We start from the raw sequence: 115,343 nt of genomic DNA, 5'->3' as shown, positions 1-115,343 counted from the left end.
GCAAATTGCCATACAGGCGGCACGATCTCACCACCGTGCCGCTACTCTTTTACCATTTTTTCCGCGATCATGATCATCCTGGGCGAGTGCTGCTCATCATAAGCATTGAAATGATAATCGCCGAAGATATCTACGAGCCGCAGGCCCTGCCGGGCGAACATTTTCTCAAAATCAGCCAGGGTAAAGGCTCTTACACTTTCCGTAAAGGAGGTCCGCAACATTTTACCCTTATCCAGTATATTGATCTGTTTCAGGAAACAATCCTGTAACAGCGCTCTTTTAATGTCAAATACCACATCCCCTGCTTCCTTTACCTCGCTGGGCACCAGGTGCGCCGCTACGTAGGGGCTGTTCAGGTAGTCCAGCACCAGCCGGCAACGCGGTTTCAGCGCATTTTTGAAGGTACGCAGGGCGTTGTCATTATCGCGTTGCGTATCAAAATAGCCAAAGCTGGTGAAGAAGTTGAACACCACATCAAAATAATTGATGCGGAAAGGCAGGCGCATATCATGCTGGAAAAAGTGCAGGTGATCGTTCTCCAGCTTTTTGGCAGCGTTAATGCTCTCAATGGAAAGATCTATACCGGTTACCATCAACCCTTTATCGGCGAGGTATTTGGCGTGCCGTCCGCGGCCACAGGCGGCATCCAGCACCGGGGCGCCGGGCGCAGGGCGCAGGTAGGCCAGCAACTTATCAATGAATAAGGCGGCTTCCTGCTCGTTCCGGTTGCTGTACAACTGGTAGTAATAGGGAGAGTTAAACCAGTCCTTAAACCATTGCTTTGCTGCTTTCATACTTTTTACGCTATGCACTGCCGGAAATTTTTAACGTTTGCTAAGATGCGTGGCGCTCATAGCCGACAGTCCCTTTTTATTATTAAACATCAAATATCGGGTGCTTTCGTAAAACCCATGCGTTAAATTATTAAGTGCACGGGCGGTATCCGCATGTTCCTGCTGCACATCCTTCAGGGCGTCGCCTTTAAGATCGTACAGGGCAGTTTTGCCACTGCGGGTATTGAGCTCATACATGTACTGGTCGCCTATCACTGCGGTGCACCACTGCAGGTTCTTCATGTAAGAGATGAAAGCATAGCGGTTACTGTAGGTGGTATCCAGCAGGTCTATACCCAGGGTATAGTTCTTATGCGGTACCCCTGCCAGGTTAGCTACGGTAGGATATACATCCAGCAGGCTACCCGCGCGGGTCACCTCCTGCGGTTTTAAACGGCCGGGGGCATAGATGATACAAGGCACGTGCTCTCCCCCGCTGCCCAGCTCATATTCCGGGTAGGGCATAAAGTGGTAGGGGTTAAGAATGCAGTTATGATCGCCAAAGAACACAAAGATGGTATTATCCAGGTATCCGCCCTCTTTGGCCAGCCGGATCAGGTGCCCCAGGTTATAATCCAGGTAACGGAGGGCGTTAAACTGGTCTATGGTCACAAAACCCGCCTCTTTGAACTTGTTCATGTCTATTTCCTGCTCTGTAAGCTTACGGAAGTCACCCGCGCCTTTGGTGGTGGTGTAGGGCGCATGATTATCGGCAGTTTGCAGGAAAGCTACAAAAGGCTGCTTACGCTGATGGGCATTCTTAAAGATCTCGCTGGCTTCTGTTACCAGGTCATAATCAGAAACGCCCCACACATCTGCCTTGGCGGCTTTGAAATAACCTTCTTCGTAGATCTTTATGCTATCTACATTATTGGTGAACACCGCGCGGATATTGGCCCAGTTGGTGTTGCCACCCAGCAGGTAATATTTCTCGTAGCCGTTGAACTGGTCCATAATGATGCGCTGATCCACCATCTGGGGGTGCCGGCTGGCTGTTTTTACCTGGGTAATATCCGGCAGGCCGGTGGTAACGCCATATACAGTTTTGGCGGTGCTTACCGCCGGCACATAAAAGTTCCGGAACAGGATGCCGCTATCCGCCAGCATTTGCATGTTGGGCGTGGCCTGCATGGGATTATTGAACATGCTGGTCACTGCCGCACCGGTAGACTCCAGCATTACCAGCACAATATTAGACCGCGGCCTATCGACGCCCGGGTAGCTGCGCTCGTAATTGAGCAGCTGCGCATCCGGGGTATCTACCCGCAGGTATTGGGCCATGTACGGGTAATATTCGCGGGTTTTCTGTATATCGTAGGTATCTCCTTTGGTAGAAAAATTGTCTGTAAAATATAGTATCGGGTTCAGGGCCAGGCTGGTGATGCCATTGTCGCGGGTAAACATGGCCTGGCTCCAGCGCAGGGGAAAATAAGCAAAGTTGCCGTAGATGCCGGCCCCAAACAGGATCACCAGGGCCGTGACCCAGCCGGCATAACGCCAGCCTTTTACGGTAGCAGCCGGTTGCAGCGCCAGCCTGCGGTAGGTATATACCTGCAGGCGGTATAAAAGGAACAGGAACAGGCCTATACCAATAACGCCCCTTACCACGGGATAACTTTGCCATACCATGCGCATATTATCCGCCCGCTCGCCGGAAGCCATAAAACGGGTAATGGAAGGATCGAGACGCAAGCCCAGGTAGGCATAATGACCCAGGTCCAGCACGTATAATACAGTAAGCACCAGGTATACCAGGAAGAGGTATACGAAGTTGATCCTGCGTAACAAACCGGAGGTAAAGAAACGGTTGCGCGTTATAACAACCAGTAGTCCCAGCGGGATGATCATTATTAAAGTAAGGCGCAGATCGAATTTAAGGCCCAGGTACCAGGCCTTGCGGATGAGCGCTGTATCTGTAATGGTGGTCTTGAAAAAGAAGAGATAGAATACCAGCCGGAAAAAGGCCGTCAGTAAAAAAAGATAGCATGCCTGCACAAGCACAAAGCGAATATACTGGGGTATATTCTTCCAAAAGTACTTCATCGTAACTCGTAAGCGTTTATGTATTAATCAACCTATTTATTAGTAAAAAATTAAAAGCGTAGCTGCAAAGATACTTCATTTGCCGCATAGTACAGGGGCTATTATGGGCAGGCTGGAATGTACTATGGTGGCTCACCAGGCCGGCATATGCAGGCGTAATGCGGCAGTATCATAAATGGCATAGGGGGGCGCCGCCTGCAATGCAGCACAGAAAAGGGTTACGGCGGGCAAAGATAGCCCACAACCCATCCAGACCGGAAATAAAGATATTTTCTTGCTGGCGGATTTTTTTATCTTTGCCTTCCTTAAAAATTGAATTCGTGGCACTGATCAAATCGATATCCGGCATACGTGGCACCATTGGCGGCAGACCCGGTGAAGGACTTTCTCCATTAGACGTAGTTAAATTTACCGCAGCTTACGGAACATGGTTAATCAAACAGCATCCTGATAACAAAAAGGTAGTTATCGGACGCGATGGGCGCATTTCCGGCGAGCTGGTAAAGAACCTGGTCGTATCTACCCTGAACGGGCTGGGACTGGATGTAGTGGACCTGGGTCTTTCTACCACCCCTACCGTGGAGATAGCCGTAAAGATGGAACATGCCGCAGGCGGTATCATTATTACTGCCAGCCATAACCCCAAAGAATGGAATGCCCTTAAGCTGCTGAATAGCGAGGGCGAGTTTATTTCCGGCGCAGACGGCGTAGCCCTGCTGGAAATAGCCGAACAGGAAGACTTTAACTTTGCAGACGTGAACAAGCTGGGCGCCTATCACCAGGATGACAGCTACCTGCAGAAACATATTGACCTGGTGGTGAACTACCCCCTGGTAGACGTAGCAGCCATCCGCGCCCGTGACTTTAAGATCGTAGTGGATGCGGTAAACTCCACCGGCGCTATCTTCATCCCAGCCTTGCTGAAGGCGCTGGGCGTAGCCCATGTGGAAGTGCTGTTTGAAGAGGTGAACGGCCGTTTTGGCCATAACCCGGAACCACTGCCAGAGAACCTGACCGCCCTCTCCAACGAGGTAAACCGGTCCAACGCGGACCTGGGCATAGCCGTAGACCCGGACGTAGACCGCCTTTGCTTTGTATGCGAGGACGGCAGCATGTTTGGCGAGGAATATACCCTGGTGGCCGTAGCGGATTATATACTGAATAAAAGAAAAGGCAATACCGTTTCCAACCTCTCCTCTACCCAGGCGCTGAAGGATGTAACGTTGAAGCATGGGGGCGAATACCACCCATCCGCCGTAGGCGAAGTGAATGTGGTAAAGAAAATGAAAGAGGTGAACGCTGTCATAGGCGGAGAAGGCAACGGGGGCATTATTGTACCGGACCTGCACTACGGCCGTGATGCGCTGATCGGCATAGGCCTGTTCCTGAGCCATGTGGCCCACAGCAAAAAGAATCTGAAAAACCTGCGTAACAGCTACCCGGACTATTTTATCTCCAAGAACAAGATAGAGCTGGACAAAGGCGTGGACGTAAAGACCATCTTTGAGAAGATCCGCGGCAAATACAAGAACCAGCCTACCAATACGGAAGATGGCCTGAAGATAGAGTTCGAAAAAGACTGGGTGCATTTACGCACTTCCAATACGGAGCCTATTATCCGTATCTATGCGGAGAGCCAGTTTGAGACCACGGCAGATAACATTGCCCGCAGGATCATGCAGGATATCAAGGAGTTTATGTAAGCAGGGCTGCAGGACCTCTCATAACGGTTATTAGCTAAAAGTTTAAAAATTACGATATTTGTGGGCGCTTAAAGAGCGCCCTTTTTTATTTTATCAAAAACCACCAACCATCCACACCTTGAAAAGAATCTACTTTGACAATGCAGCTACCACACCGCTGGATAAGGCCGTGCTGGATGCTATGTTGCCGTACATGACAGATCATTTCGGCAACCCTTCCTCCATCTATTCGTATGGACGGGAGTCAAGACTGGGCATTGAGAACGCCCGCAAAACCGTAGCCCGGATCCTGAATGCACATCCGGGAGAGATCTTCTTCACCTCCGGCGGAACGGAAAGCAGCAATACGGCCATTAATGCCGCTGTCAGAGACCTGGGATGCCGTCATATTATTACCTCCGAAATAGAGCACCATGCCACCATGCACTCCGTAGACCTGCTGCGCGGCAGCCAGGGTATACAGGTATCGCATGTACGCCTGCTGCCGGATGGCCATGTGGACATGGCGCACCTGCGCGAGCTGCTGGCCGGCACAGACAAAAGGAGCCTGGTAACGCTGATGCATGCCAATAATGAAATAGGCAACCTGCTGGATATACATGCCGTGGGTAACCTGTGCAAGGAGTTTGACGCTATCTTTCACTCCGACACCGTACAGACGGTAGGCCACTACCCTTTTGACCTGCGTAATACGCCGGTACACTTCATTAACGGCGCGGGGCATAAGTTCCATGGGCCTAAAGGCGTAGGCATCCTTTATATTAATGAAAATGTAAAGATCACTCCTTATATACAAGGCGGGTCGCAAGAGCGTAATATGCGCGCAGGCACAGAGAACCTGTACGGTATTATTGGTTTTGCCAAAGCGCTGGAACTGGCTACGGCAAATTTCCAGGAGCATAGCCGGCATATCAATGACCTGCGTATGTATATGGCAGATCAGCTGGAACAACATATACCGGGTGTGTCGTTTAATGGCGACCTGCGCGGGCGCAGCCTGTATACGGTGTTGAATGCAGCTTTCCCGAAGTCTGAGAAGAGCGAGATGTTGTTGTTTAACCTGGATATAAATGGGATCTGTGCCAGCGGTGGCAGTGCGTGTACGTCTGGGGCAGATGCGGGATCGCATGTGATACGTGCGTTGAATAGTGATCCGAATAGGGTGAGTGTGCGGTTTTCTTTCTCGAAGGATAATACGAAGGAAGAGGTGGATGCGGTGGTTGGGAAGTTGAAGGAGTTGATGTGAGAGATTTTTGAATTTATATAGGGAATCCCGGCCGGTGGCCGGGATTTTTGTTTTTAGGATATGTTATTATCTGTTTCAAATTGATGGTGTGTGAGTTTATTTGATTAATAGGCGAGAGATTTTTTTTTGTCCGAAAAGGATGCATTATTTTCGCGACGGTCTGTTACAATTGAAAGTCGCTCCCGGAGCGTGGCAGGATACCCTGCTTAGGTTAATGATGGGCCTTTTTGTTTATAGTCCCTCTTTAGGTAGCTATTCCTGCTAGATGTTATAACCCACTGCAAAACGAAAATCTTCAAAACCATCCTGAAAAATAGACAGGCTATTCTATGAGTTTAACCTTACAAAATGTAGAATCGGAGCTCAGCTACGCATTTTTACACGCTATAGCGGGAAAAGCGGGAATGAGCTGTAAAATGGGCGACAGGCATGACGATGCCCATGGAATAGATGCAGAAATTAGTTTTTGGGGCGTGACTGAGCATCCATATATCAAACATGTGCAGCTCAATATTCAATTAAAGGCTACGATAGGTGATCCTGGCACGCAGCCAGACTATGTCTCATATTTCTTTCAAGGGACCCGTAGATACGATAAGTTGAGGACTGACGACAGCATGTGTTACAAAATTTTAGTTGTCCTTTTTTTGCCACCTGATCCTTCCTCCTGGCTAAATTGTTCTAAAGATGAACTTGTCCTAAAAAATTGTGCCTATTGGGTGAACCTGTATGGCGCGGAAAGAACAAATAATGAGCATGGACAGACTATTTATTTGCCAAGAAATCACCTGTTAACGCCTACAGAATTAGTGAGATTAGCTAATTTAGCAGTAAACAAGAATATACCTGGTTATAAAAGACCTATATAATATGGAGAAGGTCGACGTTTCATCCATAGAGATCCGGGACTACGCCCAAAGTTTGGGGTGGCAACTTATAAGGGAAGCCTTAAAAGATGGTCTTTTTGTGCTTAATAGCCCTAATGGCGACAATACGCAATTGATCTTTTCAAAAGACTCAGATGTTCCTCACTATCCAGAAATGGCGTTGCAGACATTGAAAAGGCTTTCCGATTATTATCGAAAAAATCTTACAGAAGTTGCCGAAGAAATAAGAGAGGTCAATGACGACGTGATTAGTTTGCGATACTATTCGGAAAGCAAAGTAGTAAATTCAATTTCGTTTGAAGAAGCCTTTGAAGCTATTGCCGCTACACGGCAAATGCTATTGTCTGCAGCAAGTTCTGTGGTCAATCCCAAAACTTATCATCCCAAATTAAATAGGACCGAACCCCAGGAGCTTATAAAGAAAACAAAATTCAGACATACCCAGGAAGGAAGTTTTATAATTAAAGTTTCTATCCCATTTGAGCCGGTAAATATGTTGGACAAGCTGTTCCCGGACCAATCCACCAAGCCAATGGGCCGGCAGACCGTGGAACTTATAAGCACAGCTTCCAAGGAAATCATTGAAACTATAGATTCAAATACAATAGCTGGATTATATCAAAGACAATCAGCTTCTGAAAGGCCTATTATCAGCTATAATTTTTGTGATTCATTACTAAAAATATTTGATAAAGAACGCGAGCTTCCATTTGAATTGATCTTCAATTGGAGTAAAGCATCTTTACTTAATACTCCCAAACCAGAAGTTCCCGGTAGAATTGCCTTTCCTTTTTCCTACAGAGGAAAATTAGAAGAACTGAAAGAGTATTTTACGCCCCAAAGGAAGGAGATCAAAGATACATTTTACGGGACAGTTGAAGCCTTGAATGGAGACATTGGCGCGGACGGCCGGCGTTCCGGAGAAGTGGTTTTTGCTTTGTTAATTGAAACAGATATTGTTCGAGCAAGGGCAAATCTTAATGCTGAGCAATACCAGGTCGCTATCAAAGCCCATGAACAGGGAGGCGCTTATGTTATGATAAAAGCTAAATTAAATCAGCAAAGCCGGGGTGGGCTTATAGAGGAAATTGTCGATTTCAGGTTGGCAGATGGCTAATTAGTTAGACGAACTTAGTCAAACTTTAGATAAACATTTTCAGATCACTCTCACTATACATTGATAATCAACATAAAAATAGTCTCACTTATTAAATAGCTATTTAGTCATTTCACTCCCCTCCCCCACGTTTCCTACCAGTTTTTTCCGTAAATTTAAACAGGCCCTAAAATCCACGTTCTATGCGCATATGCATCCTCCTAACCCTGGGCGCGATAACAATTTGCCAAACGCCCATTTATGCCCAACAGGACATACAAAAACAGCTACAGCGCCAGCTTATCATGGCAGAAGACGGCAGTGTGATCGAATTGCCCGCCGGCCGTTACCAGCTCTCCTCTACCCTTTCCCTGGAAGGCAAGAAAAAAGTGCTTATTAAAGGCGCCGGTATGGATAAGACCATCCTCAATTTTAAAGGACAATCAGAAGGTGCGGAAGGCCTGCGCGTGTCCAATGCACAGGATATTATTATCCGCGATCTGACAGTACAGGACACAAAGGGGGATGGTATTAAAACCATGAATGTAACCGGCATTACCTTTAAACAGGTAAAAGTAGAATGGACCGGCACACCGGCTAAAGAAAACGGCGCTTATGGCCTGTATCCCGTACAATGCCAGCAGGTGCTGATAGACAGCTGCACTGCTATCGGGGCCTCTGACGCCGGACTGTATGTAGGCCAGTCAAAGGATATTGTGGTGCGCAATTGCCTGGCCAAAAACAATGTGGCCGGTATTGAGATCGAGAACTCCCTGCATGCGGAGGTATACGACAATGAAGCCACTGAAAATACCGGCGGTATACTGGTGTTTGATCTGCCGGACCTGGTGCAGAAAAAAGGCGGTTATGTAAAGGTGTTTAACAACAATATCCATCATAACAATTTCCCCAATTTTGCTCCCAAAGGTAATACGGTAGCTAAGGTGCCAGCCGGCACCGGGGTTATGATACTGGCCACCAACCATGTAGAGGTATTCAATAATAAGATCCATTATAATAACAGCGCGGGCACCGCCATTATCAGCTATTTTATGACGGAGAACCCTATTAAGGACTCCACTTATACCCCCTACCCTGCCACCGTGTATATACATGATAACGATTATATCCGGGACCATGTAAAGTTCCAGGGGAAAGGGCGCATAGGGCTGATGTTTAAATTTAAGCTGGGCTTTGGCAAAAATGTGCCGCATATCTTTTATGACGGGATCCTTAATAAAGACTGGACGGATGCCAGCGGCCAGTATAAACCGGAATACCGCATTTGCATAGCGGATAACAAGAATGCATCCTTTGCTAACCTGGATGCAGGCAATAAATTCAAAAACGTATCACGTGACGCGGAGCTGTATAATTGCAGCAACCCTGTTACCACCACCACTACGGTAAAAAGCGGAGATTGACCATGCAGCGTATTATTCGTATTATAACCGGTATCACCTTATTATTGGGCCTGACGATCGCCCTATTAGCCTCCCGCACGGGAAGCCCGGCGCCCAAAGAGCACCTGTCTGAATACGGCTTCTTTAGCGGTAATATGGCGGATCAGACGCCTGTAAGCGGCATTATGCCTTACCAGCTGAATACGCCCCTGTTCTCTGACTATGCGGAAAAGCTGCGCTTTATACAGCTACCGCCGGACAGCGTTATTACGTACGACAGTGTGAATGTGATGCACTTCCCCGTAGGCGCTACGCTTATTAAGACCTTCTACTACCCAAAGGATTTCAGGGCCCCGGAAAAAGGAAGGCGGCTGATGGAGACCCGTTTGCTCACTCATACGGCCGAGGGCTGGAAAGCACTGGTATACATCTGGAATGACGAACAAACAGAAGCGACCCTGGAGGTAGCAGGCGACCGTAAGCCCGTGCAGTTCATTGACCACCATGGGCGTACTGTAAGTTTTGATTATATAGTGCCCAACCTGAACCAGTGCAAGGGCTGCCATAATACCAACGAGGTAATGACCCCTATAGGCCCTACGGCCCGGCAAATGAACGGAGATTTCCATTATGCCGGGGGTACAGAAAACCAATTGCAACACTGGATCAAAGCTGGTATCCTTAGCGGGCTGGATGATGTAGCCCATGCGCCCAGGGCGCCGGTATGGAATGACCCAACCACCGGAAGCCTCGAAGCCCGCGCTCGTACCTGGCTGGAGATCAATTGCGCCCACTGCCATAAACCGGATGGTCCGGGTAAAACCTCCGGCCTGTTCCTGCTGGCCAGCGAAAAAGACCCCACCAAAATTGGTATCAATAAACCGCCGGTAGCAGCTGGCCGCGGTGCGGCAGACCTGCAGTTTGATATTGTGCCCGGCCATCCGGAAAAGTCTATCCTTATTTACAGGATGGCCTCTACAGATCCGGGCATTATGATGCCTGAACTTAGCCGTAAGCTAACGCATAAAGAAGGAGTGGAATTAGTGCGGGAATGGATAAGATCGATGAAATGATCAGGAGTTGCGGGTGATCACTTCATAAAACCGCTCCCGGTATCCATCACTGATCGGGATGGATTGATTGGCGATCATTACCGTATTTTTCTCTACAGAGTTGATCTTATTCAGCGACACCAGGTAAGAGCGGTGCACACGGATGAACTTATCCGCCGGCAGACGGGTCTCAAATGATTTCAGGCTGCGCAGGGTAAGCACTGGCTGATAAGGTGTATAGATCTTTGTATAGTCCTTTAATGCTTCTATAAACAGGATATCTTCCAGGTTGATCTTGATGATCTTGTATTCTGTCTTGATAAAAATGTAGTCGTTCACATGACCGTTGTCGCCGTTTTTCTGTTGGGTAACGGCCATATATTCCTGGGCTTTGGTAGCAGCGCGCAGGAAACGGTCAAATGGGATGGGTTTCAGCAGGTAATCCACCACATCCAGGTCAAAGCCGTCCAGGGCATACTCTCCGTAAGCGGTGGTAAAGATCACCAGGGGTGGGTATTTGAGGGATTTCAGGAACTGGATGCCATTGATATCCGGCATTTTAATATCCAGGAAAACCAGGTCCACCTTTTCATCCTGGAGGAAACGCATAGCTTCTGCGGCATTCTCAAAGGTCTGCACCAATGAGAGAAAGGGAACTTTGCGGGCAAAGTCAGTGATGATCTCCAGTGCCAATGGTTCATCGTCCACTGCAATACACTTAATCATTTTTCAACACTATTTTAAGATCAGCAATAAATTGGTGCTCACTTTCCGTGATGCTTACTTCGTGCTTGTTGGTATATAGCAATTCCAGTCTTTTTAATACGTTCTGCAGCCCTATCCCCCCCTGCTCTGCCACCCGTTGCGGGAACAGGCTGTTCTTTACTACCAGCCGTACCACCTGCTGCTCTATGGTGATCAGGATGCTGATAAAGGAATGGTCCGTATAACTGATGCCATGCTTAAACGCATTTTCCACAAAGGGGATCAGCAGCATAGGCTCTATCCACAAACCGTCCGGTAAACCATGCTCCTCATAATCCACCTGTATACCGGCAGGCAATCTAAGCCTTTGTATATCAATATAATCCCTGAGATATTGCAACTCGTGCTGCAGCTGTACCAGGTCTTCGTTGGACTCATAGATCATGTACCGCATGATGGTAGACAGTTTCACGATGGCGTGCTCTGTCTGCGCGGAATGTTTATGCGCCAGCGAATAGATGGTATTAAGACAGTTAAACAGGAAGTGAGGATTGATCTGCGACTTTAAAAATTTTAACTCCGCATGTAATTTTTCCACTTTAAGCGCTTCCCGTTGCTGTTCACTTTTAAACCATTCCTGGGCAATTTTGATAAACCCGCTCATCAGCAACATTAACAAGGCGGCCAGTACGGACTTACGCAACACTTCCGGAAACAGCAGGCGTTGCCAGAAGGGAGGCGGGCCCAGGGTCACCATCATACCGGAGGGCGTGAGGATAGAATCCCTTACATATGCCCCTGGCGGAAAAGGGCGGCCTGCTACGGCTACCGGCCTTTGTGCGTAATATCCCCTATCTCCCAGCGTCATGGCGCGGTAACGGATAAACGTGCGAGGCGACACAAAAGTTACTTTTCCGGTGCTATCTGCCACTGCCCCCGGCGGTATGCCTGGTAAGGCGGGTAACGTAAATTCTGACCGGTGCCGGGCCATATACCGCATAAAATAGTGGTCCATCATGGCCTGCTGTATGGTGATAAAGAGGATCACCAGCAGCACGCAGCCAAAATAATACACGATCTTCTTGAGGGTGAAGAAGCGGGGGATCAGCACATATATGTTCAGGTAAAATACGCCTATAAGGAACAGGTTATCCACGATCTCACGCATGAAGAACCACGGATGGAGGATGCGCAGGCGATATATAAAAAAGGGGAATAACAGGAAACATGTCCATGCGATCACATGCAAGCCAATGATAAAAAGCCGGTTCCTGTAAATATTTTTAAAATTGATCATACCGCCTGAAAAAAGCGGGGTAAACATACAGTAGAATAGGGTTAACTATCTGTTAATTTTTGTTAACAGACCTTAAGTTGGCGGTGAACAGGCATGAACTGGCGGTGAACTACCGGATACCTATTTTGACCAATTCTTCTGTGGTGAGGGTAGGTAATTCTTTGTTCCGGATCTTGCCAGCCACCAGGTTACCTACACGCTGGGCATCCTCCCTGGTATGGAAGGGTTCCCGGCCGGGCCGGGCGGGAATGATATCCTGGTAAATAAACGGGCGATTGCCAATATTGATGGCATATCCCCATCCGCCGGCGGCTGTTTCAAAAGTAACAACCGCAATGCTGTCCTGCATTGCGGTTGTTTTTAACTTAGGCGAGTGTGTGCAACTGATTGTAAATGCAATACATCCCAGCAACAACACCACGCTCTGCAATATGATATTACGTTTTCTCTTAGTCATTTTTGATCAGATCAGCCAGGGGATCAAACTGCCAGGTATCGCTGAGCTGTATGGCTCCGCTGGCGCCTGTAGTAATGAAACCCTTGTTCTTGATGGTAAAACCTACAGCTCCGGAACGGGAGGTACCACTTTCCATAGGCTGCTTCAGGGTCCACAGATCCTGTATGGGGTCATATTCCCATACAGTATTGGCGGTGGTAACCAGGTATCCTTTGTTATTCATTACAAAAGCGGCGCCGTTAGTACCTTCTATGCTGGTATAATCATCATCATAAGAATCGTCGCTTACGTTGGTAACAGGACGTTTGGGCGCCCACAGGGAACTCTTACCATCTAACCGGGACATTTCGTTTACGGTTTGGGTGTTGGAGCTGCCGGTTACGATGTAGGCAGAATCGCCGATCACAAAAGCTACCGCGGCGGAACGTTTGGAGTTGGGCACATCGCCGGCTTCTGACCAGGATTTGCTACCAGGGTTAAACTTCCAGGTATCATTGAGCCAGTTGCCATCATAGCCGGTGGATACGTAGCCGTTACCGCTTACGGCAAAACCTACGGCGTCATAACGGGCGGTGCCGGGGAAATCTGTAATAGCGGTCCATGCGTTAGTGGCCGGATCGTATTCATAAAAGTCTTTGTATTTATCAATACCGTTGGTACCGGTACCGGTATAACCTTTACCATTTACGGCAAATGCAACACCGCTCATGCGGCCGGGGGCAGCATCAGGTAGGGAGGCCCTTTGTGTCCAGGTATTTTTGTCAGCATCGTAGGAGAAGAAATCCTTTAAACGGTTGGTACCGTCGTAGCCGGTGCCAACAAAAGCTGTATCGTTGATAGAAAAGCTAACCGCTTCGCTGCGGGCAACTCCTTTAAAATCTACTTTGTGCATCCAGTTTCCTACAGTTGTAGTATCATCGCTACTTTTCGAACACCCCATCCAGGCCAGGGACATCAGCAAACAAAAACCTGTTGAATAACGCATTAGCATTTTATAATTTTTATAGCTGCCAAAATTATCCGCCGTTGTATTAGCATAAATATAAAATAGATATATCTGGCCTTTTAGCGGATAAAAGGGGGTATTTCATCTGCCAGTTGCTTTGTTTGGCCTATTACCCCCTGTTCCGGACCATGGGGCTATATAAAGAGCGGGAATGCGGATTCATCGATAAAAAAACGCTGTTGGCATATTAAATCAATGGAAAGTAGGCGGCGTGGCTAAAATTGCGCCTCATGAACAACATCTTTTGCCGTTCCGGGTGCGCCCATGCCTACTTAAAAATAGGGGTTGCCATACTATTGGCAGCTCTTAACAGTGCTTGCGATAAGAACGGTTTTACCTACGATCTTACGGATGGCAACCAGCCCTCCAACTACATCCTCACTGATACGCTAACCATTGATATGCAGACCGTTCAGCTGGATTCTATCCCTACTTCCGGCGATGGTATTATAGTATGTGGCCGCCACCAGGATCCCTATTTTGGGAAGATAACGGCCAGCAGCTTTTTCCAGTTGCAGCTGCCCCAGGGTACCCTGACAGATGTGCAGAATGAGAGCTCCCGGTATGACTCCATAGAGCTGGTACTGAAACCTAACCGGCAGGTATACGGGGATACGACCTCCGCCCAGGACTTTGGGGTGTACGAGGTGCTGGAAACCATACAACCGGCCAACAATGGCTTTGCGCTTTACAATAACAGCAATTTCCTTACGGGAAGCCAGTCCCTGGGCAATTTTCAGCAGCCAAGGAACTTTCCTAATATAGATACCACAGTACGTGTTAAACTGGAGAACAGTTTTGGCAATACCTTATTCCAGCTTTTCAAGAACAAGGCGCCGGAGGTATCCACACAGGCTAACTTCCTCCAATATTACCGGGGCCTGGCCCTTAAACCGGGCGCCAACAGCGCCAATATCATGGGCTTCTTTACCGGTGATACAAGCGTTATGCTGCGGGTGCATTACCATATTAATGAACCTATCATTTCAGACAGGCACCTGGATATGCCGATGTACAATCCCAACCTGCAATTTAACCAGGTATCTGCGGATCGCACCGGTACTGTGCTGGCGGCACTGAATGGCAGTACCAAAAGCCTTCCCAGCACACAGACCAATAACCAGGGCTTTGTACAATACCTGAGCCGCATTGTTACCCGTATTGATATGCCGGGTCTTAAGGGACTGGCCTCCTTAGGCAAATTCTTTAAGGTAATGCGCGCCACGCTTATCCTGCAGCCGGTAGCCGGCACTTACGAAACGCCGTATGCGCTGCCTCCCCGGGTAACTATCTGCGAGACGGACCAGAAGAACAATGTGGTGGATACCGTTACTTCTCCTACCGCCGGTATCCAGTATGGCAATCTTGTTATTGACAAACAGTATTATTTAAATACCAACTACACCTACGATATTACGCATTACGTCATTAACAATATTGCCAGCGTAGCAGCGAACAATTACGGGCTCATGATAACGCCTACCCGGGGCGATGCCCTGACGAACTTTAATAGGCTGGTACTGGGTGATACTAAACAGAAATACAGGGCGAAAGTGCAGGTATATTACCTCCTGTACCAGAACCAGTAATTAAACAGCGTTGTCTGCGGTAAGTGAATGCATAATAAATCAATATTAATGATCCGAATTAAACAATATAAATATACCGGCGTCTGTGGCTTGTTGCTGTTACTGTGCGTACAGGAATCAAAAGCGCAAAACGGCAAAGGCATTAATTCCCTTTACTCCGCCTTTGGCGTGGGCGATATTGAAAGCCGTGATTATAGCCGTAACTACGGACTAGGCAGCGCAGGTATTGCACGCCCTTCCCTGTTCTATATGAATGAGCTGAACCCGGCCTCCTATAGCGCTATTCCCAAACAGAACTTTATGTTCGACGTATCGCTGCGGGGAACCACAGTAAGTTATAAGGGCGAAAACCTTAGCCAGAACGCGGGCGATGTGAATTTAAAAAGACTGGCCGTTGGCTTTAAGGTAAATAGCCGCTGGGGCGTAAGCGCCGGGCTTACCCCTTACAGCACGGTGGATTATAAAACACTGAACCAGCGCTTTGTAGAGGGCACCGGACAATCAGTAGACGCCGTAACAGAAGGTACCGGCGGTATTAACCGGGTATACATCTCCAATGGCATAAGGCTTACCAAAAACTTTTCAATAGGCGTATCTTCCGCTTTCCTGTTTGGGCCGATCAATGCCACCGAAACACTGGGCAACGACACCGTTTCTACACAAGACCGCCGTTATGCGTATAACGTGAACTTTAATACCGGCCTGCAATACCAGGGCCGGATAAAAGGTTGGGAGATAGGTCTGGGCGCTACCTACCGCTTTAAAACGGATATGCGGTTCCAGCATACCATCAATGTAGTGAACTCGAACGAGCAGGTCTTATTCAAGGACGACCTGGGCACCCAGCGCTTTACCCTTCCGCAGGAATATGGTGGCGGCCTGTCTGTAGGCAAGGGTAATGTTACCGTGGTGGCGGACTACAAGAAACAGCTGTGGCAGGGGCTGAACCCCGGTCAGACCACCTACAAGCTAACGGACGCGGAGCGTTATGCCGGCGGTCTGGAATACTCCTTTAAACGGCACTATTATAATGGCATAGTAGAGGGCATGGTACTACAGGCCGGTTTCTCCTATAACAAATCCTACCTGCTGGTGCAAGGGCAGCAGATCAAAGACGTTGCCGGCACCATTGGCGTCTCCCTGCCCAGCCGCAACGGCTCCCTGCGGTATTATCTGGGCGTAGAGGTAGGACAGCGCGGCACCACTGCCAATAACCTGATAAAAGAGAATTATGTGAGTGCGGTGTTCCATTTCTCCCTGAAGGATATCTGGTTCATACGCAGGGTATATGATTGATCCTGGCCCCAGCCGGGTTAAAAAAGCAATAGTAATGGGTAAGTTACCATTAGTCTGATCTCCTATGTTCCCTACCTTAGTAGTTGGCTGATACACAGCATTCTACTCGTATCATAACAAGTAAACAGAAGGGGGAAATAGTGCCTGTACATGGTGCAGATAAGGAACAGCTATTGACAATGCAACTGCAATCCGGTGACCACGTTGCTTTCCGGGAATTATATGCCATATATCACCAGTTGTTATACGGGGTGGCCTGTAAATACCTGAAAGATACTGTGCTGGCGGAAGATGCGGTACATGAGGTATTTGTTAAGCTGTGGGTGAACCGGCAGCAGCTGGATCCTGCCCAGGGCGTGCGGAACTTCCTTTTTAAATGCCTGAAATACCATATACTGAACCTGATCCGCGATCATAAACGGGCGCTTATCAAACAGTACAATCTTTCCTACCAGGCCCCTGCCTGGCATGAGGAGCCGGAATCCGCCGTGCTGTTCAACGACTATAAAAAGGTCATGGAGCAGGCTATAGAACAGCTTTCTCCCCGTAAGAAGGATATCTTTAAACTAAGGACCATAGAAGGCCTTAGCAATGCCCAGGTGGCCACCAGGCTGGGTATCTCCATCCATACCGTAAAATTGCAGTTCTCCCAGGCCAGCCAGCTGCTGAAACATTACCTTAAAATATTTAACGGTACCCTCCTGCTTATCATCATCCGTATTTTCCTGTAAATATTTTTTTTCCGGGGCACTAATACTTCCGTCTTTTCCAGGTGTAGTACTTGTAAAGGAGTTGTTATTCCATGCGATCCATAGACCCGGCTTTATTAGCTAAATTCTTTCAACATCAATGCACGCCCGCGGAATACCGGCAGGTGCTGGACTGGCTGGCTACAGAGGAAGGACGTGCTTACCTGGCCGCTTCCCTGCAGGAAGACCTGGAGCAGCCCGATACCGCCGCTGCGCGCACCCCGCATTCTGAAGAAATCTACCAGCGTATCCTGGCTACCACGCAGGAGCTGGAGTTGCAACAATATGCTTTAAGGCCCAGGCGCCGGTGGTTAAGCATGCCTTTAAAGGCGGCCGCTGTGGTTACCGGCGCGATAGCTTTTTGTATTGGCGCCTGGCAACTGCACCTGCGCAGTAATACCGTTACCTATACCACGGCCTATGGCGAGGTAAGGGCGGTTACCCTGCCAGATCAATCTGTGGTGACGCTGAATGGCAACAGTACCTTAAAATACAATAAACACTGGGGGGCGGGCAATAATCGCGAAATATGGATAGAAGGCGAGGCCTTTTTTGATGTAAAACCCGTTGCCCACCAACGTTTCCTTGTGCATACCACGCACCGTATCAACGTGGAGGTACTGGGTACCACCTTTAATGTACTGGATCGCGAGGACCGTATGCAGGTGGTGCTGAATACCGGCAAGGTACGGCTGAGCAGCAGCCATGCCGCGGTTATGGCACAACCGGTGGTCATGCAGCCGGGGGACCTGGTGGAATATAAAGAGCAAACATCCCACTACGAAAAAAAGAATATCAACGCAGCACAATACGCTTCCTGGAAGAATCATAAACTGGAGTTCCACAATACAGATCTGGGAGAGGTAACCCGGATCCTGCAAGAGACATATGGTATACAAGTAATAGTAAAAGACACGTCACTACTTCATCAACAATTTTCGGGCACCGTGCCCAGCCAGAATGCAGATATGCTGCTGGAGGGGCTGTCGCAGCTCTTTGACCTGAAGATCACCAGGCAGGAAACAACAGTGAACATCGAAAAGAATCATCGTCAATAACTCGTAAACATTCATCACACACTCAACCAAAAAGTATTATGAACAGGTACTTTATGCCCTTCCTCACGGCCGTTGGTTTGGCTTGTTTTAGCGGGCAGTCCACCTATGCGCAGGATATGGCAGCCGCAAGCCGGCAGGCCCAGTCTGCACCTAATGCAAAGAAAAAGTTACTGAAAAACGTGCTGAGCGAGCTGGAAGTAAAATACGGCGTTTCCTTCCTCTACAAGAGCCAGCTTGAAAAAAAGCCGCTTACTACCACCGTTATGGACAGCCATGGTTCCCTGGAATCTGCGCTGGAATCATTAACTAATGCAAATGACCTGAAGTATAAAAAGGTCAGGGACAGCTTCTATATTATTTACAGCAAGGACGAAACGCCGCCGGAGCAAGCCGGTGACGGTAATAATGCCAATTTTGAACCGCTGAACCTGGGCGGTACGGTCTACAGTCCCCGTGTACAGGAGATTGTTGTGAAGGGGAAAGTAACGGATGATAAAGGCCTGCCTATTCCCGGCGCCACCGTACTCCTGAAAGGCACCGGCACCGGCGCCGCTACGGATCCAAACGGTAATTATACCCTGCAGGTACCAGATGGTAATGGCATCCTGGAGTTCTCTTACCTGGGCTATGTAAAACAGGAAGAACCCATTGCTAACCGAACTACAATAAATGTACAACTGACACCCGATACCAAAGGGCTGAATGAAGTGGTGGTAGTAGGTTACGGCACACAGAAAAAGGTGAACCTGACCGGCGCTATCAGCGCTTTGTCCGGTACGGATGTGAACTGGAAACCGGTAGGCCAGGTGTCCAGCGCCCTGCAGGGTGTGGCATCCGGCGTAACGGTACAGCAAACCTCCGGACAGCCCGGTAAGGATGCCAGCAGCATCCGTATCCGCGGTGTAGGTACGCTTAATAACAATGATCCGCTGGTACTGGTAGATGGGGTACAGTATGATATCAATGATGTAGACGCGAATGATATTGCCTCCATGTCTATCCTGAAAGATGCCGCAGCGGCTTCTATTTATGGCGTACGCGCGGCCAACGGCGTGATCCTGATCACTACCAAAAGAGGCAGCACCGGCAAACCGCGTGTTACCTATTCCAATTACTTTGGCTGGCAGAACCCGGCGCGCCTGTCTAAATTTGTAGGTGCACAGGAGTTCATGAAACTGGTGAACCTGATGCGTGAGAACTCTGGTTCCTCCGCGCAGTACTCTGACGCGCAGATCGCCGCTTACGATGATCCCAACCGTAACAAGGATCAATACCCGGATAACTACTGGTTAAAAGATATATTAACCGGCAGCGGTTTCCAACAGTCACATAGTATAGGTGTTGGCGGCGGTACAGAAAATATCAAGTACCAATTCTCCACCAACTATTTTGATCAGAAAGGCCTGATCAAGAATATGGATTACAATCGTATCACGGTACGTTTAAATACGGATATTAAGGTAACAGACAAACTGAACTTCAGCGCAGACATCTCCACCCGTATTGGCGACCAGCAGGAACCGCAGGGCACCGGCGGCTCCGTATGGTACCAGTTTGGCCAGGCGTTCATTACCAACCCGCTGAACGTTAATAAATATTCAGACGGCACCTGGGCGCTGGTGCGTGGCGATCAGAATGCCATCCGCCTACAGGATGAAGGCGGCCTGAACACCTATAAGAACAATCTGTTTACCGGCAATTTCAAAGGCACTTATGAAATTGTAAAGGGCTTAACTGCTACCGGCATGGCTGCTATAAACTACCGTTCCGTTTACAACAGCATGCATAATAAAGCACTCACCTATTTTACAGATTTCCCGGCCAATGTGAATACGGTAACAAAAGGCCAAAACGAGGTCACAAAAGAATATCAGGGCTATTGGTTCCGCAACTACCAGGCTTTACTGGAATACCAGAAAGACCTGGGCCATCATTCCTTTAAGCTGATGGGCGGCGCCAGCCGGTTATCTGAAACCAACGATGAGCTAAGCGGTTACCGCAACACCCTGCCTAATGGCAACATTGAGCAGATCGATGCCGGCGCGGCTGCCGGCCAGCAGGCAAAAGGCACCGCAGACGCCTATAACCTGGTTTCTTTCTTTGGCAGGTTAAACTACTCTTTCCGGGATAAATACCTGTTTGAAGCCAATATCAGAAGGGATGGCTCTTCCCGTTTTGCGGAAAACCAGAAATGGGGCTGGTTCCCATCGTTCTCCGCAGGATGGCGCATTACCGGCGAAGACTTTATGAAGAGCGTTACCTTTATTGATAACCTGAAACTGAGAGGCTCCTGGGGCGAACTGGGTAACGACCGCTTTGAAAGCGTAAGCGGTAATATCAACATCCCTATCAATTACCCTTATCAATCTACCTACACCTATAACAGCTATGCCTTTGGCGGCGTGCTGTACCCGGCATCAGGTATTACGGTGTATCCCAATTCCGGGCTTACCTGGGAAACCACCCGCATGACGGATATAGGTCTGGACGCTACGATCCTGAAAAACCTGGATATTACATTTGACTATTACCAGAAGACCACTTACGACATTCTGCTGAACCTGCGTATCCCCTATACTGTAGGTCTGGACGCTCCTGTGCAGAATGCCGGCAAGGTGCGTAACACCGGCTGGGAATTTGCCGCTAACTATCATGGCAAGATCGGCAAGGAATTCAACTTTAATGTTGGCGCTAACCTGTCAGACGTACGGAACAAGATCCTGGATATGAAAGGCGGCGACCTGGTATCCGCAGACAATAATGGTATTTACAGCGCCCGCGTAAAAGGCCAGCCTATTGGCGCTTTCTACGGCTACCAGACAGAGGGCATTTACCAAAGCCAGGACCAGGTAAACAATCATGCTCCCCAACCCGGCAGCACTACCGGCCCCGGCGACCTGATATATAAAGACCAGAACAATGATAAAGCGGTGAAACCGGGCGATGCGTCTGTAGGTGGAGACATGGTGTACATTGGCAGCAACATACCGCGCTATACTTATGGCGTTACCCTGGGCGCTAATTACAAAGGGTTTGACCTGAGCACTTTCTTCCAGGGCGTAGCCAAAGTGGATATCCATACCGTAGTAATGGAAAGGGCGCCTATTAACTCAGACGCCAACTTCAAGGCTATTCATGAAGACAGCTGGACGCCTACTAATACAGGCGCTGCATTCCCCCGTTTGGTAAGCACCTCTCAGAACTATGCCTCTTCTGACTTCTGGGTTAAGAGCGGCGCCTATCTGCGCCTGAAGAGCGTGCAGCTGGGTTATACGCTGCCCAAAGCATGGGTAGAGCATATTGGACTGAGCCGTTGCCGCCTGTATGTAAGCGGTCAGAACCTGCTCACCTTCTCTGGCCTGCCCAGCGATATAGACCCGGAAGCGCCTAATGACAGCCGGTACTATCCGCAGGTAAGGACCTACACTTTTGGTTTAAACGTAGCATTCTAAAAGCACGCAATCATGAAAAAACTAAGCACCCTCTTCATCATAGCAACAGCCTGTATATCATTTACAGCCTGTAAAAAAGATTTCCTGGATCAGCAGCCACAGGCTTCCGTATCCCGGGACGATTACTGGAAAACCCAGGCAGACGCCGTTAACGCCGTGAACAACTGCTACCGCCAGTTAGGCGATGTAGATAACCGTATGTTCATTTCCGGCGCTACCGATGATAGCTACGCCTGGAGCAACTGGCCCAGTGAAGTACTGTATGTGGGCAATGGCAGCGCCACACCGGATAATAACGTATTCGGCAATTTCTGGCGGAATCTTTACCGCATGATCGCTTCCTGTAACGATGTACTGGATAATGTAGACCGCGTCCCCAACCTGGCAGACAGCCTGCGCACCCGCCTCCGGGGAGAGGCCCGGTTTGTGCGCGCCTATGCTTACCAGCAGCTGATAGGCATGTATGGCGATGTGCCCCTGATCACACATATACAATCCATCGATGAATTTAAAGTAAGCCGTACACCGCGTGCAGAAGTAGCTACTTTTATTGCCGCCGAGATGGATACAGTCAGCAATATGCTGCCCGCCTCTTACGGGTCATCTGATTTTGGCAGGGCTACCAAGGGCGCTGCCCTGGCTTTAAAAGCCAGAACTATGCTGTATGAAGGCAAATGGCAGGAGGCAGCAACAGCCGCCAAAGCGGTGATTGACGCGAATTATTTTATCATTGATCCCAATTACCGCAGCCTTTTTGACGGTACCAACAAACAAAGCAAAGAGCTGATCTTTGTGGCACAGTATGTAAAGAACACATTGCCTAATGCTACGGCTACCTGGATGGGCGGTCCTTCTATAGGCGGCTGGTCTGAGCTCACACCCACACAGGCACTGGTAGATGCGTTTGAAGCTACCGATGGTAAACCCATCACCCAATCCACCGTGTATGATCCATCACAACCTTTCAAGAACCGCGACCCGCGTTTGGGTTATGTAGTAATACTGCCCGGCGATGTGGTGAACAATATCCCTATCAAGTATACGGATACTACTTCCATTGACTGCATCAGCAAAAACAACGCATCCTTTACCGGGTATTATTACAAGAAATATATACCCAGTGATATTGCAGGCGACTGGGACCGCAACTCGTCCAACGATATTGTGCTGATACGTTTTGCAGAAGTGCTGCTTACTTATGCGGAGGCTAAGATCGAGCTGAACCAGATAGACCAGAGCGTGTACGATGCTATTAACCGTGTAAGGCAAAGGCCGGGTGTGATGATGCCGCAGGTAACCGCTGCTACCGCGCCTACACAAACGGCGCTCCGTGATGCAGTAAGAAGGGAAAGAAGGGCTGAATTTGCCGTAGAAGATAACCGCCTGTTTGATATACGCCGCTGGAAGATTGCAGAGACCGTGATGAACGGCCCGGTATATGGTATACTGAATAACTTTTTCAAGAGCAGGAATGATTATGGGAAACATATACTCGTGGAAACACGCGTATTCAAACCTGGTCGTGACTACCTCTGGGCTATTCCGCAAAGCGAAAGATCCATTAACCCGAATATAGGTCAGAATAGCGGATGGTAATCCGTCAAAAGTACAGCGAACAATGAAGAATGAGGGATGAAGCAAACACCATGCTTCATCCTTCGTTATTTAACAAGGTCTTGAACCAGTAGCCGGAATCCTTAATAGTGCGGATCTGTGTGGAGAAATCTACATGTACCAGGCCAAAACGGGCGCGGTATCCTTCTGCCCATTCGAAGTTATCTGTGAGGGTCCATACAAAATACCCATCTACCGGTACGCCTTCCTTTTGGGCCTGCAGTACGGCGCCCAGGTATTCTGTAAAATAGCCGATACGCTCCTTATCCTGTATACGGCCATCTACCGGCATATCGTTAAAGGCGGCGCCGCTTTCTGTAACGATGAGCCTGCGCACGCCCCGGTAAGCGCCAAATTGTTTTAACATGGCATACATGCCTGTGGCGCTTATCTCCCAGCCCAGGCCGGTAACCGGCACTTTACGGGATCTTGGCTTTACTTCAGAAACGCTTACCACCGGCATAAAGGCGTTGTAGCGCACTACCAGGGGGAAATAGGTTTGTATGCCGATAAAATCAAAATCGAAGGTCATGTTATCCCAGTCCCGCCATAGCGCATACCGCCGCTCTATCCTTTTCAGCAGCGGCATATCATGCACGGGGTACCCTAAGCCCAGGGCCGGCTCCAGGAACATGCGGTTAAAGAGGGCGTCTGCTTTACGGGCAGCCAGCAGGTCCTGTTCATTCTGTGTGTAAGGGATGATGTGAGAACAGGAGTACGTAGTGCCTATTACAGCATCCCGTACCTCGTCCCTTATTACCCGGGCGCCTGCGGCCTGCGCCAGCACTACGTGATGCACGGCCGGCAGGAAGTAAGACAGGCCGAATTTCCCGGGTGCATGTACGCCCAGCATATACCCCAGCGAGGTAAAGCCAAAGGGCTCGTTGAGCACGATCCAGTGTTTTACCTTATCGCCATACTCGTTTACTACAATACGTACGTATTCTTCAAATGCAAACACCACCCCGCGGTGGCACCAGCCACCTTTTTTTTCGAGCGCATGGGGCAAATCCCAGTGATAAAGGGTGATATAAGGCGTAAGGCCCAGCTCCAGGCAGGCGTCTATCAGCCGGTGATAAAAGGAAATGCCGGCCAGGTTTACCTCGCCCGTGCCTTTAGGCAGTATACGTGTCCATGAAATAGAGAAACGGAAAACGCTGAATCCCATCATCTTTGCCAGCAGCAGGTCCTGTGGGTAGCGGTGATAGAAGTCTGTGGCTATGAACGCATTACTGCCATCCTTGATCTTGCCTTTACGTTGTGTGAATTCATCCCAGATAGATCTGCCCCTGCCGTCTTTGTCATGTGCGCCTTCATTCTGAAAAGCAGCAATAGTCACCCCCCACAGAAAATCATCCCCAAAATCATGACGGCTGAATGGTGCGGTAAACGGTTGCATAAGGGCGCAGTTTACAATAGTTTATTTAAAATAATTATTATTTAATTGTTAACGGCGGCCGTTAATGCTTCATTATGTATTTTGAGGTCATGAATCAACGTCATTTTACCTGGCTGCTGCTGTCTGCGGGGCTGATAAGCGCCTGTAACAACACCACGCAACGGCCTGTGGCTACAGACAGTACAGCGGCCCATACCGCTGTGGCAGATAGCCTGAACCGGATGGTCATGATACCTGGCGGCGAGTTTGATATGGGCACAGATGATAGCCAGACCCGGGAAGATGAACAGCCAAAGCATAAGGTACGGGTAGACAGTTTCTTCATGGATGAGCATGAGGTGACCAATGCCGAATTCACTGTTTTTGTTACTGCCACCGGCTATGTGACTACGGCAGAAAAGCCCATTAGCATGGAAGAGCTGATGAAGGAGCTGCCTGCTGGCTCACCGGAGCCGGATAGCAGCCTGCTGCAAGCGGGATCGCTGGTGTTTTCCCCACCGGACCATGCCGTACCGCTGGATGATGTATCACAATGGTGGGCCTTTGTAGCCGGCGCCAGCTGGCGGCATCCGGAAGGGCCTGCCAGCAACATCGACGGAAAGGAACAATATCCGGCCATACATATCTCCTGGGATGATGCACAGGCATACGCCAAATGGGCGGGTAAACGCCTGCCTACAGAAGCAGAGTGGGAATATGCCGCAAGGGGTGGTTTGGCCGGCCAGCTGTATCCCTGGGGCAACGAGGAGCTAACAGCAGGCAAACCCAAGGCCAATACCTGGAACGGGCATTTCCCCTATCAGAATACAAAAACAGATGGTTTTTATGGCGTGGCGCCGGTACGGTCATTCGCGCCTAATGGTTATGGGTTATATGATATGTCTGGCAATGTATGGGAATGGTGCGCGGACTGGTATGATGCGGAGTACTACCACCATATACCCGCCACTGCACACAATCCCCAGGGGCCGGCCAAAGGTTTTGACCCCGCAGAACCTCTGGCGCCCAAGCGGGTGATCAGGGGCGGGTCCTTTATGTGCAGTGACGAGTATTGCAGCGGTTACCGGGTAACGGCGCGTATGAAAACAACGCCTACATCGGGTTTAATGAATCTGGGCTTCCGTTGCGTAAGGGATAAATAGTAAATGGTTATATAGCTATGGATGATGAGATCACGGTTGTTGTTTCGTAGCGGCCGCATCTTTAGTGGTTATGAGGATGACACCTTTGGCGCCCCTTGAACCGTATAAAGCAACAGCAGCAGCATCCTTGATCACGCTGATGGATGCAATTTTATGTTTGTCCAACGCGGTCAGTTGTGTACCAGTGGCCACCTTACCATTTATCACGTACAGCGGCGCGTTTGTGGTATCAAAACTGATGTTATCCCGTATCATTATTGGCCGGGGACTTGCCTGCGCCTGATCATCAACATTGGTATTGACCTTTACATCCGTCTTTGTTTTTACATCAGCGTTAACATTATTGCTGACCTTTACCTGGGGGTTTGCGTTATTCTTCACACTTATAGCAGTCTTGACATTCGCATTATTTTGCACCTTCACACTAACAGCGGTATCGTATTTGTACCGGAAATTTTTGTCTTCCCTGGACTGTATGCTGGTAGCGGTATCATACTGGAATTTATAATCGAAATGTATGTTCTTACCGTCCCTTTTACCTCCTTTTTTTGTATAGAGAAAAATAACGCCATCCTTACCCTTGTCACCGAACTGCCGTATCGCATCCTCGCCTTTTACTACGTTCATGTATTCAATGTTGGCCTGGTCGATGGTATTGATCTTGTCTGGAGATACCGCTACATCGTCAACAAACAACAGGCCCTTATACATGCCTTCTGCTAATACTATTTTTGCGGGCGGAACAGGAGGATTAGGAGGAGGTGGTGGCGGCGGCATCTTAGTTCCTGGTACGGGAGGCACAGGCGGCGGAGGAGGAGGCGTTTTAGCTGGCGGTACAGGCGGTGGTGGTGGCGGTGGCACGGGTATAGTATCCATAACTACGCCGGTGACGTTAATAAATGGTACTGCTGTTGTGGCGCCACTAGCCGCAGCAGGTGCGGTTGCCGCTACTGCTTCGATGGCCTGTTTTGCCGGCGCTACGGAATTTTTAACAGGACTGATACCCGCCTGGCGATTGTAAGCGGCGCGGCTGTAATTAAGCGATAAAAGCGCTGCAGCCACCACGCTGCCCAGTACCAGGTACCGGACGATATTATATTTAGCGGAACGTTGCTGGTTCATCATTTTAATTCTGTTTTTCAGATGTGAGAAATTGAAGTTGTTTGCGATGGCCGTCGCATATGGAATTCCACTTACTTTTATAAGATTGTATTGATAAGCTTTTGGATCTACGCCCTGCTGCAGCATACGGCGGTCTGTAATAAACTCCAGGTTCTCCCGTACAGCAGTGCGCATGAGCCAGGCCCCGGGATTAAACCAATAGAAGATATTATTGAGCTCTGCCGCCAGCACATCGAGCGTATGCCATTCCCTTACGTGCACCTGCTCATGGAGCAGGATGGCATCCAACTCCGTAGGTTGGTGCAGGGATGGATTGATATAGATATTCCGGAAAAAGGAAAAAGGCGTTACCGGCTGTTGCAGCATCTTTACCGGCTGCTGCCGTATAGCGCCCGTATTGGCGCTACGATGCAAACGCCAAAGGGATAATAATTGCATTAAAAAACGGATGCCCATTACCGTTACGCCTGCCCAAAAGATGTATACCAGCACATGCCAGATGGTAATACCCGGATCCTTTGCCTGCAGCAAGCTCAGATCCAGTACATAAACAGTTACCTCCTGGTGCCTTGCAAACAGCTCATTCACGTCCACCAACGGGAATACAGACGAGAACAGGATACCCCCCATCAGGAAAAAACGGTTCAGCACATAAAAAGTAAGCCTCCTTAAACCCAGGCGGTAAGCCAGGTAAAACAGGGAGAGCGCTATATTGGCCTTTAACAGGTATATCAGCAATGCCGGCATATCATCAGTTATTTAGGATCGTTATGCTCTATCATTTTAATGATCTCTTTCAGCTCCTCCGGGCTGATCTTCTTTTCTTTGGCAAAGAAGGTCACCAGGGCTTTGTAGGAGTTCTCGAAATAGCTTTGTACAAAACCGTTCATGAACTTTTTCTTGTACTCCTCTTCCGCTATCACAGGCGTATACTCATATACGTTGCCGGTCTTACGGCTTTGCAGGTAGCCCTTTTTCTCCAGGTTCTTGATCGTGGAGGCCAGGGTAGTGTAAGGGGGCACGGGCGCGGCATGCGCTTCCAGGAAATCCTTTACGATCCCCGCGCCTTTCTGCCATACGGCTTGCATGGCAGCTTCTTCCTGCTGCGTGAGCTTTTCCATAGATTGATATTGTTTACGATACTAAGTTACGATCTTTTCGTAAATCTACGAATAATTCGTAATAGAAATAAGAAAATATTTTCCCTGGTGGAGGAATGTAAAGGGTTAGCGCCTGTAAATGAAGGCATTGAGCGCGGAGCGGGGCAGAAAGAAGATATTTTAAAACATGCCGGCCAAGCGACCGGGTATCGCCCTCAAAAAAAACGCTGAACACCATTAAAAGTATTCAGCGCTTATTTATAATGATCCGTTTAAGAACTTACTGTGGCTGCATTACCTCGCTCAGTTTGGTTTCCAGGGCTTCGCCGCGCAGGTTCTTGGCTACGATCCTGCCCTGTGGGTCAATGAGAAGGTTCTGTGGAATGGCCCGTATGCTGTACAACTCCGCTGCCGCGTTCTTCCAGCCTTTCAGGTCAGATACGTGGGTCCAGGCCAGGTTATCCGCCTGTATGGCTGCCAGCCATTTCTCCTTTTTATCATCCAGGGAAACGCCCAGGATCTCAAATCCTTTTGCCTTGTACTTGCTGTAAGCCCTTACCACATTGGGATTTTCTGCCCGGCAGGGGCCGCACCAGCTTGCCCAGAAATCTACCAGCACGTATTTGCCTTTAAAGGATGCCAGGCTAATCGCGTTACCGGTGGCATCTGTTTGCGAAAAGTCCAGGGCCGGCTGGCCGATGGCTGTTTTCTTAGCAGCTTCCAGGCGGGTGGCAAATGCCTTACCGGATTCGGAATTCCTGATCTTTTTATCCAGCTTTTTGAATACCGGCTCTACATCCGTAGGGTTGATCTCATAACCGGCATATTGGTTAAGCGCAAACATGGCGATGGGAGATGCGGGATATTTAGCCAGGTAATCGCGGGTGATCTTTTTTTCCTGGGCCTCCAGTTCATCAAACTTAGGTTCCAGGCGTTTCATGCCTTCTTCGTCCTTGGCCATATAGAGCTGGCGGTATGCTTTCTGCAGGTCCCTCTTCTGGGTGCCTATATCTTTGAGCATGCCATCCAGCTGCAGGTAAGCGTCATTAGCGGCTGAGCCTTTTACCACGGCGTTTTTTACAGAATCCTGGGCGGTAATGGTAATATCGCCTTTATCGAGGAACAACGGTAAGATATCCTGTTTCATGCCCCTGGGGAAATCCGGCTGAGGGTCCGTTATCACCATCATCAGGCTGGCCATGGAGGGCTCTTTAATGGTTCCTTTGAAAATGAATTTTCCATCCTTTACTTCGGCGCTGTCCAGCATGGCGTCATCGCCTTTCTTTACTTTCAGATAAACCTTTGCCTGCTTTTGCACCTGCGCTACTGTTCCATGGATAGTAAAAGGCTTTTCACCCTGCGCAAACAAAACTGCCGGCGATAGTAACACGGCAGCCAGTATAGCTCTCTTCATAAAAAATTAGCTCCTTTTTACTTTATTGTAATAACAAATTTGGTAAAACAGGTAGGGAAAGTCAACCTGATTGTGATAAACGGCGGGCTAATGTGCTGATGTGCAAATATGCTAATGTGCTAATGTAATGCAAGCGGATATCTAAACTATAAATGTGCTGACGTTTAATGGTTTAATTCCATTATCATCAGCACATTAGCATATTTGCACATTAGCACATTATTTCAGGATTTCCCCTAAGCGGGCTTCCAGTTCCGGGCCGCGGAGGTTGCGCGCAATAATGCGGCCCTGCGGGTCTACCAGGAAATTGGCGGGAATGGATTGGATACCGTACTGTACGGCCACCTCATTACCCCAGCCGTGCAGATCGGATACATGGGTCCAGGACAGGCCGTCATGGTTAATAGCCTGCAGCCAGCGGGACTTATCATTATCCAGGGATACACTTAGTATGGTGAAGTTCTTGCTTTTGAAACGGTTGAAGGCTTTTACCACGTTCGGGTTTTCCTGACGGCAGGGCCCGCACCAGCTGGCCCAGAAATCCACCAGCACATATTTGCCGCGGAAAGAGGACAGCTTGATCGCTTTGCCATCCACATCATCCTGGGAAAAGTCGTCTGCCATTACGCCAATACCGCTTAAACGCTGCTGGCGGATGTATTCTGTTACGTTTTTCCCGTATTTGCTGGTTTGCAGTGATTTATCGGTAGTAGCAAACAGCGCCTCAAATTCTTCCAGGTTCAGACGGGGGCGCAGCTCGTTGATCAGCATCCAGAGGCTGGCCAGCGCTTTGGGATGCTGCTGTACAAAGGATTTACCCACTTTTACCACATCATCGCTGAACAGGGAGGCTTTTTTACGGAAGGCGTCCTTGGCCGGCTCGTCCGTACCGGAAATGGTGGCAGCTTCGGTATTCAGTGCTTTGGCCCGCTGTATCAGCGGCTGAAAAGCTATCTGGTATTCCTGCATTGCTTTGGTATCGTCATTGCCTTTGACAGTGCTGGCAATGGGATATTGAGCGGCGGTAGCTGTTATCTCCTGGGGAGCGCTGCCCGGTATGAACAACAGGGGCTGGTCTACCCCTTCCAGGATCAGCGCGTGTACGGAAGGTTCTCCTTTGGCTTTTATATTAAAGCTGAACTTGCCGCCTTTTAGTACGGTGGAGTCGTCCGGCTCATTGTCTGAATCGTCAAACAGGTACAGGCGTTTGCCCTCTGCTCCGCTGATGACGCCACTTACCAGGCTTTGTCCATGTGCCACGGCCACGCAGGCGGTACAGCAGATCGCTAAAAATAATCGCTTCATGCTATAAATATATAAAAAATCACTATTCTTTTCCTACTCCGGCTTGTGCCGCTCCTTTAGCACGCCCAGCACGTCTGACAGCTGGTAGCCCTTGGCGCTCAGCAGCACCAGGTAATGGAACAGCAGGTCTGCACCCTCGTTCAGGAACAGGGCCTCGTTATTGTCCTTGGCCTCTATCACTATTTCCACTGCCTCTTCGCCCACTTTCTGGGCTATTTTGTTGATCCCTTTGGCAAACAGCCTGGAAGTGTAGGAGTTATCAGAAGGATTGTTCTTCCGGTTTGTGATCACTGCTTCCAGCTTTGCCAGGAAATCGTTGCTCACATTCTGCTCATTCCAGCAGGTATCCGCGCCAGTATGGCAAACGGGACCTACCGGATTGGCTTTAATAAGCAGGGTGTCATTATCACAATCCACTTTAACGTCCTGCAGGAGCAAAAAATTGCCACTCTCTTCCCCCTTTGTCCAGAGGCGTTGTCTGGAGCGGCTGAAAAAGGTCACTTTCTTTTCCTGCAGGGTCTTATCCAGCGCTTCCTGGTTCATATAACCCAGCATAAGCACTTTTAAGGTAGCTGCGTCCTGTATGATTGCCGGCACCAGGCCATCCGGCGATTTCTGAAAATCGATGTTCATGTTTTTTAGCTTTTAGCTAGAATCTTATATTCACTCCCTTGCCGTACAGGTACTGTTTCAGCGTGGGTATTTCTATTTCTTTGTAATGGAAAATGCTGGCGGCCAGGGCGGCGTCTGCCTGGGCCTGACCAAATACATCTGTAAAATGTTCCATGGTGCCCGCGCCGCCGGAGGCAATCACCGGTACGTTCAGGTTTTGTGATAAACGGCCGGTGATATCCAGGGCAAAACCCTGTTTGGTACCGTCGTTGTTCATAGAGGTAAGCAGTATTTCGCCGGCGCCACGGTTTACGGCTTCTTTTGCCCAGTCGTAGGCTTTGGTCTCCGTTTTTACGCGGCCGCCATTCAGGTATACGTACCAGTCGTCTCCTTCAAAACGGGTATCAATGGCCAGTACAATACACTGGCTGCCGAATTCGCGGGCCAGTTCATCCACCAGCTCCGGGCGTTTAAAAGCTGAGGTATTGACGGAGATCTTGTCTGCGCCGGATTGTAGTAACACATACACATCCTCTACAGCGGAAATGCCCCCGCCCACGGTAAAGGGAATGTTTACATGGCGGGCAATACGGGTTACGAGCTCCGAAAGGGTCTTACGCCGTTCGTTCGTAGCCGTTATATCCAGGAATACCAGCTCATCCGCTCCCTGCTGGGCATATAAAGCCCCCAGTTCTATGGGATCGCCGGCATCGCGTATGTTCTCAAAATTTACCCCTTTTACGGTGCGGCCGTCTTTGATATCAAGACAGGGGATGATTCGTTTGGTAAGCATGTTCTACTTTTTGATTAATTGTTTCAGCTCGTCCATGCTGATCTTTCCTTCATAAATGGCTTTACCGATGATAGCGCCGCTACAGCCTATCTCTTGCAGGTCTATTACATCCTGCAGGTTACTTACGCCGCCGCTGGCAACAAAGTCAATGGCGGGGAAGCGGTCCAGTATTTTCTTATACAGATCGATGGAAGGGCCTTGTAACAGGCCATCTTTCGCAATATCTGTACAGAAGATATGGCGTACGCCGCGGGCGGTATGTTGTTCCAGGAAGTCAAATATAGAAAGGGCGGTGGTTTCCAGCCATCCGCCTACCGCTATTTTTTCTTCCTTTACATCCGCGCCCAGGAATATCTTATCCGGCCCGTATTCTTTTACCCAGCTAAAGAACAGCTCCGGGTCCTTTACGGCAATACTGCCAATAGTGGCCAGGGCTGCGCCGCTTTCGAATACGATCTCCAGGTCCTTCGTTGTTTTTATGCCGCCGCCAAAGTCTATGACCAGGCCTGTTTTGCCGGCAATGGCTTCCAGCACTTTCCAGTTCACCACCGCGCCTTTTTTAGCGCCATCCAGGTCTACCAGGTGCAGGCGTTGTACGCCTATATCTTCAAAGGCTTTGGCTACTTCCAGCGGGTGCTCATTGTATACTTTCTGCTGGGCATAATCACCCTGGGTAAGGCGTACGCATTTGCCATCAATAATATCGATGGCCGGTATTACGGTGAATTGTTTTTGCGGCTGTTGCTGCACGGGTATTTCCATCCTGCAATAAATGATATTGTTCTTCTCGAAATATGCTCCTGCCCGTTTAAAACCCAGGCGGGTATAAAAACTTTCCGCTGTTTTACGAGCATGGCACCATAACAAAGGTACGCCGGCCTGTATACACTGTTGCTGCATTTGTTTAATGAGCATAGTGCCATAACCTTTGCCTTGTTTTTCCGCCGCGGTGGCCAGCTTACGGAACTGCGCGTGGTCCTGGTTCAGGAACAGGGAGCCTACGCTTACCAGTTGCCCGCTTTCAAAAACGCCAAAATGCAGGGCGTGATCGTCATGCTCCAGCCGTACAGATTCCAGGGATTGGCCGGGGTACAGCAGGTCCCGGCGCAGTGGTAAAATATCAACGGTGTTGATCCGTTTTATAGTGATCGTGTCGTTCATATGCTACAACTTCAGGAAACTTTCCAATACATGCTGACCTGCCTCTGCCGACTTTTCCGGGTGGAACTGTACGGCATAGAAATTATCCTTTTGCAGGGCAGCGCTGTAATTGATCACATAATTGGCCATGGCCACCGTATCCGGCGACAGCGCGGCGTAATAGCTATGCACAAAATACATGTAGCTGTTCTCCGGCACATGCTCAAAGATGGTGCTATGCAGGTTGGCAACATTGTTCCAGCCTATCTGCGGTATTTTCAGCAAGTTCTCTACCGGCGATTGGAAACGTTTTACCTGCACATCAAATATGCCCAGGCAATCCGTATCATTCTCTTCAGAGTGTTTGCACAGCAGCTGCATGCCCAGGCAAATACCCAGTACAGGCTGCTCCAGGCTTGTGATCAGTTTGTCCAACCCTCTTTCCCGTAAGTATGCCATGGCGGTGCTGGCCTCCCCCACTCCCGGAAAGATCACCTTATCCGCGGAGCGGATCTCTTCCGGATCATCTGTTACCGTGCCCTGTACCCCCAGGCGGTCCAATGCGAACAGCACAGAGCGGATGTTGCCGGCGTTGTATTTTATAATAGCTGTATTCATCTGTCTATCTTTTGTCTTTTTCAATGGTCAGATGGAGCCTTTGATGATTAAAATAATCATTACCCTCCGGGTTTAATGATTATTTTAATCATGTCGGCTTCATGATAACACTGTTTGGATGAACTGCTGTATGTCCTTATCCAGCGCCTGACTGTTCTCTACCGCTTTTATAAAGGCAGTGCCGATGATAGCGCCGTTGCTGTAAGCGCAGGCGGCGTCAAAAGTGGCTTTATCCTTTATACCAAAACCAATGAGTACCGGGTGCTGCAGTTGCAGTTTTTTGAGCCGTTCAAAATAGGCCTGCTGGCCTTTCATATCCTTATCCTTACCGGTGGTGGAAGACGAAGACACCGCGTACACAAATCCGTTGCTAACGGCGTCTATCTGGCGGATGCGCGCATCGCTGGTTTCCGGTGTTACCAGAAAGATAAGGTGTAACCCATATTTTTCAAACAGGGGTTTGTAATCCTGCTCGTATTCCGCCATGGGCAAGTCTGGCAGGATAATGCCATCTACGCCTGTTTCCGCGCATTGCTGCAGGAAAGCTTCCACGCCAAATTGCAGTACGGGGTTCAGGTAACCCATGAGTATTACCGGCACCTGTATATTTTTCCGGAAGCCCTTTAACTGTTCAAACAGTTTTTTAATGCTCATGCCATTCTGCAGGGCGCGGGTGCTGCTGTCCTGTATTACCGGGCCATCTGCCAACGGATCAGAAAAGGGCATGCCCAGTTCTATCATATCCGCGCCATGGGCCTGCAGGGCCGTCATTACGGGCAGGGTATCTTCCAGCGCAGGGAAACCGGCTGTACAGTATATATTGAGTATACGTTCTTTCTTGGCAGCAAAAAGTTGATCTATGCGATTCATAAAAATAGCGGTTAGCTTTTAGCTATTAATTCCATGTGATTGATATAAGTAGCCATATCCTTGTCGCCACGGCCGCTCAGGCACACCACCACTACATCTGAGGGTTGCAGCTGCAGGTCCTTAAGCTTGGCCAGCGCGTGGGAAGATTCCAGCGCGGGGATGATGCCTTCCAGGCGGGTGAGCTCAAAAGCGGCAGCCAGGGCCTCATCATCCGTAGCGTTCATAAAACGCGCGCGGCCGCTCTCAAACAAATGCGCATGTAAGGGGCCTACGCCAGGATAATCCAGGCCGGCGGAAATAGAGTGCGGCTCTATGATCTGGCCATCTTCCGTTTGCATGAGCAGGGTTTTGCTGGCGTGTATTACACCGGGTTTGCCCAGCTGGGAGGTAGCGGCGGAAAAACCGCTGTTTACGCCTTTACCGGCGGCTTCTACGGGGATCAGCTGTACCTGCTCATCGTCCAGGAAATGGAAGAAGGTACCGGCGGCGTTGCTGCCACCACCTACGCAGGCCATTACATAATTAGGATAGGGCGTGCCGGTCTTTTCCTGTAACTGCAGCTTGATCTCTTCGCTGATCACGGACTGGAAGCGGGCCACCATATCCGGGTAAGGGTGCGGGCCTACTACAGAGCCAATGATATAATGCGTATCCACCGGATTGTTGATCCAGTCGCGGATAGCTTCGTTAGTAGCATCCTTCAATGTGCGGCTGCCGCTGGTGGCTGGTACTACCGTTGCGCCCAGCATTTTCATACGGGCCACATTAGGCGCCTGTCTTTCGATATCCACACTGCCCATGTATACAATACATTCCAGGCCCATGAGGGCGCATACGGTAGCCGTGGCTACGCCATGCTGTCCCGCGCCGGTTTCCGCGATGATGCGCTTTTTGCCCAGGCGCTGTGCCAGCAGGATCTGACCAATGGTGTTATTGACCTTATGGGCGCCGGTGTGGTTCAGGTCTTCCCGTTTGAGGTAGATATTGGCCTTGTATTTCTCAGACAGCCGTTGCGCCAGGTATAGTGGCGAAGGGCGGCCTACATAGTCTTTCAGCAGCTGCGTGAACTGTTGCTGAAAAGCCGGATCGGCCATTATCTGCATGTAATTTTGCCGCAATTCCTCTACGTTAGGGTACAGCATTTCAGGGATGTATGCTCCGCCAAAGTTGCCGTAATAACCCTTTTCGTTAACATGGTATTTGGAGCCGTTTGTATTTACCGCAATCTCCATCGTCCTTAATTATTTTGTTTGTGATCGTAATTGTTGTACAAATGCCTGCACCTGTTGCATGTCCTTTATGCCCGGCGCTGTTTCAAAACAGCTGTTCACATCCACCGCTACCAGCGCTGGCAATTGCAGCTGCTGTAGGGAAGCCGCGTGTTCCGGCCCTATACCTCCGCTCAGGAAAAAAGGATGCGCGAAAGGATAGCTGCCCAGCAGGTCCCAGTTAAACTGCTGGCCGGTGCCGCCATAGGCTTTACCTGCTGCTGTATCAAACAGGAAATAGTCCGTAACCGGGATCCATGGCTCCAGCTGCTGCCAGTTCACCTGCGCTCCTATGCGGAAGGCTTTGATCACCGGCGCCACTTCGCGGATGGCCGCGCAATAGGCAGGCGTTTCATTGCCATGCAACTGCACCAGGCTAAGGCCATAGTTGTGGATAGCGTCTTTTACCACCTGCAGGTCCGCATCTACAAACACCCCCACTTTCTTAATGCCGGTGATCTCTTTGGCAGCAGCGGCATCCAGCTTACCTGTTACAAAGCGGGGCGACTTTTCATAGAAGATAAAGCCCGCGTAATCCACGCCATATTGTACCAGGGCCTGCAGATCTGCCAGTTGGGTAATGCCGCATACTTTTATAAACGATTCCATGCGCTGTTTTTATGATACTTTTTCTGCCGCCTTCACATCTGCCACAAACTGCTCAAAAGCCCTGGCCGGGTTTTCCTGGCGCATAAAATGCTCACCTATCAGGAACCCCTGGAAGCCGGCCTGTTTTAAGGTAGCAATGGCCGCGGGATCGCTGATGCCGCTTTCCGCCACTTTACATTTATCTGCCGGTATCTTAGGCGCCAGCTCGCAGGAGCGGTTAAAGTTTACTTTAAAAGTGGTCAGGTCGCGGTTATTCACGCCTACCATCTGCACATGTTGTGTAGCTTTTTCCAGCTGAGATTCGCCGTGTACTTCCATCAATACCTCCAGCCCCAGGTTGTTGGCAAACTGCGCCAGGCGGGCCACTTCCGCGGCGCTCAGGCATTCGGCTATCAATAGTATCACATCCGCGCCAATAGCTTTTGCTTCTATGATCTGGTATTCATCAATCATAAAGTCTTTGCGCAGTATGGGAATATTATTGAAGCTACGGGCCTGCTGCAGATCGTCTGCGGAGCCGCCAAAGTACTTTTCGTCCGTAAGCACAGATAAGCCGGAAGCGCCGTAACGGGTGTAGGCAGTGGTTACTTCCTGCACGGTTACATTGCCGTTGATGAGCCCTTTAGAAGGAGAGCGGCGTTTAAACTCTGCGATGATGCCTGTTTTGGCAGGATCTTTCAGGAAGCTGCTCAATGACAGGGGCGTACGTTTGAATGCGGGCGCCTGTTCCAATTCTGCTATGCTGCGTACCTGTTTGCGGGCAGCAACTTCTACCTGTTTGTGGGCCACAATTTCGGCTAAGATGTCTTTCATGTCTTGTTCACTATTACTGTAATGCAATCAATTTCTTAAACGCGTTATGCGCCGCGCCGGATTCGAGGGAAGTTACCGCTGCCTGGAAACAATCTGCATAGTTATCATACTTACCCATGCAGAACAGCCCCATGGCGGCATTGGCCAGCACTACGGAGTTCTGCGCCCAGGTACCTTCTCCCTTTAAGATCTTCATAAAGATCTTTGCGGCTTCCTCTACAGAGTTACCACCGTAAATATCTTCCGGGTGCACTTTGCGGTGGCCCAGCTGTTCCGGCGTCCAGTCCTGCTCGCCTTTATTGGTGATGATGCGCGCATCTGCTGTGAGGGAGATCTCGTCATACCCATCCAGGCTGTGCACGATCACAAACTGTTTATCTGTTTGCTGGAACAGGTAGTTGTATACCCTGGCCATCTCCAGGCTGTAAACGCCTATGAGCTGGTATTTGGCAAAGGCCGGGTTTACCAGGGGGCCCAGCATGTTAAAGAACGTACGTACCCCTAACTGGCGGCGGATGCCCGCTACATGTTTAAGGGCCGGGTGAAACAAGGGCGCATGCAGGAAACAAACGCCTGCTTCCTCTATTTCCGCCCGCAATTTAGCTTCCTCGTTCTTAAATTTATAACCGGCGGTTTCCATGAGGTTAGAGGCCCCGCTTATTGAGGATACGCCGTAGTTGCCATGTTTGGCCACCTTACCGCCTGCGCCGGCAACAATAAAGCAAGATAGCGTGGAGATGTTAAAGGTATTCTTTGCATCGCCGCCGGTACCTACAATATCCAGCACATCGTAACCATCCAGCTTTAAGGGGATACAAAGCTCCAGCAATGCGTCGCGGAAACCCAGCAGCTCGTTGATGGTAATGCTGCGCATGAGGAACACTGTCATGAACGCAGCCAGCTCACTTTCGTTGTACATGCCTTTGGAAATACCGATCAGGATATCCTTTGCTGCTTCGCGGGTAAAGGTCTTATGTTCAAAAAGGTAATTGAGTATCTTTTTCATGTTTGTGTTTTGATTGAGGGATGTGTGATCAGATTACATCTCCAGCCAGTTCCGCAGGATCTTCTCCCCTTCCGGCGTGAGCACGCTTTCCGGGTGGAACTGTACGCCGCTCACATCATATTGCTGATGCTGCAGGCCCATGATATAACCATGCTCATCCCGCGCGGTTACGGTAAGCGATGCGGGCAGGCTTTTTTCATCCACCACCCAGGAATGGTAACGCCCAACCTCCAGCTGATCCGGCAACCCGTTAAACAGGCGGCCTTCGCGGGACACAATGTTCACCGGCGTGGCCACGCCATGATACACTTCCGTAAGGTTGATGAGGTCACCGCCAAAGGCCTGGCCTATGGCCTGCTGGCCCAGGCATACGCCAAAGATGGATTTGGAAGGCGCATACTCTTTGATCAGGGGTAAGAGCAAACCCGCTTCTTCCGGTATGCCTGGCCCGGGTGAAAGGATGATCTTGTCAAACGCCTTCACCTGCTCCAGCGGTATTTCATCGTTGCGGTACACCGTCACCTTACCATTGATGATCTTCTCTACCAGGTGCACCAGGTTATAAGTAAAAGAATCGTAGTTATCGAACACAAGAATATTAGTCATTATCAGAGCTTTTGGGCCAGTAGTATGGCTTGTTTTAAGGCATTCAGTTTATTGTTCACTTCTTCCAGCTCAGAGGAGGCCACAGATTTGGCTACTACCCCGGCGCCTGCCTGGTAGTACAGGGTATTGGACTTACTAAGCATGGAGCGGATCATGATGGCGTGGTTAAAGTCGCCGTTAAAGCTCACGGCCCCTATACAGCCGCCGTAGAAGCCGCGGGCGGTAGGCTCATACTGGTCAATGATCTCCATGGCCCGGTATTTAGGCGCGCCGCTGAGGGTGCCTGCGGGGAAGGTGGCTGCCAGCAGGGAGAAAGGATTTACCTGTGGCGGTATCTTGCCTTCTACCTCGCTTACCAGGTGTATTACATGGGAGTAATACTGGATCTTGCGGTAAGAGGATACATGCACATCTGAAGCGTGGCGGCTCAGGTCGTTACGGGCCAGGTCTACCAGCATTACATGCTCAGCGTTCTCCTTAGGATCCAGGAGCAGCTTATCTGCCAGCAGTTTATCCTGCTCATCATCGCCAGTGCGGCGGAAAGTGCCTGCTATCGGGTGAATGATGGCTTTATTATCCTTGATGACCAGCTGGGCTTCCGGAGAGGAACCCATTAATTTATAATCGCCGTAATCGAAGTAGAAGAGATAAGGGGAGGGATTGATGGAGCGGAGGGCACGGTACACATTAAATTCATCGCCATTGTATTGCTGCCGGAAAGCCCGCGACAATACCACCTGGAACACATCTCCGCGGAAGCAGTGCTGCTTGCCTTTTTCTACCATCTGCATATACTCCTCATCCGTCATATTGCTGCTTTCCCCGCCAACTGCCGTGAACCCGTAAGTTGGTACATCTTTATGTTTAATGAGGGACTCTATCAGCTCAAACTCGCTTTCCAGGCCATCCGTCAGGTGCTCGCACAGGTACAGCTCATCTTTAAAATGGTTGATGGCGATCACGTACTGGTAAAAGCGGTAACGCATCAGCGGGATGGTGCTGCCATTGGGCTTCTGCTTATTGAACTCAATGGTCTCAAAGAACTGCACGGCATCAAAAGTGGTGTATCCAAACAGGCTGCGTACCACGGGCAAGGGCGTTTGGCCGGAGAAGCTGAACTGGCCCAGGAAGTGCTGCAGCTCATCCAGCACGCTCTCCTTATTTTTCAGCTGCTTACGCTCTACGGGCAGGTTGGGATACTTAAATTCAAAATTGGACGTGGAAGTGACCTCTATGCCCGCGATGGGCTTTACGCAGATGAAGGAGAAGCTGTTTTCGCTGGCGCGGTAATCCGTACTTTCCAGCAATACCGTGCCGGGGAACTTATCCCGCAGGCGCAGGTAAATGCCTACCGGTGTGTATACATCCGCCAGCATCTGTTTGAACTTTGTGTTTACTTGAATGGTACGCATGATAAAATAGCTGTTAGGAGTTAGCTGTTAGAGTGTAGCCTGTTGCTAAGAGCTAAAAGCTGGTAGCTAAGGGCTAAAAATTCAGAAGGCCCGCTGTGTAACAGCGAGCCTTCCAAGTATATTTATTTCATACGAAATATGGCACTGTAACACAGATCAGGATATGATTCCGTGCCACCACCAATGTTTGTATGTCATGTTCTTATTCATTGCAGGAGCAAATATGGGCAGTTTTATTTAAAAATGCAAATTTTTTTACAACACCCCTTTGGTACTTGGCAGCTGCAGGTTCGTTGGGTCCCTGCGCACGGCCATCTTAATGGCTTTGGCAAAGGCCTTAAAGATGGCTTCTATCTTATGATGCTCATTGTCGCCCTCTGCCTTGATGTTGAGATTACATTTGGCGGCGTCTGAGAACGATTTGAAGAAGTGGAAGAACATCTCTGTAGGCATTTCCCCTATCTTTTCCCGCTTAAAGATAGCATCCCATACCAGCCAGTTACGGCCGCCAAAATCGATGGCCACCTGTGCCAGGCAATCATCCATGGGCAGGCAAAAGCCGTAGCGCTCCATACCGCGTTTGTCTGCCAGGGCTTTGGCCATGGCCTCGCCCAGCGCTAGGCCGGTATCTTCTATAGTGTGGTGCTCATCAATATGCAGATCGCCTTTTGCCTGGATATTCAGGTCTATATTACCGTGGCGGGCTATCTGCTCCAGCATATGGTCAAAGAAACCCAGGCCGGTAGCTATCTGCGCCTGGCCTTTGCCATCCAGGTTAAGGGTAATTGAAATATCCGTTTCCTTGGTAGTACGTGTATGGGTAACCGTTCTGAGGCCCAGTTTGAGGAACTCATAGATCTTTGCCCAATCAGTAGATTCCAGGGCGATCACCGGCTGTAGCGCGGCTGCCGCGTCTTTTATCTCACCGCTGCCCAGGCCAGTGCCTTCATTCATCCAGATGGCTTTGGCGCCCAGGTTCTTGGCCAGCTGCACATCTGTAATACGGTCGCCTATCACAAAAGAATTAGCCAGGTCATAGTCTGCGGAGAAATATTTCGTAAGCATGCCGGTGCCGGGTTTACGGGTGGGGGCATTCTCATGCGGGAAAGTACGGTCTACATGCACAGCGGTGAAGCTGACGCCTTCGTTCTCAAATGCGCGGATGATCTTATCCTGCACCAGCCAGAAATGGGCTTCCGGAAAGGATTCCGTACCCAGGCCATCCTGGTTGGTGACCATTACCAGCTCATAATCCATCTCTGCGGCTATGCGCGCCATATAGGTGAATACTTTGGGATAGTATTCTATTTTCTCCAGGCTATCGATCTGGTAGGTGGGCGGCACTTCTTTTATCAGGGTGCCATCACGGTCTATGAATAGTACTCTCTTCATTATTTATGATTTTTGAGAGGTGCTGCCCACCTCGATTTGCGCCAGTGTATTGATCAGTGTTTCATTTTCCTCCGGGGTGCCTACGGTAATACGCAGACAGCCGGCGCAGAGCTCTACGCGGGAGCGGTCGCGCACTACAATGCCCTGTTCTACCAGGTATTGATAAATGCCTTTTGCGTCTGTGGTCTTAGCCAGTATGAAGTTGGCATCGCTGGGATACACCTGCAGCACAATGGGTAAATTGATCAGTGAAGCCGCCAGCACATCTCTTTGTACTACGGTCTCCTTGATCCATTCATTCACCTGGGCCACATTCTCCAGCGCCTGTAAGGCCAGTTCCTGTGCAGCCTGACTGATATTATAAGGCGGTTTTATCTTATTCATTACGTTGATGATCTCTTCCCCCGCGAAAGCCATCCCTACCCGCAGTGCGGCCAGGCCCCAGGCTTTGGACAGGGTTTGCATCACCACCAGGTTGGGATATTCTGTAAGCTCCTGTATAAAGGTCTTTTGGCGGGCAAAATTGATATAAGCCTCATCCACTACTACAATGCCATCAAAATTGTTGAGCAGCAGCTCTATATCGCTCCGGTTGATGGAGTTACCGGTGGGATTGTTGGGAGAGCACACAAATATCAGCTTGGTATTCTCATCAACGGCCTGCTGCAGGGCGGGCATATCCAGCTGAAAGTCTTCTGTAAGGCTTACCTGGCGTATCACCACATCGTTAATGCGGGCGCTTACCTCGTACATGCCGTAGGTAGGCGGGCACAGGACCACATTGTCCACACCAGGGTTGCACAGGGCGCGATACAGCACATCTATCACCTCATCGCTGCCATTGCCAATAAAGATATGTTGCGGCGGTACGCCTTTGATATCTGCCAGCTTGTATTTAAGCTGCCATTGCATGGGATCCGGGTAGCGGTTGTAATCCTTTGGCAGCGGGGAACCAAAGCTGTTCTCATTAGCGTCCAGGAAAATGCGCGCTTCGCCTTTGAACTCATCCCGGGCGGAGGAGTAAGGCACCAGTTGTTTGATGTTATTGCGGAGTAATTTATTGAGATCGAACATAGCGGTATTGTATTAAGAGTTCATTCTGATAGATACGGCATTTTTGTGCGCATCCAATCCTTCTGCGGCGGCCATGGCCTCTATGGTAGCGCCAATATTCTGCAATCCTTCTTTGGTGAGGCGTTGAAAGGTGACCTTTTTCACAAAGCTATCCAGCGAAACGCCGCTGTAAGCCCTTGCGTGGCCATTGGTAGGCAGGGTATGGTTGGTGCCGGAGGCGTAATCGCCCGCGCTTTCCGGGGAGTAGTTGCCCAGGAATACGGAGCCGGCATTCACTACGCCATCTGCCAGGGTGATATCATCCTTACAGGCGATGATCAGGTGCTCCGGCGCGTAGGCGTTCAGCAACTCCATAGCGTTTTCCATATCCTGTACCAGTACCAGGCGGCTATGGGTAAGCGCCTGTTCCGCAATATTGCGGCGGGGCAGCTGCGCCAGCTGGCTAGCTACTTCCTGCTGTACGGCTTTGATCACGTTCATGGAGGTGCTTACCAGCAGCACCTGGCTATCCGGGCCATGCTCCGCCTGGGAGAGCAGGTCTGCGGCCACAAAAGCGGGCACACAGCTATCATCTGCCAATACAGCCACTTCTGAAGGGCCGGCCGGCATATCAATGGCAATGCCCTCTTTGTTGATAAGCTGTTTGGCGCAGGTAACGTACTGGTTACCGGGACCAAAGATCTTGTATACCTTAGGCACCGTATCTGTACCATAGGCCATAGCGCCAATGGCCTGTACGCCGCCTATCTTAAATACTTTGTCAATCCCTACCTGGCGGGCAGCAAAGAGGATGGCCGGATGCACCTCGCCTGCCGCGTTGGAGGGGGTGCACAGCACCATTTCCTTACAGCCTGCAATAGCAGCAGGAATGCCCAGCATCAGGATGGTAGAGAACAGCGGCGCGGAACCACCGGGTATGTATAGCCCAACCTTATCTATGGCGATGGCCTTGCGCCAGCATTGTACGCCGGGCATGGTCTCTATGATCTTACCGGCTTCGTGTTGCGCGCGATGGAAGGTCTCGATATTCTGTTTAGCCTGCAGGATGGCCTGTTTCAGCGCGGGGTCCAGTGCGGCAGTAGCATGTGCAAATTCCGTTTCTGTTACTTGCAGCTCGTTCAGCTGCACCTTATCAAACTGTAAGGCGTATTTGCGTACGGCGGTATCGCCTTGTTGCTTAATATCCTGCAGGATAGCGCCCACATTCGCTTCCAGGGCGGTGGTATCCATTACGGGCCGTTGGAGGAGCGCGGGCCAGGCAGATTTATCCGGATATTCGAAGACTTGCATTATTAATTACTAATTACGAATTACTAATTACGGTGGCGGGTTGCCCCGTTTATTATTAAATGATCATCTTCTCAATAGGCACTACCAGTATGCCCTGTGCGCCGGCGGCTTTGAGGCTTTCGATGATATCCCAGAATTCGTTCTCGCTTAATACAGAGTGTACAGAGCTCCAGCCTTCTTCTGCCAGGGGCAGTACGGTGGGGCTTTTCATACCAGGCAGCAGGCCTATGATCTGCTGCAGATTATGATTGGGCGCATTAAGCAGGATGTATTTATTGTTCTTGGCCTTTTTTACAGCCTGTATGCGGAACAGCAGTTTTTGCAGCAGCTGTTGTTGCGCTTCGTTCAGACCCTTGTTGGCAATGAGCGCCGCTTCTGATTTGAGGATCACCTCTGCTTCCTTAAGACCGTTCATGAACAGGGTGGAGCCGCTGCTCACCAGGTCGCAGATGGCATCTGCCAGGCCAATACCGGGAGCTATCTCCACAGAGCCGCTGATCTCGTGTATCTCTGCGGTGATATTGTTCTTTTTGAGGAACTGTTCTACGATCACCGGGTAGCTGGTGGCAATACGCAGGCGGTCCAGGTCGGCCACGCCGGTATAGTCCATGGTCTTGGGCACCGCTACGGATAAACGGCATTTGCCAAAACCCAGCTTTTCCACTATCTGCACCTGTTTGTTCTTCTCCATCACTACGTTCTCTCCTACTATGCCTATATCGGCTACGCCGTCCTCTACATACTGCGGGATATCATCATCGCGCAGGAAAAACACTTCCAGGGGGAAGTTGCTGGCGGCTGTTTTCAATTGGTTGACCCCATTATTGATGTCAATACCACATTCTTTCAACAGTTTGATCGAATCGTCGTGCAGACGGCCGGATTTCTGGATGGCGAGTTTCAGCTTCATAAAAAAGATTAGTGAGATTCAGTAAAAACAACAAAGGCTTACCTTTCCGGTAAGCCTCTGATATTTAAATATGCTGGTTACACATAATATCATCCCTGCCTACCGTTCTGGTAAGTATGATGGTGATGATGGATATGTATGTTAATGATCATAATGACGGGGCAAAAATAGTAAGAAATGCTGAAAATCAAAATTTATTGGCAGTTAATTCAAAGTAAAATCCGTACCCTTTGCGTCACGGCTGTTAGGGCCTACAAATACCGTGAAATCGCCGGGCTCGTATTTCCAGTTCATGTCTTTATCATAAAACTTCAGGTCATCTACCGTAATAGTGAAGGTAACGGTAGTGTTTTCGCCCTTCTTTAGCATGATCTTCTTAAACCCTTTGAGCTCCTTTACGGGGCGGGTAACGCTGCCTACTTTATCGCGGATATACAGTTGTACCACCTCTTCCCCATCGTAATTGCCGGTATTACTTACGGCTACGCTCACCTGCAGGGGCGCGGCGGCGCTGATCTGCTGTTTGCTGAGCTGTACGGCGCCGTAGCTGAAGGTGGTATAACTTAAGCCATAACCAAAAGGATACAACGGCTCATTGGAAACATCCAGGTACTTGGAGGTGTATTTATTATCCGGGTTCAGCGGGCGGCCGGTAGTACGGTGGGCGTAGTAGATGGGGATCTGACCGGTGTTGCGCGGAAAGGTCATGGTGATCTTGCCGGAAGGATTATAGTCGCCAAACAGCACATCTGCAATGGCGTTGCCGGCTTCTGTGCCCAGGAACCAGGTCTCCAGGATAGCAGGAACGTTGGCGTCTTCCCACTCCAGCGTAAGTGGGCGGCCATTCGACAGCACCAACACTACTGGCTTGCCAGTGGCGCGTATAGCCTTTAACAGCTGCTGCTGGTTTTCCGGTATGCTGATGTTGGAGCGGCTGGCGGCTTCACCGGTCATGCCTTGCGATTCGCCCAGGGCCATTACTACTACATCTGCCTGTTGAGCCAGGGTTACGGCTTCTGCCAATAGCTGCGCGCTGTTGGCCGTATCCTGCGCATCCAGGCGGGCTTTCTGCAGGGCTTTTTTCAGGAGGCCAGTATCGCTGGTGTAATGGGCGCCTTGTGCGTATAGTACTCTTACGTTATTGCCTGCTTTGTTCTTAATGCCTTGTAAGAGGCTTACGGCTTTGCTGCCATCGCCGGCGGCAGACCAGTTACCGATCATATCCCGCTGGCTGTTGGCCAGGGGGCCTATAAGGGCGATGGTTCCCTGTTTCTTTAGCGGCAACAGCTGGGCTTCATTCTTTAGCAGCACAATGGAGCGCTGCGCTATTTCGCGGGCGGCCTGCAGATGTGCAGGGCTCATGATCACCTGGCGGGCCAATGCAGTGTCGCAGTTACGGTAGGGATCTTTAAACAGGCCCAGGTCGTATTTGGCAGCGAGCACATGATACACGGCATCATTGATCTGCTGCACGGTCACCTTTTTTTCCTGCACCAGTGTTTTTAGCTGGGATGCATAGATACCGGCCTGCATATCCATATCCACGCCGGCGTTAAGGGCCAGCGCACCTGCGTCGTGCTCATCTTTTACTACGCCGTGGTTGATCATCTCTGTGATGGAGGTATAGTCTGTTACCACAAAACCTTTAAAACCCCATTGCTTGCGCAGCAGGTCTGTGAGCAGCCATTTATTGCCGGTGGCTGGTATGCCGTCTATTTCGTTAAAGGAGGTCATTACGGTGGCTACGCCGGCGTCAATAGCGGCTTTATAGGGAGGCAGGTAATCCTGGAACATGCGGCGGCGGCTCATGTCTACGGTGTTATAATCACGGCCGGCCTCAATGGCGCCATAGAGGGCAAAGTGTTTAACGCAGGCCAGCACCGCGTCTTTGGCAGAAAGGTCTGTACCCTGGTAACCTTTTACTTTGGCTTTGGCTACCTGCACGCCGTACCAGGTATCTTCCCCTACCCCTTCCGCCACGCGGCCCCAGCGGGGATCACGGGCTATATCCACCATGGGCGAGTAGGTCCAGTGCAGGCCATCAGCGCTGGCTTCCTGTGCGGCTATACGCGCGCTTTTTTCCAGCAGGGCCATGTCCCAGGTACAGGCCTCTCCCAATGGAATGGGGAAAATGGTCTTATGCCCATGGATCACATCATAACCAAATAACAGGGGGATCTTTAACCTTGTTTTCATGGCCATCTCCTGCAGCTGGCGGGTATATTGCGGGGTATAGGCATTGAAGATGGAGCCGCAGAGGCCCGCTTCAATATCCTTTTTATAACCGGGTTTCATAAAGGGGCCGGTTACATCCATATCACTGGTAAGGAGGTTCAGCTGCCCTATTTTCTCTTCCAACGTCATACGCTGTATGAGCTGGTTAAGGAATTGTTTTTTCTGTGCTTCTTTTTGTTGCGCCTTTAGAGGGCATGTAATAGTGATAATGGAGGCCAGTAATATCCAACCAATTGGGCTGCGCTTCATGACGTGATCATTTAGGCACTAAAGGTATCACAAAATGTAATACAGGCCGGTCACCTACGCCATAGCTACCCTGGCCCCTTTTACAGCTTTAGCGGGATGCTTTTTATGCCGCCTTCCCCACCAGACATAAAAGCCGGTGATGGGCAGGCTGGCGGCTATAAGACTGCCGCAGAAAGCCATGATCTTACCGGGTAATCCCAGCAGGGCGCCGATATGCATATCATAGTTCATGCGCGCCAGCTTATCTGCGCCGGTGGCGGCTTCAAAACGGCCATAAGAATGTGTAACGGGGATCTCTTTCAGCGTGTATTGATCAAAGAAGAGAATGCTTTGCTGCCAGTACGTTTCTATATCCGGGTTGGCTACGGCGCCAATGGAGGCGCTGTCGTTTTCCGGGTAATGTACTTCTATGAGGCCGGCATTGGGATAGGCGGCCTTCATTTTTTCCCAGATCTGGTCTGTAGCGGGCATACGCGCCGGAGCGATATTGGCGGCTGTATTGGAAACAGGCTCATAATACTCCGTGAGCGTTTTACCGCCGGAGCTGGTCCAGTATACGGTTTGGGCAAACCATTGAAAACCCATCACCAAACCGGTAAGCACAATAAAGATCACTACCCAGGTGGCATAAAAGCCCAGCACGTTGTGCAGATCGTAGTTGATCCTTCTCCAGCGGGCGTTCCATTTAATGGAGAAACGCTGCTTGCTGGCGGCCCTGTTCTTTGGCCACCACAGCACGATACCTGTGATCAGCATGACCAGGAAGACAAGCGTGGCGGAGGCCATGATGGGCTGACCGATCGCAGGCGGCAGCCACAGGTAATAATGGCCCATCAGCACCACCCGGAAAAAGTCCTGATCCATATTCTTCAGCTTCAGGACCTGGCCGGTGTAGGGATTGATATATGCCACATAGTAGTACTCCGGCTCCGCGGCATAAAAGGCCACTTCAACGGCCCGGTCCTTTTTAAAGAAGGTTACGCTATGCGGCGCTTTACCGGGCAATGCCTTCATGGCAATCTCCTTCAGCGCGGATGGCGGAAGGAGCGGCTTTTGTTCGTTTTGAATATAGCGGTAAGACAGCGTAACGGTCTCTATCTCCCGCTGAAAAGCCAGTATACAACCGGTGATGCCCAGGAATACTACGATCAGCCCGGCGCTTAGGCCCAGCCAGAGATGAACTTTCCCGATCCAGTACTTTAGGTTACGATGCTTGGTTGTCATATCGTGTTTGATCCAGGAATCTATATTAGAATTTCAATGCTACGCTGGCTGCAAAGCTCCTCAATTTCTGCGGATTTACCGTCGTGTAACCGATCCAATACTTCTCGTTACCGATATTATCCACTTTGGCGGATATACGGAATTTAGGCTGATCGTAGAACAAGGAGGCGTTCACCAGCGTGTATGCGGGCAGGGTGAATACACCCAGCGCGGCATCGTTAATGATCTTGTTATCGCTGGCATAGTTGCCGCCAAAGCCAAAGCCCAGGCCTTTCACCGCGCCGGTGGGTATACGGTAACTGATCCACAGGTTAGCCACATAAGGCGAGTTGGCCGTGTTGGGCCGGCGGCCCTCCACGTTCTTATCCGCTACTTTCTCCAGTTTAGAGTCATTATAGGAAAAACCTGCTACTATGTTCATACCGCGGATGGGGCTGGCAATCACCTCTGCCTCTATGCCACGGCTAAACTGGGTACCATCCTGTATATAGCTGTTAGGCGCGCCGCCGGGGCGTACAATGTCTTTTACCTTGATATCGTAGTAGCTAAGCGTGCTGCTCAGTTTACCGTCAAACAGGTCCAGCTTTACGCCGGCTTCCATCTGGTTGGCCTTTTCCGGCGTAAACACCGTACCTGTCACCGGGTCTGGCGCTTTGTTGGTAAAGCCGCTCTGGTAGTTGGCAAACAGGGAAATGTTATCCTTGATGGGCTGGTATACGATACCAAACTTGGGCGCCAGCTGCGTTTGCGTAAAAGGCAGGCCGCTGGTGGCGTTGGTTGTAGGATCGAAAATGCCTATCTGACCGGTGGTTGGATCATAGGAGCCATGGTAGGCGTAATGATCCAGGCGCAATGCGGCCAGCACCATCAGGTTATCTGTGAGGTTCAGCACATCGGATACATAGGCGCTGTAAGTGTTAGCCTTATAGATGGAAAGATAAGGGAATACATTACCGCCGTTCTGGTACAGTTTATCCAGGTTTACGCGGTTGAACTCCCGGTAGTTAGGGATAGGTTTCGTTACATCTACCGTATCAAAGGTGCCACCGCCAAAGATCTGGTCAGAGTTATGATACATAAAATCCAGGCCGCCTACAAAGCGGTTGCGCAGGCTGCCTAACTGGAAATCTCCGTTAAAGTTCTGCTGGATCTCTATTACCTGGTCCGTGCTGTTATCCGTGAACTGGTCATTCCGCGAAATACTGGTATTGCCGGCCAGCAGGTAGAAGTAAGGTGACGGACCATCAGAATAACTGTTCGTTACCGTGAAATTGGTTTGGGAGCTCCATTTATCGGAGAACCGGTAATTCATCTGCCCAAAGAAGTTGGCGTTCCGGGAAGTCTGGTACAGGTCATCGTTGGCGTAAGAGCGTTTGTAATCGATATTCAGCTTATCTGCCCTATCCACGCCCAGGTCTTTTACTGTAAGGCCCCAGGGGAAGAAGAATACCCGCAGGCCAGTATTATTACCGTGGTAGAATTCCGCATCCAGCAGGAAGGAGAGTTTGTCATCCACTTTATAGGAAACGCTGGGGGCCAGTACAAAACTGCGCGCAAAGCCGTTATCCTGGAAGCTGCCTTCTGAAGAATAAGCGGTATTAAGTCGCAGCAGCACTTTCTTTTCCTGATCCAGGGGCACGTTCACATCCGCGCTCAGGCGGTTAAGACCGTAGCTGCCGCCAGTATAAGCCACCTCGCCGCCAAAATGATCGTAGGGCTTTTTGGTAACGCGGTTAATAAGACCGCCGTAAGAGGTGAGCGCATTGCCAAACAAGGTAGCGGAAGGGCCCTTGAGCACTTCTACCCTTTCCAGGTTAGCTACGTCTATGGTATTGGATACGTTGCCGGCTACGCCGTTACGCAGATAGCTCTGGGTAATAAAACCACGCAGGCTGTAAAAGCTGCCGCCATCACCGCTACGGCCGGTAGCTTCCCACATACGGCTAAGGCCGGGTACATTACGCATGGCATCGTCTACCGTGAGCACAACCTGTTCCTGCATCAGCTCCTTAGTCACCGTGGTGTAGGCCTGGGGATTCTCCAGGTTACGCAACGGCATCTTATTCACATAGTCGCTGGAGGCAGTGGCCAGTTTGTTGCGGTGGCCGGAGATCACTATTTCCTGCAGCTGTTTATCATTCAATTGTAATGTAAAATCTACTTTGGCGGTTTGACCAGCCTGGGTGCTTACTTCTTTATCGATGGTCTCAAAACCTACCAGCGAGATGTGGAGCGTATAAGTACCGGGATTGAGCCGGCGGATGATAAATTCCCCTTTTTCGTCTGTAACGGCGCCTTTTTTAGTGCCGCTAACCTGTATGGTTACATAGGGGGCGGCCAGACCGTCTGCGGTAGTTACTTTCCCCCTGATACTTGACAAGGGATCCTCTTCGCCGTTGGCTAAGGTAATGCTGGCAAGACCTAACATCAAACTAAATACTAATACGAATCTCCGAACAAATGACACATCCATGTTTGCTACTTACAGTTTAGTTTACGCCGCAAAATTGCGACACCGGCAGCGGGGACAATTACGATATCGGGAAAAAGATTTACGCGATCTGGAAAAAAACCGGGTAATTGGTAGATGTGCGGATGCGCAGATGGGCGGATGTGCAGATACCAACTCTGGCAGAAATGGCCCCTGCCTTACCGTTTTAGGACACAGAAATATGAGAAAACAGATCAATCAATTAATAATCAATCTCTTACTATCCAAAACAGCCCTCCTATTGCATGGCTACTGCATTGACATTGCTATGCAACTGCATTGACACCCATATACGGACCTTTTTGACACATTGCTGCAATTAATTAAAACGCAGCATAAATATCCCGGCAGTAACGAAACCATGTCTGCGCTTATACGGCTGCAGTTATATTGCAGTATTGCTACTAATATGATCCTGTATGTATGATCCGGTCAAAAATGATCAGCAGGTAACCGTTACGTATAAGCGCAAATATTTTTATTGCCATCGGATGCATAAGACCGAAATCCCCCGGCGCTGGTTGTAGCCCGGCCATACAATTGTCAATTACACACCTTTAGCGGTGGTAAGAGCCGCCTGGCGGTTGTTTATGTTAAAAATGAACTATCTGACTAATCGTGAAGGAGATCAATGCATTAATAAAAAATATTACAGTCGTTAACATCCGTAACATAATTTTTTACGTATTTTTATTTCGGCTATTAAATAGAGAGGCACAGTTGCTTGTCGCAAACAAAATCACTAACGCGCCGCCCTGAAAAGTCAGATGCTCTTTCTCTAAAATGTCGCCTGGTTCCGGCTGTTGTGACATCGAACATTAGGTTTCATATCGGGTTAGTTTTTGTGTCTGTACTATCAATCCATAGCGTATGAAACGAAAAGTTGTGCAACACAATGACAAACAGCTATTACGTAAGCTCAGGTCCGGTGACCCCAATGCGTTGAATGATGCATACCGGCAGTATCGTGTATGGTTGTTAGTGGTGGCTTCTACCTACATCCCCAACGAAATGGAAGCAAAAACCATGGTGGAAGATTTTTTCATTGAATGTTGGGACCAGCACCTGTTTAAGAATGTTCGCGTTCCTTTAAGGACCTTTCTGTTCAAGGCACTTACGGAACGTTGTAAGAAACAGGGAACACCTTCACCGGTGACGCCCTGATACCTCAGCACTAAAAATATCAAAAACCTTATCAATTGGCAACATCTTATCGGAGCCTCTGTCATTGATCTTATGTCTGCCAAGAAACACCATGTAACCGTGAAAACACAGTTCACACAACAACAGAATGAGTACATCTGGCAATTGATGTATGAAAAGATTGCCGGTATCATCCAACCCCGTGATGAGCGTTTCCTGGAAGCGCAGCTGGAGCGGGATGAGTGTATGCGGGAAGCTTTTGACGCGCTGGAGATGGCCCTTCACGATGAGGACAGCCTGGACCTCGAACGCCTGCAGCAGGATGAGGACTGGATAGACCTCTTAGGCGTTATCAAACCCCATGAACCGGCCAGGAGGCCGTTCTCCCTGCACCGTTATGGCAAGCTGGCCATAGCAGCTGCAGCCGCAGGCCTGTTGTTTGGCGCCGGCTATTACCTGCTGCAACGGCGCGCTGCGCCCCCTGCCCAGCAAGCCGCCAGCCTGCCTGCGGAAAAGCAGGTATTGTTAGCGCTGGCAGATAATAAGACCATTCCCCTCACCGGCCAACAGCAGGATATTAACCTGGGCGATGTGCAATTGCACGAGCGCAACGGCACGCTTACATTCGATACCCGTAATAATTTTACCCATAGCGGCCAGCATACGCTGGTGGTGCCTGAAGGCAAAGAATTTAAACTTGTCTTGTCTGATGGTTCTGAGATATGGCTTAATGCCGCCACCCGCCTGCAGTTCCCGTTCCACTTTAACGGCAGCAGCCGGGAAATAACCCTTTTAAGCGGCGAAGCATATGTGAAAGTAGCTACCAACGCCGCCCAACCTTTTATTGTGCATGCGCCTAACAGCACCGTGCAGGTACTGGGCACAGAATTTAATATCAATACCTATCAGCCGGAACTACTGCGGCTGGCATTGGTGAACGGCGCGGTAAAAATACAGGGCAGCGCATCTGCCATGGTGGTAAAACCCGGTATGGAAGCTGTGTGCAGCGATAAAGCGCTTTCTATGCACCCGTTTGATCCGCGGGCGGTATTAGGCTGGCGCTCCGGCAGCTATTTCTTTGAGAACGCATCTATATCTGAGATCTGCACCGTTCTGACCCGCAACATGGGCATACCCGCGGTGATAGACAACGGCTCAGCAGCGTATGCCATGCACTTCAGCGGCATTGTGAATAAACACAAACCCATACAGGAGCTGATGGAAGACGTCAAGAACGCCACTAATATTGACTACTATTTTGATAAGGAAGGCGTACTGCATTTTAGATAAATGCCTCCTTCCTCCCTTCGCCGGCGCATAAAAGAAGCTTAAGGGCGAGGGGCTTTCGCCTGGAATGCTGAAAGTTCCTCAGGCGCATTCCGGGTGATGCCGGAGTGTGCCGGCGAAGCAGTAAGACATAGAGGCCGCCTCATAAAAAGAGGCGGCCTCTTTTTTATGTGGATATGCGCCTTATGGCATTTTGTAGTACGGTATTACACAAGTTGTTCCCTGATACCAGGTGCGCGTTAATCCCCCCTGTACCAGCTGACAAATTTCATCCAAAGTAATAGCTACACAGACAGATGGCAAGCTAGAACCAAGCTGACAGGCGCCTGGCGCTACGTTATCCATAAACCGGACAGCAAAAACCTTTGTATTGGCCTTAGTAATAAATGATGCGGTTAGGGTGGCTGCAATGATGAACGCCAATGACAATACTCTCTTTTTCATAAAAGATAGATTTTGGTTAAGAGAAATCGCCTACTCTAAATGGTTTTCGGCATCTTCCAATTTTCGTCGACAAAAATGAGTTACGGTCGCCGGTCAAAGCGAAGGTAGGTCTGGGTCAAAACTGAAGTAGCAACATACAGTAATACTGAGGAAGTATCAGTGCATACTCTGCATAGGTCCGGGCATAGTTATTCGTTGTTTTCCATCAATAGCCCTCATTCTGGGCGCCAAGGAGCGGATTTTTTGCCAGTTCATTCTGAGGAAGCGGGTATAATACGGCAGTATTTTTCCAGGCGGGTTTTATGTGGCTCAGCACCGCCGCGGCTGTGTTGGTACGTTTCAGGTCCAGCCAGCGGTGGCCCCATTCTGTAAATAACTCTACCTGCCGCTCATGCGTGATAGCTCTTAACATAGCAGCTAAAGTATTGGCTATTGCAGGCGGCAATCCTGCCCGCCGTCGCAGCATGTTCAGGTCGCTTCTGGCGCCCAGGAAATTCCCCCGCTGTGCCCGCGCCTCTGCCCGTATCAGGTATTGTTCCGCCAGGCGTAACACCATGGAATATTCCGTGAGGTAATCGCTTCTTTTGACCTTGTATTTGTAGGGAAAGAAGTATTGGTTGGTATCCACTGTAATACTATCTACCCAATTAGTCCTTCGCAGGTCTCCTGGCTCAAATGCCGCCAGCAGTTCCGGGCTCAGGGCAGTGGCGTTTACCGACGATACCGCTGGCGCAGCCGTTAGTATAAAATTGGCGCCTTCCCAGGTATTATAGGTAGGCATGTTAGGCACGAGCTGCCAGATAGCTTCGGCGCTATTCTGCAAAAAAACTTCGTTTAAAGTATCATTTAACCGGTAAGCGGGATCATTGATCAGCAGGGAAGCCTGTTGTCCCGCATTCGCCCAGTCCTTCCGATACAGGTATACGCGGGCCAGGAAAGCCGTTGCAGTTGCTTTATTGGGGCGTACCTTCTGTCCGTCCACATAATCATTCCTAAGCAGGGACTGTGCATTCCTGAGATCAGCAATGATCTGTTTGTACACGGAGTCTACTGAGGTGCGTGGTTTTATCATATTCACCTCATAATCAGTACTGGTGATCAGCGGCACCGCTCCAAACAGATTTACCAGGTAAAAATGACAGAATGCCCGTATAAACTGCGCTTCCCCTATCAGCTGCGACTTGGTGGCCGCAGATACGCCGCTGGATGTCTGTAGGCCCCGTAACACCCGGTTGGCAGCATATATATAGCGGTAACCCTCATTCCACAAAGATCTTTCGATGGCGGCATTGTTTACGCTTATTGCATTTTCATAGAATTGCCTTGGCACACTCTGGCCGGAATAATTTGTAAGCTCATCCGCAGACAATGCAGAAAGGAACGTAATGCTTTGTGTGTACCCGCCGGCAAACCCACTACTATGGATCATTTCACCATAAACGCCTATTACTGCACCAGTAGCGTCCACATCGTTGGTAAATACTTTAGGTCCTACAATGGTCTCTGTTTTTGGCGGGTCTATTTCAACAAACTTTGTACAACTGCTTATGATAAACAGCCAACAGACCAGCAGGCCTGCCTTTTTCATGTTATGTTGAATTGCTGACATTCCATCAATTTAGAAAAAGTTAAAACGCAAGCCCAGTATCAAACTCCTCAGGGGAGGATAGGTTTCCAGCTGGGCGGCTGTTTCCGGATCAATGCCCGGATAACGGGTAATGGTAAACACATTCTGCCCTTGCAAAAAAACCTGACTATTTTTCAGCCGGCACTTTTTTAACCATTTTGCCGGCAGCTGGTAAGTGAGGCAAATATTTTTAAGACGTATAAAAGATGCATCATTGTACATCTGATCACTACTAGCCATAGCAATGGCAAATGCAAGGCCCGCGGGGGATCCAGGTGATTGCGTATATTGTTGTATGGCGGTATTAACGCCCGGTTGCTGCCAGCGGTCCAACACAGAAACCGGCTGATTTGCATTCATACCCGGCATAACATTCGCATATAGATAACTAAAGTTATTTTGCTTTACATACTGGAATAATACATCCAACTGCCAGTTCCTGAACTGAAAGCTGTTCTGCCACCCTCCATACAGCAAAGTACCGGTCTTCTTCACAGCGGTATAATCTCCCGGGAAAGTGAAAGCACTGTCCTTATTCATATCTTCAAACACATACACCCCTGTTTTAGGATCCACGCCCAGCAGATGCGCGCCTTTAAATACGTTCAGCGGCTGCCCTTCTGTATACCATGCGTTGTAGGATGAGCTTTGCAGACCGGGAAACCGTACCAGCTTATTGCGGGGCATACTCAGGTTCAGGCTACTGCTCCAGCTAAAACGGCCCCTGCTGATATTGGTGGTCACCAGCTCAAATTCATAGCCGGTATTGGATACCAGCGCGGGCAGGTTACGGCGGATAGACGGGAAACCCGTTGCGCCAGGCAGGGTATAATCCACCAATTGATTGGAAGACCTGTTATAGTACCAGTTAACGTTGAACAACACGCGGTCGTCTGCAAACCCCAGTTCCAGCCCTGCTTCCAGTTTAAGGTTCTTTTCCCAGCTGTAGGCGGGGTTATAGAGGCGGGAGGCCATCAGCCCCCGGTCGTCCTGGTACAGGGGGGCTACTACATACGTATCCAGGTAGCCATAATCCGTTATCTGGTCATTGCCGGTAATGCCATAACTTCCTCTTAGCTTACCAAAACTGAGGAAGGGGCTTAATCCCTTCAGCCATTTCTCCTGAGAGAAGATCCAGGCAGCGCCTGCAGCGCCAAAATTGGCAAAGCGGTTATCCGGTCCAAAGCGGCTGGATCCATCACGGCGCCCGGTAAGGTTAAGTATATAACGTTCGTCCAGTATATAGTTGATGCGCCCAAACGCGGCATTATACCTGTACTGGGTGTTCACTACGCCTAAGCGGGTAAGTACGGCCGCAGAGGTCATGTCTTCCAGCAACGCGTCGCTGGTATAACCGGTGCCCAGGAAACTCCGCTGGCTGCGCCAGTCCTGCTGAAAAGTAAGCCCCGCCAGTACGTTCAGCTTGCTCCGGTGCTTGCCATGCTGCCATTTCTTTTCGTAGATGGCCTGTGGCTCCACGATCCAGCTGCTGATATTACCATCTGCAAACAGGGAATAACCGCTGGCATAATCGTAAGATGGATTCAGGGAGATAATAGGGTTGATCTGTGTTTCGTTCATCTGCATCCGGGTATAACCCATACTTGTCTTTACCTGCAGGCCGGGCAATACCTCATAGCTTAATACGGCGCTGGCCAGCAGGTTATTGCTGTTCATGGTATACCGTTTAAGCAGGTTGGCATAAGGATTATCAAAAGCGCCGTGTTCCCAGTTCAGCACCCCGTTCTCGTCATAAGGGCGCGGCGCATTGGGCGATACGGTGGATAGTACCGTGAGATCAGTAGAGGGCAATTGATTCCGGTCTGTTACATAATTGGCGGAGAAAAGCGCCTTGCCTCTCTTATTTTCATCCAGCGTGGAAAAGGAGGCGCGCATGCTGACCGCGCCTTTCTGATAGGCGAAGCTGCCGGGATACACCGTGCTCTCCCGGCGGTAGCCTGCACCCATGGCAAACTGCGCATGCTCTGACCCGCCAGATACATTGGCCTGCGCATCCATAATCCGGGAGGCGCCGCCGATCATTTCGCGCTGCCAGTTGGTATAGCGGGTACTATCCCAATGCATGTCATAATCCGTGGCAGAGGGGGTGGCGCCATCATTGGCAAATGCTTCCCTGCGCATCTGCAGGTATTGCTGCGTATTGAGGTATTGCACCCGGTGCCCCACCTGACCTATACCGGTATATACGCTTACATGAGCGCCGGCGGGGCCTTTACGGCCTTTTTTTGTGGTGATGAGTATTACGCCGTTAGCGCCACGGGAGCCATAGATGGCGGTGGCATCCGCATCCTTGAGCACATCTATACTTTCTATATCGGCTACATTGATCAGGTTAAGCGGGCTGGAGGACATATTGGCTCCAAGGCTGGTGCCCAGGTCAGAAGCCCAGGAAAGCGTAGTGGCAGTAAAAGGCACGCCATCTACAATATAAAAAGGGTTATTGCCGCTGCTGATGCTGTTACGCCCACGCAGCTCCACTTTATAATCACTGCCGGGCAAGCCGGATGTTTGCATGATATTTAAACCGGTTACCCTGCCCTGCATAGCCTGCAAGGGGTTGGCCACGGGTTGTTGGGAGATATCTTCCGCGGTGATACGGCTAACGGAACCGGTAAGGTTACGCCGGATGGCGGTGCCGTAGGCGATCACCAATACTTCGTTCAGCCCCTTTATGGCGGGTGTTAGCCGGATCTTTAAGTGTTCCGGCTGCTTATTGCTGACCGTTATTTCCTTTGGATCATATCCCATTGAACGGATCATTAAGGTGGTGGGACCGTTAACCGGTAATGTGAAAGTTCCTGATTCATCGGTATGTACGCCGTGTTGAGAGCCTTTGATCTGTATGCTGGCAACTGGTATGGGTGTGTTGTCGCTTTGGCTGGTGACGGTACCTGTGATGGTGACCTCTTTTTCCATCATTTCGTCCTTACCGGCATCCGCGGGAGGATCCTTTACAGGCAGGATCACGAATGTTTCTTCGCGGTAGTACCAGGTAAGGCGCCGTTTCTTTAGTAACGTAGTAAGCACCTGATCCAGACGCTCATTTCTAAAACTGACATCTATTTTTTCTGCACTACTGAGCTGTTCATCATTGTAAAAAGCCTGCATACCTGTTTGTTCCCATATGGACCGGAATACGTCTGCAATGGCTATCTGTTTACCCGCAAGCGTGACCCGCTCATTACCGGGAAGGTGCTGAGCCCTTAGGCCCTGAAGACCCATTCCTGCAATAATCAACAGAGGGGTCATCAGTAGCCGGTAAAACATACCATATGAGACGCGGCTCAACATGGCAGCTTATCCTCACAACGTGAAATCAGTAGTAGCATTAATGATCATCTTGATCGGATAACTACAATGGACAATTTTGAACATCTTCTCAGTTAAGACACCTTAGTTTTAGTCAATAGGGCTATTCCTTGCTAATTAAATGTAGGATTTTTCATTAAACAGCTGCTTTTTTAAAAATCTTTTTTTAATGAATCCGGATTATGTACAATTACGTATGTAGCGTCCCTATTATTTATTTAGGGGAGCCGCCGTTCAGTAACCAAAGGGTTTCATTACTTTTGCATAGTAGGGCTAAAACCAGCGAACTATGATAAGACGGGACGTTTTTCAGGCAATTGCAGATCCAACCAGGCGGGAGATCCTTCACCTGCTATCGCAGAAATCCCTGCACCTCAATGCGGTGGCGGAGAACTTTGACATTAGCAGGCCTGCTATTTCAAAACATATAAAGATCCTGACGGAGTGCGGGCTGGTGGTGATAAAACAACAGGGCCGCGAGCGGTATTGTCATGCGGAATTAAAAAAGCTGCGGGAGGTAGCAGAATGGACGGCACAATACCGGGCCTTCTGGACAGAGAAACTGGATGCGCTGGATCAGTTCCTGTCAAAAGCGCCGCCTGCAAAACCATGATGCTCTGCTGTCTATTTGCCCCTTATCATCCGTAAGTGCGTTAATACTCAGTTAATGCTTACATGAAAAGTTGTTGTTACGAATCCGGGATATTATTTCTGTCGTATGTGTCTTTAACCGCCATTGATTTTGATCCGGATGCTCTCTCTTGTAGTCCCATACCAGTAACGCTGCCTGTAACTAAATCTATTGTTGAATCCAACCCAATAATCTGCTGCATGAACACAAACGACCAGCTATTATTAGACCGGCTGCAGGCAGGCGATGACAGTGCATTTACCCAACTCTTCAGCCTGTATCGCAGATGGCTTGTGTACGTTGCCCTAAACGTACTGGAAGATGAAACGGAAGCACATGACATGGTACAAGATTTTTTTATGGACTGTTGGGAGCGAAAGCTGTTTTCCAATGTGAATGTTTCACTGAAGAGCTTTCTGCATTGCTCCATCCGCAACAGGTGCCTGAACCGGCTCCGGGATGAAGCCCTCAGGAAAAAGAAATTGAAGCAGCTTTCCGGCTTTGCCATTGCGGCGCCCGGCAACACCACAGAACAACGGGACCTTTGGGATTGTGTTACCAACATGATACAGCGTGTAGCGCCTATGTCTGCAAGGGTATTCTGGCTTACTTACGAATCCGGCATGAACCGGAAAGAGGTAGCTTTAAAGCTGGGCATCAGCCCATCTACCGTCAAACATCAGCTGGCGCGGGCGGTCCGTATCCTGCGCGGCTCATTGGAACTGAAAGCAGTATTGCTTAATACTACTTCCCTGTCATAATTCCCTTACCCATATATTGCGGAAACTCACCTGACTGCCGTGTTCCTGTAACACCAGCGGCAGCTTGTCTGCATGGTATTCGTACTTAGGATAACCGGCATATACCATAGGGCCTTTGATGGCTACGTGGTGCTGTATTAATATGCCATTATGGAACACGGTGATATAGGCCGGGGTTTTCAGGGAATGGTCTGTATTGAATACCGGCGCTTCAAACACTACATCGAAAGCTTGCCAGGCTTGCGGTGGCAGACTGGCATTGGCCAGCGGCGTATACTGCTTGTAGATGCTGCCTGCCTGGCCGTTGTAGTAGATACGGGTATCGTATTGATAGCTTTCGTAGATCTGCAGCTCATACAGGCCCATAAAGAATACGCCGCTGTTGCCATAGTTATTGGCCCCATGATCTGTTTTGGGATCGGGCGTTTTCCATTCTATATGCAGCTGCATGCTGCCAAACGCGCGTTTGGTACGGATATCCTTTGTTTTGGGCACGATAGTGAGCTGCCGGCCTTTTACTTTCCATTTTACGGCGCTGCTATCCAGGTGCTCCCATTGTGACAGGTCTTTGGCGCCGGCAAATAACACGATCGCATCAGAAGGCGCATGGCCTTTTTTTGCGGGCGTTACTATTGGCGGCTTCCAGGACCAGTCTTCTGTTGCTTCCGCCTTTACCTGTTGCGCGGCCGCAGTATGTGTGAGTATAGAAAGCAGGCATATTAACAGCGCTTTCATGCCTGCAGCATCTTTTGATAATGCGTTCATGCCCGCGGCGTTATTTAATAAGCGTTAAACGATCGTCTGTTACCTGTAACTGGTAACGTTTCCCTTTTTGCGTATTGAGCTGCAGGGTTTGTTTACCATAACGCAGCTCACAGGGACCGCCTGCGGTAGCCGTTACCGTTAGGCGATCCAGCTTATGCTGACTCCAGCTCATATCCAATACAAAACCGCCCCTGGCGCAGATACCGCTTACCTCGCCGGTTGTCCAGGCATCCGGCAGTGCGGGCAGCAATTCTATATATCCCATATGGCTTTGCAGCAGCATTTCTGCAATACCGGAAGCGCCGCCAAAATTACCGTCTATCTGGAAGGGCGGGTGCGCATCAAACAGGTTGGTAAAGGAACCGCCGTGCACTTTGCCATTAAGTTCTTCTGCCGGCGCTAACAGCCCCTTTAAGATGAGCAGGGCATGATTGCCATCCTTAAACCTGGCCCACAGGTTCACTTTCCAGGCCAGGCTCCAGCCGGTGCCGCCATCGCCGCGGAATAAGAGGGATTGGCGGGCAGCTTTCATCAGGTCCGGGGATTGATCCCAGGTAATATCCTTGCCCGGGAATACGCCCCAAAGGTGAGATACGTGACGGTGCCTGCTTTCCGGATCATCTACATCCTGCATCCACTCCTGCAGCTGCCCATGTTTACCCACCTGGTTAGGAGCTATCTGTTTATACTTAGCTTGTAAGGTTTGAACAAAAGCGGCATCCGTATGCAGGATGCTGGCCGCCTGTATACAGTTATTGAACAGGTCGCGGATGATCTGGTGATCCATTGTTGGACCAGCCACCAGGCCACCATTCTCCGGTGAGTTGGAAGGGGTACTGATCAACCAGCCGGTAGCGCTATCCTTGACCAGGAAGTGCACAAAAAACTCCGCTGCTGCTTTCATAATGGGGTATGCCTGCTGTTGCAGGAACACCTTATCCTTTGTATACTGATAATGATCCCACAGGTGATGGGACAGCCATGCAGCGCCAGATACCCAGATGCCGTGGTTGGAGGCATTGATAGGCGCTGTAGCCCGCCACAGATCGGTATTATGATGCAGTACCCAGCCTGGCGCGCCATAATGCTCCTGTGCGGTACGGCGGCCGGTGACTGCCACATCTTTTATAAGACTGAACATAGGCGCTGTAAGGGGCGAGAGATGCAGTACCTCTGCCGGCCAATAGTTCATTTCGAAATTGATGTTAGTGGTATACTTACTATCCCAAGGCGGCGTCATCTGATCATTCCAGATACCCTGCAGGTTCATGGGCTGGCCGCCGGGGCGGGAGGCAGCAATCATAAGATAACGGGCATACTCCACATAGAGGGCCGCTAATGCAGGATCTGTAGCCGGGTTAAACTGGCGGATCCGCTGGTCTGTTGGCAGCTGTGTTTGCCCTTCGCCCAGGTTAATGGAAAAAGTATTGAAATACTGCTGATAGTCTTTGATATGCGCGGTGAGTATAGCTGTATAGTCCGGACGGGCCAGTTTAGCTATTACCTGTCCGCACAATGCAGCTGGGTTGCCGCTTACATCCTGGTAGTTCTTATAGCTGGTAGCGGCAGTCAGATACAGTGTAGCGGCGTTGGCGTCTGTAATGGTAATGGCGCTGTCAGATACGGTCACCCGTCCTTTTTGCGTGCTTACCTTTAGCCAGCTTTCGCCTTTTAATACGCCGTTGTGTACTTTCAGGGAAAGGGCAATGGTGCTATCGTTTATCTTGCGAAAATGGTATTCCGGCTGCGGCGTTTTAAGCGAGGCCGTAAAGCTGATGCTGCCTGGTTTATCTGCTGTTAATTGCAGCACAACGGCCTTTTGCGGCGCGCTGGCAAAATACTCGCGCGTGTAATGGATGCCGTTGGCTGTATAGGTAGTGCGCGCAATGGCGTTGGTCAGGTCCAGTTCGCGATGATAATCTGTGGCAGCGCTGGCGGTGTCCCTGAAATGCAGCCACAGATCGCCAAACGGCTGGTAAGCGGCCTCGTAACGAGATACCGGGGCTGCACTTTTGAGGCCCATGAAATGTTCCTCTGCCAGCTGCTCCGCTTCTTTTTGTTTACCGGCGGCTAGCAGGGCGCGGATCTGCGGCAGGTATTGTACTGCGCCGGGATGTGCATGTTCCCGCGGCCCATCCGTCCATAAAGTAGATTCGTTAAACTGCAGGTGCTCCGCGTTTACAGTGCCAAAGACCATAGCGCCCAGGTGACCATTGCCAATGGGCAATGCGGCGGTCCAGCGGGCAGCCGGGCGATCGTACCAGAGTTTTAGCGCTGCTTTATTTGCAGGCAATGGCGTAACGATATGGGAGAGCGTAGCGCCGCTGTAGATCTTTTCGCCGTCTGCAAAGATCTGCAGGCCTTTGCCTTTATGATACTTAGTGCCGGTCTTATCCCAAAGGATGGTGACCATACGGCCGTGATACGGCACCTGGTCCAGGCAGAACCAATCCCAGGTTCCGGCGGGTATGAGCGGGAAGAGCTCCAGTTGATCATCGCTTCTTGGTTTCAGACCTACCAGGTCACTGATCACCAGGTCGCAGAAACCGGAGTGATTATAATAGCTGCTGCGCGGGTCGTCTCCTTTGAGCCAATAGCCGTTCTTTTCGTCCTGGTATTCGCCCAGGTAAGGATGCCCGTTCTTGGTATGGGAGCGTGCATATGTTTGCAACGCACGGAAATAGACCTGGGGCGTCATGCCATCCTTGTTACGGTAACCGGTTAACAGGTTGGCTAACCCTTTTAAGGTTTGCGTGGTGGCAAAAGGCCAGATAGCGCCATCCCACTCGCAGCCACCGCTGCCATGGGTACGGAAAGCCGGGTGCCTTTGCTCTGCGGTGGTAATGCCCCAGGGACCGTTAAACCCTTTAGGGTCTGTTAGCTGTTGCCAGGCCTTTGCATATTTTACATTATCATCCGGCAGGTTAAAATACCAGGGAATAAATCCTATCTCTTCCCGTGCGCCGGATAGGCCGCCTTTGGCAAACTGCACTTTAAAGAAGGATGCGGTATCATCCCACAGCTGATCCTGCACATCTGCCTTTAGCTGTGCTGCCAGGCCCTCATAACGGCGCACCAGGCTATCGCGGCCGGCCATAGCGGCCAGCGCTGCCAGGGCTTTTGCATTGCCGTACATATAGCTGTTGATGGAGGGACGTTTATTTTTCTCTTTCCTGGAACCGCTGATGGATTCTTCCATGCCATCCCTTACATCAAACTGCCAGAACATACCGCCGGGCAGTTTTTTCTCCTGCTCCCATAAACGGTAGTCCGCATCCAGCGAGTCAAGCATGCTGATAGCGAAACGGCTGTCGCCGGTGGCGAGGAAATAATTATATACCGCATCTGCCGCCCAGCCACTGAACTGGTGAAAGCGCGGGTGCGGCTGCTGTTTATCTTTTTCGAGCCAGTAACGGATGTATTGATTTACGTACTGTGTATCGCGTAGCCACCTGCCCTCATATACCTGATGCCCCATGGCGCAGCTTAAGGCCTGGTACCTGCCGGCATGTTTTACCGGGATGATGAACTCTGTGAAGATGAAACCATCCGGCGTTTGTTTAAGGTGTTTGATAAAGCTGTACCAGCGGTAGTAATATATTTTTTCAATGGTGCTGTCCGGGCAGTCCAGTAACGGCGCTTGCTGCTCCAGCCATTGTGCGGCCTGGTCACCAGGTACATAGTTCACTACTTCTTTGTGATCGTCTATGCTGTTAAAGTAAGCTACATATTTTTTTAGCTTAGCGCTGTTCAACACTTTATGGTTTTGCTGCGCAGATAGCTGCGTGGCAGAAAGAAGGCATAAACAAGCTGCAAGAAATTGCTTCATACACAGTTTTGGTATTGGTCTGATAGTCATCAGTCGTTATCAATGATCGTTATGGCGGTTGGTTAGCGGCGCACCACTTTTAATATTCCTTTCATCACGGCATAATGTCCCGGGAAGCTACATATGTATGGATAATCGCCCGGTGTTTTAGGTGCTATGAAATAAATGCTCTGGGAGGTCTCCGGCGCCAGCAGGCAGGTATTGAACAATACATCCTTAGAGGCCGGTACATAAGCCAGGTTGGTACCGCTGAGGCCCATTTCCATGGCCAGTTTGCCAACGGCGTCGCCCTTACCAGGATTGGTGATCACCATATTGTGCAGCATATCATCGTTATTGTTGAAGGTAAGTTTTACCCTGCTGCCGGCGGGCACTTTCAACTCTGCCTGGTCAAACTTCAATCCCGGTTTGGTGCCTATCTGCAGCGTTATATCCGGCTTAGACCAGCCGGCGGGTTGTGTGGTCACACATTTGGCAGGATCGCTACCACATGCGCCTTTATTGGCGGCGGCAGTAGCAGCTACGCTACGGGGCGTAACGGCACAGGCCGGGCCACTGCCTTTTGGAATAGCGTTCAGCGTATAATAACCAACGTTATGCAGCAAAGGCTGGCCTGCCTGTGAGCGCAGGCTGCCGGCATTTACTTCGTGGATATAACCTTCGCGCAAGCCGTCTACATAAAGCCTTACGCGGCGGCCATCTTCCGATACTTCTGTCTTCACCACAGGACAAGGCTGCTGGTTGATGATAGGGCTGCCGTATGTTTTGTGGTAGCTATAGGTAAAGCCGGTAATGTTATACAGGCTATTATCCAACGCTTGCTTCTTATTAACGGGTGATGTGAACTCCAGCTCAAAACCATTGCTCTGGGCGCGGATGGCTTTTATTTCAAAAGGCGTAACGCCTTTAAAGTTCACGCGTTGCAGGCCATACAGGGCCGGGCCGGTAGAGGCCCATCCGCGGCTGGTCATCCCTACAAACAGGGAGTGATCGCTGCCCCATACCAGGCGCAGCACGCCGGAGGAGAATCCCTCCAGGAAGGGGAAACAGGCGCCCTGGTATTTGCCGTTGACCTTTTCTAAAAAGGCGCGCATTACCTTGCTATGCCCCTGGTCGCCTACGAGGATCTGCCCTTTAAAGGGACCAAATTCATCGGAATCAATAGTCAGCACCGCTGAAGTAGAGATGCCCATGAGCGTATGCGGGAACCATACGCTGGGCTCTTTGAAATGCGGTGTCTTTTTGGCAAAATCATGCAGGATACCGATGGAATCCGGGAACTGTTCCGGCTTTAGCTTAATAGGCGAACCATACTCGCCAGACCAGCGGAGGCCTGCCGGATGCCCGGCAAAATCGCCGTAGTCCAGCTGTGTGATCCTGCCGGAACCGATCCAGTCACCCTGGTTCTCCGCAAAGAACACATCCCCGTTCTCAGAAAAGCCGAAGCCGGCGGGTGAGCGCATACCAGCCGCAAAAGGCCGCATGGTACCATCCGGTTTTATCTGCATCATCCATCCCCTCCATTTGGCCAGGCTGGCGCCCCGCCCTACCCATGACAGGTTAAGCGTAACCAGCATATCGCCATTAGGCAGGAACAGCGGTCCGTAAGAATATTCGTGGTAGTTACCGGACAAAGGCCAGGAGGCCACCGTCTGGAACATATCCGCTTTACCATCCTGGTTTGTATCTGTTACCCTTGTGAGCTCTGAGCGCTGCGTAGTATAAAAAGACCCGTTATGCCAGGCCAGGCCCAGCGTTTCATGCATGCCATACGCAAAGCGGGCATACTGTGGCTGTTTAGATCTCTTTTGATAAGGGTCTGTGATCAGCCATATCTCCCCGTGCCGGGTAGCCACGCCCAGTTTATCATCGGGCGTAAATGCCAGGCCGCCTACTTCCAGCACTACGCTGTCAGGCACCGGTACATCAGTAATAGCATAATACTTACCTTCTTTTGCCTTCATACCTGTTTGTGCAGCTGCCAGGTGCGGCAGCAGCAAACTCCCCAATACTAATCCAAAGGCACTATATAACTTGCTCTTCATATCGTTTTACCAGATAATGGAATAATGTATGTCTGTTGTCTTATTGCCGGTTTCCAGGGGTAATACCAGGCGGTATTGACCATCGTCCTCCACGATCTCCGGCTTTACGGCTGTTTCTATGTAATAGTTCTTATCGTCTACCGCATAGCTGCCATCAGCGAGTTTTTCGATAATGCCGCCGCTGGCCAGCAACCAATAAGCCTTGTCCTTTGCCCCATTGCTGGTAACGGTCACATCGCGTTGCAGGCCTTTGCCATCCTGCCGGGGATGCAGGTAGTCTTCTACTTTCCATTGGTGCAGGGTGTAGAAGAACATGGGCAGGCCATCCGAGCGCAGCATATAACCACGGTTGGTATAATCGCTGCTATCTACCCGCATAGAATCCGGCCAGGGCGCTTTAACGGAAGATAGTTCTGCAATACAGGGAATGCCTGCCAGATCCAGCGTAGCGCCTAAAGGCCGGGCTAGTTGCTGTTCTCCACGCTCATGCCACATCTCTGCCACATCTATGTAGCGGCCATGCCAGGCCAGTAGCGGGCTATAGGTGACCATATCATACGCATAGTTGATACCAACCGGGGCACCCACAGACATGCTGTAGGCATCCACTTTTCCGCGATGTTCTATAAAGCTGCGCTGTATGGCCGGTTCGCCTTTGAGCACATATTCCATGGAGGGGCTTGGCTCTACCAGTCTTTCCGAAGCAGGCGTTGTTAAAGCGGTGAAAGGGATATGCGGCCCTTCGTATAGCAGCACCATGCATTCGTCGTAGTTAGCATAACTCAGTTGGAAATCATGTGGGCCGGCGGTTAGTACGGTATCGCCATAGAAAGCGCGCTGATAGTCGCGGGTGCCGCCGTTATTGGCGATCTCTTTGCCGTCTATCATCAGGCGTATAGGACCACCCGCGCGTATGCTGAATACATATTCTCCCTGCACCGGTAATTGCAGCTTACCTTCCAGCAGCAGCTGCGCACGTTTGTCGCCTACGCGGTAGGTAAGCGAATCCGTTTGGCCGGAGCGTACCGGCATTAACAGTTTAATAGTATCATGGTTCTTGTATACGCCTTTATATACATGGTATTGCAGGTTTGTTAAAGCAGCGCGCTTATCGTTATAGGTTTTGTAACGGATATTACGGAAGGCTACCGGTCCATTCTTTACCAGGAAGCCCAGGGGGCCGGTCTGCACCTGTTTCAGTAAAGTGTCCGTAGTAATGCTATCCAGTGATGGCTCCTGCTGGATGGTACGGCCGTTGAGCACTACCCTTTCAAAACCGGCTTCTGTAGTACCCGTGGCACTGTAGCCGGAACGGGCGGTTCTGAATTTTACCTCCAGGTGCTGCCACAAACCAGGCGCTTTACAGGCATTGAGTAAAGGAGCCTTTCCCTCTACTGCGCCACAATCATCCACCGTAACGCTATCCTTTAACCAGCTATCCTTTAATTGTAAGGGATATTTACCCTGGAAAAGCAGCGTAGCGCCGGCCTGGCCAGACAGCATAAAATCCAGCTCCAGGTCTATATCCCCATGCTCCATTTTTGTACGCAGCGTACTATTGCCTTTGGCGGTAGCAAATGCCAGGATGCCTTTGCCCTCTTTTACTTCCATCTGCTGCGGTTGTTGCCGGTTTACATACACATTGCCCGCCAGCTGCCAATTATTATCCGGGGCAGCGAAGGCATCCAGGTTATCCAGGCTAAGTACCTCCATGGGCAGGCTTTCGGGAGGCGCGGGCGCTTCCTCTTTCTCCTTCTTAGCGGATGAACAGGCTGCCATGCCTACGATGATGGCACTATGCAGCAAAAAAGATCTGACAGTCATTGACGCGATATCCAAATTGATTAATAATTCAGTGATTCATGTTTCCGTTTACCGTATAACAAGTATTTACAAACATACCGGCCCACTCATTGAAAAGCAAACCGCTTATCAACTATCTGCAACAGGTCCGGTATATCGTAATACCGCAGAACGCCGGGTATTACATCGCTATACTGGTCTTTTTCCATTACATGACGGATCATATCCGTAAAGGAATGCAGGTAAAGATCTGCCTGCAAATGGCTGATGCGCTCATCGATAGCAGCTGCATGCAGCGCTACCAGGGCCATTTTCCCAGATGCGCGTACGGTTATCCTGCTTTGATGAAAGGCGCTGTCTGCCTGCAGGTAATCCAGCAGCGACAACAGGTCTGTTACCCGCTGGCCGATAAGCGGCCGGCCAATATGCAGGGATGACATTACATTCCGGTATTCTTTGTTATAAAATTTGGTATTGTTAAACTCCGGCCGGTCTGCGGTCTCTCCGGTACCGCGCAGGTCAGGGAGCAATACGGCATAACCTTGCTGCAGCCAGGATTGGAGCAAAGCCGTGCTATCCAGCCAGGCTTTTTTACCCTGATCCTGCAGGGCTATCATTACCTGCCGAACGGGCCCCTGCGGGCGGAGCAGGATGAACGGTAAAACAGGCTCGCCCACAACGCGGAGCAGATAAGTCTGTGCCTGCCCGGCGGGATGTTGTATTGTGCTGACGGGTGTTACCTGTAGTGGATGTTTGATACTGTTTGCGCGGGTTGTCAGCGGCGGATGTTGCGCACTGGCGGGTTTCGCTACTGTTATGGAGCGGCCGGAAGGGGGAATGCCCAGTAATTTCCGGATCGTGTCTATTCTTGCCGCACCCGTTACCGTTTGCCGGAATAACCGGCGGCTGTTTTCCAGCGCCAGGGCAGTTTGCAGCAAATGCTCCTGCAGCGTAGCCTCTCCAGTCAGGCTATTGTTCAGTTCTCCGGTAGTGGTGCAGTTGAGATCAGCAGCGGTTAATACCGGCAGCGTGCCTTCCTGTACCGGGCGGTCATCCTTATACAACCACCTGCGGAACCAGCGGGCGGCCGCCTCTCGTTTGGGTAAGGAAATGCCGTGGCCATCATCCACCGTAACCAGCTGCAGCCGGTCAGTAGCGCCTAATACTTTATAACATTGTTGCGCTTCGCGGTAGGCGATCTCCACGCCGGTATAGTCTACAAAATCATAACGGCCGGCCAGTACCAGTAGCGGTTTAGGGGCCAGCATATGCATGTAATCTGCTATCTCCAGTCCGAGTTTTCCTTCGTTGGGGATCTGTACGCAGCCATCCAGCGGGCCTGCCAGCTCAAAGGTGCGCTCGCGGGTGGTGATGTAGCTGCATACTGCTGCTACTTTTATCCGGCTTTCATAGGCCATGAAATAAGCCGTTTGCGTACCGCCACCGGAGTTACCCAGGCAACCGATGCGGGCGGTATCCACTTCCTTCCTGCTTAGCAGGTAATCCAGGCCGCGCTCATTATCCCATAACTCATAGGCTGCCACGCTGGAGCCTATTAAGGCAGCAGCGGCATTGAGCAATGTATGCTCCGTAGTACCGCCGCGGGTGAGCGGTTTGCCGGCGTTATCTGTAAGCTGATGCCGTTCTCCCTGTGAAACAGGATCTATCATCAGCACCACCAGGCCTTGTTTGGCCAGCAGTATGGCGGTTTGCTGGTAAGATTCCGTAGCCTTTGCGGTGGCTTCGTGCCCACAGAATAACAACACCCCGGGAAAAGGCCCCTTGCCTGCCGGCACATATAGATTGGCGGTAACATGATGTTGCGGCAGGCTTTGGTAGATGACCTTTTCTATGTGGTAGCCATTTTGCTGCAGGGTGCCTGTTATTTTGGGCTCCAGTGCTACTTTCTCCGGCCACGGTCCCAGCAGCTGCCGGTAGGCAGTCCGTAATTGTTGCTGGTAGGCGCGCAAGCTAGCAGCAGATGTTAGCGCCTGCTGCCATTGCTGCCGGCGCAGATCGTAACGGGTATGCATTTGCTGCATGAGATAAGTGTTAAGCATTTCATCCGCGCGCCAGTCGATGACAGCGGGTGGCTGCTGCTGGGCATGTGCGGGATGGATGCCAATGACGAAAAGAACGCAGAATACGATCTTTGCATAATTGTATATATAACACTTATTAATCTGCATATGCGTTTAACGGCTGGCGATTGTTTGTTACAGTGGGCGCCAGTCTTTGAATATGTTTGTTAATGTTAGTTGTTTTGCTTGTTTTGCGCTGAGCTGGTGGCTCCAGGGAACGCGGGCGGTGGTAATAGCAGCAACGCCCGTATTCCCGTACTCCGCATAACGGGCGGTTTGCTCATTGTTTACCTGGTTCCAGTTGTGCCAGCCTTGTGGCAGAATGTGCGCACCCAGCGAACACTCTGCAAAGATCACTGCTGCGTAAGGGCGCCAGGGCCGGCCCAGGAATACTTTATTTACGCCGGTATCTGCCGTAAGGGTGCAATGCAGGAATACAAAACCATACTCCTGGTGATTGGTAGTAGAGGCGGCGGTAACATAAGAATTCTTTTTACTGTTGATGGTGCAACTATCAAATACCACAGTGGATGCGCCGAAGATAAAATCCGTAGTGCCGGTAATATAACAACCTTTGTAATACTGGCGGCTGCCTTCGCGCCCGGCGTACAGCGTATCCTGGTTGCCCAGGAGGCGGCAGTTGCGCACCGTGCAGCGGTCACCTTCCACATGCAATGCAACGGCCTGACCTACGGGCCCGGCGGCATTTTCTATGGTGATATTGTCTGCGGTGAAATCGTCACCTGTTACCAGCACGGTGTAGGAAGTAAAGGTATTATACTTGTCTTTTCCGGTAGGATCTTTGCCTGGGTAGGCTTTTCCGGAGTAATCAGCATTGGTGATAATGGTGCTGTCTTTGTTCTCGCCTATGAGGGTGATCATCGTTTTCCAGGTAGGGATGACCAGTTTTTCATGGTACACGCCATTTTTTATAAAGATCCTGGCAGGGACCTGCGCAAAATCACGCACGCTATTAACAGCTTCCTGTATGGTGGTAAAATTACCGCTACCATCCTGAGCTACTATGATGTCGTACTTTTTCTCCTGCGCTATTACCTGCACACAAAACAATAATAAAAAGCAAAGCGTCCGCATTTTCATCAACATGGAATTTTGATCCTCGCTAACGCGATCAAACTACAGAAATATCCAGGTAAATTAGCATTTTTTTACGCAAACGTTACCGGAACAACGGTTAGCGGAAACCTGGCGCGGGCGGCTTAACTTTACCCGTGAACTGCTTATGTACAGCCTATTACGATATATAACATCTGGTTTACTGCTGATCCTGTTTTTTCATTGTGCACGGGCACAATCTGATCTGGACGCCTGTAATATCACGTGGAGCCGGCAAAGCCGCCATGCCGGCGAGTCAATGCCCTGTGGTGGCGGAGATATAGGACTGAATGTATGGATGGAGAATGGGGAGCTGTTATGTTATATATCCCGCAGCGGCGCATTTGACGAGAATAATATACAGCTTAAACAAGGCCGGCTACGAATAAAACTTAGCCCCAATCCTTTTACACCCGGCGCACAGTTCCGGCAAACACTGCACCTGCAGCAAGGGTATATAGAAATTACCGGGCGCAAAGGCGCACAGGAAACAAACATACGGGTATGGGTGGAGGTACAGCGGCCTTTGGTGCATATAGATGTGAATAGCCGCCAGCCTGTGAAAGCTACTGCCCGCTATGAGAACTGGCGAAGGAAAGACCGGGTGCTGCGTGCGGGGGAACAGTTTGCTTCTTCCGGCTACAGAGGAGGGCCTGTGCCTGTGATCGTTTATCATGACAGCGTAGGCTTTGATGATAACAAAGTATTGTTTTATCACCGGAACCGGCATGATAAGTTACTATTTGATTTTACGGTGCAACAACAAGGGCTTAACCCGGTAAAGGACCAGTTATGGAACCCACAACAGGGACTTACGTTTGGGGGTATATTATGGGGGAATGATATGACGCCTGCGGGAATGCGGAAGGGTAAATATGTTAATACGGCGTATACCGCCTGGGAGCTGCAGAGTGTGCGGCCGTCACGGCAACAGCATGTGCGCGTGTTGCTACATACGGATCAAACGCCTGCGTATGGGGAGTGGTATAAGGGGTTGCAGCAGGCAGCCGCGATCACAGACAGCAGCGCGTTGCGCCAAACGCAGGATTGGTGGCAGGCATATTGGGATCGTAGTTATATCTTCATAGGGCGGGATAAATCTACGGCGGAATGGCAGGCTGGCCGCAACTACCAGTTGTTCCGTTATATGCTGGGCTGTAATGCCTATGGCAGCTATCCCACCAAATTTAATGGGGGTTTGTTTACCTATGATCCTGTATTCGTGCGGGACAGCTACCCATTTACACCGGACCATCGTAACTGGGGCGGCGGCACTTTTACCGCACAGAACCAACGGCTGGTATATTGGCCTATGCTTAAAAGCGGCGACTTTGATATGATGCGCCCACAGTTTGACTTTTACCTGCATGCCCTGCAGAATGCCACTGCCAGAACGCGGTTTTACTGGCAACATGACGGCGCCTGTTTCACTGAACAAATGGAAAACTTTGGGCTGCCCGCCGCCAGCGAGTATGGCTGGAACCGGCCGGCCGGTTTTGACGCAGGCGTGGAGTACAATAACTGGCTGGAATACGAATGGGATACGGTATTGGAGTTCTGTTTAATGATACTGGATTGGGAACGGTTCAGCGGGCAGGATGTTAGTGCTTATATGCCGCTTATAGAAAGCTGTCTGACGTTCTTTGATGAACATTATCAATATCTGGCTAAACAACGTGGCGAGGCCCCGCTGGATAGCAATGGGCGCCTGGTGTTATATCCCGGCTCCGCCGGAGAGACCTATAAGCTGGCGTATAATTCTGCTACTACTATTGCGGGGTTGTATACGGTTGCCAACCGGCTGCTGGCTTTACCCGCCAGCTATCTTACACCGGAGAAACGTATGCGGCTGCAGGGGTTACTGCAACGCATCCCTCCCCTGCCCTTCCGGCGTATGCATGGTTATATGATGTTATCGCCGGCGCAATCCTGGCAGCGTATTAATAACCAGGAAACACCGCAGTTGTACCCGGTCTTTCCTTATGGTATTTATGGTATTGGTAAACCTGGATTGGATACTGCCCGTAATACCTGGCTGCATGACACGGATGCTATTGCCCGCCGCAGCGCTGTGGGCTGGAAACAGGATAATATCTTTTGCGCACGCTTAGGGTTTGCAAAGGAAGCGGCTTATTATACGTTGGAGAAATTGAAGAATGGCCCTAACCGTTTCCCGGCATTCTGGGGGCCGGGATTTGACTGGACGCCGGATCTTAACCAGGGAGGATCTGGGATGATAGGGCTGCAGGAGATGCTGATGCAGACGGATGGGAAGAAAATTTATTTGTTTCCTGCATGGCCGATGGCCTGGGATGTACGGTTTAAGTTGCATGCGCCTTATGGGACAACGGTGAGTGGCAGGTTGAAAGGTGGGAAGTTGGTGGAATTCGAAGTGGAACCGGTGGAGAGGAAAGGGGATGTGGTGGTGATGGGGAGGGGGTGATTAGTGGGGGTGAGATAAATTGTCTACGCAGTGCGTAGACAATTTGAAGAGAGAAAACACCTCTGTATAGTGCAATGTAGTGCAGTAATTCAATTATGATTCCGCGAAAGTTTTTGGAGCCGAACAGTTACCATTGAGCTATTTCCTTTCGCAATTGCTCATTTGTCATATAGTTTCCCTTTAATATTTCCGCCTCGCCTTCTTCCAACTCCCGGTTGTATTCTTGCAGGGCTTTGGGCCGATCTATTAGTTTCAAGGTACATAACAGGCATTCCTTTTTGGAAGCATTGTCAATCCCATTATGATCAATAGGAATATCCATAACCTGATTTTGTGCAAGATTACAATTATTAAATGATTCCCAGCAGGCATACTGGCTTCTGCAAAGAGGTATTTATCAGATGGCATGTTACAAGAGGAAAAGCTGGTAAGACTGGAAGCAAAAGAAGGATACAATGCATTGAATATGAATTTTTTAATTAGAAAATAACTGGTTTTGCAATTGTCTCCGCCGTGCGGAGACAATTCGTATAGAATTAAAAAAATGCGAATAATTAGTTGATTCCGTGAAAGTTGGCAAGTAAAAGTCCACCTCTTATTCAATATTATTTATCATGTAACTACTTGTTTTAAAGTTCTTGTAAACTGGCTAATCAATTCAAAATCATTTTGGCAGTCTACACGTATGTATGTAGTTACAAATGCCTTAAACGCCAATTATGAGAAATAAGAGAATTGTATTAGCCAAAAATGAATTAAGAAATTTACTCAAAGAAATTGCCACGCTCATTAACCAAAGTAAACAACAAGTAGCGCTCGCCATAAATAGTGAGATCACTATGCTTTATTGGAATATAGGAAAGGCCCTAAATAGCAATATCCTTAGGCATGAAAGGGCTGAATATGGTGAACAAGTAGTAACACAGCTAGCGTTAAAGTTAACTGAGCAATTTGGTAAAGGCTGGTCTAAGCAGCAACTTTGGAATTGTCTCCGCAGTGCGGAGAGAATTCAGGATAAAGAGAAAATCTACGCATTGAGTAGAGAATTGAGTTGGACACATATAAAAATATTGATTTTCATTAATGAAGATATAAAAAGAGATTTTTATACCCAGCTTTGCCAAAGAGAGAAATGGAGTACGCGCATATTGCAGGAACGGATAGATAGCATGTTATTTGAACGTACCTCTTTGTCCAAAAGACCAGCGACACTGATTAAAAAAGAGCTAGCACTACTGAAATCTGAAGGAACAATGAGCCCGGATCTCGTTTTTCGTGATCCGTACGTATTAGATTTCCTTAATTTACGAGATACCTATAGTGAACAAGATATAGAATCTGCCATTCTAAAAGAGTTACAACAATTTATTATAGAGTTAGGTACTGATTTCGCCTTTTTGGCCCGACAATAAAGAATCCAGATAGACGGAGAGGATCATCGAATTGACTTATTATTCTACCATCGTGGGTTAAGGCGTTTAGTGGCCATTGATCTGAAGTTGGGTAAATTCAAAGCTGCATATAAAGGGCAAATGGAGCTATACTTAAAATGGCTTGATAAATATGAAAAGAAAGATGGGGAAGACACTCCAATTGGGCTAATCCTATGTGCGGAAAAGCAGCACGAGCAAATTGAATTGTTGGAATTAGACAAAGGTCATATCCGCGTTGCTGAATACATGACACAACTACCTTCCAAAGCTTTATTAACAAAGAAACTGCAAAGGGCAATGGCAGTGACAAAAAACAAATAGTTTCATTTAAATAGATTCTGAATCATTATAATCCCTTCAAAAGACCCTTATGGTGAGAAACGCTAATCTATATAAAAAATATATTATACGAATTGTCTCCGCAGTGCGGAGACAATTCGTATAATAAAAAACATGTACCTGATAAAATAAAGTACTCCGATCTATCACTCCGCCACCACCCTTACCTCCGCTCCTTTCAACCCATCTGCAGCCGCCTTTAACACAATATTCCCCTTCTCCCCTGTAGACTTTACAATCACCAGGCACCTGCCCTGCCAGGCTTTACGCCGGGGCAGCTGACAGCTTTCTGTACTGATGGGATTTGCATTGCCCACGCCGGCAATTACCCCGGGGCCTTCTACAGTGAAGCGTACCGCATTCTCTGCTCTGGTATCGCGCACACCGTTTTTATCCTGCAGTTCTACGGTAATGTAGCTGAGGTCCTGGCCTTTGGCGTGGATAGTGGTGCGGTCTGCGGATAGCTGCAGCTGTGCAGGCGCATCTGCTGTGCGGAGCGCAGCATTGCTTACTTCTTTACCCTGGCTATAGCCTACGGCCTTTAAGGTTCCGGGTTGGTAGGGAACCTGCCAGTGAGCGGTAAATTTATTGGACCGGTTGGTTGTTTTTTTACCCAGGGACTTTCCGTTGAGGAAAAGCGCTACCTCATCACAGGAGGAATATACTTCCACTTCCAAGGGTTGCTGTTCGTGGCCTTTCCAGTTCCAGTCTGCTACAACATCATGCCATTCCCAATGGCTCCAGTCTACTTTTTTAGGGTTGATGGGGAAAGAGGGCTGGGGTGGTTTTACGAAAACGGATACCTGGTTGGGCTTCCATAGTACATCGCGATAGTATGATTGCGGGCGCTTCCATCCGCAGATATCGATATCGCCACAGTAGGCCAGGTTCCAGGGATAGAAAGTCTGATCCTGCCAGTATCCCAGCCAACCGATGCTGGCCTCTCCTATATAGTCAAAGGCGGTCCATACAAAATCGCCTATTACCCAGGGATGGTCTGTAACGCCCATCCAGTAGTCAAATGCTTCGAGGGGTAAGGATTCTGTGGCGAACATTACCCGTGATGGCAAGCGCAGATGATCGGTATCGTATCTATCGCGGGCGTAGTTATAGCCGGCAATATCGAGGGTGGCCAGGAATGGGTCTTTATCCGGGGTTACGCCATTTACGCCGCAGGTAATAAAGCGCGTGGTATCCAGCGTGCGGATATAGTCGCTGAGCATTTTGGCTACTTTTACCACTTCCGGTTTTTCGCGGTTGGGTATTTCGTTGCCAGTGCTCCACATGATGATGGAAGGGTGGTTCCGATCGCGGTATAGCATACTTTCCAGATCGCGCTGCCACCATTCGTTGAAGTACAGGTGGTAGTCGTCCGGGTTTTTGCCTTGTGTCCAGATATCAAAGGCTTCGTCTATCACGAGCATACCCAGGCGGTCACAGGCATCCAGGAAAGCGGGTGAGGGCGGGTTGTGCGCGCAGCGTATGGCGTTATAACCGCTGGCCTTGAGGAGGGCGACTTTGCGTTCTTCTGCACGGTCATAGGCTTTGGCGCCCAGGGGACCGTTATCATGGTGTACACAACCACCTTTGAGTTTGATGGGCTGGCCGTTTAAACGGAAGCCATTTACGGCATCGGCGGTGATGCTGCGGATGCCAAAGGTGGTTTGTACGCGGTCTGTTAGCTGCGCATTGCGATATACTTCTGTAACGGCGGTGTATAAGACCGGCGTTTCTGTAGACCACAATTGCGGACGGGCAATGGTGAGATCCTGGTCATAGGGGCTGTCTGCTTTACCAGCCAGTTGTTGCGTGGCATTCACTACGCCCACTTCCTTACCGGCAGCGTTTATTATGTGTGTGGTGATCCTGAGAGGAGCTGCATCAGCCGCCTCGTTCACGATCTTTGTATTTATGTGTACGGTAGCCGACTGGGGGCTTACCTGCGGTGTGGTGATGTATGTGCCCCAGGGCGCTACGTGTACCGGATCTATAGTGGTGAGCCATACATGGCGGTAAATGCCGGAGCCGGCGTACCAGCGGCTGTTCTCCCCATCGTTCTTGATCTTTACGGCCAGTACGTTTTCTGCGCCAAACTTTACCCTGGGAGTAATATCGTACCAGAAAGATGTATAACCATAAGGATGTTTACCCAGGCGTTTGCCATTCAGATATACCTCCGCGTTCATATATACCCCATCAAACTGCAGCTGGATCTTTTTGCCTTGCTGTGCGGCAGGGATAGTAAAGGTTTTCCGGTACCAGCCGGTACCGCCGGTCGTAAAGCCGCCGCTTACCTGGCTTACGGCGTCCGGACTAAAGGGCGAGTTTGTGCCGGGCAGGTCTTCTATACTCCAGTCATGCGGCAGGTCGATCATCCGCCATTTGCTGTCATCAAACTCCGGCTTATCAGCGCCCTGCGCGCCGCCGCGGTGAAAACGCCAGCCGGCGTCAAAGAGTTGGGTGCGGCCAGTATCCTGGGCCTGTGCAGTGGTTGCTAACAGTAATAATATAGTGCTTAGTAATTTCATTGCGCTACGGTTCATTTCGTTTTTTCTTCTTTACCAAAGCGAAGGGCGCTTTTTCCTTTATCAACAGAAGTGGCCACGGCAATACCGCGCTGATCTGCCTTATTTACGGCGCAATAGAAATGGTATACTATGCCTTTGTAGTATACTACGCTGGATTTGTGTGCGAACATGCCGTCGAATGGCTCTGATGATTTGATAAGATCATCGCCGGTCCAGTCTGTCCAGTGTAGCAGGTCGTAAGAGCAGGCAAAGCGGTTAAAGGCGCCGCCTTTGTCTTTCCAGAAAGCGCCAAAATAGAACATTACCCATACGTCGTTAATGCGCTGGATCCAGGGATCGCCGGTGATGCCCGCGTGATGATTGAGTACCGGCTCTTTACCAAAACGTTGCCAGTGTAGCATATCGTCCGATACTGCCATGCCTATACGTTCCTTACCCCGCTTGGGGTTGATGCTATCGCCTTTGGCGTTGTAGTACATTATGAACTGGTGACCGGTTGCTTTGGAGCGGTCCCAAAGCACGGTGCTTTTATACTGCACATTGTTCTCCCACCAGCCGGCTTCTTTGTCAGAGGACATGAGTACCGGTTGTGGCAGCCGTTGTAATTCGTGCGGTTTTGTGGGGTCTTTGGTAGTATATGCCATGCCAATGGATAGTAAACCCTTTTCGTAACCACGGGTGTTGCCGCCTATGTACGACATCCAATATTTGCCATCATAGCGCTGCCATTCATAACTGCCACCCCATTCAGGTTCCTGTAAGGCGATGTAGCCTGCTTTCTGGTTATTATCCCAATCCGTAGTATCGGAGAATGACATTAGTTTACCCAGCGTTTCCCAATGCAGCAGGTCTTTGCTACCGGAGATCCAGGTCTCATATCCCCTGCCATCAAATTGGATATAAGTCATGTACCAATGGCCGTTCTTACGGAATACGCTGGGACAATCCAGTTTCTTGTTCTCTGTTTCCGGCGTTAATACCAGCCCGTATTTGTAAGGCGTTTTTACCTGGTCGTAAATGCGCTGCATCACATCCACAGGCACTTCCTGTTTGGTTTGCGCGCTGGCGGTGGCCAGCACTAAAAGGAAAATATAAGTGAATGCGATCCTCATCGTATACTTATTCTGTAGTTTTTAAAATATTAACCGGCCCCAGTAAACCTGCTTCCAATAGGGGTTTCCCTTCCAGGAGGCGGTAAGGCGCGGTGGTATGGGTGATCTGTTGCGCCGCCGGCAAGGTATGATCGCCTGTGAGGCGGTTAGCCCAGGTATTGGTTACTTCTATGCGCAGGGTATTCTTACCGCGGCGTATAGCGGTTGAGATATCCACACGGTAGGGCGCGGTCCATGCTACGCCGCAGGGCATACCGTTCAGGCTCACTTCCGCAATATTAGCCACTTTACCAAGATCCAGCCAGATGCGGCCGCCGGCTGCCGGTTGCCAGTCAAATGTTTGTGTATATACCACAGTGCCGGAGTAGTAGCGGATGGCGGCGTCTGTGTTTTTACTCCAGTCTTCCAGCTGGGTGAATGTAATGTGCTTGGCAGGGCCGCCTACCTTTGGATTGAATGCTGCCTGCCAGCTACCGGACAGTGTTTGCAGCGTTTGTGGCGTGGACCAGTTCTTACCGGTATGTTGCGCCTGCGCTTTTGCAGGCTTACGGAAGATGATAAACCAGGAACCGGAAGGATCAAATTTTAACGGTAGCTGAGTTACGCCATCTTTGCGCTCCCAATCTTTTGCATCTTTTATATCACCGGTTACCGGGTTCCATAACTCCGGGACCTTACCGTTTACGCGGAAGCTGCATGTAAGGATACGGGTACTATCCCATTGGCTGGAGACGAAATAGATATCTGCTTCCGGTGTACGGCGATGGGTATATAAAATACCGGTATCGCGCTGTTGGTGCAGGGTATCCCAGGCGGCAAAATCAGGCTGCAGTTTCCAGTTGTTCCAGTTACCGGGTCTTAATGTTTTTATGATGTTATGCAGGGTATCCTCACTTGCCGGGAAGTGTGAAAGGCCTGGCGTATGGTCTGGCTGGTCTGCCATGAGTATGTTGGCGCCTGCGGCTGCCAGTTCACGTAAACGGGTTGCTACTTCAGATGACATCATTCCGCCATCCGGTGATAAGGCGTGTGCGCCTGGTATCAATAAGGCCTGGTAGCTGGCGCCGCCCGGTAACTCTATGCGGCCGTTATGCACTTTAGCCAGGGATAATGCATCCGGGTTAAAGGAGTCATAATTGATGAATTGCAACCCGGGATATTTAGCCAATATCCGTTCTGGTAGCACCGCGCGGCGCGGAATCTCTTCTCCGGTAAATACGGCCAGGTCTATTACGGGGCGGCCCTGTTGTAAGAGCGCCTGGCAGCGTTGTGCGTAGGAGACCCAGGCACGGCCGGGTTTCCACCAGGTCTGATCCCGTTGAAAGTAAAGTCCTATGCCGTCCAGGGTCATGCCAGGCTGACGGTCCATCCAGGGATTGTGGGCGAATACATGGTAGACCAGGCGGTTAATGCCGGCTGCATAGTTCTTATCCTGCAGGGCTTTTAACATGCCGGGATATTCATCCCAGGCTAAACGTAATTCCGTGAAGGCTTCTGCCTGTATGATAGGTTTCCCGTAGATATGCGCGCCGGAAATAGCGTCTGCCATATCGTTGGGTTTGTCATGGGTGGGAGAACGTAACCAGAACTCACCCATGGGGATGTCTACGGCACGGAAATGCGCCATGCCATCACTGGTCATGGTGGGCGCCACGTTCTCTGCGCTAAAGCTGCAGCCTTTTTCGCGGGCCAGTTTACCCATAGTGCCGTAGAAGTTATCTACCACCAGCTCTGCGATGGTCTGACGGATATCGTGTAAGAAACGTTCGGAAATAGCGGCGCTTTGCACCGGTATGCCAGCCATGGCCGGCAGATAAGTAAACAGATCGTATCCACGGCGGCGGCGGAACTCCTCCCGGAATACCGGCGACCAGTTCTGGCTGCCGCATTCCCAACTATCTATATGAAACACTTTCAGCACGCGCTCTGCCAGTGAAGGGCCTACCTGGCGATAGATCTCGCCAAACCATTGATCAAACTGCAGGCGGATAGCCGCAGGGTTGAACTTGTCGCACTCCAGGCCTATACCGCCGCCACCGGTAGCATTGGTGTGCCCGGTAGAAGTATGGCCTATCCGGAGGATGGTCCAGCGGCCGGGCGGCACCTGCCAATGCAGGCGGCCCTGTTTATCTGCTGAAGCGGTGAGATCAATGATCTTATCTAACGGCACACAGAGTGAATCCGGTAATTGCGTGGTCGTAGTAGGACGGCTCACGCGCCAGATCTCTCCTATTTTACCTTCGTATTGATTTAATCTTGGCTCGGCAGATAAGGTGATGCCGCATACTTTGAGCGTAGCTTTCCATTTAGCGGCGTCCAGGTCTTCTGCGCCGGCTTCTGAACCGGTGGTATCATAAGCGAAACGGAAAAAGCGTGCGGTGGTAGGCGTTATTACATGCGTTACGCCGGTATCATTATCCTGCCATCCGTGGCGAGGCGGCTCCAGGCGGCCCACAGTACGGAATGTATGGCCATCATCACTGGCCGTTACGATCAGGCGCTGGGCCTGGTAATTGGGGCCATTGGAGCGGATGTGGATATTGCGGCAGGTGAATGGCTGTTCAAAAGCATACTGGATCCAGCAGGCGGTATCGCTACGGAAATTCTCCCTGTTATTGGGGTCTGCCAGGAAACGGGCATCCCGGCCCGGTAAACTGGTGCTTATTGTTGGCACGGGCGTAACGCCCGCGCCGGGTAAAGCCGGATAAGCCAGTACGGCAATATCTTCATAATAGTTTTTGTAAGCCTGCGGTTGTGGCAAAGTTTCATCAAACAGGCGGTTGCCGGTCACCTGCGTTTCCGACCACACTATTTTTTGCATGGATAGCGCTGGGGTGATCCAGGGGCCACCTGCCAGGGCAAAACCATCGCAATCGTGCATGGCCAGGTGCAGGCCCAGGCGGTCTGCTTCCTGCATAGCATGGCGCACCATGGCCCACCATTCCGGCGTAAGCTGCACTACGGGCGGCTGCATGAGCGGCGGGTTAGCGGGGCCTTTAATGGGCATCAGGTAAGCGCCGCCAATACCGGCCGCCTTCATGGCTTCCAGGTCTGCGGTGATGCCTGCGCGGGATACGCTGGCCTGCATCCAGTACCAGAATACCCAGGGTTTGGCCGCAGGCGGCGGACGGCGGAAAGCCTGTTCCAGCCTGGGCGTTTGTGCGGACAACGAGCCGGTTAACAATAACAGGCAAAGGCCTGCAAATAATAATTTACGGAGGTGTTTTGTTACATTCAAATCTATCATTATGCCTGTTGAAAAACCGATTTCAGATATTTGGCGTTAGCGCCAAAGTTCCATTTCACATTACGCGGGTCTTTTGCATCGCGGGAGCGCTCTATGACGAGCCAGCCGCTCCAACCCATTTTATCGAGGGTGTGTTTTACCTTGGGCAGGTGGATGCGGGTGTTATCCTGCAGCCATACGCCATCTTTATCTGTGCAGTGGATCTGGGCAATACGGTGTTTGCCTAAGATACGCAACTCCTTCTGGAGGTCGCGGCCTCCTTCCAGTGCATTGGCAAAGTTGAAATAGCTTTGGATATTGGCAGAACCGATATCATCCAGCAGCTTCACCTCTCCTTTTGCATCCAGGGCCGTTTCAATACCGATGATCACATTGGCTTTCTCTGCCTGTTTGGCTACTTCCTGTAACCGTTTTACAATCACCGGGCGTAACTCCGGATGCTGCACCAGATCACCCTGGATACCCAGGGGCAGGAAAGCTACTTTTACCTGCAGCTGTTGCATAAGGTCTATACAATCCTGCACCATACGGTCTACACCCGGGCGCTCCGCAAAGGACTGCGCGTAAAAACCGGACATGGCCACGGAGGCGAACTCTATGTTGAGGCGTTTGGCTTCGTCAATGAATTTTTGGCGTAATGCGGCATCGGTGAGTTTGTTGTCAAAGGTCTCGCGGGTACCTAAACCGCCCATATCCAGCTCAACACCATCCGCGCCAATATCTTTGGTTAGTTGTAAAGCGCCCAGTTTCTGGCGTTTTAAGATCATCCAGTCACAAACGGCTATCTTGTAACGTTGCTGTGCTTGCGGCGCAGCTGCCCAGGATATTTGCCTGTCCAGTAAACCGGCGGTCAATGCCAGGGAAGTATTGAATAAAAATTTACGACGATCCATAACAATGTTTTTGTACGAACTACAGCTTTGTTGTCCGTGAATTATTCATTGGGCCATTGGCCGTTTTTGATCTCTTTTACCTGCAGCTGCTTCGGGTCTACTTTTACATATTTGATACGTTCCCTTCTCCAGGTGTATACGATATGTATAAAACCATCCCGCCCATAGATCACGGAAGGATAAGAGTACTGACTGATGGGAGAATCTTCCAGGATCAGCGCCGCATTCCATGTTTTGCCGTCTTTAGAAACAGATACATTCAAAGGTGTGCGGGGGCCCTTAGCTTTTCCATCCGGCGGCAGCACGTGGTTATATACCAACAGCTGACGGCCATCCGGCAGGGTCACTGCGTCTGTTCCGGAGTTATTGTTGGGCAGGTTAGTAGGCGCCATGGGCGACCAGGTACGGCCGTTATCTGTAGACCATGATTCCAGAATAGCGCGCTCCTTGCTTCTGCACAGGATCTGCATCCTGCCGCCGGGGTAAAACAGTACGCTGGGTTGTATGGCATTAAAGGTTTTACCATCATTGATGGGGCCTATCTTTTCCCAGGTGTTGCCCTGGTCTTTGGTCAGCTCAAAATGTACTTTCCAGCCATTGCTCTCTGTGCTGGAGGGGCATAGTAATGTACCATCCTTCAGCAGCACCGGTTTGTTCTTTACGGGGCCCAGATAACCTTCCGGTAAAGCTTTGGGCGCAGACCAGGTAATACCGCCGTCTTTAGAGGTTTTCATCCAGCCTTTCCATAATGCTACCTTAGCGCCTACTTTATAAAACAGGAGCAGGTCGCCGCCGGGTACCTGGTATAATACCGGGTTATAGCAGGCTACGCGCACGCTATCATTCAGTTTACCGTTGGCTACTTCTGCAGGGGCTGTCCATTTGTCGCTGTTGTTGGCTTTACGGCTTACCCATATGCACACATCCGGCGCGCCTTCTTTAGCGCCGCCAAACCAGGCGGCTACTAATCCCTGTTTGGTTTCTGCAATGGTGGAAGCGTGACAGGAAGGGAAAGGCGCCTGTTCAAATATGAACTCGTCTGTGATTATGCCGTGTTTCCAGGGCCTTGTTTCCGTTTGTTGCGCCTCTCCGCTGAAGGCAGTCAGTAATAATAGAGCTGCGCTAAAAATACGTTTATACATAGTTGTTGTTTACAAGTAAGTATCCCACACCTTTACAGGTGCAGGATACTGGGTTCTATTTTTCATTCAAAACACTCTCAAATACGTAGTCGCCGGAGCCGGCTTCGAATACGGCCCTGTCACCTTCCATACGCAGCCATTTAATGCCCGTAGCGGTACTGGCGGCTTTGCCACTTTCTTTTACCTGGGCAGCGTTGGCTGCAGGGATGTATACCAATGCGGTGGTATTAGCCGGAATGTGTACCTGCCAGGTAAAATGACCGGCCTCTTTTTTCCAGCTGCTGCTTACATCACCATAGTTAGTATGGTAGGTAGCTTTGGCGGATTGTAAGCCTGTAGGTAATACAGGTTTCATTAGCACCTGTTGAAAGCCGGGATGGCCGGGCGCGGAGCGGATACCGGCAAGATCCTCGTAATACCAGACAAGCAGATCGCCCAGGAGCATAATGTGGTTATGGGAGTTCATGCTGGGGTTGGCGGTATCGCCGTTCCAAAGTTCCCAGATGGTGGTAGCGCCACGTGCTACCATGTAGCCCCAGCTGGGATAGTCCCGGTTGGATGCCATCTGGTAGGCGATATCCTGTTGTCCGCGGCGGCTCAGGCCGCGCATGAGCCATTGGGTACCTATTACGCCGGTGCTGATATGCCCGTGGTATTCCTGTTCTATCTTTTGTACGATGTTGTGGAATACCGCATCGCGTTTAGCAGCGGGTGTGATGTCAAAGTATAGGGGTAACAGGTTGGCCGTAACAGTATTGTTGCTGTATTGTGCGGTGGTACTGTTGAAATATTTTTTGTTGAATGCGTCGCTGATCTTTTCCTGTAACGCGGCAAATTCTTTGGCATCCTGTGGTTGATGCAGGATACCGGCAAAACGTTCCATCAGCGAAAGCAAGCGGTAGTAGTAGGCAGTGGCCAGGAGCGCGCCCTCTGTAGTACGGGTAGAGTCCCGGGAGTGGATGAGCTGTAAGGACTCCGGCGGCACGCACCAGTCACCGTATTTATCTTTGGTAACGATGTAGTCTTTCATGTACTTGCCGCGCATGTAGGCCAGCCATCGTTTCATGCTGTTGTAATGTTTGGCGATGGACACCTCGTCATCAAACTGCTCGTAGAGCATATTGGCCACGAGGATGTAAGTGCCGGGCCAGGTAACGTTATCGCTGTAGTAGTTCCAGTAGGCAGGGGCTACATCCGGGATGGCGCCGGCTTCTGTTTGCGATTCCTCAATATCATCGAGCCATTTGGCATATAATTTAGCATTGTCAAACAGGAAGCTTTCTCCATAAGCGCCGGTGGCGCGGTCGCCCAGCCAGGGCATGCGCTCGTTACGCTGGGGGCAATCCAATGGCATGCCTTTGTAATTGCCGCGTATGCCCCAGTAAGCGTTCTTAAATATTTGATTGAGGGTAGTATCTGAAGAGGTAAAAGTACCGGTGGTATTGATGCCATCATAGACTACCTGTCCTTCAAAATCATTCAGGGAAGGTGCTTGCGGGTAACCGGTGATCTCGACATAACGGAAGCCATGGTATACAAAAACGGGATGCCATGTTTCTATACCATCGCCTTTCAGGGTGTATACATCTGTTACTTTAGCATCGCGCAGGTTGGCTACATAAAGGGAGCCATCCGGCTGCAAGGTTTCTGCAAAACGCAGCGTTACCTGGTCGCCCCGTTTCCCTTTTACTTTCAGTTGCAGCCAGCCTACCATGTTCTGGCCCATATCCAGGATCTGTACACCGGGTTTAAGGCTGTGGATGCCGACGGGGCGGATGGTTTCCATTACCCGCATACGCTCATTCATCTGGGCCTTTATTTGTCCTCCGGGGGCTTCTACCAGTTGTGGCTGCAGCCATTGGCTATCATCAAACTTTGTGGTGCTCCATCCCGGCATTTCTTTGGTGGCATCATATTCCTCGCCATCGTATTCGTTGTTGGTACGGATGGGGCCATCGGCGGTAAACTTCCAGCTATTGTCTGTAACAATGGTCTGGCGGGTACCATCTGTATACTCTACTTCCAGTTGCAGTAATACTTTGGGATAACCGAACGTGCGGATCTTATAAGGTTTGTATGCCTGCCGCATGGTAAAGAAACGGCCATTGCCCAATACGGTACCAATGGCATTGTTACCTTGCTGTAGGGCGGTTGTTACGTCAAATGTATTGTATAGAACGGACCTCCGGTAGTCTGTAGGCGCGGGCGCCAGTACCTGGTCGCCTATACGCTGTCCGTTCAGGTACAATTCGTACCAGCCCAGACCGGAGACGTAAGCAGTGGCTTTTTTAATGGATGCTTTAACCGCAAATGTTTTGCGGAAGTAGCGGGCGGAGAGGCGGGAGAATTTAGTTTCCGCACTATCCCAGGGAAAGCCGCGATCCATGCCTATCCATTTTGCCTGCCAGTCCTGTGAGGTGAGCAGGCCCATACTCCATTGTGCAGGGGCGCTCCAATCACTAGCGCCCTGGGTGGTCCAGGTCCTTAGTTTCCAGTAACAGGCCGCACGGCTTTGCAGGGGCTTACCTGCATAGGCTACATGTACGGAGCGGTTACTGTTTATCTTACCGGAGCTCCACAGATCGCCTTCATTGGCGGCCAGTTTTTGCGGCGTGGAGGCTACCAGTACCTCGTAAGCAGTTTGCCGGATGTTCCGCTGTGCGCCGGTTACTTCCCAACTAAGACGGGGCGTTGTTACGTCAATGCCAACCGGGTTGGTTAACATTTCACAACGCAGGTGCTGCAGCTGTATGTTTTGAGCAGACAGCAGGGTGACCTGGCACAACAAGGTTATTATGAGGAGGAGACTGCGCATTAATGTGCTTCCGTTTTCAGGGATTTGATGAAATAGGCCGCTTCTTCGTCCGGTTCACCGGCATTAGGACGGTCAAAGTCCTGTGCAGCCGGCGTATCCGCATGCGGTTCATGCCTTGGCTCGCCGGTGCGGAAAGTAACACGCGACACGCTTTGCACCGGATCAAAGGTGAGCTGGTTTAACGCATGTTTGCCATTGATCTCTACCGAGTAGAAGCGGGTGTAAGTATTAACAGTGATGCGGATGTTATAGGCGGTGTTGGCCCCGTACTTCATGATGTTCTTGAACTTAGCCCCGGATTTGGCCCGCAGCGTGCCGTCTGGTTCAAACATGAGGCGTACACAGGGGCTGCCTTTGGTGTCCTGTAATTCCACCTGCAGCAGGCCTTTGTTATTCTGTGCGGGCGTAACGCTGAATTCTACCGTAGCACGCTGTGTTTCCGGGAACAGGCGCTCTGCTTTGGCGTAATCATAACGGTCCCAGTCGCGCAGGGCGAGCACCTGGCCGTCGGCAGACTTCTCCATTTTAACCGGGGCCCATAAGGGGCTGTAGATGTTCCAGTGTTTGAGCGCGGTATCCGGCGACATCTGTTTGAATACATCGTTTACCTGCTCTGTGGCTTTATCTTTTACCGGTACGGGAATACGGGCTACCCAAATATCTTCTTTATTTACGCTGTAGCTTACCCACATATCGCCGCCGGGAGGTGTGCCGTCGCCTTCTGCAATGCCACGTACATATTGGGGGCCGTAGTCCTTAAAGAAGCCTTTATAACGCAGGGGGGATATTTCGCCATGGACCAACAGCATGTTTGTATATTCCAGGCCGTTCTGGCTTACGGAAATAGCCAGGGGCCAGCGATATTCTGAAGGATTGTATACGGTGGCATAGCGGCCATCAGAGGTACGCTGTCCCCAGATCTTGGCATTGGCGTTCACAAACCCGGGCGCACGTACGGCAGATTCCGGCCAGCTTTTGCCTTCATCCTTGCTGATGGCCGTGAGCGCATTCTTCCAGAGGCCCACTACCCTGCCATCCGGCAGATGGTAGTAACTAAGTGCTTTATATTGTTTCTGGAGCGTGATGAGCGGGTCCTTTGGATCAGACTCCTCTACCCATTGCTGCGTGATAAGCTTGTTAGCCAGCAGCTCGTTACAGGCTTCTACGAAACCTTTATCCTTGCTGCTGGTATAATAGGGGTAGGAAGTATTCTTCTCATTCCATTTAGGGTTATAATGAATGAAGTAGATGGGGCCATAGCTGCCATCTGCCATGATCTCGCGCACTACGCGGCCAATACCTTTACCGTCATTGGGACGATCATCATCATCCAGGCAGATACCATAAAAAGCCAGGGCCAGCAGGCGATGTTTTTTAGAAGTGTAAAAGCCCATACGCTGGTGCATAACGGCATACAAGTCTTTTGCTACGCCAGGATAACCTTCTTTGGTGGTACCGTCTGGGATCTTATACAACGGGAAGATGATCTCCGGCTTTGACCAGTTGTAACCATCTTTAGACCTGACCAATAATGTTTGACCAGGCGGTACGCTTTCGCTTACTTTATCGCTGAGGTATTCCAGGTAAAATACGTTGTTCCAGTAGGCCAGCATAGGCGCGTGGTTATAGGTATAACCGGTGCCCTCCGCCCTATCCGGGTGCTCGCGGTTAGCGCGCAACACTTCTATATTGTGCACGCCCATGGCGGGCGCCAGCTGTCCATGGTGATAATCTATATTCACGCGCGTACTACCGGTGTAGCGTACCGTATCCTGTGCATTTGCCTTTGTGATAACTAACAGCGCCAGTGGAATTATATATCTGCAGTTGCGGATCATCATACGTAATAACTTTTATTGGTGTGCGGGTTGCTGTAACGCATCCAGCACATCTTCCTTTACTTTAAAAATAGTGCCATGTTTATGGCCGGCAGGTACAGACACATCATCCGTAATATTGGTGAAGGTCTTAAAGTCCGTTGTTTTTACTGCGCCATATAGTTTTTCGCGGTAGGCGTCAAAATAGATCAGCCAGTCGTTGCCTGTTTTTACAACAGTGGGGCCTTCCGTAAAGTTAGGCGTAAAGGCCTTTGATACGTCCGTAAAAGGACCGGTAGCATTGGCGCCAAAAGCTACTTTGATATCCCTTTCCGGGCGGGTATTATCTTTTAACACCAGTACATACTTACCGGCGGACTGCTGTACGATCACTGCGTCTATCACACTAAAACCTGGATCGAGGAACAGTTTGGCCGGGGAAAAAGTATTAAAGTCTTTAGTAGTGGTGTAATACATGCGGTGGTTGTTATCCTCATCCTCCTGTCCTTTAGGGAAACGGTGCGGAATGGTGGACGCCCAGATGATCACGTATTGTTGTGTGGCTTTATCGTAGAACAATTCCGGCGCCCATACGTTCACGGTGGTGGGCTCATGTTCCATTACATTGATGGCCTTTTGTGCAGACCAGTGCACCAGGTCTTTAGAGCTGGCGTAGCCAAACCCTTTATCGCCTTTCCAGCCGCTGGTCCATACCAGGTGAAAGGTACCATCTGGCCCCTGTACCATGGAAGGATCGCGCATGAGGCGCTTCTCTCCTACCTCAGGCTGCAGGACGGAGCGGCCCAGGTCCAGCCAATGATAAGCATCGTAGCTATACAGCAGGTGCAAACCATCTGTTGCCGGCTCACGGAAAGAGGTGAAGAGGTATACTTCTTTGCCGGGTTGGTACGTATCCAGGATCAGTACCCAGTCGTTACCATCCTGCTGTGTGCCGGGCGGGTCAAAGTTGGCAACGCCTTTGTTAGCGTATTTGCCGATGAGCGTTACCTGGCCATTACGCGGATCGTACCAGGATGCTTTAACGGTATCACCGGCTATCCTGCCCATGTTCAAGGATATGTTACGCCCGTTGTATGTATAGATGAAGGCATACTCTTTACCGCGGGTAGCCATCAACCGGTTGTATTTATTGCCTTGCTGCCCGGCGATCAATGTCTGATCCGGCACGCGGTCAAAATATGGGCGTGACAGCAACAGGTTTTTCAGGTGCATCATCTGCCCCGCGCCAGGATCGTTGATGGCATTAAACCATAGCTCCCTTACGCCGTAAGCGCCGCTCTGATCTTCTGGCTTGTGCATCTGCATTACTGCATTGTGGCCGTAGGTATAACCAGCGGCTCCGGCGAAAACGGACCAATAGCCGTAACGCCTTACATCGCTATCCGTCCAACGAGGTTGCAGGCTATCATGCAACCCATGGGGAATGCCTTCGTAAGAAGGCTCACCATCGAGCGTAGGCTTTGCGGGCTTTAACTTATAGTCTGCCGTTACATATTTCCAGTTATCTTCTCCATAGTGCAGATCACCGGCGCTGGTATCCTGCGCGTAGGTGCGGTGGCCGGACTGCATCATGTTAAACTGCAGCCAGGATGCCTGGTGAAACCACCTGGAAGACTGGGTACGGCCTCTTGGGTGAAAGGTGACCAGGTGGCCGGGATCCTGCTGACGCAGGGTGGTACCGATCATGTTCCATACGGCCAGGCCCTGGTTGCCCGGAATATCGCCGCCGTTCATCCAGATGATGTTGGGCCTATCCTTAAATCTTGCGGCCAGCCAGGTAGCATATGTTTTTGCCTGCTGTACCGTTACCTTACCGGCTTTTACATTGGAGCCCCATACGGGCACCAGCGCCATATAGATGCCTTTCTCCGCGGCTTTATTAACGATATAATCCACATGATCCCAGTAGTCATACTGGGCGGTATCGTCCGGCGAGTTGCCCGGCGTAACCCGCGGGGTAGCTACATTCTTATTTACGAGGGCCGCATCGCCATAGGCATTTATCTCGCCATTGCTATGCACGACCATTACCTGTATTACATTAAATCCTTTCTGGTGACGGTCTTCCAGGTATTTATCCGCTTCTTCGCGGGTAAGCTTGTTAAACAGCAGCCAGCCGGTATCGCCCAGCCAGAAGAAGGGCGCGCCATCTGCGGTTGTAAAATACCTGCCGTTGTCAGACACGCACAGTGGCCGCAGCCGTTCTGTTTGCGCCTGTACGGTACAGATCATTGCCAATAATGCTACGAGTAATATGGTTCCAATCTTTTGCATGCCTCCGGTTTAGTTATAAAATTATTTGCTGCTGGCCCAGATCACTACAGGACCTGCCTGCGGGTTTTCCAGGCTGATGGTCTTACCGCCCTGCGCCGTTTCTTCTTTTACCAGGCTACCAGTTTTAGGATCTATCCAATGGATGCTCCAGGCGCCTGTTGCTTTACCAAGGTCCAGCCGTACCTGGCCTGCTGTATTCCTGTATACGATATATCCTTTACCGTTATTACTTAATGCCCAGGCGCCTTGCTGATCACCGGGCAGGGTAACGGTATGCATGGCAGCTGCCGCATCCAGGAAGCCCTTGTCTGCTATCACGGGGATACCAGCCAGGGAGCCGCCGGCCATAAAGGATGCCCAACCATATTCGTCATACGCGCTGCCGGCATAGATCACCGCTTTTTCCGGATACTTTTGCCGGTATTCGCTCACTGCATGGTATACCTGTTCAAAGGTGCTACGCTTGGGCTTTAACAGGCGGGCATGCTGGCGGGGCGCCAGGTTTTGTCCGCCCAGGGGCGCGTACAGACTGCCATCCGGCTGGTAATGCCATTGGCGTATATCTATTACGGATATCAATTTTGAGCGTACAGGATCTGCCAGTATAGCGTCCTGCACATCTTTGGTGGTGCTAAGACCGATGAGCACTTTTTTACCAGTTTGCTTTTCCCATTCCAGGATGGTATCCAGCCAGAACTGTACAAAATGCAGGGGGCCGGTAAACTCCGCACCAATGAACTGGATCACACCGGTATTGCCGGCGAAATTATCCAGGCATTTATGGATATAAGCCTGGTGCAGTTTACGGCGTACCGGGTTGGTAACATCATAGTACTGCTCCGCCATGAAAATGCGTTTATCACCCGCATAGGGCGGCGGTTCCGGGAAGCCGGTATGATTGATATTGTTAGCAGACCGCCAGGGGAAATCCGCATAGTGCGCGCCTGCTTCAATAATGTTATGCTGGAAATAGTTCTGGTGCACCAGTACCAGCCCTTGCTGATCTGCCAGGTCTGCAAACTGTTTGAGGCGCATCCAGTACCAGGAATTGTATTTGGTAAGATCATACTGGCTAAGGCCATCCCAGGCGGAGCCCTGACCGCTGCGGGCAAAAGGCAGCTCATAAAAAGGCGGCCATACTTCGCCATCCATGCGGCGGATACGCTCATGGTCATCGCGACGGCGCTCATACCACAGGCCATAATTATGTTCGAGGGATACGATGTGTTTATCCTTCATCCATTTTCCTACTTCATTTATATCATCCGTTAAACCAGTGCCGGTGCGGCCGGGTACATAACGGGTAATATCCGGTACGGCTTCGTTAATGCCATCCGGTCTTACATCACCACGCCACCAGGGCACTTCGTGATGGCGGCCCGTTAATACCATATTACCACGCACAAGCCAACCGTTAGCAACGTGCATGGCGGGGGCCAGTGCAGGCGCGGTTGGTTTAGCATAACCTATTTCATTAATGGTTTTTATGCCAGTAGCTTTTGTGGGGATAGGATGACGGGTGGCCGCCTGGTCTATCCATTCTGTCAGCTGCAGTAAGGGTTTGGTTGCGGCGGCTATTAAAGCAGCCGCCTGCGCCACGGTAGGGCTGCTGGAGGCTTCTGACTCAACGGGCAGTAACTGCGCCTGGCCTGCCACATCTTTACCTAAACGTTCTGCTAACTGTTGATAGTACAAGCTGCGTGGCTGCACATGTTCATTGGAAGAATCCCAGTAACCATCCCCGGCAAACTGCGCCCATGCGCCAAAGGCCCAGTTGTTGGCAGTTGGGGGGCGGTAACAATCTATACGGGCGGCGCTGCATTGCCATAACATACTGTTGGCCGCGCTCCAGCCGGCGCCCTGGCCATCCTGTTCGCGGTTGCCAAAGCGGATAGCCTGGCCGTCGATACTTACTACGTCAAACAGCACACCGGAAGCCCAGCTATCTATCGTACCGCTAAAGTTATACGGCAGATGCGCTTCGCACTGCACAAAGGCGTTGGGGCCTGCAGCGCAGAAGCCAACGGCAAAATCGTGGTAACCATATTCCGCATAGATACGCTGGAACAGGGTTTGCTGCCCGGTGGTCCAGAAGGAATAACGGCGCTGGCCGCCTATTTCAGATACGGGCGCCAGGGATTTACAATCCTCTACGGTAATGCGGCTGGCGGTTTCCTGCACCATTACGGCAGATCCGGCAAAATGCTCAAAAGTGATACGGCGTATCCAGGCATCACTTACGTTTTCCATGGTAAGGGCCATCCAGCGGTGTGCTTCGTCTTTAGGATTTTTAGCATCGTAAGCAGATACGCAACGCAGGTTCTCTACCCCTACCTGGCTAATACGGCCAGGCCAGTGGTAGGCCGCGAGCGTACCGCCGCCATAGGTGGTATCCAGGGCGGTGGTTAAAGGCGCATCCAATGTAATGGTATTGCCTTCTATTGCGGTGATAGTACGATCCCAATTCACATCGCGCTCACCTGGTTTCCAGGCCAGTGCGGTTATACCGCCACCCAGGTGGTCCATGCCTAAGAGCTGGATCCAGTTCTTAGTACTGGGGCGGTGCACCAATACTTTATCGCCGGTTTTTAAACCCTGTGTAGCGGCGAGGTGTAAGGTGCGGGCATTTACGGGTACATATACATCTGTGATCTTTACCGGCGCTTCCACTACCTGGTCATGCTGCCCGGTTACGCGGATCAGCGTTTGCCGGTCCAGGCCGGCGCCTTCCAGTATAGTGCCATCTGCACCTGTGCCGCTGCCGCGTAATACGACACCGCTGGCGCGGATCAGCAGGCTGCCATTAATTTCATAACGGCCTTTCTGCAATAACACAGCGCCACGGATACCTTGTTTATCCGGCTGTAAGGTGGCCACATAATCCAATGCCGCCTGTACCGGTAAGGTAGCATCACCCTTAACAGGCGGTACTACTATCCTTACCGGTACATCCGGGATAGGTTGTTCACTGGCCATATAACCGCAATAGGAGAAATCTGGTATCCGGTTGCCCTGTGCATCCTGTGTATACACCAGCTTACCCTTTGTGAGGGCTACCGGTGGCGGCGGTGGTAAAGGTTTGGGCGCTTTCTGCGCCCGAACCTCTGTAACAGCACCCAGTGCTATTAAACAATATCCTAGAATCAGTCTCTTATTCATTCGTTGTGCTTTACTTACCTGCTTCTGCCTTTTTTCTTTCTCTCCATTCTTTTTCTGCCTGCTTCATGTCAATGCCATTAGCAGCCAGGTAATTATTGATACGGCCTTTATATTTTCCGAACCATGCGTGTTTCTTGTCTGATGAGCCTGCGTCCATGGCATGCTCGCGCGCTTCTACCAGCCAGGCCATCATCTGTGTTTTCTGCGCTTCTGTAAGGTTGGGCAGTATTTCCGTGTATACGCGGTAAGTCAGGGGCACTACGCCGTAGGTCATACCATCCTTTACCTGATCTACCTGCTGGGTAGTTAGGTTAGCGGAGAGTTTGGCGAGGTAAGCAGCATGCAGTTTAGAAAGTTTGGCATCGTTCTCTGCTTCTATCCCTTTCAACTTAGCTTCCAAAGCGGGTTTATCTTCCTTTAACTGTTCTTTGGCAGCTTTAACAGCCGGGTCGTGCACCATCTGCAGATCATTCAGATCGCGGTATTGTTGCACAATGATATCCCGCACCTTGGTGGATTTAGCGGCGTCTGTAATGCCCAGGGTAGTCACTATTTTATCCGCGCGTTGGGTAATGGCCCGTGTATAGGCGGTGTCTGGCGCGGCGGTTTGCTGTGCAAATGCGGGCGCTGTGAAGAAAAGGATACCGCCCAGGAACAGCGCGTATTTTTTTATCATTGTCATACTCATGGTTTTACAACTTTAAACCGGCCGCGCTGTCATCTTCCTTTTTGATGGAGGAAAACGACAGCGCGATAAGGTCCGGATCACTCTTTATTTTAAATTAACGTTCATTCATCAACCATCATACATCGTATGGTACGAGCGGCTATTTCAGCGGGTCAAAGGTGCCGGCGCCATTGAGACCATCCCAATCCTTAGTTTGTTCCAGGTAGGGAGAGTTGTTCATGATGCTTTGGCTAAAGCCGAAGAAATAATATGCATTATACCATTTAAACTTCCAGTCTGCCGGGTTGGTAGGATCCAGGTCGTTCTTTTCTATGATCTCAAAATAATTGTCATAGAGATAATCCAGGTATGAATTTTCATCCATGCCGGGCGGATAAACAGCGGGCTCTCTTTCTGCGATCAAGGTAGGACCGTTATTATTAGTATGCTGCGCTTTGTACAGCGGATCCTGGTTATTGGCGCCTACATACTTAGTGCCGTCCGTATTTTTAACATAGATGAAGTAACCTGTTCTGCGTGTACCATCCAGGGGTTGTACGCCCAGGCGGGTACAAGTGCCATAATCATTGTTGAACAGCATCCAGCGGCGCAGGTCCCAGTAACGTTTGCTTTCATAGGCCAGCTCTATTTTCCTTTCATTCAGCACAGCAGCAAAAGCCTGGTCACGACCGGTAATGCCGCCTAAGCCAAAGGATCCGTCTGCATTTTCTACCCCTGCCCTTTCACGTATCTGCTTGATGTATTCTATGCCTTCGCCTGTGTTATCATTACCAATGGCGCTTTCTGCCAGGTTCAGGATCACTTCTGCAAAACGCATCTCCATAAAATCAGTACCGCTTACCTGAAAGTCGCCGGTTGTAATACTGGCGCCCGTGTTGGACATTTTACGCACATAGATACCGCTGCCATTAGCACCCCGTTGTTCAGTAGTAGAAGCGGGCGTAGTGGCATCTGCCTTGGCAAACCATTTATAGGTCCAGATCCGGAAATTCCTGTTCTCAGAATAAGGCCAGTGTGCACCGTTATAGGCAAAGGTTTTGTAAAAGCGGGGATCCCTGTTCTTATAGAATTTCTTTGCATCATATGTATATGTGCCCGGTTGGCCAGGCATTTTACCGTCTTTCATTGGGAAGGCATCTACCATTTGTTTGGTGGGGCTAACACCGCCGCCGCCAAATATTTCTTTGGGCCTTGTAGCATTTTCCCATCCGTTCCATTTCTGCAGCTGATCACCTATAACAGTGTTAAAACCGAACACGATCACCGCTTCCGGGTTATTCTTCTCTGTGAGGAACATGTTTTCCCAGGCGGTAGCATTAGCCAGATCACCTGATTTGTATAAGCCAAAGCCGTTTGCGGTGAGCAGGTTTTTAGCAGCCAGGTTAGCATCATATGCTTTTTTCCAGCGGCCGCGGTCATCATTCCGGTTAAACTGCGGGCTGGCATAGGTTAATAATACCCGGCCTTTAAAGGCAGCGGCGCCGCCGGAAGTGATCCTGCCCCAGTCTGCATCCGGCCATCTGCCGGGCAGCATGGCGGTGGCAGAGTCCAGGTCTTTAACGATCTGGTCAAAACAGGCGGATGTAGCACTGCGCGGTACTTCCAGTTTTTGCTCTCCACCAACCGGGTTCAGCACGTGTAATATCAGCGGCACACCACCATAGAGTCTTACCAGGTCAAAATACTGGTAAGCCCTGAAGAAAAACATCTGTCCTTTTAACTTATTACGGGTATACTGTGGTAAGCCATAGTTATCAATAGCGTCAATAAACTGGTTGATCTGCCGGATCCTGCTCCATGTATTGTTACCTACGCTGCCGGTAAGGGCCGTTCCGAAATAGGGCAATGCATGTGCGTTTAAATAGGACACAGAAGCCCATTCCTTGTTCCAGTTGGTCTGGCCCGCCAGCTCTTCAGAGGTTTGCGAGAACTGGGCGTTATTGGTAGCCAGGAACCAGGAGCCTACCTGGCAGCCACCGGGCGGCAGGAACAGGCCATATACAAAATCCACATATGCGGTGGCCAGGACAGAATCCTGGAATACCTGTTCGTTTATGCCGGACAGATCCCGCTTTTCCACCAGGAAATCCTTTTTACAGCCGGCCATCACACAAAGCAGCAGGGCGGCTATCGCTATAAGTCTGTTATGTTGGGTGATCTTTTTCATCATAATGTTATTGATAGATGCATTCAATCCTTTACTGCTATTAAAGTGTCAGGTTCACGCCCAGAGAAACGGTGCGCAGGTTCGGGAATGTATCCCAGGCTCCTTCTGGCGCCCTGTAGGAATACGGATTAAAGAACTGCAGCGGATTCAAGGCGGTGAGTGCAAAACGGGCATTCGTTACCTTTAAAGCCTGTACTACTCTCTTAGGCAGGGTATAGCTCAGGTTCATATTCCGGATACCCATCCTGAAGGCGCTCACTCTCCAGAAGTTGGAGGTGGGGCTCAGGCTGATATCGCTCCAGTTAGGATTGGGCATTTTACCACCCGGGTTGATCACGGGGTCATAAATATCACCCCAGATAGCAGGCACGCTCTGGTAGATCTTGCTGATGTCATTATCCATCTGATCACGGGCGTCTATCTCAGCCCAGCCACCAAAAGAGCCGGCAATTACGCAATCAAAACCAATGCCTTTCCAGTTAGCCTTTAAAGTAAAGCCAAAGCCATAATGGTTTTCTGCTTTTTTAGCCAGCTGTACCTGGTCGTTAGCGTCGATGATACCATCGGGACCGGCAAATTTGCCATCCGTCTGCAATGCACCTCTTACATCGCGGTAATATAACATACCGGGTCTGAGCTGATCTGTTTCTGTACCAAATACGGAGGTAATGCCATACTGTTTTACATAACTATCAATGTCTGCCTGTGTTTTGAACATGCCCAGGTAATCATAACCCCACATGCCGTTATCGCCTGATTGATTGATCTGTTTATTCCAGGGATAGAAAGCATCTGTGGCGGCGAAGTTGCCCTGCTTGAATTTATTATCATACCAGCTGAAACGGGCATCTATACCATAGCTAAAGTCCTTGCCAATATTATCATTCCAACCAATGCCTATCTCATATCCGAAGAAATCCACTTTACCCCAGTTCTCTGCTGCCAGAGAGCCGCCAACAGGAATGGGCACAGCAGCTGTTCTTTCCATGAGCAGGTCTGTTCCTTTGTTATAGAAACCTTCCAGCGTAAGGGAAAGGCGGTTTTGCAGGAAGCGGGCATCCAGACCCAGGTTGTTCTTGAACTCGTTGCTCCAGTGTGCATCCGGGTTGGGAGAAGCCTCCATCTTTATACCGGTGCTTACATTAGAGTTGCCTCCAAATACAGCGCCTTTGCTGCCCTGGAAGGTATAACGCTGGCGCCACAGCCATGCCTTGGTATCATCTTTACCCAGCATACCGGTGGAGTAACGCAGTTTCAGATAATTTACCGCCGGCACATCAAAGAAAGATTCATTGGAGATCACCCAGCCTCCAGATACGGAGTAGAAGCGGCCCCAGTAATTATCCGGCGCAAAGTGAGTAGAAGCATCTGTACGGAACAATACTTCCGCCAGATACCTATCATCATAGTTATAGTTTAAACGGCCTATATATCCTAAAGTACCAGATTCATTGCTGATGGTTTTACCATCAAAAATGCCGAATGCGCCAGCGAACTGCCCCATTGCGGCAGTAGCCGCTACCGGGCTTTCCCTGTACACATCCTGCTGGTTAGAATAGGCTTCGCCTTTTTCAACGGAGAACAGGCCGCTAACGTTATGCTTACCAAACTGGTGGGCATAGCTCAGGGTAAAGTTGATCTGCTCTGTTTCTCCATTTATGTTGGAATAAGAAATACGGTTACCGTTATCATAGGAAGCGCCGGGCAGTTTCACTGTAGCGCCTTCATCATAGATATGAGCGTTTTCGCCCGCGCGGGTAAAATCATACAGCATGTATTTGGTGCCTATCTGTTGACCGGTGGAACCGGTGAAGTACCTGGCATAATTTACCCTGGCTTTGAGCCCCTTCAGTTTAGGATACTCATATTCCGCATAGGCGTTAATGGTAAGGGTTTTATCTTTTGTATCTGAAAGGTTGGCCAGACGCTGGATCTCATAATAATGATAACCGGCCAGTGAGTTGGTGCCCGGGATCTTTACCGGGTAACCATCCACATACTCGGGAATATAACGTGGAGTCAGCAACAGGTTTCTGTAATCGTTTTCATCATTTTCGCCGCCAACTTTGTTATAGGTTTTCTTGAGATCTGAAAAGTTACCAGCCAGCTGCAGGCCTACTTTCAGACCGGATGCTACGGTCAGGTCAGAACCGGCCCGGAACGTCCATTTATTATAATCCAGGCTGCTCATGTTACCATCCTGCGTATAGTAAGAAACGTTGGCAAAAAAAGTAGCCCGCTCTGTACCACCGCTTACGTTCAGGGTATGGCGCATATTAGAAGCGCTTGACCAGGCCTGGTCCAGCCAGTCGTAATTGATATTTTTAAAATGCTCTACCTCATCCGGTGAAAAGAAGGCATTTACATTGGTAGGATCTGCATTAGCGCCATTAGGGCCGTTCATGATGTTCATGTATTGCGCAAACTGGTAGGCACTCAGCATTTTAGTGCGGTAGGCTTCATCATTCACCGCATAAGAACCGCTGTAGCTGATCTTGGGCATGCCGGCCTTACCTCTTTTGGTGGAAACGATCACTACCCCATTAGCTGCCCTGGATCCGTAGATAGCAGCAGAAGCATCTTTTAATATGGTGATGCTTTCCACTTCGGAGGGGTCCAGGTTGTTAAACTGTTCCGCATCGTTCTTACCATCTCCGGTTACCTGTATCACCCCGTCTATCACATAAAGGGGGCCGGGGCTACCGGCATCCTTAGACAGGGAAATAGGGTTCCGGATGGTTAAGGAAGCCTGTGAACCAGGACGGGCAAGACCACCGCTTACCCCTAAGCCCAGGATACGGCCGGAGAGGGCCGCGCCCAGGTTACCAACCGGCAGGTCTTCTACCTCTTTGGCCTTGATAGAGGCTACAGCGCCGGTGAGGTGCGCCTTGGTGGTTGTACCGTAACCTACGACCACGGTCTCTGACAGATCAGTGACCCCGTTCTTCATGGTAACGTTTACAGAAGAACGGCTGTCAACAGGTATCTCCTGGGGCGCCTGGCTAATGTAGGAGAACACCAGCACGGAATTGCCGGCCGGCACCTGAATGGTATAATTACCATCCGCATTTGTAACGGTGCCTTTTGCAGCACCTTTTACGCGAACGGTTACGCCGGGGATCTCCTCGCCCTTATCGGACAATACTTTTCCCCTTACAGTGATACCTGCAGGCTGTACGTTCACAGTTTTTTCTTGTGCATGTGTGGTGATAGGGTGGTTGGCACATAAGTAGATTAGTATCAGTATTACAGTTCCCCCCGTGGTAAGCCGCTTACCAAATAGTAGCTGTTTAATCATTTTTTTAATGATTTTAGAGAATAGAGACTAAAATTGATAGAATAGGACTGATTTTGGTGTCTGCCCGACAATTAATTACGCGTCCATAAAAATCGAAGTAAACTTTTCATAACTAACGGAATTTTTTTAAAAACGATCTTCCCAAAACAATCGGAGCTTGCTGTTCCCCCTTTGACAAATCTCCTGCGTAGTCAGGAGCATTAATCCCGGGATCAAGCTACAGAAATAATCAGTTAAACGGGCAGAACCTATACTATTTTTCTACGCAATCGTTACCGGCAACGTTATCACTACCCCCTTTGTGTTAAAAAGGTATCATAGCATAGTATAGTTAAATAAAAATACTGTAGATTTGACAATTAATAAAAACATTATTTTTTAACCTACCTGGTCTTCCCACCCTGATCCGGATTGCTGTTCCAAGATCACAAAACCAGGTTATGAAATTTGATTCGCTGTTCAGCAGCCGGCGCGCGCTTGTATTTTTATTGCCGGCAGTGTTTTCCTGTTTTACTTTGTTTGCACAGAAAAAGATTGTCTACCAGCCTGACTGGACCTCCTTGCAGCAGCATGCGGAGATACCGGAGTGGATACGGGACGCCAAGTTCGGGATTTATTGCCATTGGGGCGTGTACACCGTACCGGCCTATAATAATGAACACTATTATTCGCATATGCATGCGGATTCCGGCTACTCCAAACTGGGCACCTACCAGCGGCATGTAGCGTTGTATGGCCCGCTGACAAAGTTTGGCTACCATGATTTTATTCCCATGTTCAAGGGTGAGCGTTTTAATGCCGATGAATGGGCGGACCTGTTTGTAAAAAGCGGGGCGCGTTTTGCCGGACCGGTAGGCGAGCATCATGACGGATTTGCCATGTGGGACAGCCAGCTGACGCCTTTTAACGCCAAACAGATGGGTCCCCACCGCGATGTGGTAGGCGAGCTGGAAAAAGCCATCCGCAAGCGCGGTATGAAATTCTTTGTATCCCTGCATCATGAGCTGAACTATGGCTATGTAAAGCCCAAACCCGGATGGGCGGCCGCCAATCCTAAATACGCCAAATTATACGGCACCCCTATGCCGCATGAAGCCTGGCTGCAGATGTGGCAGGGCAAATGCGAGGAGGTGGTGGACAAATACCATCCGGATATCATGTATTTTGATTCCTGGCTGGAGAATATACCAGCACAATATATAAAACATTACCTGGCGCACTATTTTAATGCCGCGGAACAACGTGGGCAGGAAGTGACCATGACCTATAAAGGGGAGGATATCCCGGACGGTATTGGTATGGTAGACCATGAGAACACCAATCCCGATCATATTGTAGAGAAACCCTGGCTGTGTGATTATTCCATTGGTACCGGCTTTGCCCTCTCCTGGGGGTATACAGAAGGCATGGAGATACGCACGCCCAAAGAGATCGTGCACAAGATCATTGAAGTGGTGAGCAAGAACGGACAGCTGTTGCTGAACCTTTCTCCGAAATCTGACGGCACCATCCCGGAGAACCAGCAGGAAGTGATGTTCCGTGTGGGTAAATGGATGTGGGCCAATGGCGCCTCCATTTACGGCACCCGGCCCTTTAGCGTATACGGCGAGACCACGCCGGAAGGCCAGCGGGTACATTACACCCGCAAAGGCGATACGTTGTATGCCATTTTCCTGGACTGGCCGGGTGATGATAAGACCGTACACCTGCATGCATTAACGCCCAAAAGCCTGGGCGGCAATATACAATCCCTGCAAATGCTGGGATTAAAATCACTCGAAACCCTCCCCTACCAAATGGGGGAACAAGGACTTGCCCTCACGATCCCAAAGAAGACCCGGATCCCATCTGATATTGCCGCTGTTTTCAGGATCATCCTGGGACCTTCCATTGGGAGCGCACCGGCATCCGCATCGCAGGGAGGTCAGGCACAGGCAGGCGCCGCTTTGCCTACCAGCGCGCCGCTGTTTGAGATACTGGGCGGCCCGGATGCACCGGTGATACAGGAAGGTATGCCCGGCACCACCGGTATACAGGGCGGGTTTGAAGGCGGCGCCTGTGTAAAAATCAACGGCGTGTACCATATGTTCCCTACAGAAAGGGCCGGAGAGACAGGTATGCCCGCGTATTATGACCGGGTAAAGACCCGTATAGGGCACTGGACCAGCACGGACGCCATTCACTGGACAAGACGCAGCACTATTTACCAGGCCAGCGGCAAATACGCCGTTACCGAAGATGACAACCCGGTGAATGACCGCCGGGCGGCTATCTGGTCCTTTATGCCCATTTTTAGCCAGGCGCATAACCGCTGGTATGGTTATTACCTCACGTATACGGTAGATAAGAATATAGCGCCCAATCACTCCTTTGGCCGCATCTGGCGCGCCGAATCTGTTAAAGATGGGATGGAAGGCATAGGCGGCCCATATAAGGACAGCGGTATTGTGATGGAGCCCGGCCTGCACTCCCAGCTATGGGAAGGCCGGCAAGGGGTAGCCTCCTTTTTCCCCTACCCGGTAGATAATGGATGGCTGGCCTTTTATGGCGGCGCTTATCCTTATGCTTCCTGGGCAGATTATCCCACAAAATCCGGGAAAGGCTGGTTTGTGGGGCTAGCCAGATCATCTTCCCTGGAAGGCCCCTGGACACGGCTGGATACGACCGTGAACCCGGTTACTTCCATCCATCCTTATTTTATTGAGAACCCCATTGTAAGCAAGCTGCCTAACGGCTTATATATTGCCGTTTTTGACGGCGGCCCGGAAGGTTTTGGATTACACCTGCCCAATATGATGGCGTACACCCTTTCCAAAGATGGCCTGCACTGGACAGCCGCGCAGTACTTCCCTATCCAGACCAAAGTAAAAAAATGGTGGGATATCATGCGCACGCCCCTTTGCCTGATACCGGAAGGCGATGACCGCTATACCATTGTGTATGCGGCTATCAATAACAAGGAGCGCTTTCACCCCATGGGCATGGTACAGGTAAAATTGAACCGGCAGGTACTGGACGAAATAAGCAGTAAACTTTAAGCCAGCAGATCATGATGACGAGATTGTTTATGCTGCTGTTAGCAGGCAGCTTTTTTATACAGGAAATATACGCACAGGGCAAACAAACAGTATGGCTGGTAACAGGTACCCATACTGCGCCCAGAGAGCAGTACGGGCTGGCACAATTAAGCAAGGCCCTGCGCACGGCAGGTTATCCCGTACGTACAGTCAACAGCGGCCGTATGCCTACAACCGACAATATTCTATTGGTAGGGATAACAGATGATGCGTTCAATAAAAAAAGCCAACAGTTCTTTCAGCTCCCGGCGATGAAAAGACCGGGTAAAGAAGGTTTTAATATCAACATCAAAGATCACAAGGGTTTGATCGGCGGCAGGGACGCCAGCGGCGTATTGTATGGTTGCCTGGAGCTGGCAGAGCGGGTACGCAGCACTGGTGTTTTGCCCGCTCGGCTATCCTATATGGACCAGCCGGAAATGGTATTACGCGGCACCTGCATAGGCATACAGAAAACTACTTATCTGCCTGGCCGTACAGTATATGAATATCCTTACACGCCGGATCAGTTTCCATGGTTCTATGATAAAACGCTGTGGATACAGTACCTGGACATGCTGGCGGCCAACCGCATGAACTCCCTGTACCTATGGAACGGGCATCCTTTTGCGTCCCTGGTGCGGTTAAAGGACTATCCCTATGCCGTAGAAGTAGACAGCGCTACTTTCCGTAAGAATGAAGATATGTACCGCTTTTTAACGGAAGAAGCGGACAAACGCGGCATATGGGTGATACAGATGTTTTACAACATTATTGTATCCAAACCTTTTGCAGAGAAGAACGGATTGCTGACGCAGGACCGCAAACGCCCGATCCTACCTATTATAGCGGATTACACCCGGAAGTCCATTGCGGCTTTTGTAGCCAAGTATCCCAATGTGGGCTTGCTGGTAACGCTGGGCGAAGCGATGGAAGACGAGCATGATGTAGAATGGTTTACCAAAACCATCATCCCCGGCGTAAAGGATGGTTTAAAGGAATTAGGGACCACTACCCTGCCCCCAATTGTATTGCGCGGGCATGACACCAATCCGCAGGAGGTCATGAAGGCCGCCCTGCCATTGTATCCTAACCTGTACACAGAAAATAAATACAACGGTGAAGCGCTAACCACTTACACACCCCGCGGGCCATGGGCCGCTATGCACCGTGAGCTAAGCAAGGTGACCATTGATATTGACAACGTGCATATACTGGCCAACCTGGAGCCGTTCCGTTACGGCGCCACCCGGTTTATACAAAAAAGCGTACAGGCCATGCACACGGCACATGGCGCTAACGGGCTGCACCTGTACCCGCAGGCCTCCTATTGGGACTGGCCCTATACGGCGGATAATGCCACACCCAGACTGTTGCAGGTAGACCGTGACTGGATCTGGTACCAGGCCTGGGCGCGTTATGCCTGGAACTGTCACCGCGATCGTAATGCGGAAGATATTTACTGGGGCAAGCTACTGGATAAAAAATTCGGCACTGGCACGGGCGGGGATATACTGGCTGCCTACGAACAATCCGGCGAGATAGCGCCTAAACTGCTGCGGCGTTTTGGCATTACTAACGGTAACCGGCAAACGCTTACGTTGGGCATGTTCATGAGCCAACTAATCAATCCCTACAAATGGCGGGTATGGCCAGACCTGTATGACTCTGACGGCCCCGAAGGCGAAATGCTTATTAACTATGCCGCCAAAGAATGGCAGCATCAGCCGCATACGGGCGAAACGCCGGTACGGGTGATAGCGGAAGTAACCCAGCATGGCGCACGGGCTGTGGCAGCCGTTGATCATGCTGCCGCCTCCGTACGGGATAACAAGGAAGAGTTTACGCGCATCAAAAATGACATGCATTGCTACCAGGCGCTGGCACAGTTCTTTAATGCCAAAGTACAGGCTGCGCTATGGGTGCTACGCTACCAATACTCCCACCAGCTGAGCGATCTTGAAAAAGCATTGCCCCTGCTGGAAGAAAGCGTACAGCATTACCAAAAGCTGGCTACCCTTACGGCCAATACTTATCTGTATGCCAACAGTATGCAAACGCAACAAAGAAAAGTGCCTATTGGCGGTGATAACGGTCATAATAAAACCTGGGTGGAACTATTGCCGCATTACCAAAAGGAACTGCAAAACTTCAAACATCATCTGGATTCATTACAGCATGCACCTGCAGGGAATACGACCGCCAGCACTGCAAAACCAGTACTGCGCCCTGCAACTGTTACGCTGGTAAGCCCGGTTACAGCCTCCTATCAACCAGTAGCCGGAGAAGCCGTATTTACCGGCAAAGACCTGCATATACAGGCAATTGATCCCGCGTTAAATAAACTACAGGGTATCCCATTCACCTGGCAGCAACAACAGGAAACCGGCACCACGCTGCAGTTCCGCAGCACGCAACCGGTAAAGGTAGTAGTGGGTTTCTTTGACTCAAAAGATAAACATTACCTGCAGGAGCCTAACCTGGAAACAGACGCCGGCGCAGATGATCACGGACAGGCGGCTATCCGCATCAGCCATGCGGTGCTGCTACCTTCGCTACCTGCGGTGAATGTACATACCTATTATTTTGAAGCAGGCGCGCATACGCTTGTATTAGGCAAAGGCAATTGCCTGGTGCTGGGTTTTATGGATGGCACACAGGATATAACTACCTATGACGGCGGCCTGGGGGCAGATAACGTTAAAAGCCTGGATTGGCTGTTTGAATAATGATGCAAATTTGTTCACTTGTAGTACGCAACCAAATATGAAGTCCTTTATTTCGCTTGATCATAATTCCGGCGCACCCAAATACCAGCAGGTGATGCAATCTGTCATTAATGCCATTGATAATAAACAGCTGAAGATAGGCGATAAGATCCCTTCTGTAAACGAAGTAAGCGACAGTACGGGCATTGCTAAAAAAACCGTGGTACAGGCCTTTGACCAGCTGAAGCAGGCGGGCATTATCTCTGCCGTTAAATATAAAGGCTTTTTTGTAGCCAGCTCTAATACCCATTCCAAACATCATGTGTTTGTATTGTTCAACAGCCTTACGGCCTATAAGGAAGAGATCTACGAGGGCATCAAAAACGGGTTGGGCGGCAAGGGCGTGGTAGATATTTATTTTCATCATAATAATGTAGATGTATTTAATAACCTGGTAGAACAGCATGCCGGTAAATACACAGAGTATATTATCATGCCCATTAATGATAAGGGCATTACAGATGCTATGAGGAAGCTGCCGCAGGATAAGGTATATATACTGGATCTGGGCTACCAGGACTGGGGCCTGCAATACCCTTCTGTTTGCCAGTACTTTGAAGAGGATATTTACCAGGTACTGCAGCAGGGACTGCAACGTATACAACGACAGTATACGCGGCTGGTATTGGTACAGGGCCCTAATTTCTATAACCTGAAACAAATAGAACGCGGTTTTCGCCGGTTCTGTAAGGAGTTTGGGCTGGAGGCCAGCGTGATTGCCAATGCACGCAACAGGCAGCCTGTAAAAGGGGAGCTGTATGTGCTGGTGAATGACCAGGACCTGGTACAGCTGGTTAAAAAGATAAGCACTTTATCGCTGAAGCTGGGCAAGGATATTGGTATTATCTCCTATAATGATATCCCTATCAAAGAGATCGTGGCCAATGGGATCACTACTATCTCCACTGATTTTGGCAGGATGGGCGCCGATGTGATACATATGATCCTTAAAAAGAAGAAAACGCAGTTGAAGAATCCCTGCCGGTTGGTGGAAAGGGCTTCTTTCTGAACGCCTATACGAAGGAGGCCGGCAGGTGGATATAGAATACCGTGCCATGCGCAGGCTCGCTGGATAAGCGGATGGTACCGCCATTCAACTCTACCAATTCCTTTACCACCAGCAGGCCCAGACCGGTGCCGTGCTCGTTCTCCGTTCCGTACCGGGTAAAATGGTGCTCCAGGTCAAACAGCCGGGCCTGCATTGCCGTATCCATGCCTACGCCGGTATCTGCAATACTGATCTCAACTACCCCATTGACAGGCGTTACCGTGGCGGTGATACGGCCATCCCTGGGGGTAAACTTAACGGCATTGGACAGCAGGTTGCGGAGAATGATGGTAAGATGATCCGGATCTGCATAGACAAGCGTATCCCCATTTGCTACTATGTTAAATTGCAGCGCTTTATCCTGCAGCTGCATATCCAGCTGCTGCCGCAGCTGTTGCAGTAAACCACCGGGGCTGTAATACTGCGGGTAGGCGGTAACTCCTTTGAGCTGTGTATAGGACCAGCGCAGGGTATTATCCAGGCTTAACAGTAAATGATCGAGGCTGTTATGCACCCGGCCGGCAAACTCGTTGAATAGTACAGGTGATAAACCTTCGTCTACCTGCAGCAAAGATTTCATAGCGGCCAGCGGTTGCCGCAGATCGTGCGAGAGGATGGACAGTATCTTTTCCTTGGCTTTGTTAAGGTTCTCTAACCGCTGGGCCTTTTCTTCGTTCTGCCGGTTGAGCGCTTCCATTTGCTGGCGGTAGCGCCCCTGTTCATATTTGCTATACAACAGGGCAATGGCCATCAGCACAAAAACGGATGTTGCGCTGATCATATCCCGGGAAAGTGGTAACTGTTCCAGCAGCGGCGGGAAATGCAAGTTATGGATACGGATAAATATAAACAGGAACATATCCACCAGGGTAAGCGCCACCGTTAGCCACCATGCATCCAATAATAGCACCATGATGGCTATATTCAGCAGCAACAGCAATTCTGTATTATTATGATAACCCAGTGAAAGAAAACTACCAAACGCGGCCGTAATGAAGATGGTAATATACCTGGCCGCGCTGAAGCGCTGGTAGTGGTGCAAGAGGTAAATGCCCGCAAGTGTCAGCAACACCACAACATAGCTGGCGGCCAACAGGTAGTGACCGGTAAAGGTATTCAACAGGAACAGTACGACCAATATAACGGTGGCAATGAGACAACCAACATTCAATAACCTTATCTTCTTCTGCTCTTCAAACGGATGCTCCGGCCTGATCCCGATATTAACTACATGACGAATGAATGACTCCATGGAAGGTGCGAAACTATAGCATTTTGACCGTATTTTAAATGCGTTTAGCCGTACTAAACGGGGCCATTATAATCATTTATCCCTAAAAATTTATTTGGTTAACGATTGCTTAACTACCCGCTGGTTTGCGTGCTGTATCTTTAAAAGGAATTTATAAGGACCGAGCAGGGTAATCTTACCAAAGCTTTCATTTTCACTTAATTAAGGATCTCACTGGGCAAAGTGAGATCCTTTGTTTTTTTTTGCGTATTTTATATCCTCACTGATATAAGTTCCACTATGCTGCGACAAGTCCTGACGGCTATACTTTGTTCCTGCACGCTTACGCTTTCCGCACAATTCACCATCAGCGATAACCACCGGTATTTGCTCCGTAATGACCAGCCTTTCTTTTGGCTGGGCGATACTGCCTGGGAGCTGTTTCACCGGCTGAACCGTGAAGAGGCAGACAAATATCTCCAACACCGGGCCTCACAAGGGTTTACGGTTATACAAGCCGTAGCGCTGGCAGAGTTTGACGGGCTGCATACACCCAATGCCTATGGCGACCTGCCACTGCAGCAGGATGATCCCACCCGGCCCAATGAGGCTTATTTCCGGCACGTAGACTATATTATAGACAAAGCTGCCAGCTATGGCCTGGTCATAGGGCTGCTGCCCACCTGGGGCGATAAGGTATGGAAAAGCTCCTGGGGTAAGGGACCGGAGGTGTTTAATGCGGATAACGCTAAAGCCTATGGCAAATGGCTGGGGCAGCGTTATGGCAAGCGGCCCAATATTATCTGGATACTAGGCGGCGACCGCAACCCGCAGAACGAGCAGCATGTTAACATCTGGCGGCAAATGGCCGCGGGCATACTGGAAGGCGCCGGTACACAGCAACCGCTTATCACCTTTCACCCCCAGCCCAATGCGCTGGGCACGGCGCAATGGTTCCGGCAGGATGAGTGGCTAAGCTTCCATATGTTCCAGAACGGGCATTGCCGTAATACGCCGGTGTATGATAAGATACAGGCGGTATATAATCTTACGCCCACCAAGCCGGTGCTGGACGGCGAACCTTTGTACGAGGACCATCCCATCTGTTTTAATGTAAAGGACCTGGGTACATCCAGCGCTTACGATGTACGGCAGTATGCCTACCTGGACCTGTTTGCCGGGGCCTTTGGGCATACCTATGGCTGCCACGATATATGGCAATTCTACTCCCCTGACCGTGAAGCGGTGAATGGCCCGCATGTTTACTGGCAGGCCGCCATGGACCTGCCCGGCGCCAGCCAGATGCAATATGTGCGGAAGCTGATGGAAGCTAACCTGCTTACGGAACGGGTACCGGACCAGTCATTGATACTGGAAAACAACCTGCCCGCAGCCACGCGTATCCAAGCCACCAGGGGTAAAGACTACCTGTATGTATACACGGCAGCCGGACTGCCGTTTACGGTGCAACTAGGTAAGATTAATGGCAGCACGCTGAACGCCGGCTGGTACGATCCGCGGAACGGGCAGTTTACTGTTATTGATAAGGTAGAGAACCAGGGGCAACGGCAGTTTACCCCGCCTAAAAGCGGTTATGGGCAGGATTGGGTGCTGGTGTTGCAGGATGCCAGCAGGGCATTGAAGTTATGAGGGTATTGTATTAGACAAGGGCTGTTTTCTGAATCAGAAAACAGCCCTTGCTTTTTATGCTGACTTATTACAGTTATTTTCTGAATGGCAGCTCTGCGCTATAACCTGCATTGCCATGGAACCAGCGTGCTGCCTCGCCGGCCAGGTATAAATAGTAATCGCTGCCCAGGTCTGTATCTATGCCTACAAAATGGCCTTCGCCATTTAGCGGCAGCCGGTCGGCGGTGTTGCATTTAAAAATGGCGGTGCCTTCATTCACCTCATCAAACATAGCAATGTATAACATGGATGCTTTGGCCTCTCTGGCGCCTGTTACCTGCTGCCAGAAAAAGCGGCCGCGGTTGCGGTCAATACTGCGGGCATTGGGACCGTTCATGTTCTTCCAGGAGAAGCCGGGGAATGCCAGCGGTACATAGTCTATATTGTTGGACTGGCACCAGGCCATATCTTCGCTGATGAGCCGTTTAAACTGGGGATAGCTGCTTTCATCATAACGGCCCACGAACCAGGGCGCAACAATATCGCATTGTTTGATTAAACGGTGTAATTCGCCGTCATTTATAGCATCCTTGCCAAAACTACGCCAATAGGCAGGCACTCCCAGCATGAGGCTAAAACCTCGCTTTTTGATACCATCAATGATGGTAGCGGCTTCCTTAAAACCATACCGCCGGTTATCATTAAAGCCTACGCCCCATACCACTACCAGCGGTTTGCTGTTGTGGTGCAGGTAGGTGGGGCTTTTGGCGCCATGCAACAGGTCATATCTGGCAGACAGCTCGTCCAGGTCTTTGAGTAACAGCTGTTCTTCTCCGGGCTGCATGCCGCTGAGGTCATACATGATGCAGATGGCGCGGTCGTAGATATTGGCGGCGGCCATGGCATTATCCAGCACCCGGTTAAAATGCTGTTTACCGCTAGGGTTCCGGATCTCTGCTACAAAGCGCTGCATAAACACGCCGTCCAGGCCATAATCCTTCATCCATTTAAAGTGCAGGGCTACGGTAGTGGAGTCATATGCGCTGAATACAGCCGCGGGCTTACCGTTGGCGTAGCTGAACGCGGTGGGATATGTTTTGGTATATTCCATTACATCCGGCCAAAAGTCTATTTCGCAGGAGCCGGGCGCAAAATTGCCTCTTCTTTCGTAATGATGCCATCCGCGGTTGCTGCCGTCATCCGGCGTATTGAACCAGCCCTGGTAGCCTGCCATTACCAGTCCTTTGTAGGAGGGATATCTTACAGGCGCGGGCGTTTGTCCGTAGGTATAGGCGCCTGTTATTAAAAGGCAGCATAGTAGTACCGGGATCATTTTTTTCATTCGTGGCAGTTTTATGTTTACTGATTGCTCATACCGACGGTTGGGATCACGTTATATTATGGGGAGGCGCCGGCATGCCGCCTCCGCCATAATAAAAATACGCTTTTCCGCCGTCTCTAAAAAGGATCAGGGCACCTGTATTTCCACTATTTCAGAATAGTTGAATTGTTTGTAGCTATCATTCACCCGCACCCCTACCCTGGCGTAAAAAGTACGGCCATGTATCAGGTCCGGCACTTTTACCACATAGGTGGTTTGCGCAATGGCATCTGACCAGTTACTGTTGATCGAGATGATGTTCTTTTTGGATTGATCTGTAGGCGTGGTGTACTGGCTGATATTAGCGCCGGCGCCTACAAATTTGGTGTTATTTACAAAAGGCTGCAGGTCTATGATAGTGGGCAGGCCTTCTGTTTTTGGCGCTACCAGGTTCAGGCTCATGATGAGCGTATCTCCTGACAGGCGGTGGCTGAAATTGGTGATCTTGAGGTAAGGCATGAGCTCAAAATCATGGGTGGTAAGCCCATTGATATCCAGCTCTACGGGATCTACGGGCCAGAAAGCGCCGGCGGTGGGCGTTACGCGATAGTGGCCGCCGAACAGCTTTGTATCCTCAAAGCTGCCATCCGGTTTAGAGGGAATGTATTGCGGCGTGGGCGTGGCGCTCCAGCTGAGCTCTTCCAGCTTTACCTGTACGCCGTTGGTCTCTGTTACAAAGTTGTTCTTGCTGTTGGTTACATCCAGCAAGCGGCCCTGGAAACCTGCATTGGGCCCCGGCATATTATCTGTTTTGGTACAGGAAGCGAGGGCGATGACACCGCAACCAATCAGCCAGGCTTTTATTATTTTATGCATGAAAAGTGTTTTTAAAATTAGAAGTTCGGGTTGTTGGGGTACAGGTTAGGATTCTTGCCTAACTCGCCTCCCGGCAGCGGCTCATAGTAGTATTTCTTTTCGAAGGTGTAGGAGCGCTGGAAGGGCTCTATCTCCCGGAGGAAAATGTATTTTTTCTCATCGTAGAGATAGTAAGGCATCAGGGCATGGAAGCGGGTATTGTCCAGCACCTGGTCTGCTATCCGCCAGCGGCGCAGATCCCACCAGTATTGTTTTTCAAAAGCCAGTTCTTTACAGCGCTCATTACGTATGGTATCAATCGTGATAGCGGCGGTAGCAGGCGTGGCGCCGGCGCGGTCGCGGATCTGGTTGATGACGGTAACGGCGTCTGTGGTATTGCCCATTTCAAAAGCGGCTTCCGCGCGGTTCAGCAGCACTTCCGCATACCGCATGTCTATCCAGCTTTGGGTGCTCATATACAGGCCGCATTGGGATTGCTCCCGTTTATAATCCACATATTTCCTTACATAAAAGCCGGTACGGGTACGGTCATCATCGTTGGTGCTGATACCGGTGAAACCAATGATACGTTTACCATTATCATCCGGCCAGAGCGCGTTGGTGGTACCGGAAAGGTGGCGGAAGGGGCCATTGGGCGGGTTGAGCCCCAGTTCTGCGGCGGCTGTGCCGGTAAAATGCTCATAGATGCCGCGTTGGGTATCGAATTGCAGTCCCCTCAGACTGGCGCCGGGGAAGTAGACCGTGGCGAGCAGGCGGGGCTCCACGCCCTGCATCAGTTCCGCCGTATTATTAAACCGGCGGGGCGTGCCATCTGTATTTACAACGGGCAGCTGGCCGGCGAAACGTTCTACAAACTCCAGGGTGGGGTATGCGCGGGAAAGGCCATCGGCCGTCATATAACGGCAGGTCATGGTAGCATCCCAGCTATGGGCCGTGTTGCTGGTAAGGGAGTAATCACGTACCAGTATATTCTCCGGGCTATCCTGGTCCAGGAACACGTCTACATAGTTCTGCTCTTTATCGTCCAGCTTTTTTGCATAGAGGCTGTAGTGGCCTTCCAGCAGTTTGGCGGCGTCCCATGCCTGTTTGAAGAAACCGGCCGCTTCAGAAGCGGGTATGCCTACGTATCCCTGATCACGCGCATCGCCGGCTACAAAATTGGCAGCGCCGTATTTGGCAATGGTACCAGCATATAACATAGCCCTTGATTTGAGGGCGGCGGCTACATAACGGTTGGCCCTTGCCCTGACGCTTTTTTCCGGCATGAGCAGGTAAGCGCTATCCAGATCTGAGGCAACGAACTTCCATACATCCAGTTCCTTATCCCGGTGTACCTGCAACTCTTCCAGGGTTTGGCCGGGATAGTTCTGCACGTTTCTGATAATAGGGATACCGCCATATCTTTTAACAAGGGCAAAATAGAAATAGGCCCTGCAAAAGTGGGCTTCTCCCAGCCACTGGTCTATTTTCTCTTTCGGGAAATTGGCCGCATTCTTTGGCAGGTTTTCCAGCAGGTAGTTTACGGTGCGGATATCAGCATAAGGCCAGTAACCAAAACCGCCGGCGCCATCATAGGTGCTGCCGTAAGGGCCTACA

Annotated in this window: 77 protein-coding genes and 1 pseudogene (1 of these 78 only partly in view); 23 read left to right on the top strand and 55 right to left on the bottom strand. The window is 50.3% G+C overall.

Annotated features, from left to right (window positions below; translation table 11 throughout):
• Positions 1-41: 41 nt before the first annotated feature.
• Complete coding sequence (locus F0L74_RS18185) at positions 42-794, bottom strand: class I SAM-dependent methyltransferase (protein ID WP_149839302.1); 753 nt, start codon at positions 792-794, stop codon at positions 42-44.
• A gap of 30 nt (positions 795-824) precedes the next feature.
• On the bottom strand, positions 825-2,876 hold the full coding sequence (locus F0L74_RS18180) for an LTA synthase family protein (RefSeq protein WP_149839301.1): 2,052 nt from the start codon (positions 2,874-2,876) through the stop codon (positions 825-827).
• 320 nt (positions 2,877-3,196) lie between these two features.
• On the opposite strand from F0L74_RS18180, the gene glmM reads away from it, so the two are divergent.
• The 6 genes from glmM to F0L74_RS18150 all read left to right on the top strand — a co-directional run bounded on the left by glmM (position 3,197) and on the right by F0L74_RS18150 (position 10,284).
• On the top strand, positions 3,197-4,579 hold the full coding sequence (glmM, locus tag F0L74_RS18175) for a phosphoglucosamine mutase (RefSeq protein ID WP_149839300.1): 1,383 nt from the start codon (positions 3,197-3,199) through the stop codon (positions 4,577-4,579).
• 118 nt (positions 4,580-4,697) lie between these two features.
• Complete coding sequence (locus F0L74_RS18170; RefSeq protein ID WP_149839299.1) at positions 4,698-5,825, top strand: cysteine desulfurase family protein; 1,128 nt, start codon at positions 4,698-4,700, stop codon at positions 5,823-5,825.
• Between the two features lie 329 nt (positions 5,826-6,154).
• The gene (locus F0L74_RS18165) at positions 6,155-6,694 is read left to right on the top strand and encodes a DUF4365 domain-containing protein (protein ID WP_149839298.1); all 540 of its coding nucleotides are present in this window, start codon (positions 6,155-6,157) and stop codon (positions 6,692-6,694) included.
• 1 nt (position 6,695) lies between these two features.
• On the top strand, positions 6,696-7,829 hold the full coding sequence (locus tag F0L74_RS18160; protein ID WP_149839297.1) for a hypothetical protein: 1,134 nt from the start codon (positions 6,696-6,698) through the stop codon (positions 7,827-7,829).
• A gap of 182 nt (positions 7,830-8,011) precedes the next feature.
• Positions 8,012-9,232, top strand: a complete 1,221-nt coding sequence (locus F0L74_RS18155) for a parallel beta-helix domain-containing protein (protein ID WP_149839296.1) — start codon at positions 8,012-8,014, stop codon at positions 9,230-9,232.
• A gap of 2 nt (positions 9,233-9,234) precedes the next feature.
• Entirely contained in the window at positions 9,235-10,284 is a 1,050-nt protein-coding gene (locus tag F0L74_RS18150) for an SO2930 family diheme c-type cytochrome (RefSeq protein ID WP_149839295.1), read from the top strand.
• On the opposite strand, the gene F0L74_RS18145 is transcribed toward F0L74_RS18150, so the two are convergent.
• From F0L74_RS18145 to F0L74_RS18130, 4 genes are all read right to left on the bottom strand, one after another.
• A complete protein-coding gene (locus tag F0L74_RS18145; RefSeq protein WP_149839294.1) occupies positions 10,285-10,989 on the bottom strand; it encodes a LytR/AlgR family response regulator transcription factor in 705 nt (234 codons plus the stop codon).
• Entirely contained in the window at positions 10,982-12,265 is a 1,284-nt protein-coding gene (locus F0L74_RS18140; protein ID WP_188316057.1) for a sensor histidine kinase, read from the bottom strand. Before F0L74_RS18140 ends, F0L74_RS18145 begins: the two co-directional genes overlap by 8 nt.
• Positions 12,266-12,374: 109 nt before the next feature.
• A complete protein-coding gene (locus tag F0L74_RS18135; RefSeq protein WP_188316056.1) occupies positions 12,375-12,614 on the bottom strand; it encodes a DUF4907 domain-containing protein in 240 nt (79 codons plus the stop codon).
• Positions 12,615-12,714: 100 nt separating this feature from the next.
• On the bottom strand, positions 12,715-13,614 hold the full coding sequence (locus tag F0L74_RS18130; RefSeq protein ID WP_188316055.1) for a Kelch repeat-containing protein: 900 nt from the start codon (positions 13,612-13,614) through the stop codon (positions 12,715-12,717).
• Positions 13,615-13,958: 344 nt separating this feature from the next.
• Between F0L74_RS18130 and F0L74_RS18125 the strand changes: the two genes are divergently transcribed.
• The 6 genes from F0L74_RS18125 (at position 13,959) to F0L74_RS18100 (ending at position 23,468) form a co-directional block, all read left to right on the top strand.
• On the top strand, positions 13,959-15,317 hold the full coding sequence (locus F0L74_RS18125; protein WP_149839290.1) for a DUF4270 family protein: 1,359 nt from the start codon (positions 13,959-13,961) through the stop codon (positions 15,315-15,317).
• A 48-nt stretch (positions 15,318-15,365) separates the two neighbouring features.
• Positions 15,366-16,613 (top strand): BamG family beta-barrel-assembly machinery protein, encoded by a 1,248-nt coding sequence (gene bamG / locus F0L74_RS18120; protein WP_149839289.1) that lies wholly within the window; start codon positions 15,366-15,368, stop codon positions 16,611-16,613.
• A 179-nt stretch (positions 16,614-16,792) separates the two neighbouring features.
• Positions 16,793-17,344: an RNA polymerase sigma factor gene (locus tag F0L74_RS18115; protein ID WP_149839288.1), complete on the top strand. Its 552-nt coding sequence runs from the start codon at positions 16,793-16,795 to the stop codon at positions 17,342-17,344.
• Positions 17,345-17,415: 71 nt separating this feature from the next.
• Complete coding sequence (locus F0L74_RS18110; RefSeq protein ID WP_149839287.1) at positions 17,416-18,420, top strand: FecR family protein; 1,005 nt, start codon at positions 17,416-17,418, stop codon at positions 18,418-18,420.
• Between the two features lie 38 nt (positions 18,421-18,458).
• Positions 18,459-21,872: a SusC/RagA family TonB-linked outer membrane protein gene (locus F0L74_RS18105; RefSeq protein ID WP_149839286.1), complete on the top strand. Its 3,414-nt coding sequence runs from the start codon at positions 18,459-18,461 to the stop codon at positions 21,870-21,872.
• Positions 21,873-21,884: 12 nt separating this feature from the next.
• Entirely contained in the window at positions 21,885-23,468 is a 1,584-nt protein-coding gene (locus F0L74_RS18100; protein WP_149839285.1) for a RagB/SusD family nutrient uptake outer membrane protein, read from the top strand.
• 55 nt (positions 23,469-23,523) lie between these two features.
• On the opposite strand, the gene F0L74_RS18095 is transcribed toward F0L74_RS18100, so the two are convergent.
• Positions 23,524-24,885: a GH1 family beta-glucosidase gene (locus tag F0L74_RS18095; protein ID WP_149839284.1), complete on the bottom strand. Its 1,362-nt coding sequence runs from the start codon at positions 24,883-24,885 to the stop codon at positions 23,524-23,526.
• A gap of 89 nt (positions 24,886-24,974) precedes the next feature.
• Between F0L74_RS18095 and F0L74_RS18090 the strand changes: the two genes are divergently transcribed.
• A complete protein-coding gene (locus tag F0L74_RS18090; RefSeq protein WP_213087010.1) occupies positions 24,975-26,027 on the top strand; it encodes a formylglycine-generating enzyme family protein in 1,053 nt (350 codons plus the stop codon).
• A 30-nt stretch (positions 26,028-26,057) separates the two neighbouring features.
• On the opposite strand, the gene F0L74_RS18085 is transcribed toward F0L74_RS18090, so the two are convergent.
• The 22 genes from F0L74_RS18085 to F0L74_RS17980 form a co-directional block, all read right to left on the bottom strand.
• Positions 26,058-27,896 carry a M56 family metallopeptidase gene (locus tag F0L74_RS18085; protein ID WP_149839282.1) on the bottom strand — a complete coding sequence of 613 codons (1,839 nt, stop codon included), beginning with the start codon at positions 27,894-27,896 and terminating at the stop codon, positions 26,058-26,060.
• Positions 27,897-27,904: 8 nt separating this feature from the next.
• Positions 27,905-28,270: a BlaI/MecI/CopY family transcriptional regulator gene (locus tag F0L74_RS18080; protein WP_149839281.1), complete on the bottom strand. Its 366-nt coding sequence runs from the start codon at positions 28,268-28,270 to the stop codon at positions 27,905-27,907.
• Between the two features lie 259 nt (positions 28,271-28,529).
• Complete coding sequence (locus tag F0L74_RS18075) at positions 28,530-29,663, bottom strand: TlpA disulfide reductase family protein (protein ID WP_149839280.1); 1,134 nt, start codon at positions 29,661-29,663, stop codon at positions 28,530-28,532.
• Positions 29,664-29,882: 219 nt separating this feature from the next.
• Positions 29,883-30,968, bottom strand: a complete 1,086-nt coding sequence (locus F0L74_RS18070; protein WP_149839279.1) for a TlpA disulfide reductase family protein — start codon at positions 30,966-30,968, stop codon at positions 29,883-29,885.
• Positions 30,969-31,001: 33 nt separating this feature from the next.
• A complete protein-coding gene (gene hisIE, locus F0L74_RS18065; RefSeq protein ID WP_149839278.1) occupies positions 31,002-31,601 on the bottom strand; it encodes a bifunctional phosphoribosyl-AMP cyclohydrolase/phosphoribosyl-ATP diphosphatase HisIE in 600 nt (199 codons plus the stop codon).
• A 16-nt stretch (positions 31,602-31,617) separates the two neighbouring features.
• Positions 31,618-32,373: an imidazole glycerol phosphate synthase subunit HisF gene (gene hisF / locus F0L74_RS18060; protein ID WP_149839277.1), complete on the bottom strand. Its 756-nt coding sequence runs from the start codon at positions 32,371-32,373 to the stop codon at positions 31,618-31,620.
• Between the two features lie 3 nt (positions 32,374-32,376).
• On the bottom strand, positions 32,377-33,534 hold the full coding sequence (hisA, locus tag F0L74_RS18055; protein WP_149839276.1) for a 1-(5-phosphoribosyl)-5-[(5-phosphoribosylamino)methylideneamino]imidazole-4-carboxamide isomerase: 1,158 nt from the start codon (positions 33,532-33,534) through the stop codon (positions 32,377-32,379).
• A gap of 3 nt (positions 33,535-33,537) precedes the next feature.
• Positions 33,538-34,131 carry an imidazole glycerol phosphate synthase subunit HisH gene (hisH, locus tag F0L74_RS18050; RefSeq protein WP_149839275.1) on the bottom strand — a complete coding sequence of 198 codons (594 nt, stop codon included), beginning with the start codon at positions 34,129-34,131 and terminating at the stop codon, positions 33,538-33,540.
• Between the two features lie 99 nt (positions 34,132-34,230).
• The gene (gene trpA, locus F0L74_RS18045) at positions 34,231-35,001 is read right to left on the bottom strand and encodes a tryptophan synthase subunit alpha (RefSeq protein ID WP_149839274.1); all 771 of its coding nucleotides are present in this window, start codon (positions 34,999-35,001) and stop codon (positions 34,231-34,233) included.
• Between the two features lie 11 nt (positions 35,002-35,012).
• Entirely contained in the window at positions 35,013-36,233 is a 1,221-nt protein-coding gene (gene trpB / locus F0L74_RS18040; protein ID WP_149839273.1) for a tryptophan synthase subunit beta, read from the bottom strand.
• Positions 36,234-36,242: 9 nt separating this feature from the next.
• Positions 36,243-36,878 (bottom strand): phosphoribosylanthranilate isomerase, encoded by a 636-nt coding sequence (locus tag F0L74_RS18035; RefSeq protein WP_149839272.1) that lies wholly within the window; start codon positions 36,876-36,878, stop codon positions 36,243-36,245.
• Between the two features lie 9 nt (positions 36,879-36,887).
• Positions 36,888-37,691: an indole-3-glycerol phosphate synthase TrpC gene (gene trpC, locus F0L74_RS18030; protein WP_149839271.1), complete on the bottom strand. Its 804-nt coding sequence runs from the start codon at positions 37,689-37,691 to the stop codon at positions 36,888-36,890.
• A gap of 13 nt (positions 37,692-37,704) precedes the next feature.
• Positions 37,705-38,697, bottom strand: a complete 993-nt coding sequence (gene trpD, locus F0L74_RS18025) for an anthranilate phosphoribosyltransferase (RefSeq protein WP_149839270.1) — start codon at positions 38,695-38,697, stop codon at positions 37,705-37,707.
• A 33-nt stretch (positions 38,698-38,730) separates the two neighbouring features.
• Positions 38,731-39,303, bottom strand: a complete 573-nt coding sequence (locus tag F0L74_RS18020) for an anthranilate synthase component II (RefSeq protein ID WP_149839269.1) — start codon at positions 39,301-39,303, stop codon at positions 38,731-38,733.
• Positions 39,304-39,305: 2 nt separating this feature from the next.
• The gene (locus F0L74_RS18015) at positions 39,306-40,715 is read right to left on the bottom strand and encodes an anthranilate synthase component I family protein (RefSeq protein WP_149839268.1); all 1,410 of its coding nucleotides are present in this window, start codon (positions 40,713-40,715) and stop codon (positions 39,306-39,308) included.
• A 255-nt stretch (positions 40,716-40,970) separates the two neighbouring features.
• The gene (gene hisB, locus F0L74_RS18010) at positions 40,971-42,107 is read right to left on the bottom strand and encodes a bifunctional histidinol-phosphatase/imidazoleglycerol-phosphate dehydratase HisB (protein WP_149839267.1); all 1,137 of its coding nucleotides are present in this window, start codon (positions 42,105-42,107) and stop codon (positions 40,971-40,973) included.
• Positions 42,108-42,110: 3 nt separating this feature from the next.
• Positions 42,111-43,181, bottom strand: a complete 1,071-nt coding sequence (gene hisC, locus F0L74_RS18005) for a histidinol-phosphate transaminase (RefSeq protein ID WP_149839266.1) — start codon at positions 43,179-43,181, stop codon at positions 42,111-42,113.
• Between the two features lie 12 nt (positions 43,182-43,193).
• Positions 43,194-44,471, bottom strand: a complete 1,278-nt coding sequence (gene hisD / locus F0L74_RS18000) for a histidinol dehydrogenase (RefSeq protein WP_149839265.1) — start codon at positions 44,469-44,471, stop codon at positions 43,194-43,196.
• A 55-nt stretch (positions 44,472-44,526) separates the two neighbouring features.
• The gene (gene hisG / locus F0L74_RS17995) at positions 44,527-45,381 is read right to left on the bottom strand and encodes an ATP phosphoribosyltransferase (protein ID WP_149839264.1); all 855 of its coding nucleotides are present in this window, start codon (positions 45,379-45,381) and stop codon (positions 44,527-44,529) included.
• A gap of 204 nt (positions 45,382-45,585) precedes the next feature.
• Positions 45,586-47,865 (bottom strand): beta-glucosidase BglX, encoded by a 2,280-nt coding sequence (gene bglX, locus F0L74_RS17990; RefSeq protein ID WP_149839263.1) that lies wholly within the window; start codon positions 47,863-47,865, stop codon positions 45,586-45,588.
• A 54-nt stretch (positions 47,866-47,919) separates the two neighbouring features.
• The gene (locus tag F0L74_RS17985) at positions 47,920-49,089 is read right to left on the bottom strand and encodes a PepSY-associated TM helix domain-containing protein (protein WP_149839262.1); all 1,170 of its coding nucleotides are present in this window, start codon (positions 49,087-49,089) and stop codon (positions 47,920-47,922) included.
• 25 nt (positions 49,090-49,114) lie between these two features.
• Positions 49,115-51,517 carry a TonB-dependent receptor gene (locus tag F0L74_RS17980; RefSeq protein ID WP_149839535.1) on the bottom strand — a complete coding sequence of 801 codons (2,403 nt, stop codon included), beginning with the start codon at positions 51,515-51,517 and terminating at the stop codon, positions 49,115-49,117.
• A 933-nt stretch (positions 51,518-52,450) separates the two neighbouring features.
• On the opposite strand from F0L74_RS17980, the gene F0L74_RS17975 reads away from it, so the two are divergent.
• Entirely contained in the window at positions 52,451-52,744 is a 294-nt protein-coding gene (locus F0L74_RS17975; RefSeq protein WP_149839261.1) for an RNA polymerase sigma factor, read from the top strand.
• Positions 52,745-52,843: 99 nt separating this feature from the next.
• Positions 52,844-54,013: a FecR family protein gene (locus F0L74_RS17970; RefSeq protein ID WP_188316053.1), complete on the top strand. Its 1,170-nt coding sequence runs from the start codon at positions 52,844-52,846 to the stop codon at positions 54,011-54,013.
• A gap of 180 nt (positions 54,014-54,193) precedes the next feature.
• Here F0L74_RS17970 and F0L74_RS17965 read toward each other — a convergent pair whose 3' ends face one another.
• From F0L74_RS17965 to F0L74_RS17955, 3 genes are all read right to left on the bottom strand, one after another.
• The gene (locus F0L74_RS17965) at positions 54,194-54,454 is read right to left on the bottom strand and encodes a hypothetical protein (RefSeq protein ID WP_149839259.1); all 261 of its coding nucleotides are present in this window, start codon (positions 54,452-54,454) and stop codon (positions 54,194-54,196) included.
• 205 nt (positions 54,455-54,659) lie between these two features.
• Positions 54,660-56,063, bottom strand: coding sequence for a RagB/SusD family nutrient uptake outer membrane protein (locus F0L74_RS17960; RefSeq protein ID WP_149839258.1), 1,404 nt, complete (start codon positions 56,061-56,063; stop codon positions 54,660-54,662).
• A gap of 9 nt (positions 56,064-56,072) precedes the next feature.
• Positions 56,073-59,351 carry a SusC/RagA family TonB-linked outer membrane protein gene (locus F0L74_RS17955; RefSeq protein ID WP_188316052.1) on the bottom strand — a complete coding sequence of 1,093 codons (3,279 nt, stop codon included), beginning with the start codon at positions 59,349-59,351 and terminating at the stop codon, positions 56,073-56,075.
• Positions 59,352-59,703: 352 nt separating this feature from the next.
• On the opposite strand from F0L74_RS17955, the gene F0L74_RS17950 reads away from it, so the two are divergent.
• Together F0L74_RS17950 and F0L74_RS17945 are read left to right on the top strand one after the other, a co-directional pair.
• Positions 59,704-60,024: an ArsR/SmtB family transcription factor gene (locus tag F0L74_RS17950; protein ID WP_149839534.1), complete on the top strand. Its 321-nt coding sequence runs from the start codon at positions 59,704-59,706 to the stop codon at positions 60,022-60,024.
• 218 nt (positions 60,025-60,242) lie between these two features.
• Positions 60,243-60,803 carry an RNA polymerase sigma factor gene (locus tag F0L74_RS17945; RefSeq protein ID WP_188316051.1) on the top strand — a complete coding sequence of 187 codons (561 nt, stop codon included), beginning with the start codon at positions 60,243-60,245 and terminating at the stop codon, positions 60,801-60,803.
• Here the strand turns inward: F0L74_RS17945 and F0L74_RS17940 are convergent.
• From F0L74_RS17940 to F0L74_RS17915, 6 genes are all read right to left on the bottom strand, one after another.
• Positions 60,798-61,568 (bottom strand): 3-keto-disaccharide hydrolase, encoded by a 771-nt coding sequence (locus F0L74_RS17940; protein WP_246197758.1) that lies wholly within the window; start codon positions 61,566-61,568, stop codon positions 60,798-60,800. The two genes, F0L74_RS17945 and F0L74_RS17940, sit on opposite strands and share 6 nt — an antisense overlap.
• 10 nt (positions 61,569-61,578) lie before the next feature.
• On the bottom strand, positions 61,579-65,397 hold the full coding sequence (locus tag F0L74_RS33920) for a glycoside hydrolase family 95 protein (RefSeq protein ID WP_246197757.1): 3,819 nt from the start codon (positions 65,395-65,397) through the stop codon (positions 61,579-61,581).
• Between the two features lie 62 nt (positions 65,398-65,459).
• On the bottom strand, positions 65,460-67,442 hold the full coding sequence (locus tag F0L74_RS17930) for a plastocyanin/azurin family copper-binding protein (RefSeq protein ID WP_149839255.1): 1,983 nt from the start codon (positions 67,440-67,442) through the stop codon (positions 65,460-65,462).
• Positions 67,443-67,448: 6 nt separating this feature from the next.
• A complete protein-coding gene (locus tag F0L74_RS17925) occupies positions 67,449-69,266 on the bottom strand; it encodes a 3-keto-alpha-glucoside-1,2-lyase-like domain-containing protein (RefSeq protein ID WP_149839254.1) in 1,818 nt (605 codons plus the stop codon).
• An 86-nt stretch (positions 69,267-69,352) separates the two neighbouring features.
• Positions 69,353-71,434: an alpha/beta hydrolase family protein gene (locus F0L74_RS17920; protein WP_149839253.1), complete on the bottom strand. Its 2,082-nt coding sequence runs from the start codon at positions 71,432-71,434 to the stop codon at positions 69,353-69,355.
• Between the two features lie 27 nt (positions 71,435-71,461).
• Positions 71,462-72,427, bottom strand: a complete 966-nt coding sequence (locus tag F0L74_RS17915; RefSeq protein WP_149839252.1) for a pectinesterase family protein — start codon at positions 72,425-72,427, stop codon at positions 71,462-71,464.
• Positions 72,428-72,569: 142 nt separating this feature from the next.
• On the opposite strand from F0L74_RS17915, the gene F0L74_RS17910 reads away from it, so the two are divergent.
• Positions 72,570-74,885, top strand: a complete 2,316-nt coding sequence (locus F0L74_RS17910; protein ID WP_149839251.1) for a DUF5703 domain-containing protein — start codon at positions 72,570-72,572, stop codon at positions 74,883-74,885.
• Positions 74,886-75,012: 127 nt separating this feature from the next.
• On the opposite strand, the gene F0L74_RS17905 is transcribed toward F0L74_RS17910, so the two are convergent.
• Positions 75,013-75,207: a hypothetical protein gene (locus F0L74_RS17905; RefSeq protein ID WP_149839250.1), complete on the bottom strand. Its 195-nt coding sequence runs from the start codon at positions 75,205-75,207 to the stop codon at positions 75,013-75,015.
• 397 nt (positions 75,208-75,604) lie between these two features.
• Between F0L74_RS17905 and F0L74_RS17900 the strand changes: the two are divergent.
• Positions 75,605-76,639: pseudogene (locus tag F0L74_RS17900) on the top strand (PDDEXK nuclease domain-containing protein).
• Between the two features lie 164 nt (positions 76,640-76,803).
• Here the strand turns inward: F0L74_RS17900 and F0L74_RS17895 are convergent.
• The 12 genes from F0L74_RS17895 to F0L74_RS17840 form a co-directional block, all read right to left on the bottom strand.
• The gene (locus F0L74_RS17895) at positions 76,804-79,185 is read right to left on the bottom strand and encodes a DUF4982 domain-containing protein (RefSeq protein ID WP_149839249.1); all 2,382 of its coding nucleotides are present in this window, start codon (positions 79,183-79,185) and stop codon (positions 76,804-76,806) included.
• Positions 79,186-79,196: 11 nt separating this feature from the next.
• Complete coding sequence (locus F0L74_RS17890) at positions 79,197-80,297, bottom strand: glycoside hydrolase family protein (RefSeq protein WP_149839248.1); 1,101 nt, start codon at positions 80,295-80,297, stop codon at positions 79,197-79,199.
• Positions 80,298-80,304: 7 nt separating this feature from the next.
• Positions 80,305-83,544, bottom strand: coding sequence for a glycosyl hydrolase (locus F0L74_RS17885; RefSeq protein ID WP_149839247.1), 3,240 nt, complete (start codon positions 83,542-83,544; stop codon positions 80,305-80,307).
• Positions 83,544-84,437, bottom strand: coding sequence for a sugar phosphate isomerase/epimerase family protein (locus F0L74_RS17880; protein WP_149839246.1), 894 nt, complete (start codon positions 84,435-84,437; stop codon positions 83,544-83,546). The genes F0L74_RS17885 and F0L74_RS17880 overlap by 1 nt, the downstream gene beginning before the upstream one ends.
• Before the next feature lie 41 nt (positions 84,438-84,478).
• Positions 84,479-85,579 carry a sialidase family protein gene (locus F0L74_RS17875; RefSeq protein WP_149839245.1) on the bottom strand — a complete coding sequence of 367 codons (1,101 nt, stop codon included), beginning with the start codon at positions 85,577-85,579 and terminating at the stop codon, positions 84,479-84,481.
• 55 nt (positions 85,580-85,634) lie between these two features.
• A complete protein-coding gene (locus F0L74_RS17870) occupies positions 85,635-88,394 on the bottom strand; it encodes a glycoside hydrolase family 78 protein (RefSeq protein ID WP_149839244.1) in 2,760 nt (919 codons plus the stop codon).
• Positions 88,394-90,235: a sialidase/neuraminidase family protein gene (locus tag F0L74_RS17865; protein WP_246197756.1), complete on the bottom strand. Its 1,842-nt coding sequence runs from the start codon at positions 90,233-90,235 to the stop codon at positions 88,394-88,396. The genes F0L74_RS17870 and F0L74_RS17865 overlap by 1 nt, the downstream gene beginning before the upstream one ends.
• A 12-nt stretch (positions 90,236-90,247) precedes the next feature.
• On the bottom strand, positions 90,248-92,506 hold the full coding sequence (locus tag F0L74_RS17860) for an apiosidase-like domain-containing protein (protein ID WP_188316050.1): 2,259 nt from the start codon (positions 92,504-92,506) through the stop codon (positions 90,248-90,250).
• A 21-nt stretch (positions 92,507-92,527) separates the two neighbouring features.
• A complete protein-coding gene (locus F0L74_RS17855) occupies positions 92,528-95,665 on the bottom strand; it encodes a DUF6298 domain-containing protein (RefSeq protein WP_149839243.1) in 3,138 nt (1,045 codons plus the stop codon).
• A 10-nt stretch (positions 95,666-95,675) separates the two neighbouring features.
• Positions 95,676-96,347 carry a DUF3826 domain-containing protein gene (locus tag F0L74_RS17850; RefSeq protein WP_246197755.1) on the bottom strand — a complete coding sequence of 224 codons (672 nt, stop codon included), beginning with the start codon at positions 96,345-96,347 and terminating at the stop codon, positions 95,676-95,678.
• A gap of 145 nt (positions 96,348-96,492) precedes the next feature.
• A complete protein-coding gene (locus tag F0L74_RS17845) occupies positions 96,493-98,523 on the bottom strand; it encodes a RagB/SusD family nutrient uptake outer membrane protein (protein WP_213087007.1) in 2,031 nt (676 codons plus the stop codon).
• A gap of 37 nt (positions 98,524-98,560) precedes the next feature.
• On the bottom strand, positions 98,561-101,704 hold the full coding sequence (locus F0L74_RS17840) for a SusC/RagA family TonB-linked outer membrane protein (RefSeq protein ID WP_213087006.1): 3,144 nt from the start codon (positions 101,702-101,704) through the stop codon (positions 98,561-98,563).
• Between the two features lie 554 nt (positions 101,705-102,258).
• Between F0L74_RS17840 and F0L74_RS17835 the strand changes: the two genes are divergently transcribed.
• The 3 genes from F0L74_RS17835 to F0L74_RS17825 are packed head-to-tail and all read left to right on the top strand — an operon-like array spanning position 102,259 to position 108,651.
• On the top strand, positions 102,259-104,856 hold the full coding sequence (locus tag F0L74_RS17835) for an alpha-L-fucosidase (RefSeq protein WP_149839241.1): 2,598 nt from the start codon (positions 102,259-102,261) through the stop codon (positions 104,854-104,856).
• 11 nt (positions 104,857-104,867) lie between these two features.
• A complete protein-coding gene (locus F0L74_RS17830) occupies positions 104,868-107,603 on the top strand; it encodes an alpha-d-galacturonidase (RefSeq protein WP_213087005.1) in 2,736 nt (911 codons plus the stop codon).
• Positions 107,604-107,640: 37 nt separating this feature from the next.
• The gene (locus tag F0L74_RS17825; protein WP_188316049.1) at positions 107,641-108,651 is read left to right on the top strand and encodes a GntR family transcriptional regulator; all 1,011 of its coding nucleotides are present in this window, start codon (positions 107,641-107,643) and stop codon (positions 108,649-108,651) included.
• A gap of 4 nt (positions 108,652-108,655) precedes the next feature.
• Here the strand turns inward: F0L74_RS17825 and F0L74_RS17820 are convergent, their stop codons facing one another.
• Positions 108,656-109,942 carry a sensor histidine kinase gene (locus F0L74_RS17820; RefSeq protein ID WP_149839239.1) on the bottom strand — a complete coding sequence of 429 codons (1,287 nt, stop codon included), beginning with the start codon at positions 109,940-109,942 and terminating at the stop codon, positions 108,656-108,658.
• A 279-nt stretch (positions 109,943-110,221) separates the two neighbouring features.
• Here F0L74_RS17820 and F0L74_RS17815 point away from each other — a divergent pair, with 279 nt between their 5' ends.
• Positions 110,222-111,571 carry a glycoside hydrolase family 140 protein gene (locus F0L74_RS17815; RefSeq protein WP_149839238.1) on the top strand — a complete coding sequence of 450 codons (1,350 nt, stop codon included), beginning with the start codon at positions 110,222-110,224 and terminating at the stop codon, positions 111,569-111,571.
• 73 nt (positions 111,572-111,644) lie between these two features.
• On the opposite strand, the gene F0L74_RS17810 is transcribed toward F0L74_RS17815, so the two are convergent.
• From F0L74_RS17810 to F0L74_RS17800, 3 genes are all read right to left on the bottom strand, one after another.
• On the bottom strand, positions 111,645-112,892 hold the full coding sequence (locus tag F0L74_RS17810; protein ID WP_149839237.1) for a glycoside hydrolase family 99 protein: 1,248 nt from the start codon (positions 112,890-112,892) through the stop codon (positions 111,645-111,647).
• Positions 112,893-113,018: 126 nt separating this feature from the next.
• Positions 113,019-113,747, bottom strand: a complete 729-nt coding sequence (locus tag F0L74_RS17805; protein WP_149839236.1) for a DUF3823 domain-containing protein — start codon at positions 113,745-113,747, stop codon at positions 113,019-113,021.
• 17 nt (positions 113,748-113,764) lie between these two features.
• Positions 113,765-115,343, bottom strand: the 3' portion of a protein-coding gene (locus tag F0L74_RS17800; protein ID WP_149839235.1) for a RagB/SusD family nutrient uptake outer membrane protein. It continues 266 nt past the right edge of the window; the window shows 1,579 of its 1,845 coding nt (coding positions 267-1,845); its start codon lies beyond the right edge, outside the window — the gene reads right to left on this strand; its stop codon occupies positions 113,765-113,767.

The organism is Chitinophaga agrisoli, assembly GCF_008386695.1.
Taxonomy (GTDB): Bacteria; Bacteroidota; Bacteroidia; order Chitinophagales; family Chitinophagaceae; genus Chitinophaga; species Chitinophaga agrisoli.
This window is presented reverse-complemented; position numbering and strand designations above follow the sequence as displayed.

Excerpts from the sequence above, each read along its gene's own strand:
- F0L74_RS17940 (WP_246197758.1), bottom strand. The coding sequence starts at position 61,568 with ATGAACGCATTATCAAAAGATGCTGCAGGCATGAAAGCGCTGTTAATA.
- F0L74_RS17965 (WP_149839259.1), bottom strand. The coding sequence starts at position 54,454 with ATGAAAAAGAGAGTATTGTCATTGGCGTTCATCATTGCAGCCACCCTA.
- F0L74_RS17855 (WP_149839243.1), bottom strand. The coding sequence starts at position 95,665 with ATGAATAAGAGACTGATTCTAGGATATTGTTTAATAGCACTGGGTGCT.
- F0L74_RS18145 (WP_149839294.1), bottom strand. The coding sequence starts at position 10,989 with ATGATTAAGTGTATTGCAGTGGACGATGAACCATTGGCACTGGAGATC.
- F0L74_RS18140 (WP_188316057.1), bottom strand. The coding sequence starts at position 12,265 with ATGATCAATTTTAAAAATATTTACAGGAACCGGCTTTTTATCATTGGC.
- F0L74_RS18015 (WP_149839268.1), bottom strand. The coding sequence starts at position 40,715 with ATGCGTACCATTCAAGTAAACACAAAGTTCAAACAGATGCTGGCGGAT.
- F0L74_RS17960 (WP_149839258.1), bottom strand. The coding sequence starts at position 56,063 with ATGTCAGCAATTCAACATAACATGAAAAAGGCAGGCCTGCTGGTCTGT.
- F0L74_RS17985 (WP_149839262.1), bottom strand. The coding sequence starts at position 49,089 with ATGACAACCAAGCATCGTAACCTAAAGTACTGGATCGGGAAAGTTCAT.
- F0L74_RS18155 (WP_149839296.1), top strand. The coding sequence starts at position 8,012 with ATGCGCATATGCATCCTCCTAACCCTGGGCGCGATAACAATTTGCCAA.
- F0L74_RS17875 (WP_149839245.1), bottom strand. The coding sequence starts at position 85,579 with ATGTATAAACGTATTTTTAGCGCAGCTCTATTATTACTGACTGCCTTC.
- F0L74_RS17895 (WP_149839249.1), bottom strand. The coding sequence starts at position 79,185 with ATGAAATTACTAAGCACTATATTATTACTGTTAGCAACCACTGCACAG.
- F0L74_RS17955 (WP_188316052.1), bottom strand. The coding sequence starts at position 59,351 with ATGACCCCTCTGTTGATTATTGCAGGAATGGGTCTTCAGGGCCTAAGG.
- hisB (WP_149839267.1), bottom strand. The coding sequence starts at position 42,107 with ATGAAGAGAGTACTATTCATAGACCGTGATGGCACCCTGATAAAAGAA.
- F0L74_RS18180 (WP_149839301.1), bottom strand. The coding sequence starts at position 2,876 with ATGAAGTACTTTTGGAAGAATATACCCCAGTATATTCGCTTTGTGCTT.
- F0L74_RS18125 (WP_149839290.1), top strand. The coding sequence starts at position 13,959 with ATGAACAACATCTTTTGCCGTTCCGGGTGCGCCCATGCCTACTTAAAA.
- F0L74_RS18160 (WP_149839297.1), top strand. The coding sequence starts at position 6,696 with ATGGAGAAGGTCGACGTTTCATCCATAGAGATCCGGGACTACGCCCAA.
- F0L74_RS17825 (WP_188316049.1), top strand. The coding sequence starts at position 107,641 with ATGAAGTCCTTTATTTCGCTTGATCATAATTCCGGCGCACCCAAATAC.
- F0L74_RS18135 (WP_188316056.1), bottom strand. The coding sequence starts at position 12,614 with ATGCAGGACAGCATTGCGGTTGTTACTTTTGAAACAGCCGCCGGCGGA.
- F0L74_RS18185 (WP_149839302.1), bottom strand. The coding sequence starts at position 794 with ATGAAAGCAGCAAAGCAATGGTTTAAGGACTGGTTTAACTCTCCCTAT.
- F0L74_RS17850 (WP_246197755.1), bottom strand. The coding sequence starts at position 96,347 with ATGACAATGATAAAAAAATACGCGCTGTTCCTGGGCGGTATCCTTTTC.
- F0L74_RS18090 (WP_213087010.1), top strand. The coding sequence starts at position 24,975 with ATGAATCAACGTCATTTTACCTGGCTGCTGCTGTCTGCGGGGCTGATA.
- F0L74_RS17920 (WP_149839253.1), bottom strand. The coding sequence starts at position 71,434 with ATGCAGATTAATAAGTGTTATATATACAATTATGCAAAGATCGTATTC.
- F0L74_RS17870 (WP_149839244.1), bottom strand. The coding sequence starts at position 88,394 with ATGCGCAGTCTCCTCCTCATAATAACCTTGTTGTGCCAGGTCACCCTG.
- F0L74_RS18075 (WP_149839280.1), bottom strand. The coding sequence starts at position 29,663 with ATGAAGAGAGCTATACTGGCTGCCGTGTTACTATCGCCGGCAGTTTTG.
- F0L74_RS17805 (WP_149839236.1), bottom strand. The coding sequence starts at position 113,747 with ATGCATAAAATAATAAAAGCCTGGCTGATTGGTTGCGGTGTCATCGCC.
- F0L74_RS18100 (WP_149839285.1), top strand. The coding sequence starts at position 21,885 with ATGAAAAAACTAAGCACCCTCTTCATCATAGCAACAGCCTGTATATCA.
- F0L74_RS18110 (WP_149839287.1), top strand. The coding sequence starts at position 17,416 with ATGCGATCCATAGACCCGGCTTTATTAGCTAAATTCTTTCAACATCAA.
- F0L74_RS17845 (WP_213087007.1), bottom strand. The coding sequence starts at position 98,523 with ATGATGAAAAAGATCACCCAACATAACAGACTTATAGCGATAGCCGCC.
- F0L74_RS17910 (WP_149839251.1), top strand. The coding sequence starts at position 72,570 with ATGTACAGCCTATTACGATATATAACATCTGGTTTACTGCTGATCCTG.
- F0L74_RS18035 (WP_149839272.1), bottom strand. The coding sequence starts at position 36,878 with ATGGAATCGTTTATAAAAGTATGCGGCATTACCCAACTGGCAGATCTG.
- F0L74_RS18070 (WP_149839279.1), bottom strand. The coding sequence starts at position 30,968 with ATGAAGCGATTATTTTTAGCGATCTGCTGTACCGCCTGCGTGGCCGTG.
- F0L74_RS17830 (WP_213087005.1), top strand. The coding sequence starts at position 104,868 with ATGATGACGAGATTGTTTATGCTGCTGTTAGCAGGCAGCTTTTTTATA.
- F0L74_RS18095 (WP_149839284.1), bottom strand. The coding sequence starts at position 24,885 with ATGCAACCGTTTACCGCACCATTCAGCCGTCATGATTTTGGGGATGAT.
- F0L74_RS17810 (WP_149839237.1), bottom strand. The coding sequence starts at position 112,892 with ATGAAAAAAATGATCCCGGTACTACTATGCTGCCTTTTAATAACAGGC.
- F0L74_RS17860 (WP_188316050.1), bottom strand. The coding sequence starts at position 92,506 with ATGCAAAAGATTGGAACCATATTACTCGTAGCATTATTGGCAATGATC.
- F0L74_RS17880 (WP_149839246.1), bottom strand. The coding sequence starts at position 84,437 with ATGGATCGTCGTAAATTTTTATTCAATACTTCCCTGGCATTGACCGCC.
- F0L74_RS17820 (WP_149839239.1), bottom strand. The coding sequence starts at position 109,942 with ATGGAGTCATTCATTCGTCATGTAGTTAATATCGGGATCAGGCCGGAG.
- F0L74_RS33920 (WP_246197757.1), bottom strand. The coding sequence starts at position 65,397 with ATGAAGCAATTTCTTGCAGCTTGTTTATGCCTTCTTTCTGCCACGCAG.
- hisG (WP_149839264.1), bottom strand. The coding sequence starts at position 45,381 with ATGAAGCTGAAACTCGCCATCCAGAAATCCGGCCGTCTGCACGACGAT.
- trpA (WP_149839274.1), bottom strand. The coding sequence starts at position 35,001 with ATGAATCGCATAGATCAACTTTTTGCTGCCAAGAAAGAACGTATACTC.
- F0L74_RS18130 (WP_188316055.1), bottom strand. The coding sequence starts at position 13,614 with ATGCACAAAGTAGATTTTAAAGGAGTTGCCCGCAGCGAAGCGGTTAGC.
- F0L74_RS17885 (WP_149839247.1), bottom strand. The coding sequence starts at position 83,544 with ATGATAGATTTGAATGTAACAAAACACCTCCGTAAATTATTATTTGCA.
- hisD (WP_149839265.1), bottom strand. The coding sequence starts at position 44,471 with ATGCAAGTCTTCGAATATCCGGATAAATCTGCCTGGCCCGCGCTCCTC.
- F0L74_RS17835 (WP_149839241.1), top strand. The coding sequence starts at position 102,259 with ATGAAATTTGATTCGCTGTTCAGCAGCCGGCGCGCGCTTGTATTTTTA.
- F0L74_RS18165 (WP_149839298.1), top strand. The coding sequence starts at position 6,155 with ATGAGTTTAACCTTACAAAATGTAGAATCGGAGCTCAGCTACGCATTT.
- hisH (WP_149839275.1), bottom strand. The coding sequence starts at position 34,131 with ATGAATACAGCTATTATAAAATACAACGCCGGCAACATCCGCTCTGTG.
- hisF (WP_149839277.1), bottom strand. The coding sequence starts at position 32,373 with ATGCTTACCAAACGAATCATCCCCTGTCTTGATATCAAAGACGGCCGC.
- trpB (WP_149839273.1), bottom strand. The coding sequence starts at position 36,233 with ATGGAGATTGCGGTAAATACAAACGGCTCCAAATACCATGTTAACGAA.
- F0L74_RS18085 (WP_149839282.1), bottom strand. The coding sequence starts at position 27,896 with ATGCCGGCATTGCTGATATACCTGTTAAAGGCCAATATAGCGCTCTCC.
- F0L74_RS18150 (WP_149839295.1), top strand. The coding sequence starts at position 9,235 with ATGCAGCGTATTATTCGTATTATAACCGGTATCACCTTATTATTGGGC.
- F0L74_RS18020 (WP_149839269.1), bottom strand. The coding sequence starts at position 39,303 with ATGACTAATATTCTTGTGTTCGATAACTACGATTCTTTTACTTATAAC.
- F0L74_RS17925 (WP_149839254.1), bottom strand. The coding sequence starts at position 69,266 with ATGACTGTCAGATCTTTTTTGCTGCATAGTGCCATCATCGTAGGCATG.
- trpC (WP_149839271.1), bottom strand. The coding sequence starts at position 37,691 with ATGAAAGACATCTTAGCCGAAATTGTGGCCCACAAACAGGTAGAAGTT.
- F0L74_RS18115 (WP_149839288.1), top strand. The coding sequence starts at position 16,793 with ATGCAACTGCAATCCGGTGACCACGTTGCTTTCCGGGAATTATATGCC.
- bamG (WP_149839289.1), top strand. The coding sequence starts at position 15,366 with ATGATCCGAATTAAACAATATAAATATACCGGCGTCTGTGGCTTGTTG.
- F0L74_RS18105 (WP_149839286.1), top strand. The coding sequence starts at position 18,459 with ATGAACAGGTACTTTATGCCCTTCCTCACGGCCGTTGGTTTGGCTTGT.
- hisC (WP_149839266.1), bottom strand. The coding sequence starts at position 43,181 with ATGTTCGATCTCAATAAATTACTCCGCAATAACATCAAACAACTGGTG.
- F0L74_RS17945 (WP_188316051.1), top strand. The coding sequence starts at position 60,243 with ATGAACACAAACGACCAGCTATTATTAGACCGGCTGCAGGCAGGCGAT.
- F0L74_RS17915 (WP_149839252.1), bottom strand. The coding sequence starts at position 72,427 with ATGAAAATGCGGACGCTTTGCTTTTTATTATTGTTTTGTGTGCAGGTA.
- F0L74_RS17890 (WP_149839248.1), bottom strand. The coding sequence starts at position 80,297 with ATGAGGATCGCATTCACTTATATTTTCCTTTTAGTGCTGGCCACCGCC.
- hisA (WP_149839276.1), bottom strand. The coding sequence starts at position 33,534 with ATGAACGACACGATCACTATAAAACGGATCAACACCGTTGATATTTTA.
- F0L74_RS17930 (WP_149839255.1), bottom strand. The coding sequence starts at position 67,442 with ATGAAGAGCAAGTTATATAGTGCCTTTGGATTAGTATTGGGGAGTTTG.
- F0L74_RS18080 (WP_149839281.1), bottom strand. The coding sequence starts at position 28,270 with ATGGAAAAGCTCACGCAGCAGGAAGAAGCTGCCATGCAAGCCGTATGG.
- bglX (WP_149839263.1), bottom strand. The coding sequence starts at position 47,865 with ATGAAGCGCAGCCCAATTGGTTGGATATTACTGGCCTCCATTATCACT.
- F0L74_RS17975 (WP_149839261.1), top strand. The coding sequence starts at position 52,451 with ATGAAACGAAAAGTTGTGCAACACAATGACAAACAGCTATTACGTAAG.
- hisIE (WP_149839278.1), bottom strand. The coding sequence starts at position 31,601 with ATGAACATCGATTTTCAGAAATCGCCGGATGGCCTGGTGCCGGCAATC.
- F0L74_RS17815 (WP_149839238.1), top strand. The coding sequence starts at position 110,222 with ATGCTGCGACAAGTCCTGACGGCTATACTTTGTTCCTGCACGCTTACG.
- trpD (WP_149839270.1), bottom strand. The coding sequence starts at position 38,697 with ATGAAAAAGATACTCAATTACCTTTTTGAACATAAGACCTTTACCCGC.
- F0L74_RS17980 (WP_149839535.1), bottom strand. The coding sequence starts at position 51,517 with ATGTTAGGTCTTGCCAGCATTACCTTAGCCAACGGCGAAGAGGATCCC.
- F0L74_RS17905 (WP_149839250.1), bottom strand. The coding sequence starts at position 75,207 with ATGGATATTCCTATTGATCATAATGGGATTGACAATGCTTCCAAAAAG.
- F0L74_RS17865 (WP_246197756.1), bottom strand. The coding sequence starts at position 90,235 with ATGATGATCCGCAACTGCAGATATATAATTCCACTGGCGCTGTTAGTT.